Origin of the sequence: Actinacidiphila glaucinigra, from assembly GCF_900188405.1 — a bacterium.
In the GTDB taxonomy this organism is placed as follows: domain Bacteria; phylum Actinomycetota; class Actinomycetes; order Streptomycetales; family Streptomycetaceae; genus Actinacidiphila; species Actinacidiphila glaucinigra.
In genome coordinates, this window is record NZ_FZOF01000022.1 from 1 (window position 1) to 109743 (window position 109743).

Annotated in this window: 116 protein-coding genes and 1 tRNA gene (1 of these 117 only partly in view); 42 read left to right on the forward strand and 75 right to left on the reverse strand. The window is 73.0% G+C overall.

The genetic code is table 11. From position 1 onward, the window contains the following. Positions 1-403 (reverse strand): ABC transporter ATP-binding protein (locus CHF15_RS31280; RefSeq protein ID WP_245939145.1); only part of this gene is annotated, 403 nt, incomplete at its 3' end. A gap of 179 nt (positions 404-582) precedes the next feature. Between CHF15_RS31280 and CHF15_RS31285 the strand changes: the two genes are divergently transcribed. Next, positions 583-1353, forward strand: a complete 771-nt coding sequence (locus CHF15_RS31285) for a GNAT family N-acetyltransferase (RefSeq protein WP_089227274.1) — start codon at positions 583-585, stop codon at positions 1351-1353. Positions 1354-1390: 37 nt separating this feature from the next. On the opposite strand, the gene CHF15_RS31290 is transcribed toward CHF15_RS31285, so the two are convergent. Beyond that, positions 1391-2242 carry a helix-turn-helix domain-containing protein gene (locus CHF15_RS31290; RefSeq protein ID WP_089227275.1) on the reverse strand — a complete coding sequence of 284 codons (852 nt, stop codon included), beginning with the start codon at positions 2240-2242 and terminating at the stop codon, positions 1391-1393. A gap of 144 nt (positions 2243-2386) precedes the next feature. Between CHF15_RS31290 and CHF15_RS31295 the strand changes: the two genes are divergently transcribed. After that, positions 2387-3235: an SDR family NAD(P)-dependent oxidoreductase gene (locus CHF15_RS31295; RefSeq protein ID WP_089227276.1), complete on the forward strand. Its 849-nt coding sequence runs from the start codon at positions 2387-2389 to the stop codon at positions 3233-3235. A 54-nt stretch (positions 3236-3289) separates the two neighbouring features. Here the strand turns inward: CHF15_RS31295 and CHF15_RS31300 are convergent, their stop codons facing one another. Further along, positions 3290-3814 carry a GNAT family N-acetyltransferase gene (locus tag CHF15_RS31300; RefSeq protein WP_089227421.1) on the reverse strand — a complete coding sequence of 175 codons (525 nt, stop codon included), beginning with the start codon at positions 3812-3814 and terminating at the stop codon, positions 3290-3292. Between the two features lie 17 nt (positions 3815-3831). Then, positions 3832-4410 carry a helix-turn-helix transcriptional regulator gene (locus tag CHF15_RS31305; RefSeq protein WP_089227277.1) on the reverse strand — a complete coding sequence of 193 codons (579 nt, stop codon included), beginning with the start codon at positions 4408-4410 and terminating at the stop codon, positions 3832-3834. A gap of 221 nt (positions 4411-4631) precedes the next feature. On the opposite strand from CHF15_RS31305, the gene CHF15_RS31310 reads away from it, so the two are divergent. Beyond that, positions 4632-5669, forward strand: a complete 1038-nt coding sequence (locus CHF15_RS31310; RefSeq protein ID WP_089227278.1) for a Gfo/Idh/MocA family protein — start codon at positions 4632-4634, stop codon at positions 5667-5669. Here CHF15_RS31310 and CHF15_RS31315 read toward each other — a convergent pair. The 7 genes from CHF15_RS31315 to CHF15_RS31345 form a co-directional block, all read right to left on the reverse strand. After that, a complete protein-coding gene (locus CHF15_RS31315) occupies positions 5638-7164 on the reverse strand; it encodes a glutamate synthase subunit beta (protein WP_089227422.1) in 1527 nt (508 codons plus the stop codon). The genes CHF15_RS31310 and CHF15_RS31315 overlap by 32 nt on opposite strands. Positions 7165-7301: 137 nt before the next feature. Next, complete coding sequence (locus CHF15_RS31320; RefSeq protein ID WP_089227279.1) at positions 7302-9026, reverse strand: MFS transporter; 1725 nt, start codon at positions 9024-9026, stop codon at positions 7302-7304. Positions 9027-9057: 31 nt separating this feature from the next. Continuing rightward, positions 9058-9537 carry a MarR family winged helix-turn-helix transcriptional regulator gene (locus CHF15_RS31325; RefSeq protein ID WP_089227280.1) on the reverse strand — a complete coding sequence of 160 codons (480 nt, stop codon included), beginning with the start codon at positions 9535-9537 and terminating at the stop codon, positions 9058-9060. A 161-nt stretch (positions 9538-9698) separates the two neighbouring features. Continuing rightward, complete coding sequence (aceE, locus tag CHF15_RS31330) at positions 9699-12374, reverse strand: pyruvate dehydrogenase (acetyl-transferring), homodimeric type (protein WP_089227281.1); 2676 nt, start codon at positions 12372-12374, stop codon at positions 9699-9701. Positions 12375-12516: 142 nt separating this feature from the next. Further along, positions 12517-13143, reverse strand: a complete 627-nt coding sequence (locus CHF15_RS31335) for a GntR family transcriptional regulator (protein ID WP_089227282.1) — start codon at positions 13141-13143, stop codon at positions 12517-12519. A 219-nt stretch (positions 13144-13362) separates the two neighbouring features. After that, complete coding sequence (locus tag CHF15_RS31340) at positions 13363-13581, reverse strand: barstar family protein (RefSeq protein ID WP_089227283.1); 219 nt, start codon at positions 13579-13581, stop codon at positions 13363-13365. A 45-nt stretch (positions 13582-13626) separates the two neighbouring features. Continuing rightward, a complete protein-coding gene (locus CHF15_RS31345; protein ID WP_089227284.1) occupies positions 13627-14427 on the reverse strand; it encodes an exodeoxyribonuclease III in 801 nt (266 codons plus the stop codon). Positions 14428-14499: 72 nt separating this feature from the next. On the opposite strand from CHF15_RS31345, the gene CHF15_RS31350 reads away from it, so the two are divergent. Genes CHF15_RS31350 through CHF15_RS31360 form a run of 3 tightly spaced genes read left to right on the forward strand, consistent with a single transcriptional unit; the run spans position 14500 to position 15788 of the window. Next, on the forward strand, positions 14500-15000 hold the full coding sequence (locus tag CHF15_RS31350) for a GNAT family N-acetyltransferase (RefSeq protein WP_179280056.1): 501 nt from the start codon (positions 14500-14502) through the stop codon (positions 14998-15000). Between the two features lie 9 nt (positions 15001-15009). After that, positions 15010-15396 carry a PPOX class F420-dependent oxidoreductase gene (locus tag CHF15_RS31355; RefSeq protein ID WP_089227285.1) on the forward strand — a complete coding sequence of 129 codons (387 nt, stop codon included), beginning with the start codon at positions 15010-15012 and terminating at the stop codon, positions 15394-15396. Beyond that, a complete protein-coding gene (locus CHF15_RS31360) occupies positions 15393-15788 on the forward strand; it encodes a hypothetical protein (protein WP_089227286.1) in 396 nt (131 codons plus the stop codon). The genes CHF15_RS31355 and CHF15_RS31360 overlap by 4 nt, the downstream gene beginning before the upstream one ends. A gap of 74 nt (positions 15789-15862) precedes the next feature. Here the strand turns inward: CHF15_RS31360 and CHF15_RS45150 are convergent, their stop codons facing one another. Further along, positions 15863-16033 carry a hypothetical protein gene (locus CHF15_RS45150; RefSeq protein ID WP_018560806.1) on the reverse strand — a complete coding sequence of 57 codons (171 nt, stop codon included), beginning with the start codon at positions 16031-16033 and terminating at the stop codon, positions 15863-15865. 290 nt (positions 16034-16323) lie between these two features. Next, positions 16324-16758, reverse strand: a complete 435-nt coding sequence (locus CHF15_RS31365) for an ATP-binding protein (protein ID WP_245939133.1) — start codon at positions 16756-16758, stop codon at positions 16324-16326. Positions 16759-16883: 125 nt separating this feature from the next. Between CHF15_RS31365 and CHF15_RS31370 the strand changes: the two genes are divergently transcribed. The 3 genes from CHF15_RS31370 to CHF15_RS31380 all read left to right on the forward strand — a co-directional run bounded on the left by CHF15_RS31370 (position 16884) and on the right by CHF15_RS31380 (position 18340). Beyond that, positions 16884-17747 (forward strand): helix-turn-helix domain-containing protein, encoded by an 864-nt coding sequence (locus CHF15_RS31370; protein ID WP_089227287.1) that lies wholly within the window; start codon positions 16884-16886, stop codon positions 17745-17747. Positions 17748-17752: 5 nt separating this feature from the next. Beyond that, a complete protein-coding gene (locus CHF15_RS31375; protein WP_018560803.1) occupies positions 17753-17992 on the forward strand; it encodes a DUF397 domain-containing protein in 240 nt (79 codons plus the stop codon). 108 nt (positions 17993-18100) lie between these two features. Then, positions 18101-18340, forward strand: coding sequence for a hypothetical protein (locus CHF15_RS31380; RefSeq protein ID WP_018560802.1), 240 nt, complete (start codon positions 18101-18103; stop codon positions 18338-18340). Positions 18341-18376: 36 nt separating this feature from the next. Here the strand turns inward: CHF15_RS31380 and CHF15_RS31385 are convergent, their stop codons facing one another. Next, positions 18377-19519 (reverse strand): glutathione-independent formaldehyde dehydrogenase, encoded by a 1143-nt coding sequence (locus CHF15_RS31385; RefSeq protein ID WP_089227288.1) that lies wholly within the window; start codon positions 19517-19519, stop codon positions 18377-18379. Between the two features lie 141 nt (positions 19520-19660). On the opposite strand from CHF15_RS31385, the gene CHF15_RS31390 reads away from it, so the two are divergent. Next, complete coding sequence (locus tag CHF15_RS31390; RefSeq protein WP_018560800.1) at positions 19661-19858, forward strand: hypothetical protein; 198 nt, start codon at positions 19661-19663, stop codon at positions 19856-19858. 181 nt (positions 19859-20039) lie between these two features. Here the strand turns inward: CHF15_RS31390 and CHF15_RS31395 are convergent, their stop codons facing one another. Further along, complete coding sequence (locus CHF15_RS31395; protein ID WP_089227289.1) at positions 20040-21068, reverse strand: MsnO8 family LLM class oxidoreductase; 1029 nt, start codon at positions 21066-21068, stop codon at positions 20040-20042. Positions 21069-21127: 59 nt separating this feature from the next. Continuing rightward, positions 21128-21706 carry a dihydrofolate reductase family protein gene (locus CHF15_RS31400; RefSeq protein WP_089227290.1) on the reverse strand — a complete coding sequence of 193 codons (579 nt, stop codon included), beginning with the start codon at positions 21704-21706 and terminating at the stop codon, positions 21128-21130. 139 nt (positions 21707-21845) lie between these two features. Between CHF15_RS31400 and CHF15_RS31405 the strand changes: the two genes are divergently transcribed. After that, positions 21846-23429: an MFS transporter gene (locus tag CHF15_RS31405; RefSeq protein ID WP_089227291.1), complete on the forward strand. Its 1584-nt coding sequence runs from the start codon at positions 21846-21848 to the stop codon at positions 23427-23429. Positions 23430-23479: 50 nt separating this feature from the next. Here the strand turns inward: CHF15_RS31405 and CHF15_RS31410 are convergent, their stop codons facing one another. The 18 genes from CHF15_RS31410 to CHF15_RS31490 all read right to left on the reverse strand — a co-directional run bounded on the left by CHF15_RS31410 (position 23480) and on the right by CHF15_RS31490 (position 40469). After that, complete coding sequence (locus tag CHF15_RS31410) at positions 23480-23941, reverse strand: DUF5709 domain-containing protein (RefSeq protein WP_089227292.1); 462 nt, start codon at positions 23939-23941, stop codon at positions 23480-23482. A 240-nt stretch (positions 23942-24181) separates the two neighbouring features. After that, a complete protein-coding gene (locus CHF15_RS31415) occupies positions 24182-24622 on the reverse strand; it encodes a hypothetical protein (RefSeq protein WP_143681686.1) in 441 nt (146 codons plus the stop codon). A 277-nt stretch (positions 24623-24899) separates the two neighbouring features. Next, positions 24900-25271, reverse strand: a complete 372-nt coding sequence (locus CHF15_RS31420; RefSeq protein ID WP_089227294.1) for a low affinity iron permease family protein — start codon at positions 25269-25271, stop codon at positions 24900-24902. Between the two features lie 96 nt (positions 25272-25367). Continuing rightward, a complete protein-coding gene (hypE, locus tag CHF15_RS31425; protein WP_245939146.1) occupies positions 25368-26357 on the reverse strand; it encodes a hydrogenase expression/formation protein HypE in 990 nt (329 codons plus the stop codon). Positions 26358-26436: 79 nt separating this feature from the next. Next, positions 26437-27561 (reverse strand): hydrogenase formation protein HypD, encoded by a 1125-nt coding sequence (hypD, locus tag CHF15_RS31430; protein WP_089227296.1) that lies wholly within the window; start codon positions 27559-27561, stop codon positions 26437-26439. Continuing rightward, a complete protein-coding gene (locus CHF15_RS31435; RefSeq protein WP_018560791.1) occupies positions 27558-27854 on the reverse strand; it encodes a HypC/HybG/HupF family hydrogenase formation chaperone in 297 nt (98 codons plus the stop codon). Before CHF15_RS31435 ends, hypD begins: the two co-directional genes overlap by 4 nt. Then, positions 27854-30229, reverse strand: coding sequence for a carbamoyltransferase HypF (hypF, locus tag CHF15_RS31440; RefSeq protein ID WP_089227297.1), 2376 nt, complete (start codon positions 30227-30229; stop codon positions 27854-27856). The genes CHF15_RS31435 and hypF overlap by 1 nt, the downstream gene beginning before the upstream one ends. After that, entirely contained in the window at positions 30229-31032 is an 804-nt protein-coding gene (gene hypB / locus CHF15_RS31445) for a hydrogenase nickel incorporation protein HypB (protein ID WP_089227298.1), read from the reverse strand. The genes hypF and hypB overlap by 1 nt, the downstream gene beginning before the upstream one ends. A 5-nt stretch (positions 31033-31037) precedes the next feature. Continuing rightward, complete coding sequence (locus tag CHF15_RS31450) at positions 31038-31442, reverse strand: hydrogenase maturation nickel metallochaperone HypA/HybF (RefSeq protein WP_089227299.1); 405 nt, start codon at positions 31440-31442, stop codon at positions 31038-31040. A gap of 163 nt (positions 31443-31605) precedes the next feature. Beyond that, entirely contained in the window at positions 31606-31710 is a 105-nt protein-coding gene (locus tag CHF15_RS46770; protein ID WP_375819996.1) for a DUF6893 family small protein, read from the reverse strand. 53 nt (positions 31711-31763) lie between these two features. Continuing rightward, entirely contained in the window at positions 31764-32282 is a 519-nt protein-coding gene (locus tag CHF15_RS31455) for a hydrogenase maturation protease (RefSeq protein ID WP_245939134.1), read from the reverse strand. Then, on the reverse strand, positions 32279-33643 hold the full coding sequence (locus tag CHF15_RS31460) for a hypothetical protein (RefSeq protein ID WP_089227300.1): 1365 nt from the start codon (positions 33641-33643) through the stop codon (positions 32279-32281). The genes CHF15_RS31455 and CHF15_RS31460 overlap by 4 nt, the downstream gene beginning before the upstream one ends. Then, a complete protein-coding gene (locus CHF15_RS31465) occupies positions 33640-34287 on the reverse strand; it encodes a DUF6084 family protein (RefSeq protein ID WP_089227301.1) in 648 nt (215 codons plus the stop codon). Before CHF15_RS31465 ends, CHF15_RS31460 begins: the two co-directional genes overlap by 4 nt. Continuing rightward, complete coding sequence (locus CHF15_RS31470; protein WP_089227302.1) at positions 34284-34937, reverse strand: DUF5947 family protein; 654 nt, start codon at positions 34935-34937, stop codon at positions 34284-34286. The genes CHF15_RS31465 and CHF15_RS31470 overlap by 4 nt, the downstream gene beginning before the upstream one ends. Next, entirely contained in the window at positions 34934-35455 is a 522-nt protein-coding gene (locus CHF15_RS31475; RefSeq protein WP_089227303.1) for a hypothetical protein, read from the reverse strand. The genes CHF15_RS31470 and CHF15_RS31475 overlap by 4 nt, the downstream gene beginning before the upstream one ends. Further along, positions 35452-37236, reverse strand: a complete 1785-nt coding sequence (locus tag CHF15_RS31480; RefSeq protein WP_089227304.1) for a nickel-dependent hydrogenase large subunit — start codon at positions 37234-37236, stop codon at positions 35452-35454. The genes CHF15_RS31475 and CHF15_RS31480 overlap by 4 nt, the downstream gene beginning before the upstream one ends. A 66-nt stretch (positions 37237-37302) precedes the next feature. Then, positions 37303-38388 carry an NADH-quinone oxidoreductase subunit B family protein gene (locus CHF15_RS31485; RefSeq protein WP_089227305.1) on the reverse strand — a complete coding sequence of 362 codons (1086 nt, stop codon included), beginning with the start codon at positions 38386-38388 and terminating at the stop codon, positions 37303-37305. A gap of 368 nt (positions 38389-38756) precedes the next feature. Then, the gene (locus tag CHF15_RS31490) at positions 38757-40469 is read right to left on the reverse strand and encodes a hydrogenase maturation protein (protein ID WP_089227306.1); all 1713 of its coding nucleotides are present in this window, start codon (positions 40467-40469) and stop codon (positions 38757-38759) included. A 261-nt stretch (positions 40470-40730) separates the two neighbouring features. On the opposite strand from CHF15_RS31490, the gene CHF15_RS31495 reads away from it, so the two are divergent. Then, positions 40731-42299, forward strand: a complete 1569-nt coding sequence (locus CHF15_RS31495; protein WP_089227307.1) for a cellulose binding domain-containing protein — start codon at positions 40731-40733, stop codon at positions 42297-42299. 299 nt (positions 42300-42598) lie between these two features. After that, a complete protein-coding gene (locus tag CHF15_RS31500; protein ID WP_089227308.1) occupies positions 42599-43036 on the forward strand; it encodes a subtilase-type protease inhibitor in 438 nt (145 codons plus the stop codon). A 119-nt stretch (positions 43037-43155) separates the two neighbouring features. Here CHF15_RS31500 and CHF15_RS31505 read toward each other — a convergent pair whose 3' ends face one another. Further along, positions 43156-43950, reverse strand: coding sequence for an SDR family NAD(P)-dependent oxidoreductase (locus CHF15_RS31505; RefSeq protein ID WP_089227309.1), 795 nt, complete (start codon positions 43948-43950; stop codon positions 43156-43158). A 306-nt stretch (positions 43951-44256) separates the two neighbouring features. On the opposite strand from CHF15_RS31505, the gene CHF15_RS31510 reads away from it, so the two are divergent. The 4 genes from CHF15_RS31510 (at position 44257) to CHF15_RS31525 (ending at position 48618) form a co-directional block, all read left to right on the forward strand. Further along, positions 44257-45453: an alginate lyase family protein gene (locus tag CHF15_RS31510; protein WP_089227310.1), complete on the forward strand. Its 1197-nt coding sequence runs from the start codon at positions 44257-44259 to the stop codon at positions 45451-45453. A gap of 36 nt (positions 45454-45489) precedes the next feature. After that, positions 45490-46278 (forward strand): crotonase/enoyl-CoA hydratase family protein, encoded by a 789-nt coding sequence (locus CHF15_RS31515; RefSeq protein ID WP_089227311.1) that lies wholly within the window; start codon positions 45490-45492, stop codon positions 46276-46278. 240 nt (positions 46279-46518) lie between these two features. After that, on the forward strand, positions 46519-48162 hold the full coding sequence (locus CHF15_RS31520) for a M4 family metallopeptidase (protein ID WP_089227312.1): 1644 nt from the start codon (positions 46519-46521) through the stop codon (positions 48160-48162). Positions 48163-48258: 96 nt separating this feature from the next. Next, on the forward strand, positions 48259-48618 hold the full coding sequence (locus CHF15_RS31525) for a nuclear transport factor 2 family protein (protein WP_089227313.1): 360 nt from the start codon (positions 48259-48261) through the stop codon (positions 48616-48618). A 9-nt stretch (positions 48619-48627) separates the two neighbouring features. Here the strand turns inward: CHF15_RS31525 and sigJ are convergent, their stop codons facing one another. Continuing rightward, complete coding sequence (gene sigJ, locus CHF15_RS31530) at positions 48628-49578, reverse strand: RNA polymerase sigma factor SigJ (RefSeq protein WP_089227314.1); 951 nt, start codon at positions 49576-49578, stop codon at positions 48628-48630. Between the two features lie 174 nt (positions 49579-49752). Here sigJ and CHF15_RS31535 point away from each other — a divergent pair, with 174 nt between their 5' ends. Further along, complete coding sequence (locus CHF15_RS31535) at positions 49753-50160, forward strand: hypothetical protein (protein ID WP_089227315.1); 408 nt, start codon at positions 49753-49755, stop codon at positions 50158-50160. Here CHF15_RS31535 and CHF15_RS31540 read toward each other — a convergent pair. Next, positions 50138-50476, reverse strand: a complete 339-nt coding sequence (locus CHF15_RS31540; protein WP_089227316.1) for a YciI family protein — start codon at positions 50474-50476, stop codon at positions 50138-50140. The genes CHF15_RS31535 and CHF15_RS31540 overlap by 23 nt on opposite strands. A gap of 305 nt (positions 50477-50781) precedes the next feature. Between CHF15_RS31540 and CHF15_RS31545 the strand changes: the two genes are divergently transcribed. Next, a complete protein-coding gene (locus CHF15_RS31545; protein ID WP_089227317.1) occupies positions 50782-51279 on the forward strand; it encodes a DUF1877 family protein in 498 nt (165 codons plus the stop codon). A 96-nt stretch (positions 51280-51375) separates the two neighbouring features. Here CHF15_RS31545 and CHF15_RS31550 read toward each other — a convergent pair whose 3' ends face one another. The 4 genes from CHF15_RS31550 to CHF15_RS31565 all read right to left on the reverse strand — a co-directional run bounded on the left by CHF15_RS31550 (position 51376) and on the right by CHF15_RS31565 (position 54137). Continuing rightward, the gene (locus CHF15_RS31550) at positions 51376-51825 is read right to left on the reverse strand and encodes a DUF5959 family protein (protein WP_245939135.1); all 450 of its coding nucleotides are present in this window, start codon (positions 51823-51825) and stop codon (positions 51376-51378) included. Between the two features lie 21 nt (positions 51826-51846). Further along, positions 51847-52578 (reverse strand): PhzF family phenazine biosynthesis protein, encoded by a 732-nt coding sequence (locus CHF15_RS31555; RefSeq protein WP_089227319.1) that lies wholly within the window; start codon positions 52576-52578, stop codon positions 51847-51849. Between the two features lie 14 nt (positions 52579-52592). Further along, entirely contained in the window at positions 52593-53114 is a 522-nt protein-coding gene (locus CHF15_RS31560; RefSeq protein ID WP_245939136.1) for a DUF4328 domain-containing protein, read from the reverse strand. A 180-nt stretch (positions 53115-53294) separates the two neighbouring features. Continuing rightward, positions 53295-54137, reverse strand: a complete 843-nt coding sequence (locus tag CHF15_RS31565) for a GntR family transcriptional regulator (protein WP_089227321.1) — start codon at positions 54135-54137, stop codon at positions 53295-53297. A 238-nt stretch (positions 54138-54375) separates the two neighbouring features. Here CHF15_RS31565 and CHF15_RS31570 point away from each other — a divergent pair, with 238 nt between their 5' ends. Next, positions 54376-55815, forward strand: a complete 1440-nt coding sequence (locus tag CHF15_RS31570) for a cellulose binding domain-containing protein (RefSeq protein WP_089227322.1) — start codon at positions 54376-54378, stop codon at positions 55813-55815. A 61-nt stretch (positions 55816-55876) separates the two neighbouring features. Here the strand turns inward: CHF15_RS31570 and CHF15_RS31575 are convergent, their stop codons facing one another. The 10 genes from CHF15_RS31575 to CHF15_RS31620 all read right to left on the reverse strand — a co-directional run bounded on the left by CHF15_RS31575 (position 55877) and on the right by CHF15_RS31620 (position 71948). Next, the gene (locus tag CHF15_RS31575) at positions 55877-57820 is read right to left on the reverse strand and encodes a glycoside hydrolase family 5 protein (protein ID WP_089227323.1); all 1944 of its coding nucleotides are present in this window, start codon (positions 57818-57820) and stop codon (positions 55877-55879) included. A 2-nt stretch (positions 57821-57822) separates the two neighbouring features. Beyond that, entirely contained in the window at positions 57823-59223 is a 1401-nt protein-coding gene (locus CHF15_RS31580) for a phospholipase (protein ID WP_410169673.1), read from the reverse strand. A gap of 99 nt (positions 59224-59322) precedes the next feature. Next, positions 59323-59574, reverse strand: coding sequence for a hypothetical protein (locus CHF15_RS31585; RefSeq protein WP_089227325.1), 252 nt, complete (start codon positions 59572-59574; stop codon positions 59323-59325). Positions 59575-59782: 208 nt separating this feature from the next. After that, complete coding sequence (gene sbnA / locus CHF15_RS31590; RefSeq protein WP_089227326.1) at positions 59783-60883, reverse strand: 2,3-diaminopropionate biosynthesis protein SbnA; 1101 nt, start codon at positions 60881-60883, stop codon at positions 59783-59785. A 226-nt stretch (positions 60884-61109) separates the two neighbouring features. Continuing rightward, complete coding sequence (gene sbnB, locus CHF15_RS31595) at positions 61110-62180, reverse strand: 2,3-diaminopropionate biosynthesis protein SbnB (protein ID WP_089227327.1); 1071 nt, start codon at positions 62178-62180, stop codon at positions 61110-61112. Beyond that, complete coding sequence (locus CHF15_RS31600) at positions 62177-63211, reverse strand: TauD/TfdA family dioxygenase (RefSeq protein ID WP_089227328.1); 1035 nt, start codon at positions 63209-63211, stop codon at positions 62177-62179. The genes sbnB and CHF15_RS31600 overlap by 4 nt, the downstream gene beginning before the upstream one ends. Further along, complete coding sequence (locus tag CHF15_RS31605) at positions 63208-66462, reverse strand: non-ribosomal peptide synthetase (RefSeq protein ID WP_089227329.1); 3255 nt, start codon at positions 66460-66462, stop codon at positions 63208-63210. The genes CHF15_RS31600 and CHF15_RS31605 overlap by 4 nt, the downstream gene beginning before the upstream one ends. A 31-nt stretch (positions 66463-66493) precedes the next feature. Next, the gene (locus CHF15_RS31610) at positions 66494-69097 is read right to left on the reverse strand and encodes a Pls/PosA family non-ribosomal peptide synthetase (protein ID WP_089227426.1); all 2604 of its coding nucleotides are present in this window, start codon (positions 69095-69097) and stop codon (positions 66494-66496) included. Between the two features lie 437 nt (positions 69098-69534). After that, positions 69535-70326 (reverse strand): hypothetical protein, encoded by a 792-nt coding sequence (locus CHF15_RS31615; RefSeq protein WP_179280057.1) that lies wholly within the window; start codon positions 70324-70326, stop codon positions 69535-69537. Continuing rightward, positions 70323-71948 (reverse strand): serine/threonine-protein kinase, encoded by a 1626-nt coding sequence (locus CHF15_RS31620; protein ID WP_089227330.1) that lies wholly within the window; start codon positions 71946-71948, stop codon positions 70323-70325. The genes CHF15_RS31615 and CHF15_RS31620 overlap by 4 nt, the downstream gene beginning before the upstream one ends. Positions 71949-72134: 186 nt before the next feature. Here CHF15_RS31620 and CHF15_RS31625 point away from each other — a divergent pair, with 186 nt between their 5' ends. Both CHF15_RS31625 and CHF15_RS31630 read left to right on the forward strand, forming a co-directional pair. After that, entirely contained in the window at positions 72135-73097 is a 963-nt protein-coding gene (locus CHF15_RS31625) for a lytic polysaccharide monooxygenase (protein ID WP_245939138.1), read from the forward strand. Positions 73098-73144: 47 nt separating this feature from the next. After that, a complete protein-coding gene (locus CHF15_RS31630) occupies positions 73145-73807 on the forward strand; it encodes an HAD family hydrolase (protein ID WP_245939139.1) in 663 nt (220 codons plus the stop codon). Positions 73808-73851: 44 nt separating this feature from the next. Here the strand turns inward: CHF15_RS31630 and CHF15_RS31635 are convergent, their stop codons facing one another. Further along, positions 73852-74862 (reverse strand): questin oxidase family protein, encoded by a 1011-nt coding sequence (locus CHF15_RS31635; RefSeq protein ID WP_089227332.1) that lies wholly within the window; start codon positions 74860-74862, stop codon positions 73852-73854. A 133-nt stretch (positions 74863-74995) separates the two neighbouring features. Then, positions 74996-75427, reverse strand: a complete 432-nt coding sequence (locus CHF15_RS31640; protein ID WP_089227333.1) for a nuclear transport factor 2 family protein — start codon at positions 75425-75427, stop codon at positions 74996-74998. A 137-nt stretch (positions 75428-75564) separates the two neighbouring features. On the opposite strand from CHF15_RS31640, the gene CHF15_RS31645 reads away from it, so the two are divergent. After that, the gene (locus CHF15_RS31645) at positions 75565-76134 is read left to right on the forward strand and encodes a PadR family transcriptional regulator (protein WP_089227334.1); all 570 of its coding nucleotides are present in this window, start codon (positions 75565-75567) and stop codon (positions 76132-76134) included. An 18-nt stretch (positions 76135-76152) separates the two neighbouring features. Here the strand turns inward: CHF15_RS31645 and CHF15_RS31650 are convergent, their stop codons facing one another. Then, the gene (locus tag CHF15_RS31650; protein WP_089227428.1) at positions 76153-77088 is read right to left on the reverse strand and encodes a MerR family transcriptional regulator; all 936 of its coding nucleotides are present in this window, start codon (positions 77086-77088) and stop codon (positions 76153-76155) included. A 118-nt stretch (positions 77089-77206) separates the two neighbouring features. On the opposite strand from CHF15_RS31650, the gene CHF15_RS31655 reads away from it, so the two are divergent. Next, the gene (locus CHF15_RS31655; protein ID WP_089227335.1) at positions 77207-77551 is read left to right on the forward strand and encodes a hypothetical protein; all 345 of its coding nucleotides are present in this window, start codon (positions 77207-77209) and stop codon (positions 77549-77551) included. A 15-nt stretch (positions 77552-77566) separates the two neighbouring features. Here CHF15_RS31655 and CHF15_RS31660 read toward each other — a convergent pair whose 3' ends face one another. Further along, complete coding sequence (locus CHF15_RS31660) at positions 77567-78520, reverse strand: LysR family transcriptional regulator (protein WP_220093345.1); 954 nt, start codon at positions 78518-78520, stop codon at positions 77567-77569. Between the two features lie 105 nt (positions 78521-78625). On the opposite strand from CHF15_RS31660, the gene CHF15_RS31665 reads away from it, so the two are divergent. Together CHF15_RS31665 and CHF15_RS31670 are read left to right on the forward strand one after the other, a co-directional pair. Next, a complete protein-coding gene (locus CHF15_RS31665) occupies positions 78626-79321 on the forward strand; it encodes a type 1 glutamine amidotransferase domain-containing protein (RefSeq protein WP_089227337.1) in 696 nt (231 codons plus the stop codon). Between the two features lie 46 nt (positions 79322-79367). Continuing rightward, on the forward strand, positions 79368-79883 hold the full coding sequence (locus CHF15_RS31670) for an HD domain-containing protein (RefSeq protein ID WP_089227429.1): 516 nt from the start codon (positions 79368-79370) through the stop codon (positions 79881-79883). Here the strand turns inward: CHF15_RS31670 and CHF15_RS31675 are convergent. From CHF15_RS31675 to CHF15_RS31685, 3 genes are all read right to left on the reverse strand, one after another. Next, positions 79834-82029 carry an FUSC family protein gene (locus CHF15_RS31675; protein WP_143681687.1) on the reverse strand — a complete coding sequence of 732 codons (2196 nt, stop codon included), beginning with the start codon at positions 82027-82029 and terminating at the stop codon, positions 79834-79836. The genes CHF15_RS31670 and CHF15_RS31675 overlap by 50 nt on opposite strands. Before the next feature lie 106 nt (positions 82030-82135). Continuing rightward, a complete protein-coding gene (locus CHF15_RS31680) occupies positions 82136-83422 on the reverse strand; it encodes a PP2C family protein-serine/threonine phosphatase (protein WP_089227339.1) in 1287 nt (428 codons plus the stop codon). A 74-nt stretch (positions 83423-83496) separates the two neighbouring features. Then, positions 83497-84159 (reverse strand): peptidoglycan-binding domain-containing protein, encoded by a 663-nt coding sequence (locus tag CHF15_RS31685; RefSeq protein WP_089227340.1) that lies wholly within the window; start codon positions 84157-84159, stop codon positions 83497-83499. Positions 84160-84432: 273 nt separating this feature from the next. Here CHF15_RS31685 and CHF15_RS31690 point away from each other — a divergent pair, with 273 nt between their 5' ends. From CHF15_RS31690 to CHF15_RS31700, 3 genes are all read left to right on the forward strand, one after another. Then, positions 84433-85404, forward strand: a complete 972-nt coding sequence (locus tag CHF15_RS31690; protein WP_089227341.1) for an aldo/keto reductase — start codon at positions 84433-84435, stop codon at positions 85402-85404. Between the two features lie 83 nt (positions 85405-85487). Beyond that, positions 85488-86987 carry an MFS transporter gene (locus CHF15_RS31695; protein ID WP_089227342.1) on the forward strand — a complete coding sequence of 500 codons (1500 nt, stop codon included), beginning with the start codon at positions 85488-85490 and terminating at the stop codon, positions 86985-86987. A 78-nt stretch (positions 86988-87065) separates the two neighbouring features. Further along, positions 87066-87650 carry a dihydrofolate reductase family protein gene (locus CHF15_RS31700; RefSeq protein WP_089227343.1) on the forward strand — a complete coding sequence of 195 codons (585 nt, stop codon included), beginning with the start codon at positions 87066-87068 and terminating at the stop codon, positions 87648-87650. A 15-nt stretch (positions 87651-87665) separates the two neighbouring features. Here the strand turns inward: CHF15_RS31700 and CHF15_RS31705 are convergent, their stop codons facing one another. From CHF15_RS31705 to CHF15_RS31715, 3 genes are all read right to left on the reverse strand, one after another. Beyond that, positions 87666-88181 carry a mycothiol transferase gene (locus CHF15_RS31705; protein ID WP_089227344.1) on the reverse strand — a complete coding sequence of 172 codons (516 nt, stop codon included), beginning with the start codon at positions 88179-88181 and terminating at the stop codon, positions 87666-87668. Between the two features lie 94 nt (positions 88182-88275). Then, the gene (locus CHF15_RS31710; protein WP_089227345.1) at positions 88276-89007 is read right to left on the reverse strand and encodes a class I SAM-dependent methyltransferase; all 732 of its coding nucleotides are present in this window, start codon (positions 89005-89007) and stop codon (positions 88276-88278) included. 41 nt (positions 89008-89048) lie between these two features. Beyond that, the gene (locus CHF15_RS31715; RefSeq protein WP_089227346.1) at positions 89049-90512 is read right to left on the reverse strand and encodes a S1 family peptidase; all 1464 of its coding nucleotides are present in this window, start codon (positions 90510-90512) and stop codon (positions 89049-89051) included. Between the two features lie 236 nt (positions 90513-90748). On the opposite strand from CHF15_RS31715, the gene CHF15_RS31720 reads away from it, so the two are divergent. Beyond that, a complete protein-coding gene (locus CHF15_RS31720; RefSeq protein WP_089227347.1) occupies positions 90749-91192 on the forward strand; it encodes an SRPBCC family protein in 444 nt (147 codons plus the stop codon). Between the two features lie 136 nt (positions 91193-91328). Here the strand turns inward: CHF15_RS31720 and CHF15_RS31725 are convergent, their stop codons facing one another. The 7 genes from CHF15_RS31725 to CHF15_RS31755 form a co-directional block, all read right to left on the reverse strand. Continuing rightward, the gene (locus tag CHF15_RS31725) at positions 91329-92450 is read right to left on the reverse strand and encodes a baeRF3 domain-containing protein (protein ID WP_089227348.1); all 1122 of its coding nucleotides are present in this window, start codon (positions 92448-92450) and stop codon (positions 91329-91331) included. Between the two features lie 116 nt (positions 92451-92566). Beyond that, entirely contained in the window at positions 92567-92797 is a 231-nt protein-coding gene (locus tag CHF15_RS31730; RefSeq protein WP_089227430.1) for a hypothetical protein, read from the reverse strand. Further along, the gene (locus CHF15_RS31735; RefSeq protein ID WP_089227349.1) at positions 92784-93050 is read right to left on the reverse strand and encodes a DUF6400 family protein; all 267 of its coding nucleotides are present in this window, start codon (positions 93048-93050) and stop codon (positions 92784-92786) included. The genes CHF15_RS31730 and CHF15_RS31735 overlap by 14 nt, the downstream gene beginning before the upstream one ends. A 159-nt stretch (positions 93051-93209) precedes the next feature. Beyond that, positions 93210-93977 carry a VanZ family protein gene (locus CHF15_RS31740; protein ID WP_410169674.1) on the reverse strand — a complete coding sequence of 256 codons (768 nt, stop codon included), beginning with the start codon at positions 93975-93977 and terminating at the stop codon, positions 93210-93212. Between the two features lie 105 nt (positions 93978-94082). Next, positions 94083-95222, reverse strand: a complete 1140-nt coding sequence (locus CHF15_RS31745; protein WP_322975711.1) for a PP2C family protein-serine/threonine phosphatase — start codon at positions 95220-95222, stop codon at positions 94083-94085. A gap of 123 nt (positions 95223-95345) precedes the next feature. Further along, positions 95346-95780: a nuclear transport factor 2 family protein gene (locus tag CHF15_RS31750; protein ID WP_089227352.1), complete on the reverse strand. Its 435-nt coding sequence runs from the start codon at positions 95778-95780 to the stop codon at positions 95346-95348. A gap of 78 nt (positions 95781-95858) precedes the next feature. Further along, positions 95859-96137, reverse strand: coding sequence for a DUF6510 family protein (locus CHF15_RS31755; RefSeq protein ID WP_089227353.1), 279 nt, complete (start codon positions 96135-96137; stop codon positions 95859-95861). A 150-nt stretch (positions 96138-96287) separates the two neighbouring features. Between CHF15_RS31755 and CHF15_RS31760 the strand changes: the two genes are divergently transcribed. After that, positions 96288-96773, forward strand: coding sequence for a hypothetical protein (locus tag CHF15_RS31760; RefSeq protein ID WP_143681688.1), 486 nt, complete (start codon positions 96288-96290; stop codon positions 96771-96773). Positions 96774-96810: 37 nt separating this feature from the next. Continuing rightward, positions 96811-97233, forward strand: coding sequence for a contact-dependent growth inhibition system immunity protein (locus CHF15_RS31765; protein WP_245939141.1), 423 nt, complete (start codon positions 96811-96813; stop codon positions 97231-97233). Positions 97234-97251: 18 nt separating this feature from the next. On the opposite strand, the gene CHF15_RS31770 is transcribed toward CHF15_RS31765, so the two are convergent. Continuing rightward, positions 97252-98010, reverse strand: coding sequence for a class I SAM-dependent methyltransferase (locus CHF15_RS31770; RefSeq protein ID WP_089227356.1), 759 nt, complete (start codon positions 98008-98010; stop codon positions 97252-97254). Positions 98011-98465: 455 nt separating this feature from the next. On the opposite strand from CHF15_RS31770, the gene CHF15_RS31775 reads away from it, so the two are divergent. The 4 genes from CHF15_RS31775 to CHF15_RS31790 all read left to right on the forward strand — a co-directional run bounded on the left by CHF15_RS31775 (position 98466) and on the right by CHF15_RS31790 (position 101059). Continuing rightward, complete coding sequence (locus CHF15_RS31775; RefSeq protein ID WP_089227431.1) at positions 98466-99146, forward strand: DUF1062 domain-containing protein; 681 nt, start codon at positions 98466-98468, stop codon at positions 99144-99146. A gap of 9 nt (positions 99147-99155) precedes the next feature. Beyond that, positions 99156-99623, forward strand: a complete 468-nt coding sequence (locus CHF15_RS31780; protein WP_089227357.1) for an SAM-dependent methyltransferase — start codon at positions 99156-99158, stop codon at positions 99621-99623. Between the two features lie 120 nt (positions 99624-99743). After that, positions 99744-100466: an SMI1/KNR4 family protein gene (locus CHF15_RS31785; protein WP_089227358.1), complete on the forward strand. Its 723-nt coding sequence runs from the start codon at positions 99744-99746 to the stop codon at positions 100464-100466. Positions 100467-100576: 110 nt separating this feature from the next. Then, entirely contained in the window at positions 100577-101059 is a 483-nt protein-coding gene (locus CHF15_RS31790) for a hypothetical protein (RefSeq protein WP_143681689.1), read from the forward strand. Between the two features lie 119 nt (positions 101060-101178). Here the strand turns inward: CHF15_RS31790 and CHF15_RS31795 are convergent, their stop codons facing one another. Next, positions 101179-101466 carry a hypothetical protein gene (locus tag CHF15_RS31795; protein WP_089227360.1) on the reverse strand — a complete coding sequence of 96 codons (288 nt, stop codon included), beginning with the start codon at positions 101464-101466 and terminating at the stop codon, positions 101179-101181. A 411-nt stretch (positions 101467-101877) separates the two neighbouring features. On the opposite strand from CHF15_RS31795, the gene CHF15_RS31800 reads away from it, so the two are divergent. Further along, positions 101878-101952: transfer RNA gene (locus CHF15_RS31800), tRNA-Trp, on the forward strand. A gap of 78 nt (positions 101953-102030) precedes the next feature. Here the strand turns inward: CHF15_RS31800 and CHF15_RS31805 are convergent. Then, a complete protein-coding gene (locus tag CHF15_RS31805) occupies positions 102031-102984 on the reverse strand; it encodes a hypothetical protein (protein ID WP_089227361.1) in 954 nt (317 codons plus the stop codon). Between the two features lie 522 nt (positions 102985-103506). On the opposite strand from CHF15_RS31805, the gene CHF15_RS31810 reads away from it, so the two are divergent. Then, a complete protein-coding gene (locus CHF15_RS31810) occupies positions 103507-103863 on the forward strand; it encodes a hypothetical protein (protein ID WP_089227362.1) in 357 nt (118 codons plus the stop codon). A 28-nt stretch (positions 103864-103891) separates the two neighbouring features. On the opposite strand, the gene CHF15_RS31815 is transcribed toward CHF15_RS31810, so the two are convergent. Next, complete coding sequence (locus CHF15_RS31815) at positions 103892-104179, reverse strand: DUF1905 domain-containing protein (RefSeq protein ID WP_089227363.1); 288 nt, start codon at positions 104177-104179, stop codon at positions 103892-103894. Between the two features lie 238 nt (positions 104180-104417). Here CHF15_RS31815 and CHF15_RS31820 point away from each other — a divergent pair, with 238 nt between their 5' ends. Continuing rightward, positions 104418-105233 carry an SAM-dependent methyltransferase gene (locus CHF15_RS31820; protein ID WP_089227364.1) on the forward strand — a complete coding sequence of 272 codons (816 nt, stop codon included), beginning with the start codon at positions 104418-104420 and terminating at the stop codon, positions 105231-105233. 50 nt (positions 105234-105283) lie between these two features. On the opposite strand, the gene CHF15_RS31825 is transcribed toward CHF15_RS31820, so the two are convergent. Both CHF15_RS31825 and CHF15_RS31830 read right to left on the reverse strand, forming a co-directional pair. Further along, positions 105284-106192, reverse strand: a complete 909-nt coding sequence (locus CHF15_RS31825) for a helix-turn-helix domain-containing protein (protein ID WP_089227365.1) — start codon at positions 106190-106192, stop codon at positions 105284-105286. Positions 106193-106281: 89 nt separating this feature from the next. After that, positions 106282-106518: a DUF397 domain-containing protein gene (locus CHF15_RS31830; protein WP_018559317.1), complete on the reverse strand. Its 237-nt coding sequence runs from the start codon at positions 106516-106518 to the stop codon at positions 106282-106284. A gap of 173 nt (positions 106519-106691) precedes the next feature. On the opposite strand from CHF15_RS31830, the gene CHF15_RS31835 reads away from it, so the two are divergent. The 3 genes from CHF15_RS31835 (at position 106692) to CHF15_RS31845 (ending at position 109636) form a co-directional block, all read left to right on the forward strand. Then, positions 106692-107153: an ATP-binding protein gene (locus CHF15_RS31835; protein WP_089227366.1), complete on the forward strand. Its 462-nt coding sequence runs from the start codon at positions 106692-106694 to the stop codon at positions 107151-107153. 486 nt (positions 107154-107639) lie between these two features. Beyond that, positions 107640-108599: an NAD(P)-dependent oxidoreductase gene (locus tag CHF15_RS31840; RefSeq protein ID WP_089227432.1), complete on the forward strand. Its 960-nt coding sequence runs from the start codon at positions 107640-107642 to the stop codon at positions 108597-108599. Positions 108600-108736: 137 nt separating this feature from the next. Beyond that, complete coding sequence (locus tag CHF15_RS31845) at positions 108737-109636, forward strand: LysR family transcriptional regulator (protein ID WP_089227367.1); 900 nt, start codon at positions 108737-108739, stop codon at positions 109634-109636. Between the two features lie 8 nt (positions 109637-109644). Here the strand turns inward: CHF15_RS31845 and CHF15_RS31850 are convergent, their stop codons facing one another. After that, positions 109645-109743: the 3' end of a CGNR zinc finger domain-containing protein gene (locus CHF15_RS31850; protein ID WP_089227368.1), read on the reverse strand. It continues 537 nt past the right edge of the window; only the last 99 of its 636 coding nucleotides appear in the window; the start codon falls outside the window, past its right edge; the stop codon is at positions 109645-109647.

Sequence of the window (109743 nt, forward strand, 5' to 3'; positions counted from 1 at the left end):
CGTGGCCTTCGAGGCCGACCAGGGAGAGCAGGAGGCTGACGCGTTCCTCGCGTTCGCGGCGGGGGGTGTTGCGCAGGCGCAGGGGGACGCCGACGTTCTCGGCGGCGGTGAGGATGGGCAGCAGGCCGAAGGACTGGAAGACGAAGCCCATGCGGTCGCGGCGCAGGGCGAGCAGTTCGCGTTCGGCCAGGCCGCCCAGCGTGGTGCCGTCGACGGTGACCCGGCCCGCGTCGGCGCGGTCCAGGCCGCCGATGATGTTCAGCAGGGTCGTCTTGCCCGAGCCCGAGCGGCCCTTGAGGGCCACCAGCTCCCCGCGGGCCACACTGAAGGACACCCCGCCCAGGGCGTGCACCGCGGTGTCCCCGGTGCCGAAGGTGCGCACCAGGTCCTCGACCACGACCATCGCCTCGGAGGCCGCCCCGTCGCCCGCCGGGCCCTCACGCCGTTCCAGCAGTCCCTCACTCATGCCGGTCAGCATAATGGGGGGTCCCCGCCTGCGAGGAAGGGCTTTCGCGTGCGCGGTGGGAGAGGCCCGGCGTGTGACACGTGTGACACCATGCCGGCACAGCGGGAGAGGGAGACATGTCGGTCACGGCAGCCACGCAGGAACTGGCGGGGATCACCGCCAACTTCCGTCAGTACCTGATGGGTTGGGGCGAGACGCAGCGCGACGACGACGGCTTTGAGCGCTACCGCAGCGGTCTCGCCACGCCGCAGTTCAACGGCGTGCTCCGGATACGGTCCCTGGACGCGCTCGGCCGGGCCGTGGCCACCGCGCGCACCGAACTCGCGGGCGTCCCCTGGTGGTGGTGGGCCGGCCCGGACAGCCCCGAAGGCACCCCCGACGCTTTGACCCGGCACGGCGCGGTCCCGCTCGGCACCCTGCCCCTGATGGTGCGGCCCCTCGACCGCGCCCCGGACCCCCGGGAACCTCCGTCCGGCCTGCGCGTCGAGGCCGTCGCGACCCCGGACCGGCTGGCCGGGCTCGTCGCGACGTACCGCACCTCCATGGGCATCGCCCCCGAACTCCAGCCCGGCCTCGTCCGGTTCGAGGCCGATCGCGCGGACAACGCGGACGTCGTGCGCCTCGCCGCGGTGCTGGACGGCGAGGTCGTCGGCACGACGGTGGTGATCACGGCGCACGACGTGGCCGGCATCTTCCTCGTCCATGTCGCCGAGCCCCACCGCCGCCGCGGCATCGGCGCCGCACTGACCACGTCCGCCCTCCGCGTCGCCCACGACCGCGGCACCCACCGCGCCGCCCTCCTCGCCAGCCCGGCCGGCGAACCCCTCTACCGCCGCTTCGGTTTCACGACGGTCTCCGAGTACCGCCTCTTCAGCCTGCCCGCGTGACCGCGAACCGCCGGCTCGGCGGGGCCGCGAAACCGGCCTAGTGCTCCAGGAAGGGGCGCCGGGCGGCGAGGGGTCCCAGGGACGCGAGAAGTGCGAGACGCTCCGCCGTCGGTGTCCCCGGTGCCGGCGGGAACAGGGCGAGGATCTGTGTGCGCTCCTCGTCGACGAGCACCTGGCAGTCGAGTTCCAGCAGGCCCACCTCGGGGTGCTGGATCCGCTTGCGTCTGCTGCGCATCACCGCCACCGAATGCAGACGCCACAGGGCCGCGAACTCGGGACTCGCCCGCAGCAGCCGCTCGACCAGGTCCTTCGCCTGCGCGTCGTCACGGCGGACGGCCGCGGCCCGCAGGTCGGCGACGAGGGCCCGGGACTCCGTCGCGTGGTCCTGGACCGGATACCCGGCCCGGGCGCGGGGATCGGTGAACCACCGGTACACCACCGTGCCCGTGGCACCCCGCAGCCGGACGAGATCGCCGAAGACGGCCTGTGCCAGGTCGTTCTGGACGAGGGTGGCGCCGAGGTCGGTCATCACCTGGGCCGGGACGTCGGAGAGGCCGTCCAGCACACGCAGCAGGCTGGGCGCGACATGTTCGTCGGACCGCGTGCGGTCCGGCGGTCGCTGCCCGGCCAGCCGGAAGAGGTGGTCGCGCTCGTCCAGGGTCAGGCGCAGCGCCCTGGTGATCGCCCGCAGCACGCCTGGCGACGGCTGCGGCGCACGGTCCTGCTCGAGACGGGTGTAGTAGTCCGTGGAGATGTCGGCCAGGCGCGCGACCTCCTCACGGCGCAGCCCGGGAGTGCGCCGGCGCCCCGTGCCCGCGAGGCCGACGTCCCCGGGGTCGAGCGCCTCCCTGCGCACCCGCAGGAAATCCGCCAACTGCTTGGTGTCCACCCTTCGAGTCTGCGGCACGGCCGGAGAGGCAGCCAGAGACCGCCGATCCCTGGGTAAGGCGACTCTGCCTGACGTCTCCGATCGGCGAAACGCTGGTCGTCGAACCGGGAGCGGCCCGGTCGGACGACGATGGAGGAGATCCCCATGAGCAAGGCAGCGACTTCCCGGACCTGGTTCCTCACCGGAGCGTCCCGCGGGCTGGGCGCACACTGGGCCGAGGCGATCCTCGCCCGCGGTGACCGGCTCGCGGCGGTCGCCCGCGACACGGCGGCGCTGGCGCCGCTGTCCGAGCGCCACGGCGACCGCTTCCTGCCCCTGCAGCTCGACGTCCGCGACTCTGGGGCCGTCCGCGAAGCCGTGCGGAGCGCCGAGGCGGCGTTCGGCGGAATCGACGTGCTGGTCAACAACGCGGGCCACATGCTGATGGGCGCCGTCGAGGAGGTCGAGGAGGAACAGGCCCGCGCCCAGATGGACGTCAACTACTTCGGCTCGCTGTGGGCCACCCGGGCCGTGCTGCCCGGCATGCGGGAGCGCCGTGCGGGCCGGATCCTGCAGGTCTCCTCGTTCGGGGGCCTGGTCGCCTATCCGGCGCTCGGCATCTACCAGGCCTCCAAGTGGGCCCTGGAGGCGATGAGCGAGTCACTCGCGGCCGAGGTCGCCGCGTACGGCATCCACGTCACATTGATCGAGCCGATCATGTTCCCCACGGGTCTGGCGGCCACCTCCCCGCAGGCCCGGCAGGACCCGGCATACGCCCACGCCCGGCAGGCCCTGTTCGCGGGCGCGGAGGCCGGCGGCTTCACGCCGGGCGACCCCGCGGCGACGTCCGAGGCCCTCCTCGCGCTCGTGGAAACGCCCGAGCCGCCCATGCGGGTCCTGTTCGGAACCGGCGGCCTGGCGGCTCTGCGCACCGAGTACGCCGGCCGGCTCGCCGGGCTGGAGCAGTGGGACCACGTCTCGCGCCTCGCGCAGGGACAGCCGAACGGATCCTGACCACGGCCCTCCGGCCGACGCTCCGCAGCCCGTCCGGGGCGCCGATGCCACGAGTCAAGCGGACGCCGGCGCCTTGAAGTAGAAGGTCGTCGGCCTCAGCACGCCCGCGGGGTTCGCGGCGTGGGCGGGGACGGTGCCGTAGGGGGTCCAGCCCGCGGTGCGGTAGAGGTGCTCGGCGGGGCTGCCGGTCTCCGTGTCGAGGAGCAGCAGGGCCGCGCCCGCGGCCGCCGCGGCGTGTTCGGCGACGGTGAGCAGGGTGCGGCCGAGGCCGTGGCCGCGGGCGCGGCGGTGGACCATGAGCTTGAGGACCTCGGCGCGGTGCCGGCCGTTGGGCTTGGTCTCGTGGGCGAGGCTGACGGTGCCGGTCACGCCGGCGGTGTCGCGGGCGGCCCAGACGCAGAGTTCGCCGGACGCGACGGCGCGGGCCCGGGTGCGCCACCAGGCGGCGGCCGCGGGGTGGGCGAAGGGGGCCACGAAGCCGAGGGAGGCGCCGCCTTCGACGCTGTCCACGAGGAGGGCGGCGAGGTCGTCGGCGGTGTCCAGGAGGGCTTCGGCGGAGAGCGGGGCGATGGTGTGCACGGGGGCGGAGGCGTCCTTCACGGCAGCACGACCACGACGGCGTAGCGGGCGGCGTCGGGGCCGGGGCAGTGGAAGCGGGAGGTGCCCCACAGGCGGTAGCGGAGGCAGTCGCCGGGGGCGAGGCGGTGGGCGCGGCCCTGGACGGTGACCTCGAGTGCGCCCTCCCGCAGCCACACGTGGTGCTCGAGCCCGGCGACGGGCGGGCCTTCGTACGCGATGTCCGCGCCGGCGCGCAGCACGCCCTCGACGATCTCGGCGCGCAGCCCCGGGTGCGGGGGCGAGACGGAGCGCCGCTCGAAGCCGGACGCGGTGTCGGACCAGACGCGCTGGTCGGCGGCGCGTACGAGCTGCGCGGGCTCGCCGCCGCTCTCGACCTCGGCCAGCAGCCGGGACATCGTGCGCTCGTACGCGGTGCACAGGCGCCCGAGCAGGGCGGCGGTGGGGCTGATCTCGGCGCGCTCGAGGCGGGAGAGCGTCGAGCGGCTGATGCCCGTGCGCGTGGCGAGCTCATCGAGGGACCAGCCGCGTTCGTCGCGCAGTTCGGCGAGGCGTGCGGCCAGGCGGGCGTCGACGGACGCGAGATCGGGGTCTCTCATATTCGGGACGGTATCCCGGATTCGGGACGGCGCCAAGCGCGGGAGACGCCCGGCCCGCCGCACCGCCCGCCCCGGGCCGGCCGTCTTCCCCGGGGCCGTCACGGGCCGTTCGCCCGCGCCGTGTACCGTCGCCGACGGGGTCGAGGCCGGATGATCGCCGAGGCCTGCACGTCGTCCCTCGGGGACCACCGCCCCGTACGTATGGAAGAGGTACGCACCGCATGACCACCGAACCGCTGCGCATCGGCGTGCTCGGCGCCGCCCGCATCGCAGGCGCCGCCATCGCCGCCCCCGCCCGCACGACCGGCCACCGGCTCGTCGCCGTGGCCGCCCGCGACCGCTCCCGCGCGGCGGACTTCGCGGCCGAGCACGGCGTCGAGCGCGTGCTGGACACGTACGCCGACGTCATCGCCGACCCCGAGGTCGAGGCCGTCTACAACCCGCTCGCCAACGGCCTCCACGGCCCCTGGAACCTGGCCGCCATCGCCGCGGGCAAGCACGTGCTCAGCGAGAAGCCCTCCGCCAGCAACCTCGAGGAGGCCGTCGAGGTCCGCGACGCGGCCGCCAAGGCGGGCGTGGTCGTCATGGAGGCCTTCCACTACCTCTACCACCCGGTCACCCGCCGCCTGCACGAGCTGCTGGAGTCCGGCGAGCTCGGCGAACTGCGGCACGTGGAGACCGTGGTCAACATCCCCGCCCCCGCGGACGAGGACCCCCGCTGGTCGCTGCCGCTGGCCGGCGGCGCCGTGATGGACCTCGGCTGCTACTCCCTCCACGCGGCGCGTTCCCTGGCCCCCTGGGCCGGCGGTGCCCCGCGCCTGCTGGCCGCGCGCGGCGGCGAGCGAGCCGTCGCGCCCGGCGTCGACGAGTGGCTGGACGCGGACCTGGAGTACCCCGGCGGCGCCACCGCCTCGGCCCGCTGCCACATGGACGCCGAGGCCCTCGAGATGAGCTGGCGCATCGTCGGCAGCCGGGGCGAGGCCACCGCGCCCTGCTTCGTGCTGCCGCACACGGACGACCGGGTCGTCGTCCGCACGCCGGACGGCGAGCGGGTCGAGGAGCTCGGCAAGCGGACCTCGTACACCTACCAGCTGGAGGCGTTCGCGGCGACCCTGCGCGACGGCGCCCCGCTGCTCACGGACGCCGACGACGCCGTGGAGTCGATGCGCATGATCGACGCCTGCTACCGCGCCGCGGGCTTCGAGCCGCGCCCGCGGTCCGCCGCCGTCACGCCACCAGCGGCCGGGCCGTCGGCGTGATCGGCGCCGGCAGGCACGTGCTGCCGGTGAGCCACCGGTCGACCGCCGCCGCGGCCGACCGGCCCTCGGCGATCGCCCAGACGATCAGCGACTGACCGCGGCCCGCGTCGCCCGCGACGAACACCTTCTCCACCCCGGTGGCGAAGCGGGCGTCGCGGACGACGTGGCCGCGCCGGTCGAGTTCCAGACCGAGCTGGGTCACCAGCCCGCAGTCGCGCTCGGCCCCCGAGAACCCCAGCGCCAGCAGCACCAGCTGGGCGGGGATGACGCGCTCGGTGCCCTGCTGCGCGCGCCGGTGCCGCGGCTCGACCCCGACCAGGTGCAGCGACCGTACGTGCCCCTCGTCGTCGCCCTCGAAGCGGAAGGTCGACGCGGAGAACACCCGGATGTCGCCCTCCGGGCCCGGCAGCGGCACGCCGCCGTGCTCCGCCGGGTCCCAGACGCCGCGCCGGGCCAGCTCGCGGGCCTCCTCGTGGGCGGGGGAGACCCGGTAGACGTGCGGGTACACCGGCCACGGCTGGTGCTCGGGGCGGCACTCGCCCGGCAGCGGGTTGATGTCGAGCTGTACGACGGAGGCCGCGTGCTGCCGCAGCACGGTGCCCAGGCAGTCGGCGCCGGTGTCGCCGCCGCCGACGATGACGACGTCCTTGCCCTCGGCGCTGACCGGAGACTCGGTCAGGTCGCCCTCCTGCACCCGGTTCGCCAGCGGCAGGTACTCCATCGCCTGGTGGATGCCCGCCAGTTCCCGTCCGGGCACCCGCAACTCGCGCCAGGCCGTGGCGCCCACGGCCAGGAGCACCGCGTCGTGCTCGGTGACGACCCGCCGCGCGTCGAGGTCCGCGCCGACCTCGACCTCGGTGCGGAAGAGCGTGCCCTCGGCTCGCATCTGCGCCAGCCGCCGGTCCAGATGGTGCTTCTCCATCTTGAACTCCGGTATGCCGTAGCGCAGGAGCCCGCCGAGCCGGTCCGCCCGCTCGTAGACCGTCACCGTGTGCCCGACCCGGGTGAGCTGCTGGGCGGCGGCGAGCCCGGCTGGTCCGGAGCCGACCACGGCGATCCTGCGGCCGGAGTGCCGCTCGGGGGGACGGGGGCAGGCGAGGCCGTCCTCCCACGCGCGGTCGGCGATGGCGACCTCGACGTTCTTGATCGTGACGGGGTCGGCGTTGATGGTCAGGACGCAGGCGCTCTCGCAGGGCGCCGGGCACAGCCGCCCGGTGAACTCGGGGAAGTTGTTGGTGGCGTGCAGCCGTTCCGCGGCCGCCGCCCAGTCCTCCCGGTACACCAGGTCGTTCCAGTCGGGGATCATGTTCCCCAGCGGGCAGGCCTCGTGGCAGAACGGGATGCCGCAGTCCATGCAGCGGCCGGCCTGCGCGGAGACGATCGGCAGCAGGCTCTGGCCGGTGTAGACCTCGTGCCAGTCCTCGACGCGCTCGCAGACGGGGCGGCGCGCGGGCGTACGGCGGGGGGTGGTGAGAAAGCCCTTGGGATCGGCCATGGCCGCCTCCGGCGCCGCCGTCACGATCAGGGGTGTCACGGTGACCGCGTCCCCCGGCACATGGCACCTTCAGGCCACCATACGTCGGGTTTGTCGGTATTTCGATGGCGCGGCCACCGTGATCTTCCGCCGGTCGTTCAGGCCGCGGTCCCCACTTCCGCCGAGCGCGGGTTGATCAGTACGACGTCGCAGGTCGCGTACCGCATCAGGGCCTGCCCGGCGTCGGCGTCCATCAGCGCGGTCAGCCCGCCGTGCGCGGGCGCCCCCACGACGATGGCGCGGGCCCCGGCGCGCTCCGCGTGCTCGGCGACCAGGCGGCCCACATCCCCGTGGCCGGTGACGTTCCGCAGCACGTGGCCGACGGCCGGGACGCCGAGGGCGGCGAGCCGTTCCAGGTGCTCGCGGACGGCGGTCCGGGCGGACTCCAGGTCCTCGGCGCCGGCGGCCGCGTCACCCGCGGCGGCGGACTCCTCGGCGTGGACGACGTGCACCGTACGGCCGTTGATCGTCGCGAGGCGGCCGGCGGCCTCGGTGACGCGCCGTGCGTCGGGGGAGCCGTCCACGGCGGCGACGATGGCACCGCGGCCCGCGTCGCCGGGCACGGCGGCGTCGTGCTCGACCGGCACCAGCGACACGGCGGCGCCGGTTCCGGGGGCGGCGTCGGCCTGCTCGGCCTGGACCTTCTCGGCCTCCTTGAGCAGCCCGTGGGCCGTGGAGAGGATCACGATGCCCAGCACGAGCGCCCCGGCGCCGATGTAGAACGGCACGTGGATCCCGAACGCCTCGACCAGCTTGCCCGCGGCGAACGGCGCCAGCCCGCCGCCGATGAAGCGGACGAAGCCGTACGAGGCGGCGGCGACGGCTCGGTCGACGGGCGCGACGGTCATCACCGCCTGCGTCGTGACGGTGTTGTTCACCCCGATGAAGACACCGGCGACGATCACGCAGGCGATCAGTACGGCCCGCTGGTCCGTCCAGATGGCGATGGCCAGCACGGTGAGGGCGAACAGCGCGAGGTTGGCGTAGAGCGTCCGCGCGATGCCCAGCCGGGCCTGCAGCCGCGGGGCGCCGAAGACGGCGAAGACGGCGACGAGAGCGCCCCAGCCGGTGAAGACCAGGCCGAGCTGGATCGCGCCGAGGCCCATCGGGAAGGGCGCGTAGCCGAGCACGGTGAAGAACGCCCAGTTGTAGCAGAGGGCCGTCAGCGACATCGTCAGCAGCCCGCGGTGGCGCAGCGCGCGCAGCGGTTCGCCGAGTCCGGTCCTTCGGGTCGGCAGCGGTGTCGGCTCCACGAGGACGACGGTGGCGATCAGCGCGATGGCCATCAGGACGGCGACGCCGTAGAACGGGCCGCGCCAGCTCACGTCGCCCAGCAGCCCGCCGAGCAGCGGGCCCACGGCGATGCCGACGCCGAGCGCGGTCTCGTAGAGGATGATCGCACCCACGAAGCCGCCGCTCGCGGAGGCCACGATCACCGCCAGCGAGGTGGCGATGAACAGGGCGTTGCCGATGCCCCAGCCCGCGCGGAAGCCGACGATGCCGCCGATGCTCCCCGAGCTGCCGGCCAGGGCCGCGAACACCACGATCAGGGCGAGACCCACGATCAGCGTCCGCTTGGCGCCGATCCGGCTGGAGACCCAGTTGGTGACGAGCATGGCGACCGCGGTCACCACCAGGTAGCTGGTGAACAGCAGCGTCACCTGACTGGGGGTGGCGTCCAGTTGCTCGGATATCGCGGGCAGGATCGGGTCGACCAGCCCGATCCCCATGAACGAGACCACACAGGCGAAGGCGACCGCGAACACGGCCTTCGGCTGTTTGAACGGATTCACGGAACGGGACGATTGCGCATGCGCGGTCATGTGGCTGCTCCGACGTAGAACCGATGCCTGATCAATTGCTCCGCTGGGCGGGGCGCGACGAGGCCGGGGGCTGCCCCAGCCGGGTCAGTGCCTCCACGGCCGGCAGCGCGGCCACCAGGGCCGACCGCTCGTCCGGGCTCAGCTGTTCCAGCAACTCCCCGAGCCGCTCGGCACGCACGGCGCGGCGCCGGGCGATGGCCTCCCGGCCCGCGTCGGTGATGTCGACGAGCACCACGCGCCCGTCCGACGGGTCCGCCGCGCGACCGGCGAGTCCCGCCTCGGTCAGCCGTGACACGACCTGGGTCATCGCCGGCTGGGTGACGCCCTCCAGGGCCGCCAGCTCGGTCAGCCGGAGCGGGCCGGACTGCTCCAGCGTGGACAGCGTCGCCACGGTGGTCAGTGACAGCTCGCTCGGCTGGCTGAGCCTGCGCAGCACGCGGTACAGCCGTTCCAGGGCCCGCGCCACGTCGACGGCGTGGCTGTGGTCCGGGTTGTCACCGGGAAGATGCATAAGACATTTATATCACTGCCTTATGTATCCGGGCAGGGGGCACCCCGGGCACGCTGGGGACTCCCGGGGCGCGTGCGCGGGCCGGGCACGAAGGAGGGCCGGGCACGCCTGCGACGGCGTGCCCGGCCCTCGTGTCCCCACCCGGGGCGGGGCGGGGAGGCTCAGAGCCCGTAGCGCTCCCGGGCCTCCTGGACGGTCTCCCGCTTCACCTCACCGCGCCCGGCGAGCGAGGCCAGCGCGGCGACGACCACCGACCGGGGGTCCACGCCGAAGTGGCGGCGGGCCGCCTCACGCGTGTCCGACAGGCCGAAGCCGTCGGTGCCGATCGAGTACCAGTCCTGCGGCACCCACTGGCTGATCTGGTCCGGCACCGCGCGCATCCAGTCGCTCACCGCCAGCACCGGGCCCGGCGCGCCCTCCAGCACGCGCGTGACGTGGGGGAGCGGCGCGTCCTCGCCGCGCAGCCGCGCCGCGTCGTACGCCAGACCACCGCGGCGCAGCTCGCTCCACGAGGTCGCCGACCACACGTCCGCCGCCACGCCCCACTCGGCGGCCAGCAGCTGCTGCGCCTCCAGGGCCCAGTGGATCGCCGTGCCGGACGCCATGAGCTGCAGTCGCGGCGCGTCGGCGGGCAGCCCGGCCGTGTCGGCGGTCCGGAAGCGGTACAGGCCCTTGACGATGGCTTCCTCGATGCCCGGCTCGGCCGGCATGACCGGCTGGATCTTGGGCTCGTTGTAGACCGTCAGGTAGTAGAAGACGTCCTCCGCGTCCGGGCCGTACATACGGCGCAGGCCCTCGCGGACGATCACGCCGATCTCGTAGGCGAACGCCGGGTCGTACGAGAGCGCCGCCGGGTTGGTGGACGCGATCAGGTGCGAATGGCCGTCGGCGTGCTGCAGGCCCTCGCCCGTCATCGTCGTACGGCCCGCGGTCGCCCCGACCAGGAAGCCGCGGCCGAGCTGGTCGGCGAGGGCCCACATCTGGTCGGCGGTCCGCTGCCAGCCGAACATCGAGTAGAAGATGTAGAGGGGGATCATCGGCTCGCCGTGCGTCGCGTACGAGGTCGCCGCGGCCGTGAAGGAGGCCATCGAACCGGCCTCGGTGATGCCCTCGTTGAGGATCTGCCCGTTCTCCGCCTCCTTGTAGTACAGGAGCATGTCGCGGTCGACCGGGTCGTAGGTCTGGCCGAGCGGCGAGTAGATGCCGGCGCTCGGGAAGAGCGACTCCATGCCGAAGGTGCGGGCCTCGTCGGGGACGATCGGCACCCAGCGGCGACCGCTCTCCTTCTCCCGCATCAGGTCCTTGAGCAGCCGGACCAGGGCCATCGTGGTCGCGATCTCCTGTCCGCCGGAGCCCTTGGCGAGCGCCTCGAAGGGCTTCGCGGACGGCTCGGGCAGCGCCACCGGGTGGACCCGGCGGGCCGGGGCGGGGCCGCCGAGCTCGGCGCGGCGCTCCTGCAGGTAGCGGACCTCGGGGGAGTCGGCGCCCGGGTGGGCGTACGGCACCAGGTCGCCGGAGAGCGCGCTGTCCGGGATGGGCAGCTCGAGCAGGTCGCGCATGGTGCGGAACTCGGGGACCGTGAGCTTCTTCATCTGGTGGTTGGCGTTGCGCGACTCGAAACCGCGGCCCAGCGTCCAGCCCTTGACCGTCTGCGCGAGGACCACGGTCGGCGCGCCCTTGTGCGTGGTGGCCGCGCGGTAGGCGGCGTACACCTTGCGCGGCTCGTGGCCGCCGCGGGAGGTGTGGAAGCACTCGGTGATCTTGGCGTCGGTCAGCAGCTTCGCCATCTCGGCCAGCGCCGGGTCGGCGCCGAAGAAGTGCTCCCGGATGTAGGCGGCGTCGCGGGTGGCGTACGTCTGGAACTGCCCGTCGGGGACCTCGCGCAGCCGCCGGACGAGCGCGCCGGTGGTGTCGAGGGCGAACAGCTCGTCCCAGGCGGAGCCCCACAGCGACTTGACGACGTTCCAGCCGGCGGCGCGGAACTTCGCCTCCAGCTCCTGGACGATCTTGAAGTTGGCGCGCACCGGGCCGTCGAGACGCTGCAGGTTGCAGTTGATCACGAAGGTCAGGTTGTCCAGCCCCTCGCGGCCGGCGAGGCCGAGGGCGGCGGTCGACTCCGGCTCGTCCATCTCGCCGTCGCCGAGGAAGGCCCACACGTGCGAGCCGGAGACGTCCTTGATGCCGCGGTGCGTCAGGTAGCGGTTGAAGCGCGCCTGCTGGATCGCGGCGAGCGGGCCGAGGCCCATCGAGACGGTGGGGAACTCCCACAGCCAGGGCAGCCGGCGCGGGTGCGGGTAGGACGGCAGGCCGTCGCCGCCGGCCTCCTGGCGGAAGTTGTCCAGCTGCTGCTCGGACAGCCGGCCGTCGAGGAAGGCGCGGGCGTAGATGCCGGGGGAGGCGTGGCCCTGGATGTACAGCTGGTCGCCGGAGCCGTCGCCCTCCTTGCCGCGGAAGAAGTGGTTGAAGCCCGTCTCGTACAGCCAGGCCGCGGAGGCGAAGGTGGCGATGTGGCCGCCCAGGCCCAGGCGGCTGCCGCGGGTCACCATGGCGGCGGCGTTCCAGCGGTTCCATCCGGCGATGCGCCGCTCCATCTCCGCGTCACCGGGGAGCTCGGGCTCCGCGGCGGTCGGGATGGTGTTGATGTGCTCGGTCTCCAGCAGCGAAGGCACCGAGAGACCGGACGCCTGCGCGTGGTCGAAGGTGCGGCGCATCAGGTAGGCCGCGCGCTCCGGGCCGGCGGCACGGGCGACCGCGTCGAGGGAGGCGGCCCATTCGCCGGTTTCCTCGGGGTCGGGGTCCGGCAGGTGATCGAGTGCGCTCAGCGTGGCGTCGGTCATGGTGAACGCCTTCCAGATGGTTCCGTGCGGGCAGGGTGTCCCCGTCTCTCACAGAATAAATCTGATCGATGATCGATCAAATACCCTGTGACGAGGGTCACAGTACGGGGGACTCCGGTCCTCGGCGGTCCTCGCGGCGGGGTCAGCCGCCCTGCGGGGCACAGCCCAGCACATGCTCCTTGACCAGCTCGCCGACCCGCGGATCGTCCCTGCGGAAGGCCTCCACGACCGCCTGGTGCTCCTCGGCGTACAGCCGCTGGCGGGTGCCCAGCCAGCGGATCGACAGCGCCGTCCACACCTCGATGCCCAGTGACTCCCAGGTGTGCAGCAGCACGCTGTTGCCCGAGGCCCGCACCAGCTCGCGATGGAACGCCACGGTGTGCCGCACCTGCGCCCCGGCGTCGCCCTCCGCGTCCGCCTTCTGCAGCAGGGCGACCTCGGCCTCCAGCGCGGACAGGTCCTGCCGCAGGCGGGGCGCGGCCAGCTCCGCGGCGATCTGCTCCAGGCCGGCCCGCACCGGGTAGATCTCCTCCAGGTCCGCGGCGGTCAGCCGGCGCACCCGCACGCCCTTGTTCGGGGCGGACTCGATCAGCCGCATGACCTCCAGCTCCCGCAGCGCCTCCCGCACGGGCGTCTGGCTGACCTCCAGCTCGGTGGCGATGCCGCGCTCGACGATCCGCTCCCCGGGCTTCCACCGCCCGCTGACGATGCCGTCCACGATGAACTCGCGGATCTGCTCGCGCAGAGAGCGGACGATGGGCGGCGCCATGGGGACTCCTCCGGAAAAGGGCAGCTGACTAGACGATACGGCGACGGCGCCCTCCGGCGTCCCGGGACGGCGGCACCCGGTGCCGCCACGCCCTCAGGCGTGGACGACCTCCACGCCGCGCTCCGCCGGCACCTCCAGGGCCAGGCCGAAGCGGCTGTCCGGTTCCCCCAGGGAGTTCAGCGTGACGCCCAGCGCCCGCCGGGCGGCGGCGGAGTCCCGTCACACCAAAGTGAAGGGTGCGGTCACCCCGAAGCCGCCGCGCAGGCAGTCGGCCGGGGCGTCCGCGTTGCAGCCGACGTATCCGCCCGGACCGTTCACCGCCTCGCCCAGCACGAGGTGGAGGCCAGGCTCGCCGGTGACGCGCCGGCCGTCCAGCTCCCGCACGAGCCCGGCGGGACGTGCGGGACGTGCGGGACGCGCCCGACGTCCCGAGGCCACCGCCGCCGCATTGCTCCCCCCGGAGAACCGGCTGCCCGCTTCCGGCTAGCCGAGATCGTAGGCGACCGTCACCGGCGCGTGGTCGGACCAGCGCTCGGGGTGGGTGTCCGCGCGCTCGACCCGGGTGTGCGCCGCCCGGGCCGCCAGGCCGCGGGTCGCGACGTGGAGGTCGATGCGCCAGCCGCTGTCGTTGTCGAAGGCGCGGCCGCGGTAGGACCACCACGTGTACGGGCCCTCGCCCTCCGGGGTGAGGTGGCGCACGACGTCGGTGTACCCGGCCTCGTCGTAGACGCGGGAGAGCCACGCCCGCTCCTCGGGGAGGAAGCCGGCGTTCTTCTGGTTGGCCCGCCAGTTCCGCAGGTCGCGCTCGGTGTGCGCGATGTTCCAGTCACCGCAGATCAGCACCTCGCGTCCGTCCGCGGCGGCCTTCTCCCGGAGCTTGACCATGTGCTCCAGGAACGCCTCCATGAAGCGTTCCTTCTCCTCCTGCCGCTCCGTGCCGACCTCGCCCGAGGGGAGGTAGAGGCTGGCGACCGTGACGCCCGGCAGTTCGATCTCCGCGTAGCGGCCGGAGCCGTCGAACTCCTCCGAGCCGAACCCGATCCGGCTCGCGGACGGTTCCCGCCGCGAGTAGAGGGACACTCCGGCCCGGCCCTTGGCGGCCGCCGGCGCGTGGAGCACGTGCCAGCCCTCGGGTGCGCGGACCTCCTCGGGCAGCTGCCCGGCCTCGGCGCGGACCTCCTGCAGGCACACCACGTCGGCCGTGGTCGCCTCCAGCCAGGGGAGGAAGCCCTTCTTGGCCGCGGCGCGCAGCCCGTTCACGTTCACGGTGGTCACGGTGAGCATGACGGGGACGATACCGGGCCCCCGGAGGGTGCTCGTACCGGGGCGTAGGCCGCACACCCGTACGATGTGGGGGTGGAGATCCGGATGACGCGCTACGACCACCCCGACGCCGTGCTGCTGACCGAGCAGGTGCAGCAGGAGTACGTGAAGCGGTACGGCGGCCCCGACGCGACCGCGATGGACGCCGACCACTTCGACGGCCCGCAGGGCCAGTTCATGGTCGGCTACCTCGACGGCGCACCCGTCGTGACCGGCGGCTGGCGCGGCCAGGACGCGTCCCCGGAGGGTTTCGAGGACGGCGACGCCGAGGTCAAGCGGATGTACGTGGTGCCGCAGGCCCGGGGCCGCGGGTTCGCGCGCCGGATGCTCGCCGCCCTGGAGGCCGGCGCCGCCGCGGCGGGCCGCACCCGGATGGTGCTGGAGACGGGGCAGATGCAGCCGGAGGCGATCGCCCTGTACGCCTCCTGCGGCTACACGCCGGTGGCCAAGTTCGGCCACTACAAGGACAGTCCGCTCAGCGTGTGCCTCGGCAAGTCGCTCCGGGCACCGGCCGAGGCGGCTGTTCCCGCGTAGCCTTGGTCCATGATCGAGGACAGCGCCTCCGCCCGGCTCGCGGCCGGCAAGTACCTACTGGTCACCACCTACCGGCGGGACGGCCGTACCGTTCCCACCCCGGTCTGGGTGGTCCGTGACGGCGAGGCGCTCGGCGCGTGGACCGCGGCGGACTCCGGCAAGGTCAAGCGGATCCGCAACCGCGCCGACGTACTGGTCGGCCCCTGCGACGTACGCGGCAACCCCACCGGTGAGCAGGTGCCCGCGCGCGCCGAGGTCCTCGGACCGGAGGAGACCGAGCGCTACCGCTCCCTGGTCGCCCGCAAGTACGGGCTGTTCGGCCGGCTGACCCTGTTCGGCAGCCGGCTGCGCCGCGGCCGCGAGGGCACCGTGGGCGTGCGGATCACCCTCACGTGAGCGGCGGTGGGCCGCGGCCGGGCGCCTGCACGGTGAGCGTCTGCCGCGACTGCTGCTGCGGTACGCAGAAGGTCCCCGGTGTCGACCACGACGCCCAACTCGACCTGCTCCGGCGGGAACTCGCCGGGATCTGCCGGGTGCGTGTCACGCGGTGCCTCGACGTGTGCGAGCAGGCGGACGTCGTGGTCGTCCAGCCCTCGCCGGCGGCACGCGCGGCCGGTGCGCGACCGGTCTGGCTGGGGCTGGTCAACGATCCGGGCGCCGTCGACGACATCGTCGCGTGGGTGCGCGCCGGGGGACCGGGCGTCGCCGCCCCGCCCGACGTGCTGGACCTCTACGCCATCGAGCCGCCGGGCGGCCGCGTCGTGGGCGCGGCGGACGCGGCGCCCTGAGAGGCCGCCGGACACGGCAGGGGCCGTACGGGCTTCGTTGCCCGTACGGCCCGTGAACCGGCCGTGGCCGAGGGTCAGTCGATGCTCCGCAGGATGTGCGGCTCGTTCAGATCGTCCTCGTAGCCGGCCAGTCGGATCGGTGCCGACCTGGCCCAGACGTCCAGGTTCCGCACCTCCCGCTGTTGTGCGGGCTGATCGTCGGGCTCCTTGGGGAGCTGGTTCCGCTTTGACTTCTCGGGTGTCACCGCGCACTCCTTCGTGTCGGGTGAGCCGGACGCCGGCCCGGCCGCTGCCGGACGCCGACCGCCCGGTCGGGCTGATGGCTGAGCGGACGCGGTGGCGCCGGTTGCGGAACCGGGCGGGGACCGCGGTGGGCGGTTCCTCCCGGGGCGGAGGCAGGGGGTGTTGGTGCTCCCCCGAAGGCCTTTCCGTCGGGAGAAGCCTATGCCCGGATGCGGGGTGCCACCATCCCAATACGGCGAGCCCCGGCGACGACCACTCTTCCCGCGGACACCGGCGGGACGTCACCCGTCGTTCAACCGCTGCGCCGGGCCGCCTCGGTACGGGCGCAGGAGAGGATCGCCCACACCGCGCGACCGGCGCCGAGCGCCGGCGGGCGCACGCCCCACCCTTCGGCCAAATGGGCGACGAGGGCGAGCCCGCGGCCGCTCTCCTCGCCGTCGGCGGCCGTGCGCGGCAGGGGGCCGGCGGGCCCGCGCCCCTCGTCGACGACCTCGATGTGCAGCTTGTCGCGCGCCGTCCAGAGCAGGCACGCGACGTGGTCGCTGCCGCTGTGCACCACGGCGTTGGTGAAGAGTTCGCTCACCACGAGGCCGGCGTCGTCGCCCAGCCCCACCAGGCCCCATCTGCTCAGCGCGGAGCGCACCTGGCGGCGTGCGACGCCGACCGAAGAGGCCTGCGCCGGCAGTCGGAGCCGGAAGGTGTCCCGGGCGCTGATGGCATAGAGCACACAGGCAACTATGGCCACTGCTTACACAGAAGGCAAGGGTCATTCTGCAAATTGCACAATCGCCAGTAGCAGGGTGTGGGTTCCATTCCTGACATGGCACACTGCTGCCATGCGGGAATTGCAGCGTGGCTGAGGCGAGGGCGAGCGGGGCGCCGACCGTCCTCCGCGTGATCCTCGGCAAACGCCTCCACGACCTGCGGGAGAAGGCCGGCTGCTCGTACGAGCGGGCCGCACGCGAGCTGGACGTCACCCATGCCACGGTGCGCCGGATGGAGAAGGCCGAGGTCGGCCTGCGCATCCCGTACGTGGAGAAGCTGCTGGCGCTGTACGGGGTCGACGCCGCCGAGGCGGCGACCTTCATCGACCTCGCGAGGCAGGGCAACCGGCCCGGCTGGTGGCACCGTTACCGCGACGTCCTGCCGTCCTGGTTCAGTGCCTTCGTCAGCCTGGAGGGCGAGGCGGCCATCATCCGCGCCTACGAGCCGCACTACGTCCCCGGACTGCTGCAGACCGAGGACTACGCGCACTCCGTGCTCAGGGCCGGCCGCCCGGGAGCCACCACGGAGGAGCTGGAGCGCCTGGTCGAGCTCCGCCGGGAGCGGCAGTCGCTGCTCACCCGCCCGGACGCCCCGCTGCTGTGGGTGGTCATGGACGAGACCGTGCTGCGCCGTCCCATCGGCAGCCCCGAGGTGATGCGCGCGCAGCTGGACCGGCTGGCCGAGGCGTGCGAGCTTCCGCAGGTCAGACTGCAGATCATGCCCTTCGACGCCGGGCCGCACCCGGCGATGTACGGGCCGTTCCACATCTTCCGGTTCCAGATCCGCGAGCTGCCGGACGTCGTGTTCACCGAGAGCCTGGTGGGCGCCGCCTACCTGGACGACGTGGACGACGTCTCGACATTCCTCGAGGCCCTGGACCGGATGTGCGCGCAAGCCGCGCCCGCACACAGCACCGCAGCCATCCTCGATGGCATCCGCAAGGAGATCTGACACACATGGACGACCGCATATACAACGGCATGCGCGCCCTCGACCTCGGCAGCGAGGGCTGGCACAAGCCGTGGAGCGGCGGCAACGGGGGAAGTTGCGTGGAGGCCATGAAACTGGCCGACGGCAGGGTCGCACTGCGGCAGTCCACCGACCCCGACGGGCCGGCACTCATCTACACGGACCACGAGATCAGGATGTTCATCGAGGGCGCCAAGGACGGGAAGGCCGACTTCCTGCTGTCCTGAGCCGCCGATTGACAACTTCGAGTGAACCCAGCCCGCGCGGGCAACCGCGACGACCGACGGGCTGTCTCCAGCGGTAATCCGCCGGACGGACGGGACAAGGGGAGCAGCATGACCGGACAACTCGGACCGCTGTACGAACCGGGCGTGGCCTATGTGCGCATCGCCGCGGCCGACGCGGCGACCGCCCACAGGGTCGCCGACGTCATCGCCTCCCGGTATCCCGGGACCCGTCCGCCGCGGGTCACCACCAACGCGGACGGGCTGGTGGAGTTCGACCTGTACACGTACACCCTGGAGGAGGTCAGCCCCTCCGGGCCGTACGACGCCCAGGGCCCGGAGAGCTGCTAGCCGGGCCCTGGGCGCGGTCGGGGGGTCAGCGCCCGGTCAGCTCTGACCGGGGTGGAGGACGACCTTGGTGTAGCCCTCGATCCGCTTGTCGAACTTCTCGTACGCCGACGGCGCGTCCGTCAGGGGCAGCTCGTGGGAGACCACGAAGCTCGGACGGGCGCGACCCTCGATGATCATGTCGCGCAGCTGCCGGTTGTAGCGCTTGACGTTGCACTGCCCGGTGCCCAGCCGCAGGCCCTTCTCGAAGAGCCGGCCGATGGCGACCAGCAGCCGGCCGCTCTTGGCCTGCTCGTCCGGGCCGCCCGGGTCGGACGGCACGTACAGGCCGGGGATGCCGAGGGCGCCGGTGGGGCGCACGGTGTCGATCAGGGAGTTCAGCACCGCCGCGGGCTCCTCGCGGCCCGCGCCGCCGGCCTGGGCCTGGTAGCCGACCGCGTCGACGCCCTTGTCGGTGCCCTCGCCCTTCATGTGCTCCTTGATCTGGTCCACCGGACTGCCCTTGGTGAAGTCGATCGGGATCGCGCCGATCTCCTCGGCCTTCTGCAGCCGCTCCGGCACCCGGTCCACGACGAACACCTTGGCCGCCCCGCGCAGCATCGCCGAGTACGCGGCCATCAGCCCGACCGGGCCGCCGCCGTACACCGAGACGCTCTCGCCGGGGGAGACCTGGGCGAGCTCGCACCCGTGGTACCCGGTCGGGAAGATGTCGGCCAGGAGCACGAAGTCGGACTCGTTGGCGGTGCCCTCCGGCAGTTTCAGACAGTTGAAGTCCGCGTACGGAACGCGCACGTATTCCGCCTGACCGCCAGGCCAGGGGCCCATGGCCACATAGCCGTAAGCGCCTCCGGCGAACCCCGGATTGACCGTCAGGCAGTAGCCGGTGAAACCCGCCGAGCAGTTCTTGCAGAATCCGCAGGCGACGTTGAAGGGCATGACCACGCGGTCGCCCTGCTTGAGGGTGGTGACCCCCTCGCCGACCTGGTCGATGATTCCCAGGTTCTCGTGGCCGAAGACGATGCCGGGCTCCGCGGCGGTCCGGCCCTCGTACATGTGCAGGTCGGAGCCGCAGATCGCGGTGGAGGTCACCCTGACGACCACGTCGTTGGGGTGCTGCAGGCGCGGATTGTCGACTTCCTCGACGGCTACTTCGAACGGTCCTTTGTAGACGACGGCCTTCACGTGGACACCTCCGATTGGTGTCGGATTCATGGCTTACGTGACCTATTTCTCATGCTCCCTCCTTGGGCAGTACGAGACAAGCCAGCTATTCTTCACGTAAATATGTCGATTTGCGGTTGACCGCGGAGAAAGGCGGGAACAATGGCCCAGCGCTCAGGAACGCTGCTCGTCCCCGTGCCCGGCCTGTCCGGCACGCTGTACCCGGTCGGCACGCGCGTGGCCATCAGCGGTCTGGGCTCCTCCGTGGACGCCTTCGTGGACGGCGACTGGCTGCCGCTGTCGTGGTGGGAGTTCGCCGAGGGCCGCAACGACGACGTGTACGAGGGCCCCGCGGTCTGACGTCCCCGCCGGGCACAACCGGCAGGGGGACGCGGCGAGTTGACGGCATCCCCTTGGCAAGGCCGTCCCGACGGACGTCCTCCTCGGCCAGGACCGGCCCCCGCGCGGCGAGTCGAAGCACCCGGCAGTCAACCCGCCGCCGCAGTGGGGCAGATCGTCCCGGACCGCACCAGGCCGCGGCTCAGCCTGCCGCCACGGCCCGCGTGTCCAGCTCCGCCAGCCGCGCCAGGCGGCGGTGCGAGTCCAGCAGCGCCGACCGGTCGTAGCCGGCCGTGGTGACCAGCACCTCGTCCGCCGCGGTGCGTGCCAGCAGTCCCGACAGCGCGGCCGCCACCTCGTCCCCGGTGCCGTGGACGCCGTTCGACAGCGTCCCCTCGAACACCTCCCGCTCGCGTGCCGTCATGTGCCCTGCCGGCACCTCGTCCGGCGGCGCCAGCGGAGGGAACTCGCCCTGCGTACGCGAGCGCGCCAGCGACCAGGCCTCGGAGACCAGCAGCCGCCGGGCGGCCTCCGTCGTCTCCGCGACGGACACGGGGGTCGACACCACGACGTACGGGCGCGGCGCCCACGCCGACGGCCGGAACGCCGCGCGGTAGCCGTCGATCGCCTCCCGCATGCGCTCCTCGCCCCGCACCGCGGCGATGACCAGCGGCAGCCCGAACGCCGCCGCCGTGGCCGCCCCCGCCCCCGTGGCCAGTACGAACGCCGGGACGCGCATCCCCTCCGGCGGGCGCGGGTGCACCGCACCGGGGCCCGCCGTGCCGGTGAAGTAGCCGAGCAGTTCGGTCAGCAGTTCCTCGAAGTCCCCGGCGGCGCGGGCATCGCGTCCCAGCGCCCGGCGCACTCCGTCGGTGAAGCCCACCGACCGCCCCAGCCCCATGTCGATCCGCCCGGGGAACAGCGACTCCAGCACCCCGAACTGCTCCGCCACCACCAGCGGCCGGTGGTTGGGCAGCATGACCCCGCCCGTGCCGACCCTGATCCGGGACGTGGCCGCGGCGACCGCCGCGGCCAGCACCGCTGGCGCGGACCCGGCCACGCCCGGCACCCCGTGGTGCTCCGACACCCAGAAGCGGTGGTAGCCCAGCTCCTCGGCGTGCCGCGCCAGCCACACCGTGTCCCGCAGCGCCTGCGCGGGCTCCGCGCCCTCGCGTACGGGCGAGCGGTCGAGGATCGAGAACGGAATCGGGGGCAGCTGCGGTGCGATCACCTCTGTTCCAACGCCCGCCGCGGCACGGGATTCCCGCGCCGCGGCGCCCGGGAGGCCGCTCAGTCCTCCCGGCGGGCGTATGTCACGATCAGCACGCCGCTCTTGTGTGTGCGCACCTCGGTCACGTCGTACGCCTGCGGGGCGAAACCGCCCGCGAACAGCGGCACACCGGCACCCGCGACCACGGGGTTGATCTTGACGACCAGCTCGTCGATCTCCGTGCGCAGCGAGCCCGCCAGTCGGCCGCCTCCGCACAGCCAGATGCCCGCACCGTCCTGTCGCTTGAGCTCGCGCACGAACTCCAGCGGGTCGCCCGGGACCAGTTCCACCTCGGGGTCCGGCTTCGCGGCCATGCTCCCCGACACCACGTACTGCCGCAGGTGCGGATACGGGCTGGTCACCCCGAACGGCACCCCCACCTCGTAGGTGGCCCGGCCCATCAGCACCGTGTCGAACCGCCGGTTCGGCGCGTCGGCGATGCCCAGCGGGCCGCGGGCCTGCACCGGCAGGGTCTCCGGGTACTCCGCGAGGACCGTCTCCATGTGGTCGCCCACGGCCGCGAGGAAGTCGTACTCACCCTCCGGACCGGCCACGAAACCGTCGATCGTCGACGCCACGAAATACGTCAGCCTGCGCATGCTTCCCCCTGGTCCGCGATGATCGTCAGCCGGGGCCAAGCCAGCGTGCGGACGCGGCCCACCGCCACGCGATACCCCGGCCCCCGGGGTAGATTCGGTGACGACCCGCGGGGACGACGGGGGGATGGCGGAGGGTGCGATGACGGAAGCCGCGAGCGCGACGGACCGGGCCGGGACGCTGACGCTGGGCGGGGCGCGCGGGCGCTGGGTCCTCGCGGCGGTGGTCCTGGGATCGGGCATGACGCTCCTCGACGGCACCGTCGTGAACGTCGCCCTGCCGACGATCGGCAAGGACCTCGGGGCCACGCTCGCCGGCCTGCAGTGGACGATCAACGCCTACACCCTCACCCTCGCCGCGCTCATCCTGCTGGGAGGCTCGCTCGGCGACCGCTTCGGGCGGCGCAAGCTGTTCATGATCGGCACGGTGTGGTTCGCCCTGGCCTCCCTGCTGTGCGGCATCGCGCCGAGCATCGAGATGCTGATCGGCGCCCGCGCCCTGCAAGGCGTCGGCGGTGCCCTCCTGACCCCCGGGTCGCTGGCCCTGATCCAGGCGTCCTTCGCCTCCCAGGACCGGGCCCGCGCGATCGGCGTGTGGTCGGGCCTGGGCGGCATCGCGGGGGCGCTGGGGCCGCTGCTCGGCGGCTGGCTGGTCGACGCCGTCAGCTGGCGCTGGGTGTTCTTCATCAACCTCCCGCTGGCGGCCCTGGTCGTCGCGGTCGCCGCCCGGCACGTCCCGGAGAGCCGCGGCGAGAGCGTCAGCGGCGGCTTCGACGTCGCGGGCGCGGTGCTCGGCGCGGTCGGGCTCGCGGGGGTCACCTACGCCCTGATCGCCGCCGGGGGGAGCCACCCGGACATCGCCGCCGTCTGCGTCTCCGGCGTCGTGGGCCTGGCCGCGTTCGCCGGGTTCGTGGTGACCGAGCGGCGCAGCCCGCACCCGATGCTCCCGCCGAGGCTCTTCGCGAACCGCCAGTTCACCGCCGCGAACCTGGTCACCTTCGCGGTCTACGCGGCACTGGGCGGCCTGTTCTTCTTCCTGGTGCTGGAGCTGCAGACCGAGGCCGGCTACTCCCCGCTGGCCTCCGGTACGGCGCTGCTGCCGATCACGGTCATCATGCTGGCCCTGTCCGAGCGCGCGGGCCGGCTCGCCGAGCGCATCGGGCCGCGCATCCCCATGACGGTGGGCCCGGCGATCTCCGCCGTCGGCCTGCTGCTGATGCTGCGGATCGGCGCGGACGCGTCCTACGTCGCCGACGTCCTGCCCGCGGTGTGCGTCTTCGCCCTGGGCCTGGCGGCCACCGTCGCCCCCCTCACCGCCACCGTCCTCGGCGCCGCCGACGTACGGCTCGCGGGCACCGCGTCCGGCGTGAACAACGCGGTGGCGCGGGCGGCGGGCCTGCTCGCGGTGGCGGCCCTGCCGCTGATGGCCGGGCTCTCCGGCGACGACTACGAGGACCCGGCCGCCTTCGGCCACGGCTTCCGCGTCGCCGTCGTGATCTGCGCCGGGATGCTGGTGGTGGGCTCGCTGCTGGCCTGGTTCGGCATCCGCTCGGACGTCCTGCGGGAGACCCCCGAGGAGCCGGTGAAGCCGGTCCCGCCGTGCAAGCACTACTGCGCCATCGGCGCCCCGCCCCTGCAGTGCGGTGTGCGGCCCCCGACGGGAGAGACGGGAAAGGCGGCCGGCGGCGGGCCCGACATGCGCAAGGACGCTCCCCCTGGCACGTGAACCGTGTGGTGGGCCGCGGGCCCCGGCCGGCTCGGCCGGTCCGGCCCGGGTCAGTACTCCTCGGACTCCGGTACGAGATGCATCGCGGCCTCCTCGGCGGAGGCGGCCGCTCCGTCGATGCCGATGTCCTGGGCGACCATGCCCTCGGTGTCGTAGTGCGCCCCCTCGTCGGGGGCGACCAGCCGCCCGGCGCGCGGCCCGCCGACCTCGCCGTCGATCAGCTCCCCGTCGGTGTCCCACGCGTCCCCGATGCCGTCCCCGTCGGGGATCGGCAGGTCCGGGAGCTCCTCGGCCAGGCGTTCGTCCAGCGTCTCGCCCTGCAGGCGGCCCGCCGCCGTGGTGGCGGGCTTGTTCACCGCCCAGGGCCGCTCCGGCGGTGAGTAGCCCTCGTCGAGTATCTGGTCGACACCGTGGTAGTCGAGGGTGTCCTCGGGCTCCAGCAGCCCGGCGTCGTCCTGGACCTCTGAACCGTCCGGCTGGTAGACCTCGTCACCCATCTCGTTCTCTCGCATGTCCGTCTCCTCGCTCACGCGCCGCCACCGCCTCGGCGCCGCCTTGCGGGCCGCGCGCCCCCTCTTCCCTCCACACTCTTCCGTCCGGACGCCGATCGCCACCCGGAAGCGTGAACAGAGCCGGTGCGGGAGCGTCCCCCCGACCTCCACCGGCGGTCCCGTGCCCCGCCGCCCCGGCCGCGCCACCGTCGTGCTGGGCGGCGGCCGGGGCGGCGATCCGAAGACCCGGGGCTCCGGAGGTCAGCGTCCGGAGGACCGGCGGCCGACGGGACCGAAGTCGTCGTCGCACTCCAGACCGGAGAATCCGCGGTCCAGGCCGGAGAACCCGTGCGCGGGGCCCCGGACGACCCGGAAGGACGCGGTGGTCTGGATACGCGGGGGGCACCGCACCGTCACGGTGTACCAGCCGGGCCGGGTGTGCTTCGGCACCCGGAAGGTGCCCGCGAGCAGGCCGCTCCTGCCCAGGGGCAGCAGGTTGACCTGGCCGCCGGCTTCGGACTGGCCCTTGGAGTAGTTGGCGTCGGGACAGGCCGTGGTCGTGACGGTCAGCCGCATTCCGGGAACGGCGTAGTAGGGGGTGACCCAGGCATCGGAGATGTCGCTGGCAGAGGCATTGGGAACAGTGAGACCGATGACGGCCGCGGCCATGGCGACACCGCCAAGAACGCGAGTTGTGGGCATGAGGCAGCCTCCAGGTGAACGGGCAGGTAAGAAGCGGTCCCAGCGCGGTCCGCTCCACGCGGAGCAAAACAGCACCCACGGGGGCCTGCCACCCGAGGATGCTGCGCACGTCGCCGCAGGCGGCCTTCACGGGCCGGATCCTCGGTATGTCGCCGCAGGTCAGGAGCCATGCGCCCGTTCTGCCGCGAAGAATGCCGGGCCTACCCGCAAACAGGTGACGCCACGACAGATGCCGTGTGGCAAAACAGGTTTGACGAATCGTCAGAATTCGGGGCGGTCAGGCGTCCTTGTGGAGCCCGATCACCGCGCGCAGCGCGTCCCGTGCCTCGTGCGAGCTGCCGCCCTGCTCCAGCAGCGCGGCGGCGATCGCGTCCAGCTTTCGCTGGACGGCGTGCTCGGCTCGGCGTTCGGCGTTCTTGAGCAGGGCGAGCAGCAGCAGCGTGACGGCGGTCATCAGATCCGCCGCGAACAACTGCCACTTCAAGGGCAGCCCGAGGGCGTGGGCGACGAGGAACCCGGCCACCAGGAGCAGGCAGACGCAGTAGAAGAGCGGCGACGCCGTGAAGTTGGACGCCGCCTCGGCGAGCCGCTCGAACCGGCCGCGTCCGGCCTCGTCCTCGGTCCGCTCGGCGGGATGCCGGAAAGCCACACCGTCCTCCTGGGGTCTTCCTCGACGATGCGCCCGCGCGGCGCGCACGGGACACCGGCCGGACCGCGTCGGCGGACCGGCCGGAGCCCCGGCACGTCAGCAGATGCGCGGCAGTTGCTCACCCAGCGGCAGGTCCACCACCCGCGTCCCGCCCAGACCCGTACGGGCGACGACCATGCCCGCGTGGTCCGGCACGCACTCGCCGATGACGGCCGCGCCGGTGCCCAGCGGATGCGCCCGCATCGCCGCCAGCACCTCCTCGGCGACCGCACGGGGCACGAAGGCGACGAGCCTGCCCTCGTTGGCGACGTACATCGGGTCCAGGCCCAGCACCGCGCAGGCGTTGGCCACCGCGGGCGGCACGGGCACCGCCCGCTCCTGCAGGACGACACCGACACCCGAGGCGGCCGCGATCTCGTTGAGGGCGGCCGCCAGACCTCCGCGTGTGGGGTCCCGCAGCACGTGCACGTCCGTGGTGACGCGCAGCACCGTCTCGACGAGCCCGCCGAGCGCCGCCGTGTCGCTCTCGATCTCGACCCCGAACTCCAGGCCCTCGCGCACGCTCATCACGGCGACCCCGTGCGCCCCGATCTCCCCGCTGACGATGACCACGTCGCCCGGCGCCGCGCGCTGCGGACGGATGTCGACACCGTCGGGGATCAGCCCGATGCCCGCCGTGTTGACGTACAGCCCGTCCCCGTGGCCGGCCTCGACGACCTTGGTGTCCCCGGTGACGACCTCCACGCTCGCGGTGCGAGCGGCCGCGCCGAGCGCCTCGGCGACCCGGGCCACCAGCGACATCTCGACGCCCTCCTCCAGGATGAAGCCGCAGGAGAGGTAGGCGGGCGTGGCCCCGCTCATCGCCAGGTCGTTGACGGTGCCGTTCACGGCGAGGTCGCCGATGCTGCCGCCGGGGAAGAACAGCGGCCGCACCACGTACGAGTCGGTGGAGAACGCCAGCCGGGCGCCGCCCAGCGAGACGGTCGCGGAGTCGGCGAGCCCGGACAGCACCTCGCCGCCGAAGGCGGGCGCGAAGACGTACCGGACGAGTTCCGCGGACAGCGCGCCCCCGCCGCCGTGGCCCATCACCACCCGCGGCTGGTCGCGCAGCGGCGCCGGACAGGTCCAGCCGGAGAAGTCCGGGGCGGCCAGGGTCTCTGCGGTGTCAGCCAACGGGGCTCGCCTCCAGGGGTGCGCTGGTGCCGCCGAGCCGGCGGTAGAGGTAGTACGCGGCGCAGGCCCCCTCGCTGGAGACCATCGTGGCGCCGAGCGGGGTGCGGGGCGTGCAGACCCCGCCGAACGCCTCGCACTCGTGCGGCTTGATCAGGCCCTGCAGCACCTCGCCGCTGCGGCACTCCGCCGGCTCCCGCGTGGTGATGCCGGTGACGGAGAACCGGTGCTCGGCGTCGTACTCCCGGTAGCGCTCCGCCAGCCGCCAGCCGCTGTCGGGGATGACGCCGATCCCGCGCCAGGCCCGGTCGGTGACCTCGAAGACGTCCGCGAGCATCGCCTTGGCCGCGGGGTTGCCCTCCGGGCGGACGGCGCGCGGATAGGCGTTCTCCACCCGGTACTCGCCGTGCTCCAGCTGGCGCACCGCGCGGCGCACGCCCTCCAGGATGTCGAGCGGCTCGAAGCCGGTGACGACGATGGGCACGCCGAAGCCGTCCGCCAGCTCCGGGTACTCCTCCGTCCCCATCACGCTGCACACATGGCCGGCCGCCAGGAACCCCTGCACGCGGCAGTCCGAGGAGCGCATGATGGCCTCGATGGCCGGGGGGACGCGGACGTGGGACACCAGCAGGCTGAAGTTGGCGATGCCGAGCTTCCGCGCCTGGTACACCGTCATCGCGTTGGGCGGGGCGGTGGTCTCGAAGCCGATGCCGAAGAACACGACCTCGCGGTCCGGGTTCTCCCGGGCGATGCGCAGCGCGTCCAGCGGGGAGTAGACGACGCGTACGTCACCGCCCTCGCCGCGGACGCCGAAGAGGTCGCGCCCGGTGCCGGGGACCCGCAGCATGTCGCCGAAGGAGCAGAAGATCACCCCGGGGCGGGAGGCGATCTCCAGCGCCTTGTCGATGACCTCCAGCGGGGTCACGCAGACCGGGCAGCCGGGCCCGTGGATGAGTTCCACCTCCTTCGGCAGGAGCTGGTCGATGCCGTGCCGGATGATGGTGTGGGTCTGGCCGCCGCACACCTCCATCAGCGCCCAGGGCCTGGTCACCGTCGCGTGGATGTCGTCCAGCAGTCTCCGGGCCAGCTCCGGGTCCTGGAACTCGTCGATGTACTTCACCGCTCCGCCTCCGCCGTCGTTCCCGCCTCGGCGGCCGCCTGCTGCCAGGGGTCGCCGAACTCCTCCTCCAGCAGCCCGAGGTTCCCGAAGAGGGCGAGCGTCTGCCGCGCGGACTCCTCGTCGAGCCGTTGCAGCGCGAAGCCGACGTGGACGATGGCGTACTCGCCGACCTGGAGGTCGGGCAGGTACTCCAGGCACACGTCCTTCACCACGCCGCCGAAGTCGACGACCGCCATCTTGGTGCCGTCACGTTCCTCGATCTCCAGCACCTTGCCGGGTACCGCCAGGCACATCAGCTGTCTCCTCGCTGTGGATGGTGGGGGATGCCGCGGGCGGCGGCGACGACGAGCTGGCCGAGCGCCAGGCCTCCGTCGTTGGGCGGTACCAGCCGGTGGCGCAGCACCGTGAACCCGTCCGCGCGCAGGTCCCGCGCGCACGCGGAGGACAGCAGCGCGTTGGCGAAGACACCGCCGCTGAGCGCCACCGTCGTGATGCCCTCGCGTTCCCGTACGGCGGCGCACACCCGCCGGACGAGCCCGGCCACCGCCCGGTGGAAACGTCCGGCGATCACCCCGGCGGGCACCCCCGCGCCCAGGTCGGCGACGACGGCCGCCAGCACCGGGCCGGGGTCGCAGGCGGTCGCCCCGCCGGCGCCGGCGCCGGGGCGCAGCGCGAAGGAGTAGCCCTCGGCGGGCAGGCCGCCCGCCGCGACGGCCGCGGCCTCCAGTTCGACGGCGGCCTGCGCCTCGTACCCCGCCCGGTGGCACACCCCGGACAGCGAGGCGACGGCGTCGAAGAGCCGGCCCATGCTGGAGGTCGGGACGCAGTGCAGCCCGCGCTCCAACTGGGTCGCCAGCACGGCCCGTTCGTCCTCCGGGCAGGCGTCCGTGCACGGCAGGCCGGGCGCCCAGGGGAGACCGGCCGCCCGCAGATGCGCCAGCGCCATCCGGTAGGGGCGGCGCACGGCCGCGTCCCCGCCCGGCAGCGGCACGTAACCCAGGTGCGCGGAGCGCCGGAAGCCGTCGTAGCCGGCGAGCAGGAACTCGCCGCCCCACACCGCGCCGTCGTCGCCGTGGCCCGTGCCGTCGAAGGCGACGCCGATCACCGGGCTCGTGCCGTCCAGCCCCGCCTCGGCCATCGCCGCCGCGACGTGCGCGTGGTGGTGCTGCACCTGCCGCAGCGGGCGGTCGCCCGCGGCACGCCGGGCCCAGCCCACCGAGCGGTAGCCGGGGTGCCGGTCCGCGGCCAGCAGTACGGGCCTGACCCCGGTGATCTGCTCCAACTGCCGTTCGGCGGCGGTGAAGGCCGTCAGCGTCGCCAGGTCGTCCATGTCGCCGACGTGGGCCGACAGCCAGGCGTGCCGGCCCTCTCCCACGCAGAAGGTGTTCTTCAGGTCGCCGCCCACGGCGAGCGACGGTGCCACCGGCACGGGCAGCGGCACGGGGAAGGGCGCGTAGCCGCGCGAGCGCCGCACGGGCAGCTCCGCGCCGTCGCAGATCCGCACCACCGAGTCGTCGCACGGCACATGGATGGGCCGGTCGTGCGTCAGCCAGGCGTCGGCCAGTCCCGCCAGCCGTTCCAGCGCCTGTCGGTCGTCCGTGACGATGGGCTCCCCGCCCAGGTTTCCGCTGGTCATCACCAGCAGCCGGGGCCCCGGCGGGTCGCCCGGCAGCCCCAGCAGCAGATGGTGGACGGGTGTGTACGGCAGCATGACGCCGAGGTCGGCCACCCGCGGCGCCACGGCCTCCGCGACCTCGCGTGCCTCCGGACGCCGCCGCAGCAGGACGATCGGCCGGCGCGTGCCGGTCAGCAACTCCCACTCCTCCGGCCCCACATGGGCCAGCCGTTCGACGTCCGCGAGATCCCGTGCCATCAGGGCGAACGGCTTGTCGCCCCGGTCCTTGCGGGTCCGCAGCAGCCGTACGCTCTCCTCGTTGCCCGCGTCGCAGGCCAGGTGGTAGCCGCCCAGGCCCTTCACCGCGACGACCGCGCCCGCCGCCAGCAACCGCCGTGCCTGAGCGACCGGTTCGTCGTCCTGCCGCCCCGGGCGGTCCGCGCCGGGCAGCACCAGCCGCAGCCGGGGACCGCAGTCGTGGCAGGAGACCGGCTGCGCGTGGAAGCGGCGGTCGGCGGGATCCTCGTACTCGGCCCGGCACGTCGCGCACATCGGGAAGCGGGCCATCGTGGTGTTGGGACGGTCGTACGGCAGGCCGGTGACGATCGTGAAGCGCGGCCCGCAGTGCGTGCAGGTGATGAACGGGTGCCGGTGGCGGCGGTCGCCGGGGTCGCGCAACTCGGTCAGGCACGCCTCGCAGGTGGCGGTGTCGGGGGAGACCAGGGTGCGGGAGGCCCCGTCGCCGGGGCGGGACGGGCTGATGGTGAAGTCCGTGCCGCCCGTCAGGGGGACGAGGTCGTGGGACACCGACTCCACCACCGCGAGCGGGGGCGCTTCCGCACCGATCCGGTCGCAGAAGGCCGCGACCGCTCCGGGGGCGCCCTCCACCTCGGCGACCACCCCGTCACCGGTGTTGCCGACGTGGCCCGCCAGCCCCAGTTCACGGGCGAGACCGAACACGAACGGCCGGAAGCCGACCCCCTGCACGACCCCCCGGACCAGCACCCGGCGGCGCTGCGCGGTCCGGGCCGCGGGCCCCGGCTGACCCGGCATCAGTGCGTGTGGTCCACGGAGCGGGTGTGCCCGGCGGCTCCCTCGTGCGGGTGCTCATGGGAGTGCGCGTGCCCGTGCTCGTGCCCGTGCTCGTGCGCGTGGCCGTGCTGGACCGCGGTGCGCGCCATCACCGGACGGTGCACCGCGGCCCCCGCGTGCACGGCCAGCGCCCGCTCCAGGAGCACCCCCGCGCCGTCGCCGTCCCGGGATGAGGTACGGACGACCTCCACGCCCGGGTTGACCTGGGCCACCGCCGCGAGGAAGGCCGGCTCGTCGAAGCCGACCGCCCCGGCGATGTCGTACTTCGTCACGAGCACCAGGTGCGCCAGCCCGAAGGCCGTCGGGTACTTCAGCGGCTTGTCCTCGCCCTCGGTGACCGAGGCGAGCACGACGCGCAGCGACTCACCGAGGTCGTACGAGGCAGGGCAGACCAGGTTGCCGACGTTCTCCACGAACAGCAGGTGCGTGCCCTCCGGGAGCCAGCTGTCGACGTGCGACCGCACCATCGCCGACTCCAGGTGGCACAGCCCGTCGGTGAGCACCTGCCGCACGGGGGCGCCGGAGCGGGCCAGCCGGTTGGCGTCGTTCTCGGTGGCGAGGTCGGCGGTGAGCGCCGCCACCGGCACCCCGCGTAGCCGGGCCAGCCCGAGCTCGGACTCCAGCAGCGCGGTCTTGCCGCTGCCCGGGCTCGACAGCAGGTTCACCATGACGGTCCCGCGCGCGGCGAGTTCCTCCCGCAGCTCCTGAGCGCCGCGGTCGTTCCTGGCGAGCACGGACTGCCGCAGATCGGTCACTTTGCACATGGCTCTCACTGCTCCTCGGGGAGTGTGGCGACCGGACGGCGCTGCTCGGCCTCGGCCCACCGCACCTCGGTGATCCGCAGCTCACGGCCCGCCAGCAGCTCCGTCGCCGCGCCGTCGCAGCCGGGACAGCTCAGCCGCGGGGGCATGCCGGTGGGCCAGTCCCGCGCGCAGCGTGCGCAGCGGGCCCGGCCGGGTACGGTCTCGGTGGTGAGGGCGGCGCCCTCCAGGACGGTGCCGGTGCAGGCGAGGTCGAAGCTGAAGGCGAGGGCGTCCGCCACGACGCCGGCGAGCTCGCCGACCTCCAGGTGGACGGACCGCGCGGAGGGCGCCGCGCCCGTGCCGTCCGCGAGCCGGGCGGCGGCCTCCTCGACCTGCTCCACCACCGCCACTGCGATGGACATCTCGTGCATCGGTCTCTTCTCCGGTGTGCGGGTGCCGGCCGGGCCCCGGCTGCCGGTGGGCCGGTGGGCCGGTGGGCGGCGCCGGCGGCTGACGCGGCTCCATTGAAGGCCCGGCGCCGGGGGCACCCGGCCCGCCACGCCGCCCGTCCGGCGACGGCCTACCCGTTCGGGCTCACATCGACCGGATGTGCATGTAGCGCTTCACGTCGGGCAGGACGCGGGACATGGCGAGGACGGCCACGGCCGCGCCCACCGCGCTCAGGGCGATCTTCCACATGGCGGGGTTCTCCTTTCTGCTCGTCACTGCGTCTGGGGACCACGGCGGGCCGGTCAGGCCACCGTGTGCGGGTCCGCGGGCCGGCCGCACTCCTCGCCGACGACCCGCAGCACCAGGCGCACGGCCTCGTCCACGGCGGCGGCCACGGGAGCGCTCAGACCGATGCCCTCCTCCAGACACGCCGGCTCGCAGCCGACGACCAGGACCCGGGAGGGCTTGGGGGATCCCGTCCCGGCGCTGAGGGTGTCGAGCAGCGCCAGCACGGTGTCCGGGGTCATCCGGTGCCCGTCCACGAGGGTCTCGCCGGGGCCGCCGGTGCCGGGCGGCGGCGCCTCGATGAGGTGCAGCGTGCCGGGGGCGCCGCCGCGCGCCACGGCGTCGACGAGGACGACGCTGCGGTACCCGTCGAGCAGCTGGTACGCCAGGTGCACGCCCCGTACGCCGGTGTCGGTGACGTGGACGCCGTCGGGCAGCGGGTGCCCGGACAGCCGGCGCACCACCTCGACGCCGAAGCCGTCGTCGCCGAGGAAGATGTTGCCGATGCCCGCGACCAGCACGCCTCCCGTGCTCACGCGTCCTCCAGGGGAGCGAGTTCGTCGGGCTGGAAGTACAGGAAGCGGCCCTGCTCCCGGCGGATCTCCGCGCCGGGGTCGCCGTCGACGGTGACCGCGAGGTGCACCCCGCCGTCCACATCGTGCAGCACCGCCTCCACCTGGGCGCTGCGCCCCTGCAGGAACAGGTCCTGTGCGTCGGTGCGCCGCCGTCCCGGCTGCAGGACGACCCGGCTGCCGGCGGCCACCCAGGTGTCGCCGACCATGACGCGGTCCCGGGCCGGGTCGACGGAGGCGTCCGCGCCCGGGTCCCACCAGGGGGTCTCGGGGACCTCGGCGGGCGAGTCCTGCGGACCGGTGACCTCGCGCAGCGCGCGCACGGCGCCGTGCAGGCGCTCCATCACCTCCGGCGGCATGGAGTCGGCGAGGTCGATCACCGCGGCCGCCCGGTCGTCGGTGCCGCGCGCCTGCCGCTTCTCCTCGTCGGTGAGGGCGGCGGTGCGCAGCGCCAGGATCTCGTCGATCTCGGTGGCGTCGTAGAGCGCGCCGGGGCTCTCCGGGGCGATCCGCGGATGGTCCTCCAGGATGATGGGGGAGGACAGCACCACGTTCGCCGCGCCGTCGTCGCCCGCCAGCACCGGCCAGGTGTTCTCGTTGCGGCACTCGGCGACGGCGGCCTTCGCCCACTCGGGCGGGTCCGTCATCGACACGAAGTAGCCGGCGGTCAGCCGCAGCATCAGGTGGGCCGAGACCAGCGCGTGCGGCAGCGCCTCCTCCCGGCGCGAGGCCAGGGCGCTCCCGGTGTTCTCCGCGACGGCGGTCAGCCGCAGCACCCGGTAGGGGCCGGGCAGTTCCTCGGCCGAGAGCCGCAGGACGCCTTCGAGGCGCTCCCGGCGCCGCACGACCCGCCCGGCGGGGAAGCCGTCCGCGCCGTTGACGACCTCGCTGTCCTCGGTCGCGGGGACGGTGAACGGCAGGACGACGTCCTCGGCGGTCAGCGCCGCGATGTCGACGGACACCTCGACGCGTTCCTCCACACCCTCGTCCCACGGGACCAGCACCCGGTCGGGCAGCTGGAGTTCGTCGGTGGGCTCGAACTCGCCGTCGATCAGGATCCGTTCCACCGTCCGCCGCTGGGCGTGCAGGAAGCGCAGCTCCCCGTGGAGCGCGGCGTCCGCGCGCGGCTCCATGAGGATCTCGGTGCGCTGCAGGACGGGTTCGCCGGACGCGGAGGCCCACACCGGGGGCACCAGCACCCCGAACTGCCAGCGCATCCGGTTCTTCGCCGAGGACGCCCGGTACGGGTAGAGCACGTAGCCCTCGAACAGGACGGCGTCGGCGGCCTGGCGGGCGGTCGCGAAGCGTTCCGCGGCGGCCGTCACCGGGCGCCTCCCGCCGGGGCGGCGGCACCGGCCAGCAGGGCCTCGACGGTCGCCTCCCACGAGGGCAGGGCGTGCGCGCTGCGGAAGGAGCGCAGGGACTCCAGTGCCGTACGGGGCAGCCGGATCCAGCCGCAGCCGGGGAAGTGGGCGTCGATCGCCTCGCGCCACACCGCCACCGGCATGCGGCACACCGCCTCCTTGTCCCAGGGCACGGGCTGCACCTGGAAACCGCCCGGACCGACGAAGGCGGTGCCGGAGAAGAGCAGCAGCAGCGGCGCCTCGCCGTCCTCCAGGGCCTCGAAGTACCTCGCGGAGGCGACGTCCGTGTCGTAGGTGCACGGCACCGGCAGGTCCACCTCGGTCTCGCCGGTGAACCCCGGCACCATGAGCGACACCTGCGCGAACTGCATCGGCTGCAGCGTGCTGCCCCACCGTTCGCGCTCGCCGAACAGGTCGCCCAGGCCGCGCGCCTCCGCGTCGCCGTACCCCCGCTGCGCCGGTTCGATGCGCAACTGGCAGCGGAGCGCGAGTGCGTGCACCCGCTCCCCGCCGGGGGCGGCGATCCGCAGCCGGAAGACCAGCGTCGGTCCGGCGGCGTACGGATCGGCCCGTACGCCCGTGCAGCCGAAGTCCAGCTCGGTCACGTCGGCAACCCCTCCCGCGGCGCCACCGGTGCGGCCCGCTGTCGTACGTCGTCGAAGAAGGCGGCCAGTTCGGCGCGGGCGCCGGAACCGCCGTCGAAGCCCTGCCAGTTCAGACGCAGCCGGCCCACCAGCTCGTAGGCCCGGTCGACCGGGAGGAGGTAGCACTCGCCGTCGCCGTCGCCCCCGTCGCGGTCCCGGCGGACCAGCAGCGCCTCCACGTCCGGACGCAGCGTGCCGGCCAGCGGCGAGTCGCCGAACACCGATTGCCAGGTGCCGGGGTCGACCTCGCTCTCGGTGGCGCCGGCGGGGCTCGGATAGAGCACCACGGGCCGGTCGAGCACCGAGTTGTGGAAGAAGAAGGCGACCGAGACGGGGATGCGCAGTCGCTGCCAGGCGGCCGCGTCGGGCACCGAGCCCGGGTCGCCGAGCACCCGGTCGGGCACGGCGGCGAAGCGGCCGCCGCCCGCACCGGGCCGCTCCAGGACCAGCGCGCACGGCACGCAGGCGCAGGCCAGCGCGCGTTTCCCGGCGTCGACCAGATGCCGGTGGGTGCCCGTCAGTTCCACCCCGCACAGCTCGCAGCGCTCGGGCATGGGCTGCCGGGGCGCCACGAAGCGGCGCAGTCCGGCCCCGGGGGCCCGCGGGCTCATGGCGCCCCCGGTGGGCGGTTGCCGATCTGGAGGAGCGCGGGCTCGCCCGCCGCCGGACCGGAGAGCGGCATCTCGACCACCGACACCTCCGGGGCGAAGCAGGACAGTGCCGCCTCGATGCGCTGCCGGGTGGCGTCCATGGTGCTGGGGCAGCCGCAGCCCCCGTCCTCGCGGGCGCTCAGGCGCAGTGTGCCGGTCTCGGGGTCGAAGTGCTCGACGCCCACCGTCGCACCGGCCCGGGCCGCCTCCACGGCGCGGCCGACCCGGGTGAGGGTGTCCTCGGGGTGCAGGTCGTGGAGGGTCAGCAGACCCGCGACCATCTCGTCGGCCATCAGCACGGCGAGCGGGTCGGCCGAGCGGTTCTTCAGGAGCGTGACCGCGCGGTCCAGGCCCGCGCCGTAGAACTCCATGAGGGTGCGCACCAGTTCCTCGGCGGCACGCGCGGTCTCGCCGTCTCCGGAGGCCGCGAACGCGTCGAGGATCTCCTCGACGCGCCGCGCCGTCTGCTCCGCGCTCATCCGGCCATACCGCTCAGACCGGTGGGCACGTGGAGTTTCTCCACGGTGCGCCCGCCGCCGACGTACATGTGGACGCCGCACGGCAGACACGGGTCGAAGCTGCGCACGGCCCGCATGATGTCGATGCCCTTGAAGTTCTCCGGGGAGTTCTCCTCGAAGATCGGGGTGTTCTGCACCGCGTCCTCGTACGGGCCCGGGGTGCCGTAGGTGTCGCGCACGCTGGCGTTCCACGGGGTCGGCGGGTAGGGGTGGTAGTTGGCGATCTTGCCGTCGCGGATGACCATGTGGTGCGAGAGCACGCCGCGCACCGCCTCCGTGAAGCCCACGCCGATGCTCTCGTCCGGGACCTCGAACTTCTCCCACGTCTGGGTGCGGCCCGCGCGGACCTCGTCGAGCGCCTTCTCGCAGAAGTACAGGGCGCAGGCGGCGGAGTAGGCCTGGAAGTAGGTGCGGGCCCGGTTGCGCTCCAGGGCGTTGCTCCACTGCGGGATCTTCCACTCGAAGGTGGTCTCCGGCTTGGTGAGCGTCTTGGGAAGGTTGATCACCACGCTGTGCCCGGTGGCCTTCACGTAGCCCATGTCGACGAGGCCGTTGAGCGCGGTGGACCACAGCCGGGCGAGCGGGCCGCCGCCGGTGTCCAGGGCCAGGTGGTCCTTGCCGTCGAACCAGCGCGGGGACATCACCCAGCTGTACTTGTCGTCGAAGTCGCGCTTCTGGGGCGCGGGGATGGTGTGCTGGTTCCACGGGTGGCGCGGGTCGACCGGGTTGCCGAGCGGGTCGTGGGTGACGAACTGCTGCTGGCCCTCCCAGTCCTGGTAGTAGGAGCTGCCCAGCAGGATGCGGATGCCCAGGTTGATCTGCGTGAGGTCGTTGGTGACCAGCTTCCCGTCCACCACGATGCCGGGGGAGACGAACATCTTCCGTCCCCAGTCGGTCATGTTGGCGTACGTGAAGTCGCAGTGGTCCGGGTCGTTGAGGGCGCCCCAGCAGCCGAGCATGATGCGGCGGCGGCCGACCTCCTCGTAGCCGGGCATGGCCTCGTAGAAGAAGTCGAAGAGGTCGTCGTGGAGCGGCACGACGCGCTTCATGAACTCCACGTACCGCATCAGCCGGGTGAGGTAGTCGGTGAACAGCTGCACCGACGCGATGGTGCCGACGCCGCCCGCGTAGAGGGTGGAGGGGTGGACGTGCCGGCCCTCCATCAGGCAGAACATCTCGCGGGTGTAGCGGCTGACCTGCAGCGCCTCGCGGTAGAACTCGCCCTCGAGCGGGTTGAGGGAGCGCATGATGTCGCCGATGGTGCGGTAGCCGTGCTCGGAGGCGTGCGGGGACTCGGTGCGGTCGGCCTGCTCCATGACGCCCGGGTTGGTCTCGCGGACCATCTTCTCGCAGTAGTCGACCCCGACCAGGTTCTCCTGGAAGATGTTGTGGTCGAACATGTACTCCGCGGACTCGCCGAGGTTGATGATCCACTCGCCGAGGTGCGGCGGCTTCACCCCGTACGCCATGTTCTGCGTGTAGACCGAGCAGGTGGCGTGGTTGTCGCCGCAGATGCCGCAGATCCGGCTGGTGATGAAGTGCGCGTCGCGGGGATCCTTGCCGCGCATGAAGACGCTGTAGCCGCGGAAGACCGACGAGGTGCTGTAGCACTCCGCGACGCGCTTCTGCTTGAAGTCGATCTTCGTGTGGATGCCGAGGCTGCCCACGATCCGGGTGATCGGATCCCAGGACATCTCCATCAGGCCACTGCCGTCTCCGGCCGTCTTCGTCTTCGGAGCCATGGTGTGTGCGTGCCCTTCGTCAAACGGGGGAGGTGGGTGGTCAGTGGCCGGCTCGGTGCCGGGAGGTCACCAGGGCGCCTTGTAGCCGGTGGTGAGCTTCCGGCCGGTGTGACGCCACTTGGGCTCCTTGTCCACGGTCCTTGCCGTGATGGAGCGCAGCCGCCGGATCGCCGCGCCGTACGCGCCGCTGGCGGTGCTCGACAGCCGCGCGCCGGGCGGCTCGTCCATGAACGGCATGAACATGTCCGGGAAGCCGGGCATGGTGCAGGCGATGCAGATGCCACCGACGTTGGGGCAGCCGCCGATGCCGTCCATCCAGCCGCGCTTGGGGACGTTGCACTTCACGACCGGGCCCCAGCAGCCGATCTTGACCAGGCACTGCGGCGAGTCGTAGCGGTCGGCGAACTGGCCCTGCTCGTAGTAGCCCGCGCGGTCGCAGCCCTCGTGCACGGTCGCGCCGAACAGCCACGCCGGGCGCAGCTTGTCGTCCAGCGGGATCATCGGCGCGGAGCCGGCCGCCTGGTAGAGCAGGTACGTGAGGGTCTCGGCGAAGTTGTCGGGCTGGATCGGGCAGCCGGGCACGCAGACGATCGGGATGCCCGCCTTCGACTTCCACTCCCAGCCCAGGTAGTCCGGCACGCCCATGGCCCCGGTCGGGTTGCCCTCCATGGCGTGGATGCCGCCGTAGGTGGCACACGTGCCGATGGCGACCACGGCCAGGGCCTTGGGCGCGAGACGGTCGATCCACTCGCTGGTGGTGATCGGCTGGCCCGTCTCGGGGTTGTCGCCGAAGCCGCACCAGTAGCCCTCGGCCTTGATCGCCTCGTTGGGGATGGACCCCTCGACGACCAGGACGAACGGCTCGATCTCACCGCGTTCGGCCTTGAAGAACCACTCGATGAACGTGTCGGCGCCCCCGACCGGACCGCATTCGAAGTCGATCAGCGGCCAGTGCACCTGGATCTCGGGGAGGCCGGGAAGGCCGCCCAGGACGATCTCCTCGATGCTGGGCAAGGTCGCGGCGGTCAGCGACACCGAGTCTCCGTCGCAACTCAGCCCCGCGTTGATCCAGAGAATGTGGATCGGGGCTTGCTCGTCCCCGGCTGCCGGGGTCCGTGCGGCGTCGTTCTGGGTCGAAGCAGTCGCATCCATCGGGATGCCTCCTCATCGAGCGACAAATGCCACATAAAGGCATCTATCCCCCTTGATAGCGAGTGGCTCGCCGGAAGGGGACGTCGAAGGGGGCCAATACGGTGACCGCCCCGCGATGCGCGGCGCCGACCCCCGAGCGGTGGCCACGGGTGCGGGGCGCGGCCTGCCGTGTGCGGCAGCGGCCGGCCGCTGCCGCCGGGCGGCGCGCGCCGCGGGGCGGTCGTCGTCGTGTCGGTGGCCGCGACCGTGTCCCGAGTCGGGGCGGCGTTCTCCGGGATCCTGCGCGCCGGTGCGTGGGCTCCGGGGGCGCTTCCGGCTGGGCGCCGTCGCCGGCTCCGGGCTCCGGGCCTCCGCGCCGGGGCGCGTTCTCAGGGGCAGGAGGCCGCCGGGGCTTCCCGCAGGTGCGAAGGGGTCCCGGCCGGGGCGCGGCGGTGCACGAAGGCCGAGCGGAGGGCGTGATAGGAGGATCGGGGGTCGAAGAAGGCCTCCCGCATGCGGGCCAGCTCCTCGGCGCGGTACGACGCCAGGGTGCGCCGCGCCTCGCGGCGCTCGGCCTCCGCCTTCTTCGCGGCGATCCTGGGTTGCGTCCCGGCCGTGCGGGCCAGCCGGGCCGCGAGACGGGCGACGTCGGCGCCGAACTCCTGCGGGCCGCACATCAGCAGCCGGTCCACCAGCCCGATCCGCAGGGCGGCGGCCGCGCCGACCGGCAGGGCCTGACGTGTCAGCCGCGCGGCCATGGCGGGGCCGACCCGACGGGGCAGGGTGTACGTCCAGTACTCGGAGCCGTACAGGCCCATCAGGCGGTAGTGCGGGTTGAGCACCGCTCCCTGGCGGCACCAGACCTCGTCGGCGGCGAGGGCGAGCATCACGCCGCCGGCGCCCGCGTTGCCGCCGAGCGCGGCCACCACCAGACGGTCGGTGGTGGTCAGCACCGCCTCGACCAGGTCGTCGATGGCGGTGATGTTCGCCCAGGACTCGGCGCCCGGGTCGGCGGCGGCCTCGATGGCCTTGAGGTCGATGCCGTTGGAGAAGACGTCGCGGGCGCCGCCCAGCACCAGCACCGAGGTGGGCCGCGTGCGGGCGTGGCGGTAGGCCGCCAGGAGCCGGCGGCAGTCGGCGGCGGACATGGCGCCGCCCGGGAAGGAGAACGACAGGACGCCCGCCGCGCCGTCCTCGCGGTAGCGGATGTCGGCCCAGGTGTCCCGGGCGCCGGCGAGTTCCGGGGGCAGCGGGTCCTCCGGCAGCGGTGGAAGGAGGGCGCCCAGCGCGGTGACGGCGGGCAGCGCGAAGGTGGGCGGGTCGCCCGGGGCGGGACGGGGCCGCAGCCGGGGGAGCCACACGGCGCCGTCGCGGGTGGCCCGGCACACCGCGCCCGCCCGGGTGGCCAGCAGCCTCCCCGGCTCACCGCGCAGCCGGTCCTCGGGGTGGCCGCCGTGCAGGAACCAGCGGGCGCCGAGGAGCTCGTCCAGGACGCCGGGCCGGGAGTCGGCGGCGCGCAGCTTGCGCAGCACGGTCGCGGTCGGGTCGGCGGCCCAGTCGATGCGCCGCTCGTCCTGGCGGAGTGCCGGGCGGACGCGGACGGCCGCCGCGAGGGCCGGGTCGCTCTGCCGCCGGGGGGCGTACGCGCCCGAGGCGAACCGGTCGACGGCCAGCAGGACGGCCTCCATCGCCGCGTCGGAGACCTCTCCCCGGTACAGGTCGCTCTTGCCGACCGGCGGCACCTCGCAGTCCACCGAGGCCCAGACCGGGCCCGCGTCCATCTCCTCCTCGGCCTGCAGGACCGTCACCCCCCAGGCGGTGACGCCCTCCTGCACCGCACGGTCCAGGGAGGCGGGGCCCCGGTCGCCGGGTGGGCCGGGGTGCACGATCAGACAGGTGCGGGCGGTCCGGACGTCCGCGGGGATCGCCGCCGTGAGCATAGGCGCGACGACGAGTTCCGGCTCGTGGCGGACGACCGCCGCCCGCATGGCGTCGCCGTCCGGTGTCACCTCGACGGCGACGGTGTGGCCCAGCTCGCCGAGTTCCGCGTACACGCGCTGCGTCAGGCTGTTGAACGCCGACGCCATGAGCAGGATGTGCATGACGATCTCCCGGGCCGCCCGGCACGATCGGGGAGGGGAGCACCGGCCCCGGCCTTCAGCGATGATGCCCGCCCCGCGGGTGCCCGCGGGTGCGGCCCGGCCGCCGGTTCACCCGATCGCCACCGGCCCGGCCGCCTGAGGTGGCGCGGCGGCGCGATCCCGGACCGTCCCATGTATTGACGCGAACGCATCAACTCGATAGGTCTACACCAGATGCATTTGGTACAGACCAACTGCGCGTTCCCCCCACGGGAGGCCCGGATGCGAAGAACTCTGGCCCTGGTCACCGCGCTCGTCGGAGCGCTCGTCCTGCTCCTCGCCCCGCCCGCCGCAGCGGCCGCCCCGAGCGCGGCCTTCGTCAAGACGGCCACCTGGGACACCGGATACCAGGGGCAGTACACGATCACCAACGGCGGCACCACCACCCTCAGCGGCTGGACCGTCGAGTTCGACCTGCCGTCGGGGACGAGCGTCGGCTCGTACTGGGACACCCTGATGACCCAGAGCGGCAGCCACTACACCTTCAAGAACCGCGAGTACAACGGCACGCTGGCGCCCGGTGCGACCGCCGCCTTCGGCTGGGTCTCCTCGGGCACCGGCGCACCCGCGAACTGCAAGCTCAACGGCGGGTCCTGCACCGGCTCCGGCGGCGGACCGGACACCACCGCGCCCAGCGTCCCCGGCGGGGTGACCGTCGGCTCGGCCACCTCCTCCTCCCTCACCGTCCGCTGGACGGCGTCCACCGACAACTCCGGCAGCGTCGCGGGCTACGAGGTCTCCCGGGACGGCGGCGCCCCCGTCGCCGTGACCGGCACCTCGTACACCGCCACCGGGCTGCAGGCGAGCACCGGCTACTCCTTCCGCGTCCGCGCCAAGGACGCGGCGGGCAACACCTCCGCGTACAGCGGCGCGGTCGGCGGGACGACCACCTCCGGCGGCACCAACCCGCCCCCGGGCGGGGTGCGCACCGCGCCGTACGTCGACATGGGCGCCTGGCCGACGCCCAGCCTGACCACGCTGTCCTCGGCGAGCGGCCTGAAGAGCTTCACCATGGCCTTCATCACCGCCTCGTCATGCAAGGCGATGTGGTTCAACGCCTACGACCCGCGCGACGGCTGGAACAAGGACCAGATCGACGCGATCCGCGCGGCCGGCGGTGACGTCAAGATCTCCTTCGGCGGCGCCACCGGCATCGAACTCGCCCAGGCCTGCGGCTCGGTCGACGCGCTGTACAACGAGTACAACGCGGTGGTCAACGCCTACGGCCTGACCTACGCCGACTTCGACATCGAGGGCGCCGCCACCGCCGACCCGGCGTCCGTCGCCCGCCGCTCCCAGGCGCTGGCCCGCCTCCAGCAGGCCCACCCCGGGCTGCGGATCTCCCTCACCCTGCCCGTCCTCCCGGAGGGGCTCACGGCGGACGGACTGGGCGTCGTGCGCTCGGCCCGGGACGCCGGGGTGAACCTCGACGTCGTCAACATCATGGCGATGGACTACTACCGCAGCGCCGACTACGGCGACGCGGCGATCCAGGCGGCGAACAGCACCTTCGCCCAGCTCAAGTCCCTCTACCCCGGCAAGTCCGACGCCCAGGTCTGGGCGATGGTGGGCGTCACGCCGATGCTCGGGCAGAACGACGACGGCCGGATCTACGACCAGGCCGACGCCCGCCAGTTGGTGGGCTTCGCCCAGGGCAAGCACCTCGGCATGCTCGCCTTCTGGGAGACGACCCGGGACCGCAACGCCTGCACCGGCGCGCTCTACATGTGCACCAACATCCCGCAGTCGCCCTACGAGTTCTCGCGGATCTTCGCGGGCTACACCGGATAGCACCTCCAGGGCACCGTCCCCACGGGCCGTCGTCGTGTGCGAACACGGCGGCGGCCCGCTGCTTTCCGGCCGATGTGGAGACGGTGTCGTCGATCCGTGAAGGCGCTTTCACGGAGGCCCGGGTTCCACTGAGTCCATTCACCCGGAGGCCCAGCCCACCGCAAGTGCGACACAACGGATAGTACACACTGTGAACAATCGGTGACCGAAAGTCGCGGAGCGATGTGACGGGCGGGTGCTCGATGCACAAGACTCCTCGACGTCCGATATCCGGATCGAGTGCCGAAGGAGTGTTCGCTATGCGGATCAGTGCGGTGGGGACCTGCCTGGCCCTGGTGGCGGCGATGTGTTCGGCGGGGGTCGCGGCAGGCTCGGCGCAGGCCAGGCCGGCCGGGGCGACGAGCCTGTACGCGCCGTCCGCGCTCGTCCTGTCCGTGGGGAAGGGAGAAGACCCCGCGACGGCGACGATACAGCGCGCGGTCGTGCTGCGCTGCAGGCCCACCCCGTACGGCGACCACCCGGACCCGGTGGCCGCCTGTGCGGAACTCGCCGCCGTCCACGGGGACTTCGCGGCGATGACCGCCGCCGCGGAAGGTGTGGCCTGCACCCGGATCTGGGATCCGGTCGTGGTCACCGCCGACGGGGTCTGGGAAGGCCGGCGCGTCACCTTCGCGCAGACCTTCGGCAACCCGTGCATGCTGCGCGGCAGCGACACGGCCGGCGTCTTCGCCTTCTGACGCCGATGCCGTGAACCAAGGCCACGGGGTTCACCGTGGGGGAGAGCCCTGTGAGGGGGCGGCCGACTCGTGGGACGGGGTCGGCCGCCCCTGTTGTTTTTCCGTGTCCTGGCGCTGCGTCAGGTCGTCTTGGTCTGGCCGCCGTCGATGGTGAACTCCGCGCCCGTGACGTTGCCGGCGACGGGGGAGACGAGGAAGGCGATCAGGGCGGCCACCTCCTCGGGCTCGGTGACGCGCCCGGTGGAGATGCCCATGCTGCGCGGCACGACCTCGTCCAGGGCCTGCTGGGCGGTGGTCCCGGCCGCCGCGGCCGTCTGGTCGGCGAAGGCCCCGGGGGCGGTCCAGAAGGGCGTGCGGACGGGGCCGGGGGCGACCGCGTTGACGCGGACGCCGCGCGGGGCGAACTCCTCGGACAGCGACTTCGTCAGGTTCGCCAGCGCCGCCTTGGCGGCCGAGTAGTCGACGACCATGGGGTAGGGGAGGCGCGCGTTGACGGACGTGACGTTGACGATCGCGCCGCCGCCCGCGGCCAGCATGTGGGGGAGCGCGGCGCGGGTGGTGCGGACCGCGCTGAAGAAGGAGATCTCGAAGACCCGCCCCCACTCCGCGTCGTCCACCTCGAGGAAGCTGCCGCGGGAATTTCCGGAACCCACGTTGTTGACCAGGATGTCGACGGAGCCGTAGCGCTCCGCGGCCTGCCGTACGAGCTCGGCCGGGCCCTGCGGGGTGGCGAGGTCCACGGCCACGGGGGTCACCTCGTAGGCGTCCCGGAGGGCTTCCGCCTCGGGTGTGACACTGCGGCTGCCCGCGACGACCCGGACGCCCTCGCGCGCGAGCGCCTCCGTCACCGCCAGGCCGATGCCCCTGCCGGCTCCGGTGACGACCGCGACCTTGTCCTGGAGCTGCAGTTCCATGGGGACCCCTTCGGGATGGGCGGGTGGGTATCGAGCCTGGGGGGCCGGAGGCCGGGTCGCCATCGGAGCGCCGCCGGTCGGGGCCCTCGCCGGGAGTCGCGTTTGAGGGCGGGTCAGATACGTGTCCCCGTGCCGCGCCGACACCGTCGCGGCGCGCGCCGCACGATGACAGGTATCGGCTCTGTGTGACAGGGGACTTGACGGCGTATTGGTCTAGTCCTACCGTCATCCCTCAATCGCAGTGTTCACGGGTGCATCCATGGTTCATCCATGTGAACATGCCGTCTCCTGGGAAGGCGTCCCCCCATGTCCCACAGATCACAAGGTCCCCTCACCAAGGGCGTCTTCGCCCTCGTCGCGGCGCTGGTCGCCGCCCTCCTGGCCGCGCTGCCCGGCGGCGGTCGCGCCGAGGCCGCGCCGGCTGCCTTCAGCCACCCCGGCGTCCTGGTCAGCCGCGCCCAGCTCGACTTCGTCCGCGGAAAGGTGCAGGCCGGGGCGCAGCCCTGGAAGGGCGCGTACGACCAGATGATGGCGTCGAAGTACGCCTCGCAGTCGCGGACCCCCAAGCCGCGCGCGGTCGTCGAGTGCGGCTCCTACTCCAACCCCAACTACGGCTGCACCGATGAGCGCGAGGACGCCATCGCGGCGTACACCAACGCGCTGGCCTGGTACGTCACGCGCGACGCCAAGTACGCGCAGAAGGCGATCCAGCTGATGGACGCCTGGTCGGCCACCATCACCGACCACACCAACAGCAACGCCCCGCTGCAGACCGGCTGGGCGGGCTCGGTGTGGCCGCGCGCGGCGGAGATCATCCGCTACACGTACACCGGCTGGCCGAACGTGAACCGCTTCGCCACCATGCTGCGCAACGTCTACCTCCCCGAGGTCATCAACGGCTCCAAGAGCAACGGCAACTGGGAACTGAGCATGATGGAGGCCGCCGTCGGCATCTCCGTCTTCCTCGACGACCGCACCTCCTACGACAAGGCCGTCACGCGCTACCTCAACCGCGTGGCCGCGTACGTCTACCTGGACACCGACGGCTCGCTGCCCAGGACCGTTCCCGGCAGCGGTCTCGACACCCGGGACGAGATCGTCGGCTACTGGCAGGGCCAGTCCACCTTCGTGACCGGTCTGACCCAGGAGACCTGCCGCGACTTCACGCACACCGGCTACGGCATCTCGTCGATCTCGCACGTCGCGGAGACCAGCCGTATCCAGGGCGAGGACCTCTACCCGCAGGTCGGCGAGCGGCTGCGGCAGGCGCTGGGCTTCCAGTCCAAGTACCAGCGGGGCGAGGCCGTGCCGTCCTGGCTGTGCGGCGGGAGCCTCAACCTGGGTCTCGGGCCGGTCACCGAGGTCGGCTACAACGCGCTGCACAACCGGCTCGGCATCGCCATGACCAACACCCAGGCGCTCACCGAGTCCCAGCGCCCGGCCGGCAGCAACAACCTCTTCGTCGCCTGGGAGACCCTGACCCACGGCGATAACCTCTCCTGATCCGGCAGAGGTGATCGGCGGCGGAGGGAACCGGCCATGCCCGTACGTGTCGAGCGCAGCGGACCCGTCACCACGGTGGTGCTCTCGCGCCCTCAGGCGCGCAACGCCGTGGACGGACCGACGGCACGTGAACTGGCCGACGCCTTCCGCGAGTTCGACGCCGACCCCGGCGCGTCCGTCGCCGTGCTGTGGGGCGAGGGCGGCACCTTCTGCGCGGGTGCCGACCTCAAGGCCATCGGCACCCCGCGCGGCAACGAGGTGACCGATGTGGTGGACGGGAGCGACAGGAGCGGCGGGGACGGGCCCATGGGGCCCACCCGCCTGCGGCTGGGCAAGCCGGTCATCGCGGCCATCTCGGGCCACGCGGTGGCCGGCGGCCTGGAACTGGCCCTCTGGTGCGACCTGCGGGTCGCCGAGGAGGACGCGGTGCTCGGGGTGTTCTGCCGGCGCTGGGGCGTGCCCCTGATCGACGGCGGGACGGTACGGCTGCCGCGGCTGATCGGCACCTCGCGGGCGATGGACCTGATCCTGACGGGGCGTCCGGTCGACGCGGCCGAGGCGTACGCCATGGGCCTGGTGAACCGGGTGGTCCCGGCCGGCGGGGCGCGCGCCGAGGCGGAGCGGCTCGCCGCGGAGATCGCGGCCTTCCCGCAGACCTGCCTGCGGCACGACCGGCTCGCGGTGCTGGAGGCCGAGGGGCTGGAGGAGACGGCCGCGCTCGAGGCGGAGTTGCGGCACGGCCGGGTGTCACTCGCGGAGGCGGGGGAGGGCGCGGCGCGCTTCTCGGCGGGGGCCGGGAGGCACGGCGCGTTCGACGGGAGCTGACCGGCGCGGGACGACCGACGGGGGCCGTTCCGCGCCGGTCACCCGGCTGACCTGCGCCCGAGACGTGACCGCCGTGTGGACTTCGGCCGGTTCCCGTGTGTGGACCACGGACGCGCTCTGGACATCCGTATGTCATGGGCACTTAAATCTGGCACCGCCTCACCTCCGCACCCGGGCCCGCCCCACCGTGGCCGGACGTAGATGCGGGGACCGCGCACGCCCCCCCACCAGAGGAGCACGATGCAGCCCAGCACCAGACGTGCCGCGACCGCCATATCCGCGGCGCTGGCCGCGACCGCCGTCACCGCCGCCCTCCTGACACCGTCCGCGGCGTCCGCGTCCGGCCGTGACCTCCCCTCCCGCGCCACCGGCGTCGCCCGCGCCGACGCCGCCGTCACCACCAACGCGACCCGGCTCGCCGTCACCGCCGCGCAGGGCAGGACCGTCCGCGACGTCGTCACCGACGCCGACGGCGCCCAGCACATCCGCTACGACCGGACCTACCGCGGACTGCCCGTCCTCGGCGGCGACCTCGTCGTCCACCTCGCCCCGGGCGGCGCCTACGAGGGCGCCGAGCGGGCCACCCGTTCCGACCTGGCCGTACCGAGCACCAGCCCGTCCGTGAAGGCCGCCACCGCCGCCGACAAGGGGCTGGCGGCGCTGCGTTCCGCCCACCGCGGCACCGCCTTCCGGCAGGCCAAGGCCAAGCCGCAGCTCATCGTCGACGCCCTGCACGGCACGCCCCGCCTGGCCTGGCGCACCACCGCCGTCGGCCTCGACAGCCTGGGCAACCCGGCCGCCCGCGTCGTCCTCACCGACGCCCGCACCGGCGCCCGCATCGACGCCTGGGACGCCCTGGAGACCGCCGCCGGGGACGGCAAGTCCCTCTACGGCGGCACCGTGTCCCTGGAGACCACCCTCAGCGGCAGCACCTACCAGCTGAAGGACCCCACCCGCGGCAACACCTACACCGGCGACGCGCAGAACAAGACCGACCTGTGCATCTTCGGCATCTGCTTCTCCCGGGCCCCCGCGGTCCTGTTCACCGACGCCGACAACCACTGGGGCACCGGCACCACCGCCGACCGCGCGACGGCCGCCGTCGACGCCCAGTACGGCACCGACGAGACCTGGGACTACTACAAGACCGTCCACGGCCGCAGCGGCATCGCCGGCGACGGCAAGGGCTCGTACAACCGCGTCCACTACGGCAGCAACTACAACAACGCCTTCTGGGACGACAGCTGCTTCTGCATGACCTACGGCGACGGTGACGGCACCACCTTCGGGCCGCTGGTCGCCCTCGACGTCGCCGGGCACGAGATGTCGCACGGCGTCACCTCGCGCACCGCGGCCCTCACCTACTCCGGGGAGTCCGGCGGCCTCAACGAGGCCACCTCGGACATCTTCGGCACCCTGGTCGAGTGGTACGCCGGCAACTCCTCCGACACCGGCGACTACCTCATCGGCGAGCGCATCGTGAAGTCCGGCTTCGGCCAGCCCGCGCTGCGCTTCATGGACAAGCCCTCCAAGGACGGCAGCTCCGCCGACTGCTGGAGCTCCGGCGTCGGCAACCTCGACGTCCACTACTCCTCCGGCGTCGCCAACCACTTCGCCTACCTGCTCGCCGAGGGCAGCGGCGCCAGGACGGTGGGCGGCGTCAGCTACAACAGCCCCACCTGCAACGGCTCCACGGTGGGCGGGATCGGCCGCGACAAGCTCGGCAAGATCTGGTACCGGGCCCTCACGGTCTACATGACCTCCGGCACCAACTACGCGGGCGCCCGCACCGCCACCCTCAAGGCCGCCACCGACCTCTACGGCGCCTCGAGCGCCGAGTACGCCGCCGTGGCCGCCGCCTGGTCCGCCGTCAGCGTCAACTGACGCCGCGCGGATCCGCGGCCCCGGGGGACCGACCGCCGCCAGGCCGGTCCCCCGGGGGCCTGCGGGGCCCTGCGGGGCCTTGCCACACTGACCTCCATGACCACGACCGATGCCGCGGCGGCGATACGCGCACACGTACGGGCCTTCAACGCCCGCGGCCTGGACGCCCTCCTGGCCGGCTTCACCGATGACGCCGTATGGATCACCGGCACCACCACGGTGCGCGGCCGCGCCGCGCTCACCGGGCTCTTCGACGAGGCGATGCGCGGGCTGCTCCCCACGCTGGAGGTCAGCGACCTCCTTGCCGAAGGCGACCGCGCGGCCAGCCAGATGACCGAGGCCCTCACCTACCGCGGCGAACGCCGCACCTGCCCCATCGCCGCCTTCTACGAACTCCGGGACGGCCGCATCGCGTCGGCGAAGGTCTACCGCGAGGGCAGTGCGGACGTCGCCTGAGCGCCCCCCTCAGGAGGCGCCGCCCTCCGTCCAGGGCCGGAGCTTCTCCGGGTTGCGGACCGCCCAGATGCGGGAGACGCGGCCGTCGGCGACATCGAACGCCGCCACCGTCACGGTCGTCCCGGCGTGCCGGGCGACCAGGCCGGGCCGGCCGTTGACCGTCCGCTCCAGCAGCGTCAGCCCCGGGGTCCTGCCGGCCATGTGGACCAGGTAACCGGCGATGCGCTCACCGCCTTCCACCGGGCGCAGGGCGGCACCGGCCAGGCCGCCGCCATCTGCGACCATCGTGGCATCGGGGTCGAGGAGGCCGACGAGGGCCTTGATGTCCCCGGCCTCCCACGCCTCCTTGAAGTGCCGCACCACACCGGCCTGCCCCGCCGCCGGTACCGCCGGGCCCTGCGCGGCGTGAACCCTCCGGCGGGCCGAGTACGCCAACTGCCGGCAGGCCGCGGGCGTCCGGCCGACGATCCCGGCCACCTCGGGGAAGGGGAAGCGGAAGACGTCGTGCAGCACGAACGCCACGCGCTCGGCCGGCGTCATCGACTCCAGGACGACGAGGAAGGCCATCGTCACGGACTCGTCCAGGGTGACCCGGTCGGCGGGGTCGGCCGACTCGGGCCCGCCGCCGGCCGGGCCGCCCGTCCACTCCGAGCGGTCCGGCAGCGGCTCGGGTATCCAGGAACCGACATAGCGCTCGCGCCGGACGCGAGCCGAGCCGAGGAGGTCGAGGCAGACGCGTCCGGCCACCGTCGTCAGCCAGGCCCCGGGAGACTCGATGGCCTCCTGCTGCCGGCGCGACATCGCGTACCAGCGGGCATAGGTCTCCTGCACGGCGTCCTCGGCCTCGGCCAGCGAACCGAGCAGCCGGTAGGCGAGGTTGATCAGATGACGCTGCTCGCCGACCACCGCGCTCAGGTCCGGCTCGGACCCGTACCGCTCCGGCTTCGATGGGGTGCTCATGCCCGCGACCGCTCCCTGGTTCGTCCCGTCCGCTTCAGCTCTCGCCCCTTCGACGGAACACGGCCCCCGTTTGTCAGGCCGGTGCCCGGCCTGACAGTTCACGGGCCCGGGTCGTCGGAGTGGGGGGGACGGTACCGCCGTTCCACCGCCGCGAGACAGAAGAGGGACCGCGTCATGGCCACAGATGCAACGGCAGAGCACCGCAGCCTCACGTTCCTCCGGATCGCGGTCGCCCTGCAGACCTCGGCGATCTTCTTCCAGGCCGTCACCGCCGGAGTGCTGCTGTCCTCGTCGCACGGCGAGGTGCTGCACAGTGCCGGAGCGCGCGTGATGTACGCCGCGTCGATGCTGTACGTGCTCGCCGCGATCCTCGCGTGGCGACCGGGCGGCGGATCGCCCCGCCCGATCCTGTACGCCTCCGGCTTCCTGGCCCTCGCCTCGGTCCAAGTGGTGCTGGGCATCGCCCACAAGCCGTCGCTCCACGTCCCCCTGGGCGTCCTGATGTTCGGCCTGAGCGTCCTGGCGCTGGCCGTGGGCGGCCGAAGGGCGTCGACCTCGATCAGTCGGTCGGGTCGGGCATGATCTCCCGGACCTCCTGCGCGCAGCGGCACGCGGCGGCGAGCTCGGCAGCCCACTCCAGCGCGTTCTCACGTGAGGGCACATCGATGATCGCGAACCCGCCGAGCACCGCCTTGGTCTCCGGGTACGGGCCGTCGGCGACGGTCCCGTCGGTGGACACGACGCTCGCCCGCTGCGTTTGCAGTCCGCCGCCGAAGACCCACACGCCGGCGTCCCGGGCCTTGCCCACCACCTTGAGCGAGGCCTCGGCCACCTCGGGCAAGTCCTCCTCGGGGAAGTTCATCGCGCCGTCGTCGAACGAGATCAGATACCGGGTCATGCGTGACTCCCTCGGTCGTCGGCCGCCATCGGCCGCGTCTCACCTTACGGCGAGCGCCTCCCGCCGGACCGGCATTCGAACAAATTTCCGGGCTGTGTCCGGGGTCTGTTTCGAAGGTCCGTACGGATGTGTACCTGCCCGCAGTGGCCGATCTCGACGACACACGGTGCTCGGGTGTCGGAGGGCGTCCTGAATAGCCGGGCATCCCGGCGCTACGAGACGGGCATCGCGCCGTCAGTGCCGACGAGTAGGTTCCCTCCGTTCGGCCCAACAGCCGGGCCGCCGAACTGGGAGGACTCATCGAAGTGAGCATCCACATGCACATGCGCGCCGTCGCAGAATCCGAGATCCGGGATGACCACACCTGGCTTGCGGCGTTCATGTGGGAGGCTTGGGAGAACCACCCCGCCGAGTACGCAGCGGGCATCGCCGAGTCGATCGACAAGGTCTGGGGCTCCGTCAATGACCTCTATGCCGCTGCCGATGTTCTCGATGCGGATGCCGACGACTCTTGGGAGCTGCCGATTTACGGCGGGCGGCCAGTGGCGCACAGCGCGGATGGCGACCCCTCCAACCCGCCCCTGGGGATTCTGGAGCCCCCTGGAGTGTCACAGGCCGCAGGCTTCCTCGCTCGTGTCTCGTTCGACGAGTTGTGGAACGTCGCCCGTGCCAAGCTCGTCTGGGCCCGCAGGGACGAGGCACAGGTCAGGCAGGAGTTCCTCGACTGTCACAGGGGCCTCCAAGGGTTCTATGGGCGGGCGGCTGCAGCAGGCCACGCCGTGGTCAGTGCGGTGTGGGCTTGAGACGTGATCGCGTGGCGCCGTGCCCGGCGTGCACGGCCGCGCCGCGCCGAACGACCAGGTGCTCAGCGGGCATTCGCCAGCCCCACGGAGTCGGTGTCAGCGACGCCACTCGTAGGCGTGCGGCGACGTCTCCACGACCTCACGGGGCCAGGCCGCCCGTACACGCCGCAGGCGCTCGGCGTGCTCTTCGGCCCAGCCCGCGGGCAGGCGGACGGGAATGCGGACCGACGTGCCGGATACCGCGGCGTCCGTCACGACGACCGAGACGGAGCCGCCTTCCCCGGCGTGTTCGAACCGGATCCCGGGGTTGCGCCCGTCGTCCATCCAGTGGGCGCCCGCCCCGGCGGCCAGCGTCGCCACGGTTTCGGACCAGGTGTCCAGGTCGTCCGGAGCGAGGCACAGTTCCAGGCGGCCCTGGGCGAAGCCACTCGTCACGGTGATCTCGGCGTCCAGGAAGTCGTGCCAGGGCAGCACACCGGGCATGTGCCGCCCCAGCACCCGGACGAGGAGAAGGCTTTCCCCATCGGTCAGGGAAATGAGATCCACCGCCGGGTCCCCGTCCATCCGTCAGAGGTCCAGCAGGTGGATGCGGCGGCGGGACGAGGGGCTGCCGAGGGTGATCGCGGGGCGGGTCCTGGTGGGGGTGCCGGGGACGGCGCGCTCCAGGTGGACGCGGCCGCCGAGTTCCACCAGGCCGTCCGGTGCGGGGGCGGTGAGGATCTGGGAGCCGCGGCCCTGGGCGATGTTGAGGGCGCGGTCGAGGCGGTCGGTGAGCAGGAGGGCCGCCGAGCCGGTGGCTTCGACCTCGGCGACGCCGTCACCGCGGCCCGGGAAGCCGCGGGCGCGGACGCGTCCGGCGGGCTCGTCCTCCCAGGCCCAGGCGTAGACCCACTCGCCGGGTGGCGGGACGGGCAGCGCGTCCACCTCCTCGGGCGAGTCGTACTGCCGCAGGGTGCGAGGCGGGGCCCAGGCGGGGCTGGCCTCCAGCCAGGTGAACTCGCCGTCGAGCCGGACGCCCACGACGCCTGCGGGGGTGATCAGCTCGGGGGCGTCCAGCAGCCAGGCGGCGCCCATGCAGGGGGAGCCGGCGAAGGGCAGCCGCCCGTCGGCGGAGCGGATGTCGATGATGCCCCGCTCGGGATCGTCGACGAACACGGTCTCGGTGTAGCCCGACCGCCGGGCGAAGTCGAGGCGGTCCTGTTCGTCGGCGACGGTGCTTCCGTCACGCACCACGGCGATCCGGTCGCCGTGTGCGCCGTCGGGTCCGCAGAAGACCCGCACTATGTCGTAGCCGGTCATGGCCGCGGCCTGCCTCATGACTGCGCGACGGGGGAGAGGGGAGCCGGGGTGCCGAGCGCGGCGCCCTGGAGCGCGGTGATGCGCTCGATGAGGGTGCCCGCCAGTGCGGCCGCGGCGATCATGAACGCCTCCGCGAGCGCGACCAGGGGGATCGAGGCCGGATCGATGCGGCCCGCGGTCCAGAGCGCCAGCCCGTGTCCGAGCCAGGCCGCCCACCAGAGGTTCACGACCGTCCTGTCGCGCGTCTCCTGCCACGAGACCGAACTCGCGCGCCCGATGTCCAGGAGCACCTGACGCGGGGCGAAGAAGTTGACCAGTGGGACGAACCACACGCCGATGGTCCAGCCGCGACTCGGGAGGGACGCCTGAGGCGTCAGCAGGTGCGCGTTGTGCCGTGCCCGTGCGAGCCAGACGAGGAAGAGCACGATCGCGAGGGTCATGGCGTAGACGAAGACCATGGAGACCATGCCGGAGGTGTGCAGGGATTGCCGCGTCGGATGCAGGTAGTGGTTCCGCAGTTCGATCGCCCGGAACACGTCCAGGATGGCGGCCGCGGCAATCGCCGTCTGTGCGCAACGGGCTAGCAACAAGGGGGATTTGGGGGACTTGCTGGACATCGTGGATGGCCTGTCTCGGGTCGTGCGCGGCTCCGGTGGACACGGGAGCGGAGTGATCATAGGGGTTGGGGGGCGCACGTGTGTACGGGTAGCGGGTCCTCATCCGCGGGGCTGTACGTCCCCCACCACGTGGGCGAGCGTGCCGGCCGGGGCGGCGCGTTCGTCGGGGGGCATGCCGGGGTGGTGCCCAGCGGTCACGGGCAGGCCCGCGGACGTCGAGTCGGCGAGGGACAGGCGGGAGACGATGCGGTAGCGGTCGCCGCGGTAGAGGGAGTGCACGTACTCCACGGGGCGGCCGGCGGCGTCGCTGGTGAGGCGGTCGAAGAGCAGCGCGGGGGAGAGCACGGGCACCTGCAGCAGCCGGGCCTCCTCCTCGTTCGCGACCGTGGGTTCGATGGACTGGACGGCCTCGTGGACGAGGACGCCGTGCCGCTCGCGCAGGCAGGCGTAGAAGTCCCCGGACTCCATGTCGGCCGCCCGCAGGCCCGGCACCAGCTCGGCCGGTACGTGCAGGTACTCGACGGCCATCGGCTCGCCGTCGACGAGGCGGAGCCGGGCGATGTAGACGATCTCGGCGGCGGGCGACACCCGGAGCTTGCGGCCGACGCGGGCTCCCGCCCGCACCGTGGCGAACTCCAGGACGCGGCTGAGCCAGTGGCCGGAGGCCTGCGGCAGGCTGAAGGCGTTCTCCCCCTGGGCGAGTTCCTGGGTGATCTTCGCGGGGGCGACGAACATGCCGCTCCCGTGGCGCCGGACGAGCAGTCCGGTGGTGACCAGTTCGTCGACGGCCGAGCGCACGGTGGGCCGGGAGACGTCCAGTTGCTCGCACAGGGCACGCTCCGACGGGATCGGGGTGCCCGGTGCCTGTGACTCGACGAGTTCCAGGAGGTGGTCGCGGACCCGTTCCCGCTTCAGCGGCGACCGCGGTGCCTCGCCCGTCATGCGCTCCGCCCCCTCTTCATGGCCGTGCCGTGAATGCCGTGCCCATGAGGCTATCCAGTTGCTGACCAGTTCTCCAGGGTTTCCGTCACTCGCATGAGGTGCCGACGCTCCGAATTCCCTTCCTGTCAGGGGACTTGACCCCTCATCTGGTCTATGCCACCTTCCCTTACCAGTGGAAGACCAGTTGCCAAGTGGTAAGCCCTCCCCCACGTGCTCCACCCGACTGGAAGGGGTCCCCATGTCAGGACCGTTCCGCACCACCGCCCGGGTCCGGACCGCCATAGCCGCCTGTACGACGGCGGGTCTCGCCTGTGCCGGACTCGTCGCGCTGCCCGCGTCGGCCGCGGCGACCACGCTCACCGCGCAGTACCGGACGAGCGCGTCCGGGGCCACCGCGGACCAGGCCGAGCCCTGGCTCGAGATCACCAACCGGGGCACCTCCTCCGTGCCGCTCAGCGAGGTGACCCTGCGCTACTACTTCAAGGCAGACAGCCCCACGACCGCGTACCGCTTCGCGTGCTCCTGGGCCGTCAAGGGGTGTGCCAACATCACCGGCACGTTCGGCAACCTCGCCAACCCCACCGCCACCGCCGACCGTTACCTGGAGATCGGCTTCACCTCAGGCGCCGGCTCCCTCGCCGCCGGGCAGAACACCGGCGACATGCAGCTGCGCTTCTACCGTGCGGACTGGCAGCGCCTGACCCAGTCCGACGACTACTCCTTCAACGGCTCCCGGACGTCGTACGCCGACTGGGACAAGGTCACCGTGCAGCGGGGCGGCTCGGTCGTCTGGGGCACCGCGCCCGCCGGCAACGACCCCACGGACCCGCCGACGGATCCGCCCACGGACCCGCCGACCGATCCCAACGCGCCCGCGCTCTTCGACGACTTCACCTACACCTCCAGCAGCGACCCCGCGCTGCAGAACCACGGATGGACCGTGAAGTCCGGCCAGGGCGGTCCCGGCGTACCGGGCGCCACATGGTCACCGCAGGACGTCACCTTCGTGGCGGGCACCGGGAGCAACAAGGTCATGAACCTCCGCCTCACCACCGACGGCACCGCCGCCGGTACCAAGGAGAGCGAGATCCAGACCACCGCCCGCAAGTTCCGCAACGGCACGTACGCCGCCCGCGTGCGCTTCAACGACACGCCGACCGGCGGCCCCGACGGCGACCACGTCGTCCAGACGTTCTTCGCCTTCACCCCGCTCAACGCCCCGATGGACCCGAACTACAGCGAGCAGGACTTCGAGTACCTGCCCAACGGCGGCTGGGGCGAGCCGAGCAACATCATGTACACGACGTCCTGGGAGACCTACAACCCGGACCCGTGGAACGCGGTCAACACCCACTCGGAGAGCCGCCAGAGCTACGAGGGGTGGCACGACCTGCAGATCACCATCGACAACAGCGCCATCACCTACTACATCGACGGCCAGGTGTTCGGCTCCCACGGCGAGCCCTACCTGCCCGAGACCAGCCAGTGGATCGACTTCAACCACTGGCTGATCGACCTTACCGGCCAGACGGGCAGCACCCCGCGCTCGTACAACCAGCAGGTGGACTACGTCTACTTCGTCAAGGACCAGGTGCTGACCCCGGCCCAGGTGGCCGCCAAGGTGGCCGCCTACCGCACCGCGGGCACCGCCTTCACCGACACGGTCCCGGGCAGCTGACCGGGCCCCGTGCCGCCGCCCACCGCCACAGGGGCGCGGTGGGCGGCGGCACGGACCGCCCCTACGGAAGCGACCGGCAGTACAGCGCGTCGGGCGTCCGGGAGGAGCCGAAGCGGCCGGTCCAGGCGATGCCCGCCGCGTACTCGCCGTCCGTGCACTGGCCCTTGTAGCTGCCGTACGCGAAGTCCCCGCCCGCGCCCGACGAGGGACGGTTGTCGCCCCGGTCGAACCACACGGTGCGCCCGGCGCCGCCCAGAGCCGTGCCCGCGGTGGCGCACAGCGCGCTGGAGACGGCGGCGCCGCGGACCGCGTAGCCGACGAGGAACGAGCCGCCCGGGCACTGGAACTTGGTGTAGCCCGAGGCCCAGTCGCCGCCCGACGGCACGTACCGCTCGTCGGTGACGACCTGGTACGCCCCGGAGGAGGCCCACAGGTCCCCGGCGCCGGTGTCGGTGCACAGACCGCGGTTGCCGGTGTGGGCCAGCCCGATCAGCCGCTGCCCGTCCGGGCAGGCGGCCTTGCGCGCCCCGGAGTCCCAGTCGGGGCGGGCGCGCATGCGCAGGCTCTGCACGAAGTCCCCGTGGTCCGGGGCGAGCATCGACCAGCGGCCGACGGGGGCCACGTACCCGGTGCGGCCGGGGCTGCCGACCAGCCGGGACCAGGCGTCGGCCCGCCAGTCGTCGCCGTCGTACAGGCCCATGCGGTGACCGGCGGAGTCCCAGTGCAGCAGCGCCCAGCCGTTGCCCCGGCGGTTCTCGTGCAGGCCGACCAGCGGCCAGTACGCGAAGTCGGTGTCGTTCTGGATCAGGAAGTCCGTGAAGCTCGCGAACCAGGCGCGGGCTCTCTCGTTCGTCTCCTCCCGGCCGCCGACGCCGAACTCGCTGATCCACAGCGGCGCGGTGTAGTGCCGCCCGGTGTCCGAGGACACGTAGAAGGCCTGCCTGCGAAGCTCCGCGAACAGCTCGTCGCGGCCGAGGTCGCTGTAGCGGGGGTCGTGAGTCTCGCCGATCCCCGTCGCGCCGCTGTGCCGTGGGCCGGTGTAGCCGTAGAAGTGCGCGGAGTACACCAGCTTCCCCGACCGTACGAGGGTGTGGGAAAGGTGCTGGACGGGCTCCAGGGTGGGGCGGTCGTGGGGGAGGCCGTCGACGGGCAGGCCCGTCCAGTTGATGCCCTCGACGATCACCAGCAGGTCGGGGTTGGCCTCCTGGAGGATGCGGTCGCCCAGGTGCTGCGAGGCGGCGAACCAGTCGTGGTCGTCGCCGAGGCCCCAGTTGGGGTCGTCCCAGACCGAGCGGCGCACCTCGTTGTAGAGGTCGGCGCCGACCACGCGCTTGTTGTCGCGGTAGCGGCGGACCATGGTCAGCCAGTCGTCCTCCCAGGTGGCGGTGGACTGGGAGGCGTTCCATCGCTCGTTGCCGTCCACGCCGCAGCACCAGCGGGTGGTGTTGGTGTGGTTGTTGAGGACGACGGCGAAGCCCGCGCCGGTGAGGGCGGCGACGACGGCGTCGTAGACCTGCAGCGGTGTCCGGCCGCGCAACTGGGGGTTGGCGGCCACGGCGGCGTCCGTGACGGGCACGGAGTCGTGGATCATCTCGTTGGAGAAGGGCAGCCGGACGCTGTTGACGCCGAGTTCGGCGAAGCCGGAGAGGATGTCGGCGATCGGCGCCCGGTCCAGGCCGAGCGGTGTGCGGCCGGAGTCCTCGCCCGCGTGGTGGTTCGCCGGGTCGGCGGGATCGCCCGAGCCGTTCCAGGTGCCGCTGGCGCCGTGCCAGTTGCCGGACCTGAGCTTGAAGCGGTCGCCGTCGGCGTCGACGACGTACCGCCCGCGGGTGCTGAGCGGCGGGGTCCAGGACGCGGCGAGCGCGGTGGCCGGCGCGGCGGGAGCGACGGGCGCCGAGGGCCCGGGGTCCTGCGCGAGCGCCGTCGTGGGGGTGAGCAGGCCGAGGAGGGTGACGAGCGCGGCGGCCACGGCCGTGAGGGGCCGGCGCGGTAACGTCGCGGCCACGGCTACGGCACCACGGTGTAGGTGTTGAGCTGGTCGACCGCGGTCATCGGCGAGCCGAGGTCGTAGCGGTCGACGGCCACGTACGTCGGCTTCTTGCGTGCCGCGGGCTCGCAGAAGTTCTGGATGCGGTTGAGCAGCTTGCCGTTGTCGGTGGACGCGGTGCCGGCGAGGGTCGTGTCCCGGAAGTGGTTCATGACGAAGAGCGGGCGGAAGCCGGACTCCTCGCGGGTGAGCGGCACGTTGACCCCGGCGCCGTACCAGCGGCTGTAGCAGGACCAGTCGGAGGTGCTCGCGCCGGAGCCCATCGACCAGTAGTTCTCCACCGTCCACTCCTGCTGGTACAGCACGCCGAAGCTGTCGCGCTTCAGGCCGGTGTCGGAGCCGCGGGTCCTGTCGCTGAAGATCATCAGCTGCTTGCCGCGCGCGGCCAGGCCGGCCATGGTGGGCCAGCCGTGCTCGCGCACGCCGTCCTGGTCCGGGCGGTAGAGGACGTCGTACAGGCCGTTGACCCGGGAGAGTTCGGAGCGCAGCACCTCGGGGGAGACGTAGTCCTCCAGGAAGACGGTGACGAACTGCCCCGGGTGCTGGCGGAGGAAGTCGACCATCCGCTGCAGGTCCACCCAGAGGGCGACGGGGCGGCTGACCAGCGTGCAGCTGTTGTGGCAGAGGATCGCGCCGTCCGGGGTCTGGTGGATGTCCATCATGAAGCCGCGGACGCCGTCGCCCAGTTGCTGCGAGATGCCGCGCGACTGGTTGGGGAAGAGGTTCACGAAGGGCGGGGCGAAGCCGCCGTCGACGCCGTTGGCGTACGCGTTGTGCGCGGTCAGGAAGGTGACCTGGTCCAGGGTGCGCCCGTCGGCGGGCGGCATGGCGGCCCGGGGGAGCGGGGTGGGCGTGAGGTGCCACCGGGACAGCGGGCCCGCGGCGCCCACGCGCGGACGTTCGGGGTACACGCCCCCGCTCGGCGCCTCGCCCAGCGTCAGGCGGTCCGCGGTCCCCGGCACGCCCAGGGCGTACGTGCCGTCACCGGCCGCCGTGATCTCCCACGCCGCGCTCGCGCCGCCGCACGCCACGATCGCCGCGTCGGCGCCGGAGCGGCCCAGGCAGCGGCTCGCGTCGTCGGTACTGCGTAGTTCCTGGCCGCCGGGCACGGCGACGGCCGTCCACTGCTGGCGGTCCTCGTTGCCCTTGGGCCGGTGCAGGGCCACGGTGCCGCCGCTGTCGGAGGCGTTGAGGCCGTTCACGGCGCTCTGTACGGAGAAGGTGCCGCCGGGCGCGGCGACGGCCGCGGCCCCGGCGGGGAGCCCGGGCACGGTGACGGCCAGGGCCGCGGCCGCCACGGCCACGGCCACCGCGCCGGCGCGGGGGAGGGGGACGGAGCGACTGCTCCGAGTGGTAGTCATGCGCATGACATACCACCGGTAACGCTTGCTGTGAAAGGGCGTGTCGGGCGGCCTCAGCGCGTCGCCGGCCCGCGGCGCGAGTGCGGCGGCCGCGCCGGCTCAGGCTTCGACGGCGCCGGGTCCGACCCAGGCTTCGGTGACGGCGCCGGGTCCGACCCAGGCCTTGACGACGCCGGGTCCGACCCAGGCTTCGGTGACGGCGCCGGGTCCCACCCAGGCCTTGACGACCCCAGGACCTACCCAGGCCCCCGTCCGGGCCTCGGACCCCTGGTCCGCCGCGGCGACCGCCCCCGCGGCGATCAGCACGGTGGCGGCGGACAGTGCCAGAGCGGTGGCGGTGCGTCGGATCATCGTAGGTCCCCCCTCGGTCCCAGGTGTCGTTGTCGACCCTGCTCACGAGGCTACGGGGGCGCACCCGGGCGGGGATGAGTACGCGTGCTCAAACCGGATCGGCGGAACTACTCAGCCGGTGCGCGCCCGCACCCGGACGTGCTGCTGCGGCGGTCGACGACCGCCGCAGCAGCATGTGATCGACGGGGGCGGCGTCGCCGCCCGGCCGTCAGTGCAGTTGACCGTCGGGTGAGACCGACGGCGTCGTCGCCGGTTCGGCGGGGGCCGCCGAGGCCGCCGAGGACGCGGCGGCCCAGGCGGCCTCGGCCGCCGCCGCCCACGCGGGGTCGGCCCAGGACGTGTCGGCCCGTTCGTCCGGTTCGAGGACGTCCTCGCCGTACAGGTCCTGCAGCCAGTTGCTCTGGTAGATCGTGTCGAGGTAGCGCTCGCCGAGGTCCGGCGCGATCGCCACCGATGTGAGACCGGGCGCGCCGTTCTTCTCGAGCCAGCTCGTCGCGCCGCTGACCACGGTGCCCGTCGAGCCGCCGAACAGGAAGCCCCGACGGGCCAGCCGGTGGCAGGCGCGGATGGTGTCCGCCTCCTCGACCAGGACGACCTCGTCCACGAAGGACTCGTCGAGCAGCGGCGGATGGACGCTCATGCCCAGCCCCGGGATCATCCGGCGGCCGGGCGCCCCGCCGAACGTCACGGAGCCGACGCTGTCCACCGCGACGACCTTGACCGGCCGGGACCACTCGCGGAACCAGCGGGCGCAGCCCATCAGCGTCCCCGTGGTGCCGGCCCCGACGAACACGACGTCGACCTCGGGGAACTGCCGCGCGATCTCCGGCGCGGTCGTCCGGTAGTGCGCCCTCCAGTTGCCCGGGTTCGTGTACTGGCTGAGCCACACGTACCGGTCGTCCGAGGCGCACAGCGCGCGGACGAAGTCCAGCCGCGCGCCGAGGTAGCCGCCGTGGGCGTCCGGCCCGGAGATGATGTGCACCTGGCTGCCCAGGGCCTTCATCAGGAGCCTGGTCGACAGGTTGCACCGTGCGTCGGTGACGCACAGGAACCGGTAGCCCTTGCTGGCGGCGATCATGCTCAGTGCCACGCCCAGATTGCCGGACGAGGACTCGACCAGGATCGAGTCCGGAGTCAGGATCCCCTCCCGCTCGGCGGTCTCCACCATCTCGGTCGCGGCTTTGAGCTTGATCGAACCGGCGAAGTTGAAGCCCTCGCACTTGAGGAAGAGCGACTGCCCGAAGATCGACTCGAGGTCGACGAAGAGCTGTTCCTCGTTGAAGGCCTGGGGAACGGATATGACTGTCACGATGGCCTCCTCATCTGCGGCGCCTGTCCCGTCCAGACGGGGGAGCAGCGCGTCAGCGGCCGCTGTGTCCTGCACTGATGAGCTTGCGTGGCTGGACCGTTGGTCTTTCCCGGAGGTACCTCCGCATGCGGCTCCTTGTGGTCGGTCGCCGTGGTGCCCGCCCCGGCGTCGGGGGCCCGGGCCCAGGTACGGGGGCCCGGTGTCGTGGGGGCGGGGTCGCGGCCGTTCATCCGTACCGGCGCAGTTCGTGGAAGAAGTCGTCGACGACGTGCAGCTCGCCGGAACGCGCCACCTCGTCGTAGACGTACTTGCCGACCGCGAGGTCGAGGACTCCGAGGCCGAAGGGCGAGAACACCACGGGCCGGTCCTCGCGGAGTGCCACCCGGCCGGCGATCACGTCGTCCAGCGTGCCGGCCAGGAAGTCGCGGTTGCCGGTGTGCTGCTCCGCCAGGTGCGGCGACGTGTCCGCCTTCAGGCAGTGCTCGACGTCGTCGACCACGTTGGTCGAGCCGAGCACGATCTCCGGCGTGAGGTCGCGCAGCGACATGTGCAGCACGAGCGGCTTGTGCCCGAACCAGGTCATGTCCCCCACGTGGGGCCGGCCCGCGACCGTGGCGAAGACCACCAGGTCGCTCTCCCGGATGATCTGCTCGGGGTTGTCGTACAGGGTGATGCGTCCCGGGGCGCCCGTCTGCTCGACGTAGCCGCGGAAGCCCTTCGCGCTCTCGTCCGACAGGTCGTACACGCCGACCTCGTCGAAGTGCCAGCCCGTCCCCACCAGATAGGTGTGGATGTAGCGGGCGATCAGCCCCGTCCCGAAGAACCCCACGCGCCGGGGGCGCCGGTCGGGGCGGCTCAGCCGGTCGGCGGCCAGGGCCGCCATCGCCGCCGTCCTGGTGGCGCTGATGATGGAGCTCTCCAGGCACGCGATCGGGTAGCCGGTGTCGTGATCGTTGAGGATCAGCACCGCCGAGGCGCGGGGGATCCCCGCCGCCACGTTCTCCGGGAAGCTGGAGATCCACTTCAGGCCGTCCACCCGTACCTCGCCGCCGATCGAGGCCGGCAGGGCGATGATCCGGGCGGTGGGACGGTCGGGGAACCGCAGGAAGTACGACGGAGGGTTGACCGAGTCACCGGCGGAGTGCAGCCGGTAGGTGGTCTCCACCAACTCCGTGATCTGCTTCTCGCGCCCGTGCAGGGCACGCTGGACCTGGACACCGGGCACCACCGCGAACGGCGGTACGGTGAGCGGCCCGGAGGGCGCGGAACCCTGGGCGGCGGAGCGGTTGCTGGTCATGCGGTCGTCACCTCGACGGTCGGGGAGCAGTCGGCCAGGCGCACCGCGTCGGCCATGCCGACCAGCACTTCACGGGAGCCCTCGTAGGCCTCGCGGCTGTGCGCGGTGCGGATGTTGTCGACGAGCATCAGGTCGCCCGTCTGCCACGGCTCGCGGGCGGTGTTCGCCTCATAGACGGTGTTGAGCAGCTGGACGACGTCCGCGCCGATGGGGTCGCCGTCGCCGAAGCGGGTGTTGAACGGCAGGCCCTCGGCGCCGTACATGTCCACGAGGTACTCGTGCACCTCGGGGTCCATCGTCCATTCGTTGAGGAACGCGATCTGGTTGAACCAGCAGCGCCGGCCCGTGACCGGGTGGCGGACGACGGCACTGCGCCGCTGGCGGGTGCGCAGGGCCCCGTCCGGCTGCCACTCGAAGGCGATGGCGTTGGCGCGGCAGTAGTCCTCGACGGCGGAACGGTCGTCCGTGCCGAAGGCCTCGGCGACGGTCGCCCCGATCTCGTCGTTGTAGCTGCGGGTGAGCAGCCAGCCCTCGCGCTCGAAGCGCTGGACCAGCTCGGGCGGCAGTGCCTCGAGCACGGCCGGCGCGTCGGCCACGGCCGTGGCCCCGCCCTTCTCCGGCGCGGTCAGGCAGGCGAACATCATCATGCCGGGGAACTCGAGCCGGTAGCTCAGCTCGTGGTGCATGCACATCGGCTGGTTGGGCGGCCAGTTGGAGGAGGAGTACAGGCCCTCGGCGTAGGTCTGCCGGGACGCGAAGGCCTCCTTCTCGGCGGTCAGCCGGCCGGCCAGCCGCCGGACGACGCCTGCGGCCTTGTCCGCGTCGGTCAGGCCGAGGCCGCGGATCAGGACCGAGCCGTGCTCGGCGACGACCGCGCGCAGCGCGTCGCGGTATCCGTCGGCCCAGCCCGCCGGGTCCTCGACGGCCCCGGTGCGCAGGATCGGGGGTGAGCCGGGCCGCAGCTCGAGGTCGAGCAGGGACGGAGGGGAAGCTGAGGTCGACAACTGCGTCTCCTCTCGGTTCGCGTTCATGGGGAGGCCAGGAGTTCGGCGGCGCGCAGGACCGCCTGCGCCGCCTCGTCCGGGCAGGTACGGGGGAAGTGGTGACCGCCGCGGGCGAGCTCGTACAGATCGACGTGCTCGGCCAGCAGCCGCCACTCGCGGTACCGGCGGGAGTGGTCCGCCGTGTACGGGTCGTCGGCGGCGACGACCACGGTGACCGGCGCGGACAGCCGCACCGGCGGTGCGGAGTCGAGGGCGTCGGCGAAGTATCGGTGGGCCGCCACGCAGTCGTGGCGGTAGGCGGCGGCCACGTGCGCGGCACGCGTCCGGTCCAGCTCGGCGAGCTGGCCGTAACCGCCGTCGCCGCTCAGCTCGGCGGCGATCTCGGCGTCGCCGCGGCCGGACAGCGCCTCTGCCGCGGCGCGCCGCCCGGCGGAGTCGCCGAGCAACTGCGCGCCGAGGAACACGCGCTGGACCTCCACGCCGCGTTCCTGCAGCCGCCGGGCGGTCTCCACCGCGAGGGCGGTGCCCGAGGAGTGGCCCCACAGCAGGATCCGGGACAGTCCGCGGCCGGCGATCTCCTCGACCACCGCGTCGGCCACCTGAGCCATCGGGGCGAACGCCTCGTGGCGGGCGGCCGGGTCGTGGCCGGGCAGTTCGACGGCGTACACCGCGCAGCCCGCGGGCCGCAGTGCCGCGGCCAGCGGCCGGAAGTTCACCGCGTTGCCGCCGGCGTACGGGAAGCACACCAGGGCGCCGTGCGGCTCGCCGTCCGGCTCCGACAGGGTCTGCAGCAGCCCGGGCCGGGCGGCCGTCCGGCCGTCGAGGACCTCGGCGAGGTCGGCGAGGACCGGGTGGGCGGTGACGTCCTTGAGGGAGATCGCGCGGTCCAGCAGGATCGCCAGCCGCACGGCCGACAGGGAGGTGCCGCCGCGGTCGAAGAAGTGGTCCCGGCGCCCGATCCGCTCCTGCGGGATGCCGAGCACCGTCGACCACGCCTTCGCCAGGCGCAGCTCGGCGGGGGTGCCGGGGGCCTGCCCGCCGGGCTCCGCGGAGTCCTGCTCGGTGCCCTCCTTCGCGGCCAGCGCCGTCAGGGCCTTGCGGTCGATCTTGCTGTTGGCGGTGAGCGGCAGGCTCTCCCTCCAGTGGAGGGCCGCGGGCACCATGTAGGCGGGCAGGGAGGCCGCCAGGTGTTCGCGCAGCGTGTCCGCCTCCACGGGCGCGGGGCCCGAGTAGAAGGCGACCAGCTGGCTGCCGTCCTCGCTGACGACGACCGCGCCGTCGCGTACGCCCGGCGCCCGGACCAGGGTGTTCTCGATCTCGCCGATCTCGATGCGGAAACCGCGGATCTTGACCTGGTGGTCCTTGCGGCCCAGGAACTCCAGCGTGCCGTCCGGGTGCCAGCGACCGTAGTCGCCGCCTCGGTACAGCCGCTCACCGGACTTGTGGGGGTCGGTCAGGTACGTCTGCCGGGTGCGCTCGGGGTCGTTGATGTAGCCGCGGCCCACGCAGACCCCGGAGAAGACGACCAGACCCGGCGCGCCCAGCGGCACCGGGGACAGGTGCTCGTCGACGACGTACACGCGGACGTTGCTGACGGGCCGGCCCAGCGGCACCCAGTCGGTGTCCGGGACCCGGTCCATCACCGCGTGGTTGGTGTCGTCGCTGGTCTCGGTCAGCCCGTAGGCGTTGACCAGCTTCACACCGGGCCGGGCGGCGAACCAGCGCCCGATGAGGTCCTTCTTCAGGGCCTCGCCGGTCACCGACACGCAGCGCAGGTCCGGCAGTTCGCGCGGCTGCCGCTCCAGTGCGGACAGCACGACGTCCAGGTAGGAGGGGACGAGCTGGACGACGTTCGCCCGTCCCTCGACGACCTTGTCGAGGAAGCGGTCGGCGTCCAGGATCGTCTCCTGCTCCACCAGCAGGGTGCGTCCGCCGACGAGCAGCGCCGAGACCAGCTGCCACAGCGAGATGTCGAAGCACTGCGGGGCGGTCTGCGCGACCACCTGCCCCTCGCCGATGCCGAGGTCGTCGATCTTGGCGTAGAGGTGGTTGAGGAAGCCCGCGTGCTCGCACATCGCGCCCTTGGGCTCCCCGGTCGACCCGGAGGTGAAGTAGATGTAGGCCAGCTGGTCGCGGGCGACGGCCACGCGCGGGTCCTCGCTCGGGTGGTCCTCCGCGTAGGCGTCCTCGACCGGCAGCCGCTGCACCTCGGGGAGCGCGGACAGGGCCTCGTCCAGGGTGGCGGTGCTGCCGCGCTCGGTCAGCACCAGGCGGCACTCGGCGCGGGTCAGGGTGTTCCTGATCCGGCCGGCCGGGAAGTGCGGCTCGATCGGCAGGTAGGCACCGCCGGCCTTGAAGACCGCCAGCACCGCCGCCAGCCAGTCCAGGTTCCGCTCGGTGACCACCGCGACGACGCCCTCGCGCTCCAGACCGCGCGCCAGGAGGGCGTGGGCCAGGCGGTTCGCGCGGGCGTTGAGGTCGCCGTACGTCCACTGGCGGTCCCCGTGGACAGCCGCGACGGCCTCCGGGTGAGCGCGGGCCCGCTCCTCGAACAGCTCGTGCATCCGCTGGTCCGGCAGCTTCCTGTGCGGCCCGGCCATCCCCGTGAGCTGCAGCCGGTTCTCCTCGGCGGACAGCAGGCTCTTGCGGGTGTGCTCGGCGTCCAGGTCGGCGGCGATCCGCGCCAGCGCGGCCACGTGGTAGCCGGCGACACGGGCCGCGGCGTCCTCGTCCATGACGTCGGTGGCGTAGCGCAGCCGCAGCGAGAGGCGGCCGTCGCGGTCCGAGGCACCGACCCACAGCACGGTGCCGGGGGCGAGCTCGACACCGCCGCCGGACAGGTCGAAGACCGTCTCGAAGAGCGGCTCGGCCAGGTCGAGTTCCTTGCGGAGCGCGTCGACCGGGAAGTCCTGGAAGGCCAGTACCTGCGACTCGGCGCCGTGCGCGGCCAGCAGCAGGGACCGCCACGAGCCGGGGCCCGCCGACAGCCGGCACGGCAGCACCGCGCCGCCCGCGGCGACGTAACCGGTCACGACGTCGGCCTCGCCGCAGAGCGCGGCCAGCACCTTGGCGTGCGCGGCCAGCAGCACCGAGCCCAGCGGGACGGCGACCTCGTCCGCCACACGGCGCACGGACGCCGTGAGGCCGTCGGGGACCGCCACCACGTGCTCGGCGGCGCCGGTGACCGGTTCGGAAGTCCAGCGGGGGATCGCGGTGAACCCGCCCTCGGCGAGCACTCCGCGCCAGAACTCCCGTCCGGCGTGCACTGCCATGTCCATCGAACTGCCTCCACTCGCGGTTTCCACGGGGCTACACACCGCTGATCAGCGCGGTGGCGCGAGCGCCGCCGCTGTCGGGGGTCTTCGGGTTCTCGGGCATCTCCCGGGCGGGGTTGCCGCCCCACCGGGCGTGCGCGGGGAGTTCCTCGCCCTTCATCACGAAGGAGTCCGGGGCGATCACGGCGCCGTCGCCGACGGTCACGCCGTAGTGGACGAGGGCGCCGACCCCGAGGGTGCAGCCGGCACCCAGCGCGCTGTGGTCGGACTTGAAGGCGCCGTCCTCCTGGGAGTGGCTCTGGATCACGGTGCCCGCGTTGAGCGTGCAGTCGTCGCCGATGGCGGCCAGGGAGCGCTCCGGGAGGAAGAGGCCGTCGTCGAAGACCCGGCGCCCGATGCGCACTCCGAGCAGACGCCAGACGACGTTCTTGTACGGGGTGCCGTTGAGGACGTTCAGGTACTCCGTCGCGGCCGTCACCTTCCAGTAGCGTTCGTGCCGCCAGAAGTCGAGGTCGTAGATCGAGCAGTACAGCGGACGCAGACCGCGGAACCGGGTCACGATCCGCTCGCCGAGCACGATGTAGGTGACGGTGACGACCATGACCACGACATTCGCGAGGGCCAGGGCGGCGACGCCGTACGTGGGGTAGAAGTCGGCGGCGCAGGACGCCGTCAGCGCGACCAGGAAGAGCAGCAGCCACTGCAGCATCAGATGGAGCACGGCGGTGCCGGTGTTGTGCTTGTTCTTGTCCGACAGCAGGCGCCGGAACGCGTCGCCGTCCTTCAGGTGGTCGAACTTGCTGTCCCGGTCCACCGTGCGGGGAATCTCGAAGCTGGGTGATCCCAGCAGCCCGACGTTCTCCCGGACCGGCCCCTCGATCGGGACCATGACCTTCGTGGCCAGCAGGCAGTTCTCGCCCGTCCTGCCCTGGGGCGGATAGGCGATGTGGTTGCCCAGGAAATTGTGCGGGCCTATCGCCGTCCGGGTGACGCGGAAAGAGGTGCTCGAGTAGTCGGCATTCATGATGGACAGTCCGTCGGCGACCATGGTGCCGCTGCCGACCTTGCTCAGGAACGGATTCTCGTGCTTCACCTCGGTCCCGAAATTCGAGCCGGTCTGCTCCACCGGCGACAGGTCGTATCCGATGGCGCGCAGGTAGTGCACGACGGCGGAACTGTCGCCGAACAGGACGCGGAAGAACTTCCGGTTGGTGAGGAAGCCGATGCTCCGGTGGACCCCGTAGCGGAACCCGTAGAGCGGGTGGACCGTGTCGGGCTTCACGAGCGGGTGCAGCAGTCGCGGCACGGTGACGACGAGCAGCAGGCCGATCAGCACCGTCCCGCAGAAGAGCACGAAGGAGACGGCCAGCGCGTCGGCGTAGAAGGCCCACGTCGTCAGGGCCACCGGGCCCGGCTCCAGCAGGGGGGCCAGCCGCGGGACCGCGGCGAGCAGGATCGCCACCCCGCCGACCGCGAGCGGGACCGAGACGCCCACGAGGATCAGCAACTGCGTCAGGCAGTAGGTGACGCGGCGGCTCCTGCCGGACTCCACCGGCGCGACCACGCGGTAGTCCGCCGCGCCCGGCTGAGCCGGGGAGCCGTGCCAGCGCTCACCGGCGGGGACGCTCTGGCCGGTGTGGAGCGAGGAGGCGTGGCCGAGTTGGGCGCCGTCGCCCATGGCGGTGCCGATGTCGAGCACCGTCACCTCGCCGATCAGCACCTCCTTGCCGAGGGTGACCGGGCCGGTCTGGATCGCCCCCGAGTGGCCCCGGTAGCAGGAGAAGTACGAGTCCTTGCGGATCACCGTGCCGTCGCCGATGGTCAGCAGGTCGGTGCAGACCGGGACGTGCTTGGAGAAGACGGCCACGCCGCGGCCTATTCGCGCGCCCAGCGCCCGCAGGTACAGCACGTACAGCGGTGAACCGACGAACAGGACCATGGGGTTCGCCCGGATGAGGGTCCGCACGCACCAGAACCGGAAGTACGCCAGGCTCCAGATGCGGATCTCCTGCGGCTTCCACCGTCCGACCAGGAGCCACTTGCCCGCGATGGGCAGGACGCAGAGGCCGGCCAGGGCCGCGGCGCCGAAGGCCACGGACCGCAGGTACATGTCGAAGGGGCTCGTGCCGGCGGATATCCACTCCGCGCCGCTCATCACCACGAGCGCGGCGAGGTACGAGTAGCCCAGGAAGAACAGTGCCTGCAGCACGCCGCAGAGCACGTAGCGCGGTGTACCCCTGGCGGCGGCCGCCTCGATGGCCTCCGGGACCGGTACGTCGGCGAGGGCCGACGCCGGGGCGGGGGCCTGGGCAGCGGCCGGCACGGCGTCCGCCATCGACGCCGCGAGGCTTCTGATCGTCGGATACCGGTAGATGTCCTTCATCGACACCGACGGCAGATCCTGGTGCTTCCGCACCCGGGCACAGAAATGCGCCATCACCAGGGAGTCGGCACCCATCTCCGTGAAGAAATGGCTGTCGACCGACACCCGGTCCGTGTGCACGACGCCCGCCAGAATGTCGGCGAGAATCCTTTCCGTGCCGTCGGCCGGGGCGGCGTGGGGGCGCCCGGTGGTTGAAGATTCATCGGGATCCGAAGCGGGATCCGACGCCAGGACCTCTGCAGATTTTTCCACGATGTGAGCTCCTTGAGGAAAAGTCGACCACGGGCGGCCGGTAAGGCCGGTACCCGGTGTCCCTCGCGCCCCGGCTGGGCCGGAGCGAGTAATCCGGAAGCCATGCGGTCGTGAGCTCTTCTCTCGCCATACAACCATATGTCGCTCCTCGTAGTCTCCGCCGTCCTCGTTCGGACTGCCACTCGAAGATGATCGAAGTGGCTTGTCGCGGCCCTGGACTGCGCAAATGCTCGAGAAGGCGCGACGAATCGACGAGTACCGTTCCGTAAAGCCGGAAAAACCATCGATTCGCAAGGTTGCGGGAAAGTCGCGGAGATGCGATAAGCGCTACCGAGAGTGGTCGTCCCGGTCAAGAGAGTTAAAAGGCGACGGGTATTCGCTGAGGCCTCGTCATATGGCCGGGCCCGCCCGCGCTCAGGCAGCGCGGGCGGGCCCGGAGGTCACCGGCAGTCGTATGTGAAACCCGTGGTGACGGTGCGGTGGCCGGGGGTGGTGATGCGCAGTTCCGCCTGCGCCCGGTACGTGCCCTGGCCGCGGAACGTCCACAGCAGGTGCAGCCGGGCCTCGTGGCGGCCGCTGGGGACCTCCTCGTACAGCACGTCGGAGGAGGTGCCGTCGTTGCGTAGCCATCGGTAACCGATAGTGCCCGGGCGGCCGTTGGTCGTGACCACCGCGACGAGGTCGACGGTGTTGTCGCAGGGGGGCGCCGACGGGGAGGCGGTCACCGTCACCCCCTGCACCGCGAGGCCCGGGCCGAAGCGCTGCCAGGCGAGGAAGAGCAGCACCGCCGCCAGCACCGTCGCGGCCAGTGCGTACCGCCGCGGCCACCTGCGGCCTGCCGGCCTCGGCGGCGGGGACGGGGTGATCAGGCCCCGCCACACTTCGGCGGCGATGTTCGCCCGGGCCGCCGCGGCCGGTGTGACACCGGGCCCGAACCGCATCACGTCGCCCTCGACCCGGTCTGGGAGGACGACGGTGGGGCCCGCCTTCACCGTCGGCACCGCCCCCTCGGCGCTGACCGCGGGTTCCAGCCGTGCCGTCGGCAGAGTGGACGGCGCCCAGTGCTCGGCGAGGACGGTGGCGCTGTACTCGGGGTCGGCCGCCGCCCGTACGGGTTCGGCGTCCTGGGGCGCGGCGTCCCGCGGTGCCGCGTCAGCCGGCGGCGCGTCCGCGGGGCCGAGGTGGAGGGTGCGGTCCGTCTCCTCCGGCGGGAGGCCGGGTGACCCGTTCACGTGATCACGCAACCACGGGTGAGGATCTGCTGGAACGACTGGCCGTTGGCCGCCGCCGGCCCGGTGGTGGCGAGTGCTCCGAACCAACAGCCGCTGCCCCGCGGGAACGTGTGGTCGGCGGTGACGGTGTACGAGGTCGAGCCGCTGCGGGTGAAGGTCTGCGCGCCGTCGGCGGTGCCGCGCTCCCCCTTCGCGTCGCTCGTGTACCAGGCGACCGTGACGGTCACCGGGCGTGCGTCACTGGTGCGCACCTGGATCGTGGCCGAGGCGCTGAATACACCCGTCTGGCGGAGCGAGGTGACGGAGACGTCGCTCACGCTCACCGGCGGTGTCGGCGACGTGGAGGGCGACGCCGGCGGCGTGGTCGTCACGGACGCGGAGGCCGTGGCCGAGACCGTCGTGGTCGGTGTCGGCGTGCTCGGCGCTGTCGGCGTGGTGACGGCGGTGGGCCCGGTGGTCGCCGGGCTGCTCTCCGGCTGCGAGGGCGACGGACTCGTCGGACCGGGCGAGGGACTGCCCGGTGGAGCCGTCGTCCCCGGCGTGGCGGAGCTGCCGCGCGGGGTCGCTCTCGTCGTTTCCCCTGTCCAGTTGGCGGTCGTCTGCCGTGGGGCCTCGCCCGAGGCCACCGCGGCGAAGGTCAGCAGGCCGGCGATGATCAATCCGCCCACCGCGGCGAGCATGCCCTGACGCGTCAGGCGCCGCGCGCCGCCGCGGACCAGGGTCGTGGCCAGATCGGCCGTCCCCGGCGCCGGTCCCGCAGAGGGGAAGAGCAGCGGCAGCAGTGCCGCGAGCGCGGCGAGCCTGCGCTGACCTCGCTCCTCCCAGTCGCTCCCGTAGGCCGCTCCCGCGATCACCTCCAGTTCCGCGACGAACGCCTCGGCGTCGGCCGGACGCTCCTCCGGGTCCTTCGCCATCCCGCGGAGGATCAGGCCGCGTACCGCTTCCGGAGCCCGCTCCACCGGCACCGGGGCCTCGATGTGCTGTACGGCCAGTTCGGCGAAGTTGTCGCCTCGGAAGGGCTTGCTGCCGGTGAGGCACTCGTAGAAGGTCGCCGTCGCCGCGTACACATCCGTCGCGGGCGACGCCGTACGCCCGTTCCACTGCTCGGGGGCCATGTAGGCGGGCGTTCCCGCCACGGCCCCTTGGGTCCCGCTGCGCAAGGCGATGCCGAAGTCGACCAGCTTCGACGATCCGTCCACCGCGACCAGGACGTTCTCCGGTTTGTAGTCGCGGTGCACCACACCGGTGCGGTGGGCGGCGCCGAGGCCCAGCAACGACCCCTTGAGCACCACCAGAGCGGCCTCGGGCCCGGTGGCTCCTTCCTGCCGGAGGAGCGCCCTCAGCGGTAAGCCGTCGACCAGCTCCATGACGATCGCGGCACCCCGGGGACCCTCCACGTACTCGTACAGACTGACGACATACGGTGTATCGAGACCTCCCAGCAACTGTGCCTCGGCGCGGAACTCCTGGAGGAACTCCGGATCGGCCCGGAGTTCGTCGCTCAGGTACTTGATCGCGACGGGCGCTGACGTGGCGTCATGGGACGCGAGCACCACGCGACCGCCGCCGCCCGAGCCCAGCTCTCTGGTCTCGGTGTACCCGGGAGCCCTCCAGCCGCTCATTCAGTTGTCCCCCCTGAACGTGGCGCGGTGCCGGCGACCGCGTCGACTTTTCCTCAACAGACACGATTCCTCCGCGACCGGTTCCCGGGGAACCCCCCACCCGGCTGAACACCCCCCGCCGACCGTCCGTACTACGGGGGGACGTGCGTTCCGATCAACCGAACGGCAACAGGGGAGGCGGCCTGCATGGCCCCATCGCGCCACGTGCTCAGCTCCGTCGTCGCAGGCACGGCCGTCGTCGTGCTGCCGATGGCCCTGGCGGGACCGGCCGCCGCCCACGGCGCACCGGTGTCCCCGGTCAGCCGCGCCGCGGCGTGCGCGTCCGGAAGCGGACAGTACGTGGGGACGGCCGCCTGCCGTGCCGCCGCGGCCGCCAACGGCGGGAGCCGGCCCTTCGCGGACTGGGACAACCTCCGGGTCGCCGGGGTCGCCGGCCGCGACCGCCAGGTGATCCCGGACGGGAAGCTCTGCAGCGGCGGGCTGGCCGCCTTCCGCGGCCTGGACCTGCCGCGCGCCGACTGGCCGGTCACCCGCCTGACCCCGGGCGCCGCCTTCACCATGGCGTACGGCACGACCATCCCGCACCAGGGCACGTTCCGGCTGTACCTCACCAAGGAGGGCTACGACCCGACCCGGCCGCTGACCTGGTCGGCGCTCGCGAGCGACCCCTTCGTGAAGGTCACCGACCCGCCCGTGTCCGGCGGCGCCTACCGCATCGGCGGGCGGCTGCCCTCGGACCGCACCGGGCGGCACGTCCTCTTCACGATCTGGCAGAACTCCTCGACGCCCGACACCTATTACTCCTGTTCGGACGTCGTCTTCCCGGCCGCGGCAAAGGCGCCGGCCAAACCCGCCAAGCCGGCGAAGCCCGCCAGGCCCTCGGCGACGGCGACCTCCGCGAGCCCCACGGCCACGGCCTCCCGGGACGCGGCGTCCCCCTCCGCCGCCCGGACCGCCGAATCCGCTGCGGCCGTGCCGGCCTCCCCGCGGGACGCGGTCCACACCCCGGCCACCCGGCCCGTGGCCGCCGAGAGCCAGGGACCGGGACGCACCCTGCTGGCCCTCGGCAGCGCCACCCTGCTGGGCGGCATGGCCGCGGTCGCCCTGCTGTTCCGGCTGCGCCGCTCGCCTGGCACCCGGCGCCGGTAGGCCGGGCCGCCCGGGGCCGCTCGCCGGGGTCGTGGGATCCTGGCGCGGTGTCCTCGTCCGATCTCGCCGGTGCCGTGTTCTTCGACGTCGACGGCACCCTCGTCCCGGGTACGAGTTCGTCCGTCCATCTGGCCGGCTTCCTCGGCCACCGGGAGGAGCTGGCCCGGGCCGAAGACGCCTACGCAGCTGGTGAACTGAACAACCGTCAGGTCTCCGAGCTGGATGCCGCGGGCTGGGCGGGGGTTTCCGCCGAGCGGGTCTCCGGCTGGCTCGACGGGCTTCCCCTGGTGCCGGGCATCGCCGAGACCGTCGCCTGGTGCCGGCGGAACCGGCTGGTGCCCATCCTGGCGACGCTCGCCTGGTCACCCGTCGGCGGTCATCTGGCCCGGCGGTTCGGCTTCCACGCGTTCGGGGGGCCGCGCCTCGAGACGGCCGGCGGCCGGTTCACGGGCCGGGTCGCCAGTCACTTCGACGAGTACGACAAACGGGACGTCGCCCTCGCGCAGGCACGGCAGTTGGGGCTGGATCCCCGTGAGTGCGGGGCCGTCGGGGACAGCCGCTCCGACCTCCCGCTGTTCGCGTCCGTCGGGTTGAGCGTGGCGTTCAACGCCTCGGCGGGAGCGCGCGACGCGGCGACCGTCACGGTGGACGACGGCGACCTGCGCAGCGTGCTTCCCGCTCTGGGCCGCATGGTCTCCGCCACCGGTTGACGGCCCGGAGCGCGGCCCCGGAGCGCGGTCCGGAGGACGGCCGCCTACCGCAGCGGTTCGCTCAGCTCGACGGAGCGCAGGGCGGCCGCCAGGGCCTGTTCGTCCCCGACGTCCAGGGCCGTGTCGGTCAGTTTGAGGACGTGTTCGTCGCCGTGTGCCAGGGCCCGTTCGAAGACCTCCTCGGGGGTGAACGTGCCCTGCGGGGTGTACGCGACGGGCGCGTCCGGCGCGTACATCGCGGTCACCGTCGCGGAGGCCTTCCAGGCGGCCCGCAGGCTCGGCACCCACAGGGCGCGGGGGAGGGCGGGCAGGGTGCGCAGGACGGCGTTGGGGGCGGTGGCGGCGTGGACCAGCATCGTCTCCTCACCGTGGCCATGCGTGGCGTACCGGTGGGTGGCCGCACGCACCAGTTCGGTCAGGCGGGTGAGGGCCTCGTCCGGGTCCGTGACGGAGGCCGCCCACACCGGCAGGCCTGTGACGCGGCCGAGCCGCGCCGGGAAGCCGCCGTCCCGTACGGCGATGGGCGCCACCGCGTCGAGAGCCGCGGCCGCGCTGCCCGCGCCGGGCAGCGGGGCGAGACCCGCGACGGGGTGGTGGCGGGCGGCCCAGTAGCCGAGGCCGTGGGCGAGTTCGGCCAGACGGGGCGCGGTGGCCTCGCCGGCCAGCAGGGTGCGTACGGCGTGGCCCACCCGGATCACCGGATGCGTCGAGCCGCCGTACAGGCCGGGCAGCAGCCGCGGCCACCACTGCGTCAGAACCTCCTGCCAGGGGTGCTCGGCGATCTCGCGCCCGAAGTAGCCGATCCAGTCGGCGGCGCGGCGTGGATCGCCGAGCGCGGAGCGCCAGTCGGCGGCCGTGACCGGCTCGACGCCGGAGGGGAACTCCTCGAGCTTGCGCGCGTACAGGTCGAGCCAGCGGTGCACGGCAGCGGCCTGCCCGCGGGCGGCGAGGGCCTCGACGGCCATCGGCGCGTGGTTGGTGAGCCGTCCGAGCCGTTCGGGCCCCGATCCGTGCAGCCGCTGGAGCGCCTCGTCCAGGGTCCCTGTCGTATCCATGGCCAAGACGGTAGGCGGATCACCCGGGCGGCGTAACCGGCCAGGGACGTAAGACCCGGCCTAGGTCCGCCGCCCGGGCGCGCTCGTATCCGGCGCGCTCGTATCCGGCGCGCTCGTGCCCGGTGCCGTGCGCCTACGGTGCTACGGGTGCCGGGACGAGGCCGTCGGCGACGAGGCCGGCCAGGACGGCCTCCCCGAGCGCGTGCACCGCGGACTGCGGGCGCACCATCACGGTGAACTCCTTGATCAGGCCCGCCTCGTCGACCTGCAGCAGGTCGATGCCGTGGATGCTCCTGCCGCCCACGGTGGCGCGGAACACCAGCACGGTCGACGGTGCCCCGGTGCCGTCGGCGCTGGTCTCGACCGTGCCGTCCAGGGTCCCCACGTAGTGGAAGTCCTCGAAGGTGCGCAGCAGGACACCGAAGAGCCCCATCACCATGGGCTTGCCCTCGAACGGGGTGAACTTCACGGGGCTGTACAGACGGACGTCGTCGTGGAACAGCTCGTCCAGCGCGCTGAGATCGCTGCGCTCGACGGCGGACCGGAAGCGTTCGGCGGCGGTCATGGCTCCTCCTGGTCGTCCGGCTCCGGACACCGGCACTCAGAAAATTGATTAGTCAGATTCTTGAGTATCATGGGGAGCGTCCACACGGAAGAGCGCGGAACGGCACGCCGGGACGGGCGGACGGAAGGGGAGCCGGGATGGCCCTGCGGCACGCGGTACTGGCCGCGCTCCTGGACGGGGAGCTCAGCGGCTACGAGCTGACGAAGGCGTTCGACATCGGCGTGGCCAACTTCTGGCACGCCCTGCCGCAGCAGCTCTACGCCGAACTGGCCAGGCTCGAGAAGGAGGGGCTGATCGCGGGCCGGGAGGTCGTCCAGGACAGCCGGCCCAACAAGCGCCTCTTCCACGTCACCGAGGACGGGGTCGGCGAGCTGGAGCGCTTCGCGGCGGCGGTCGGCAAACCCTCCTTCATCCGCGACGACCTGCTGGTGGCGGTGCAGGCCGCCGACGTCGTCGACGCCGGGGAGCTGATCGCCCGGCTCGGCGAGCGGGCCGCCTTCGCCGACGCCAAGATCGAGCTGTTCGAACGGCTTCTCGCACGGATGCGCGGCGACCGCGGCGAGGAGGAGTTCCTCGGCCGCGGCCGCCGCGTCGGCCCGTACCTCACCTGTCTGCGGGGCCTCGCCTTCGAGGAGGGCAACCGGGACTGGTGCCGGCGGGCCGCCGAGGTCCTGCGGCGGCGGGCCCGCGTCGCGGAGGAGCGCTGACGGCCTGCCGAGCCCGGCTCAGCCCGCCCGCAGGGCTGCCGTCAGCCAGGCGACCGCCGGGGACAGCGCGGGGGGTGCCTCCTGGCCGCCCACCCGCGCCAGCAGCTGCCAGTAGCGCTCATAGCGGGAGTCGTGGGAGATCTCCAGCCGTTCGGCCAGCCACGACCGGAACTCGGGACCGTCCGTACGGCCGGACAACTCCGCGTAGGCGGCGACGAGTTCCTCCACGACCGGACGGGCCGTCGGCGAGGCCGGGTCGATGCCCGCGGCCACCGCGCCGCCGGCGCGCTCGCGCAGCAACTCTGCCGTCCGGCGGGCCGCCGCCGGGTCCGGCCGTCCGCCGTCCGCGAGCGTGTGGCTCTGGTCGGCGACGGCCCGGCGGACGCCGGCCCTGAAGGCCTCGTCCTGGATCAGCTCCGCCAGCTCCACCCAGGCGCCCACCTGCTCCGGCGAGGCGTCGTCGGGGAGTTCGGGCAGCGCGGCGCGCATCATGGCCGGGAATCCGGGGTCGACGTCGATGCCGCTCACGATGTGGTCGACGAACTCGTCGACGAGGCGGCGGCGTTCACGGTCCGAGAGGGTGGCGAGTCGGTGCATCAGTTCCGTCTCCTGTGGTGAGGCCCCGCGCCCCGCGACCGTCCGCAGCACCGCCTGGCGGATCCGCAGGGTGCGGATCTGCACCTCCAGGGCCTCGGCGTGGGCCGCGGCGACCTCGGCGACGGTGACCCGGCTGTCCAGGATGGAGTGGACGGACGCGAGGTCGATGCCGAGGTCGCGCAGTGTGCGCACGAGGGCCAGGCGGTCCAGCGCGGCCCGGTCGTAGAGCCGGTAGCCGGCGGGTGTCCGATCGGTCGGCGGCACCACTCCGGTGTCCGACCAGTACCGGATGGTCTTCACGGTCAGACCGGTCAGCCGGGCCAGGTCACCGATGGTGTGGAGGGTGTCGTCGTCCATGTCCGCCATCCTGGGGTCTCCCGCCGCGGGAGACTCAAGCTCCCGCCCCGAGGGTGCGGCCCCGCGCTTGAGTGCCCGTACTCAGGTGCGATCCCGCCGCGGCTTCCAGACTCGCGTCATGACTCCTCCGGTCGATCGCTTCCCGACACGGCGCGCCGAGAACCGGACCGCCGTCGGGATGTTCCTCACCAGCCTCCTCCTGGCCGTCGCCACGTACGTCGCGGTCGGTCTGTGGGAGGTGACCCACACTTTCTGCCTCGACGGGCCGGGCTGCCCCGGGCCCGACGCCGTCGACCTCGCCGTGTACGGCTCCGTCCTCGGCCTGCCGGCCGTCTACTTCGCCGGTACGGCCGTGGTCCTGATGCGCCGCGGCGTCACGGCCGCCGCGGGCGTGCAGGCGGTCTTCCTGACGGGGTGGCTCGTGCCGGCGTCGGTGCTCGCCCTGAGGCTGCTCGCTTCGTGACCACCGCACCGCGCCTCACCACGCGCGGGCCTCGCGCAGCAGCAGGTCGCGGACGAGGCCGAGGTGCGGGTGGTGGCCGGCGCCCGGGCGCTGGACGAGGTGGGCGGTGTTGATGGGCGGGTCGTCGGGTTCCAGCAGCGGCACGAGCGTCCCCTCGGCCAGAGCGGCGGCGCACAGGTAGCGGGGGAGGACGGTGAAGCCCGCGCCGGCGGCGACGGCGGCCAGCACGCCCCGCAGGTCGGGTACGGTCACGGCGGCCTGGCCGGTGAGCCGGCGGCCGAACACATGGCGCCAGTAGCGGCGGGCGATCGGCAGGTCCTCGGCGTACGAGACGAGCGGGACGCCGCTCAGCGCGCCGGGCCCGCCGGACGCCACGTCCAGCCGGGCGGCCCGCGACGGGGCGGCCACCAGTACGAACTCCTCGTCCATCAGGGGGACGGCGCTGAGCAGCCGGCCGCGCGGGCGGTGCGTGGAGATCACCAGGTCGTGCTGTCCGGCCCGCAGCGACTCCAGCAGGTCGTCGGTGAGCCCGGTACCGATCCGCAGCCGTACCCCGCGCTCGACGAGCGGGGCCAGCGCCGGCAGCACACGCTCGCACAGCAGCTCCGCCGGGCCCCCGAGGCGGACCGGCTCGGCCGGGACGTCCGGGTCGCCGTGCCCGCGCTCGGCGACGGCGGCGAGCGCGTCGAGCGGTTCGGCCACCCGGCCGGCGAGCTCGTCGGCGAAGGGCGTGGCGGCGACCCCGCGGGGCAGCCGCTCGAAGAGCTCCCGGTCCAGCTGTCCTTCGAGCGTACGGATCTGGGTGGTCACCGTCGGCTGGGACAGTCCCAGGAGCCGGGCGGCCGCGGTGAACGAGCCGGAGCGGTGCACCGCGAGGAACGTGCGCAGCAGGGTCAGGTCCAGCGAACCCCCCGCGGCCCGGTGTTCCGGGCGCATTCCCGGAGACCCATTGGAATCCGTATGGCTCATGATGGCGATCCTATTGGAATCCGATGGGTGACCCGTCCTACCGTCGTGCTGTCCGGCCCGCCGCGACGCGGGCCGGCCGCAACCGACACCCCAAGGAGACCTCACATGGCGAAGATCCTGTTCGTCCTGACCGGCGCCTCGTCCTGGACGCTGTCCGACGGCACCGAGCACCCGACCGGCTTCTGGGCGGAGGAGGCCGTGACCCCGCACCGCGTCCTCACCGCCGCGGGGCACGAGGTCGTCGTCGCCACCCCGGGCGGCGTCGTCCCGGCCGTGGACCGGGGGAGTCTGGCCCCCGCGTTCAACGGCGGCGAGGAGGGCGCCCGGGCGGTCGCCGAGGAACTGGAGGCGATGACGGCGCTGCGGCACCCGATCAAGCTGGAGGAGGCGGATCTCGACGACTACGCCGCGGTGTTCTACCCCGGCGGGCACGGCCCGATGGAGGACCTCGCCGTCGACCCGGTCTCCGGCCGCCTGCTGACCGCCGCCCTCGACTCGGGCAAGCCGCTCGGCGTCGTCTGCCACGGCCCCGCGGCCCTGCTCGCCGCCGAACGGGCCGACGGCGCCTGGCCGTTCGCCGGCTACCGGCTGACCGCCTTCACCGATGCCGAGGAGACCCAGGCCGGGCTCGCGGACCGCGCCCCCTGGCTCCTGCAGGACCGGCTGGTCGCCCTCGGGGCGGACTTCCAGGAGGGCGAGCCCTGGGCGCCCCACGTGGTGGCCGACCGCAACCTGATCACCGGTCAGAACCCTGCCTCCTCCGGTCCGCTGGCCGAGCGCCTGCTCGCCGCGCTGGACTGAGGCTGGACCGGCCCGCCCGCGCCCCCGAGGATGGGGTGCCATGGAGATGGACAGCGTGGCCGACGCCGAGGCCCTGGCCCGCCTGGCGCACGAGGGCCAGACCGACCGCATCGGCGTGCCCTACATCGAGCACGTCCGGGCGGTCGCGGCGGGCCTCGCCGCCTTCGGCCCGGAACTGCAGATGGCCGGGCTCCTGCACGACGTCGTCGAGGACACCCCCTGGACCGCCGGCCGGCTGCGCGCCGCCGGCGTCCCGGACCGGGTCGTCGGCATCGTCGAGCAGGTCACCAACGAGCCCGGCGTGCCCTACGAGGAGAAGCTGCGGCGGATCGCCGCCTCCCGCGACGCGGCCCTGGTCAAGATCGCCGACAACGCCCACAACAGCCGTCCGGACCGGGCCGCGCGCCTCGACGAGGCGCAACGGCTGCGGCTGGCCGCCAAGTACCGCCGCGCACGGGCCGTTCTGTGGCCCGCGGTGCCCCGCGAGGACGTGGCCGCCATCCTCGCGGTCGTCAACACCGCGCTGCTGCCGGATCTTCCGCCGGCCGGCGGACCGCGGTGACCACCCGCTGCAGGCTGGCCAGCCAGATCGCGGCGTCCACGGCGTAGTACAGCAGCGGGTCCGGTGCCCGGCCGCCCGAGGCCGCGCAGACGTCGGCGATGACGGTGCGGTCCGTGGGCACGCTCCGCCGCGGTGACTCGTCGGGCGCCGGACGCATGGTCCCCGAGCGCAGGTCGTACGTCAGCGGCAGCGTCGTCAGCCGCAGATGGTGGGCCGCGTCCCGCAGGTGGGCGGCACTCAGCGGCCACGCCGCCAGCGCGCCCGGAGGGCAGTGGTCCACCAGGGTCTGCCCCATGGTCAGCACCCGGTTCCCGGCCAGCATGATCGCCTGGAAATCCGTCGGCAGGGCGGGCCCGGCCCCGGGAGTGTCGCGTTCGGTCGCGAACTGCGCGTAACTCGCCTCAGCGATCAGCTGGGCGAGCCGGGCCCTCGGCAGCGCGTCGCCCATCGTCCCCGTGCCGGTGATGCAGTCGGTGATCTGGGTGACCGCCCGGGTGCCCTGGTCCAGCAGCCGCGAACAGGCCCGCCCCAGCTCGCCCGTGCCGCCCCGCGGCCAGGCCAGCAGCCCGACGAGGGTGCCGGTCAGCACGCCCGTCACCACGTCCGCGATCCGGAACGCGGCGAGTTCGGGACCCGCGGGGGCGATCTGCGTGAAGGCGGTGGCCACCGCGACCGTGAAGAAGGCCTGGCCCCAGCCGAGTCCGAGCAGCGGCCCCGCGGTGAACGCCAGGAAGAACACCGGCGGCATCGCCACGGCGTACACCAGCGGGTGGTCGCCCACGAACACCAGCAGCAGCGCCGCCACCCCGGCCCCGACCAGCGTGCCCCGTACCGCGGGGACCACGGTCGTACGGGTGCCGGCGGCACTGGTGCGCATCACCGTCAGCGTGGTCAGCAGTGCCCAGAAGCCGTGCGACAGGTCGAGCCCGCCGGCGATCAGCCGCGCCGCGGCCAGCGCCAGCGCGATGCGCACGGCGTTCTGGAAGTAGACCGAGCGCGGCGTGAGATGCGCCCGCATCCGGTGCCCGTACAGCCTGACGGGCGACTGCCCCGCGTACCAGAACGGTCCCGGTCCCTCCGTGGGCCGCGTCGCCTCGGACCGCACCGGCGCGCCGAGCGCGATCCGCACCGACGTGACCAGGAAGGCCGCGGTGTACGCGATGTCGAGCGCGATCGCCCCGTCCCGCACCGTCGTCGCGGAGGCCGCCCCGGACACCGGCCGGCGGGCCCGGTGCGCCTCGAAGGCCTCCGCGGTGGCCGCGCACGGGGCGACCAGGGGCGCCGGCGCCTCGCCCCGCAGGGCCCGGGCGGCGCTGTGGCAGGCGGTGGCCGAGGCCAGCAGCATCCGCGACCGCGCGGCGTCGGGGGCCGGCGGGCGCTCCGCCGCGTCGTCCGCCAACTGCCCGGTCTGCGCCAGCAGGTGCCGCAGATACGCGGCGCCCTGGCACAGCGCCCGGTCGCGGGCCCCCGCGGACACCGGCCGCTCGTCCTTCGGCACATGGCTCATGCGCAACCGCTGCGCCGTCTCCAGCAGGCCCTCCGACCGCTCCCGCACCACCGGGGGCTCCAGCGCCAGCGACTGCAGGGCGTCCGCCGCGGCCTCGCACGCCTGGGCGAGCCGGTCCTGGTAGCGGCCCGGTGAGGGATCCGGCCACACGCAGACCTCGGCCGCCGCCATCAGCAGCACACCGACCACCAGACCGGACAGCCGCAGGCCCAGCGTCTCCGGCTGGTACGGGGGGAAGCACGGCAGGATGTAGAACAACTGCAGGCCGTTCGCGAGCCCGACCAGCTTCGGCCCGCCCACCCCCGCGTACGTCACCGCGAAGCCGACCCCGAGCATCCCCAGCGCCGCCGTCCAGTCGCTCACGGCCAGCGCCGTGCCCAGGGCCACCAGCAGCGCGGCCACCGGCAGCGCGGCCAGCAGCGTCCGGGCACGCTCACGCGGCGTACCCGGCACGTACGACAGGGCGCCGGAGGCGACCGCGCCGAAGAGGGCGTAGATCGCGACGACCGGGTCGCCGAAGCCGTAGCGCGCCACAAAGAAGCTCAGGCACGCCACCAGCGTCACCCGAGCGGAACGGCGCACCGCCCGAAGACCCGGATCACGGGCCCGCACCCACTCCAGCCCACCGCGACCGGGCACCCGCGGCCTCCTCGCTGCTCAGGTCCACGACACGCCGGACCCCTCCAGATCACCGTAGGCCGGGCGGCACCGCCCGGCCACCGCGCCGTCCTGACCGGTCCGCGCCTCACAGGCGCACGGTGACCAGCGCGATGTCGTCCGCCGCGCCCCCGGTGACGCCGAGCCGGGTCAGCAGGGCGTCCGCGAGCGGTTCCGCGCCGAGCCGGGGCTTCTCGGCGAGCGCCGAGGTCAACCGGGCCAGGCCCGTGTAGATGTCCTCACCGCGGCGCTCGATCAGCCCGTCGGTGTAGAGCACCAGCGTGTCCCCCGGCCGGTAGGAGACGGCCGCCTGCGGTCGGGGGACGTGGGCGGGACGGGCCCCCAGGGGCGGGTCGGTCGCCTGGTCCAGCAGTTCGCAGCGGCCGTCGCCATGGAGCAAAACGGGCGGCGGATGCCCGGCGCTGCTGTAGCTGACCGTGTGCCGCTCCTTGTCGATCAGCGCGCTGAAGGCCGTGGTGGCGAGGGCGCCTTCCACACAGCGGGCGTACTGGCCGACGACCTCCAGGGCCTTGGCGGGCCCGTCGACGGTGCGCATCGCCGCGCTCAGCGCGCTGCGCAGCATCCCCATCACGCTGGCGGCCTCCAGACCGTGGCCCACGACGTCGCCGACCGCCACCGCGTAGCAGCCCGGCGAGAGGTTGACCACGTCGTACCAGTCGCCGCACACGTTCAGCGAGCCCGCCGCCGGCAGGTAGCGCACCGCGATGTCCTCGTGCTGGACCAGGTCCGGGGAGTGCAGCATGGCCTCCTGCAGCGTCAGGGCGACCTTCCGTTCGCGGGCGTGGGCCTCGCGCAGTTGGTCGTTGAGGCGCTGCAGTTCCCGGGCCCGCGCGTACATCTCGGCCTCCATCGCCTGCTCCCGCTCGCTCAGCTCGGAGCCCTGCAGCCCGTGCCGGTGCCTGCGGGCCTGGACGAACGCCGTCACGTCCTCGACCCGGTGGATGATCCACGCCACCGTGCCGTCCGGCCCGAGGACGGGCGTGTTGATCGGGCTCCACCAGCGCTCCTCGAACCTCCCCGGCTCGGCCACCAGCGGGATGTCGTAGCGCTGCGCCGCCATCGTGTCGGGCTCGCGGGAGGCCAGCACCCGTTGCAGGGAGGCGCTGAGGTTGCGCACCCCGTCGGCCAGCGGGTCGGCGGGGTTGTCGGGGAACGCGTCGAAGATGTACTGCCCGACCAGGTCGTCCCGGGTGCGCCGGGTCGCCTCCAGGTACGCCCGGTTGACGCTCACGATGACGAGCGCCGCGTCCAGTACCAGGTACGGGCTGGGCGTCGCCGCGAAGAGCGCCGCGTAGTCGATCCGCGGTGCCGCCGCGGTGTGCTGCTCGTCGTCCCCCCGCTCGGGCAGGGCCACCCCACCAATCTATAAGGCGCCCGGTGTCCTCACCTGTTCGCGCGGCGGGCGGACCCCGGCCGGGCCGCCGGCGCTCAGCCCGCGGCGAGCGAGGTACGGGACTCCAGGTCGCGGCGCGTGGCGTCGCCGTACTCGCCGCTCTCGTCGCCGCGGACGCCGTACCAGACCTGGAAGCGGGCGACGGCCGCCGCGAGGCGCCCGTCGAAGCGGCCGTCGACCGCGCCGCCCGCGTACACGTCCGGGATCCGCAGGAGCCGGGCCTGCAGTTCGCTGACGGCCGGTCCGGTGTCGCCCCGGCGGAGCACCCCGCCGATCGTGCCCGCGCCGGGGGAGCCGGGAGCCGTGGCCGTGGGCGCGCCGGGAGCGGCGGGTGCGGCGCCCTGCGGCGCGCGGGGGTGGAGGACGCCGGGGGCGAACAGGGCCAGCGCGAGCGCGAATCCGGCGGCCCCGCCGGTGCCGGTCAGCACCGCGACGCGCAGGGCGCGCGTGGTACGCGGGGGGCGCCGCGGCGGCCGTTCCGTCCGGGCCCCGGCCCGGGGGTCCGCACGCGGTGGTGCGGGCCGTCGTGGGGGCGGTGCGGTGCGCGGCAGCGGCTGGGTGTCGGGGCCGCCGTCCCGGGGCGGGGTGGGCCCGGTGGAACCGCCGGCCGGGCGGAACAGGTCGAGGGAGTCCTCCCACGGCTCGTCCGGCCCCCCGGATGCCTCCCGCGCGGGGATGATGCGCGTCGGCTCGATCATGCGGCGCCGTGACGGTCCTCCGCCGGACGGGTTCGGCACAGCGGTCCCCCTGTTCTCCCCCCGTCATCCGTTACGGGCCGACCACGCTAGGACCCGCCGGTGGGCGAAGGCCCGGAATCGCCGAACTCGTCGCGGGAAGGGTTGTGTTGGGGTATGCGCCCGGTCTCCGGCGGCGACCGGGCGGGGACCCTGCCGACCTCGTGGGGGGCCGGTCGCCTATCGTCGTGCTGCGGAGACCGCTCCGCGGCTGACGGCACCAAGTGGAGGACGACTGTGCGCTACCGGGACCTGGGACGCAGCGGGCTGCGGGTGTCGGAGATCGGCTACGGAGCCTGGGGGATCGGCGAGTCCGCGTGGGTGGGCGCCACCGAGGACGAGTCCGTACGCGCCCTGAACCGGGCCGTCGACCTCGGGGTGAACCTCATCGACACCGCCCGCGGCTACGGCGAGAGCGAGCGCATCGTCGGACGGGTCGTCCGCGAACGCGCCCGCGCCGGCGAGGAGGTCCTCGTGGCCACCAAAGTGCCGCCGAAGAACCGGCTGTGGCCCGCGCCCGACGGTGTCGACCCCGCCGAGGCGTTCCCCGGCGACCACATCCGCGAGAGCCTCGACACCAGCCTGCGGGCGAGCGGCCTCGACCACTTCGACGTCCTCCAGTTCCACGTCTGGAGCGACGAGTGGGTCCGCCGCGGGGACTGGGCGGAGACCGTCGCCGACCTCAAGAAGCAGGGCAAGATCCGGCTCTTCGGCGTGTCCGTCAACGACCACGAGCCGGACAACGCCCTCGCCCTGGTCCGCAGCGGCCTCGTGGACACGGTGCAGGTGATCTACAACGTCTTCGACCAGGCGCCGGCCGACGCGCTGCTGCCCGCCTGCCAGGAGCACGGCGTCGGCGTCATCGTCCGGGTGGCCCTCGACGAGGGCGGCCTCACCGGCCGGATCACCGCCGGGACCGACTTCCCCGAAGGCGACTTCCGCAACCGCTACTTCCGCGACGACCGGCCCGCGCAGGTGGAGCGGCACGTGGACGCCGTCGTCGCCGACCTCGGCATCGAGCGGGACGACATGGCGGAGACCGCCCTGCGGTTCGTGCTGAGCGCCCCCGCGGTCTCCACCGTCATCCCCGGCATGCGGTCGGTGCGCAACGTCGAGCGGAACACCGCGCTGAGCGACGGACGCCCCCTGACGCCGGAACAACTCGCCGTGCTGGCCGGGCACCGCTGGGAGCGCAACTTCTACGGCTGACCGGCCCGGCCGCCCGCAGCATGAACGCCCCCCTTGCGGGAAGGCGCGCTTCCGGACAGAACGGATCGTTCACGGAGGTGGCCATGTCAGCGTCGACGGCTCACGCCGACCCGCCGGGGGCGTTGCGGACCGATGTCCCGGCCCGCCTGGACCGGCTGCCGTGGACCCGCTGGCACTGGCGCATCGTGATCGGTCTCGGCACCGTGTGGATCCTCGACGGCCTCGAGGTCACCATCGTCGGCAACATGGCGGGCCGGCTCGCCGAGCAGGGCAGCGGCATTGACATCAGCACCGCCCAGGTCACCACGCTGGCGGCCGCCGTGTACGTCGCGGGGGCGTGCCTGGGCGCGCTGTTCTTCGGCAGGCTGACCGACCGGCTCGGCCGCAAGAAGCTGTTCATGGTGACCCTGGCCGTCTATCTCGCGGCCACGGCCGTCACCGCGGTGTCGTGGACCGCCTGGTTCTTCATCCTGTGCCGCTTCTTCACCGGGTTCGGCATCGGCGGCGAGTACGCCGCCATCAACTCGGCGATCGACGAGCTGATTCCGGCCCGGGTGCGCGGCCGGATCGACCTGATCATCAACGGCAGCTTCTGGATCGGCGCCGCCGCGGGCGCGTTCGCGTCCATCGCCCTGCTGGACACCTCGCTGTTCGCCGGCGACGTCGGCTGGCGGCTCGCCTTCGGCATCGGCGTCGTCCTGGGGCTGGTCATCCTGCTGGTGCGCCGCCATGTGCCGGAGAGCCCGCGCTGGTTGTTCACCCACGGCCGGGCCGAGGAGGCCGAACGCCTCGTCGCGGACGTGGAGCGCACGGTCGCCGAGGAGAGCGGCAAGCCCCTGCCGGAGCCGGGCGAGAGCATCCTCATCCGCCCCCGCGGCGAACTGGGCTTCCTGACCATCGCCCGCACCGTCACCCGCGCGTACCCGCGCCGCACCCTGCTCGGCCTCGCGCTCTTCTCCGGCCAGGCCTTCCTCTACAACTCCGTCACCTTCGGCTACGCGGTCATCCTCACCACCTTCTTCGACGTGCCGAAAGGCGAGACGGGCTACTACTTCGCCGTCATCGCGGTCGGCAACTTCCTCGGCCCGCTGCTGCTCGGCCACCTCTTCGACTCCGTGGGCCGCAAGCCGATGATCACCGGCAGCTACGTGGGCTCCGGGCTGCTCCTGTTCGGCACGGCCTATCTGTTCCAGCAGGGCGCCCTGAGCGCGGTGACGATGACGGCCTGCTGGACCGCGGTGCTGTTCCTCGCCTCCGCGGGCGCCAGCGCCGCCTATCTGACGGTCAGCGAGATCTTCCCGCTGGAGACCCGGGCGCTGTGCATCGCCTTCTTCTACGCCGTCGGCACCGCCCTCGGCGGCATCACCGGCCCCCTGCTCTTCAACGGCCTGGTCGGCAGCGGCGAGCCCGCCGACACCACCCTCGCCTTCTGCCTCGGCGCGACCCTGATGACGCTGGCGGGGCTGGTCGAGGCGGCCATCGGCGTCCGGGCCGAGCGGCGCAGCCTGGAGTCGCTGGCAGCCCCGCTCAGCGCCGTCGAGGAACCGGCGGGGACCTCCGGCACCGCCGGCGCGCGCTCCTGACCGCTTCGCCGGCGCCCCCGGGGCGGGTATCGTCCGGTGGGTCGTGGGCAACCCGGGCAACCCAGGGTGAGGACCGCAGTGCGAAAGATCATCATGCAGATGTCGGTGTCCCTCGACGGCTACTTCGAGGGCCCCGACCGCGAGATCGACTGGCACCTCGTGGACGAGGAGCTGCACCTCCACATGAACGAGGGGCTGAAGGCGATGGGCGGCTTCCTCAGCGGCCGCGTCGGCCATGAGCTCATGGCCGCCTACTGGCCGACGGCCGACGCCGACCCGCAGAGCAGCCCCGCCGTGGCCGAGTTCGCCGGGATCTGGCGCGACATGCCGAAGTACGTGTACTCGCGGACGCTGGAGCGGGCCGACTGGAACACCACGATCGTGCGCGACGTCGTCGCCGAGGAGGTCCGGGAACTCAAGGCCCGGCCCGGCGGCGACCTGGTGCTCGGCGGGGCCGACCTCGCCGCCTCCTTCCTGCGGCTGGGCCTGGTCGACGAGTTCCGGATCTACGTCCACCCCGTCCTGCTGGGCCGGGGCAGGACGCCCTTCCCGGACGCCGGCACCCTCACCGCGCTCCGGCGCACCGGGACCCGGACCTTCGGCAACGGGGTCGTGCTGCTCCAGTACGAGCGCGCCGAGGCCCAGGCCGACGTGCGCCGCTGATGCGCGGCCGGGCCGTTAGAGCGCGCCGCGTTCCACGCAGCCGCGCAGGAACGCGGCCTGCCCCGCGTGCTGCAGATCGTCCGAGACGACGCTGACCAGCCGCACCGCCAGCGTCACCGGCGGATCCCAGCTGGTGTCGACGACGCGCGGGAAGTCCGCCTCGCGCAGCGTCGACAGATAGCCCAGGGTGCGGTCGCACACCGCGTCGTGATACCCGGTCAGCAGCTCGCCCGACTCGACGCGCAGCGCGGCGACGTCCTTGGGACGGTGGCCGTACCCGGTGTCGTACGGCGCGAATGGCAGGCCGAAGCGGTCGGCCCAGCCGTCGCCGGTCCACAGCTGCTCGGTGCCCGCGACGCCGGCCACATGGTCGTCCTGAATGCGCGTCAGGTGCCAGATCAGCCAGGCGATCGAGTTGGCCCCCCGGTCGGGCCGCGCGTGCAGGCCTTCCGGGGCGATGCCCTCGACGGCCTCGTGCACGGCCTCCCGGATCCTGCCGAAGGCGTCGGCGAGGAGATCTGCGCTCTTCATGCGTGCTCCCTCGGTTCCTGTGCCACTCCGCCCACGCTAGGCGTGCCGCCCCGCCGCGGCCACCAGAGCACCCGGCACCCGGCCCCGCCGTGCGTCAGCGGATCGCCAGGACCAGGGCCACGACGTAGTGCTCGTCCACCATGCCGTCGGGGAACTGCCGGGCCAGGTGCTCCCGTTCGGCGGCGAGGAAGGCCCGGGAGCGCTCCTCGCCGCTCACCAGGAACGCCGACTGGGTGCCGATGTTCGCCAGGTGCACCTCGACGGGCACCCGCCGCGACCACGGCACCCGGAGCTCGGTGAACCCCGGCCCGTCCGGCAGCCGCCCCGCGCGGGGGTGGGACAGCGCCGCGAAGAAGCCGCGCAGCCGCGTCTGCTCGGCGGCGATCCACGGCACCGAGATGTCGGGGTCGTTGCGCCACAGGGCGAACGCGCCGCCCGGCCGCAGCACCCGCAGGGCCTCCGGCACCGACCGCCGGGGATCGGTCCAGTGCCACGCCTGGGCGTACGTGACGAAGTCGAAGGCGCCGGAGGCCAGCGGCAGCCGGTCGCCGTCCCCGCGGACCAGGGCGACGTCCGGCAGGTTGCGGCGCAGCTCCGCGGCCATGCCGTCGCCGGGCTCCACGGCCACGACCCGGGCGCCGCGGTCGTGCAGCAGCGCGGTGGCGATGCCCGTCCCGGCGCCCACGTCGGCGACCAGGGCACCGCTCAGCGGGCGCCCCGCCAGCTCCTCGACGGCGTCGAGGAGGGCGGGCGGGTAGGAGGGGCGGTTCGCGGCGTACCGTCCGGCGGCACGGTCGAAGGAGCGGGCGCGAGGTGAACCGGTCATACGTCCATGATCCTCCGCCCCGGCCCTCCGGCGACGACCGGTCAGTCCCAGCCTCCCGAGCCGTAGGCCCCGGCGCCCGCGGCGGGGCGGATCCACCGCGTGGCCAGGAACGCGAGGCAGCTCACGGCGACGATCAGCAGACCGGGGCCGATGCCGCCGCCGCTGCCGATCGCGCCCAGGGACGTCGGATCGCTCGCGGTGCCCGGGTAGACCGGCGCGCCGCCCGGAGCCGTCGGGGCGCCGGGCACCCCAGGCGCCGCCTGCTGCCCGCCCTGGCCGGTCCCGGAGCCGCCCGAACCGCCTCCCGCGCCGCCGCCCGCCTCACGGGTGGGCGCACCCGCGCTGGCGGACGGCGTACCCGGCGTTTCGCCGCCGGCGGCCGGCGTCGCGGCGTCGCCGCCGTCCGTGGCGCGCGGCAGGCTCACACCGAGCGCGGCCATCGCCGTGCTCACCGGCTGGAAGAAGGTGATGCCGCCGGCGGTGCAGTCGCCGCTGCCGCCCGAGGTGATCCCCAGCGCGAAGCCCTGGGCGAACAGGGGGCCGCCGCTGTCACCGGGCTCGGCGCACACGGTGGTCTGTATGAGACCGCTGACCGCGCCCTCGGGGTAGTTGACCGTCGCGTTCAGTCCGGTGACCTGACCGGAGTGCAGCCCCGAGGTGCTGCCGCTGCGGAAGACCTCCTGACCCACGAACGGGTCGGCCGCGCCCGTGATGCGGACCACGCGGCCGGAGCCGACCCCGACGACGCTGCTGTGGTCCGAGCCGTCGTTCTGGTACTGCACGAGCGAGAAGTCGCCGCCGGGGAACGAGGTCGAGACGGTGGTGCCGACGGGCTTGGTCCCCTGGTTGTCGGCGAACCAGCCGGTGCCCGGCGGCCCGCAGTGACCGGCCGTCAGGATGAAGTCGGTCGTGCCGTTGGTGACGTTGAAGCCGGCGGAACAGCGGCTGCCCCGGGTCAGGATCGGCGCCGCCCCCGCGGTCCTGGTCGTGAAGGCGGCCTCGGTGCGCTCCATGCGCACCTGCGCGCCGATGCCGTCCGCGACGGACTGCAGCCGTGCCCACTCCTGCGCGGAGACCGTGCTGTCGGCCAGCACGAGGACCTCGTTGGAGACCGGGTCCACCGACCAGGCCGTGCCGGGCACGCGCGGGGCCTCCCGCAGCTCGCCGGCCGCGTCCTGCAGGTCACGCATGCTGTAGCGGACGACCTCCGCCCGGGCGCCCGCCCGGGCGACCTCGGCCGCGGTGTCCTCGTCGGTCACGGCGACCACCGGGCGGCCCTCGTCGTCCACCCAGCTGCCGCCGGTGCGGGCGTCGCCGAGTCGCGCCGCCAGGTCTCTGGCGAGGCCCGCCGCGTCCGCCGGGCCCCGCGCGCCGTCGGGTGCGTCCAGCACCCGGCTGCCGCTCCTGGGCTGCGTGCCGTCGGGGGCCGCCCCGAAGGCCTGCGACATCATGACTCCGCCGCAGACGACTCCCGCGACGGCCACGAGTCGCAGCGCGCGCTGCACCTGACGCCGTTTGCGCCTCACCGTGCCCCCAATATCCGCTTATGTACCTGCAGGTCACCGGCATGAGCTGCCGCGGGTCCCGAGCGGGGACCCGGCCTTCCATACGTGCGCGGGAGCCGCAGTGCTCACCGCTCGCGCCGAAGATGCGGAACGCTCCCGGGTGCCCGGGGCGGTGAAGCGCTCTATGGTGGCCGGGGCGCCGGACCCGGCGATCCAGCGAGGCATCGAGGAGCGACATGGGCGGTCAGTTCGAGGCGGTCGTCGAGGTCGGCCGTCCCGTGGCGGAGGTCTTCGCCTTCCTCGCGGACGGGCGCAACGACCCGAAGTTCAGCCCCAGGGTGCAGGAGATCCTGCGGACGCCGGACGCCCCGACCGCGGTCGGCACGGTGTTCACCAGCATCGTGAAGGACGCCGGGATGAAGTCCCACCGGGAGTTCCGGATCACCGAGTTCGACCCGCCCAACCGGATCCGCTGGACCGAGCAGTCGAAGAACCTGGTCACCGCCGAGGGCGGTTACGACCTGGAGCCGGTCTCCGAGACCACCACCAGGGTGCGGATCTTCAACCACCTGGAAGGGCACGGTCTCGGGAAGCTGCTGGTGGGACTCGCGCTGAGCGCCGCACGCAAGGACGCACCGGCGTTCGGCCAGCGGATCAAGGCCGCCGTCGAGGCCTCCTGACCCGGCCGCCGGCCCGTGCCGCCGTCGCGGCACAGGTCACCCGGGCCCGCCGCCGACAGCGGACCCGGGTGACGTACTCGGGGGTTGCGCTCGCCGAGGCCGGACGGCGGCCCGGCGGATCAGTAGGCGCGGCGGATCAGTAGCGGAGCACCGCCGCGATCCGGTCGTGCTCCACGAGGCTGTCCGGCGCCACGAAGCGGACCTCGGCGCCCTTGTCGAGTGCGGTCTCCACCAGCTCGTCCACGATGTCCTCGCGGATGCCCTCCTCGAAGCCGCCCGCCTCCGGCGCGTCACCGTCGACCGGCGTGAGATGACCGTCGCTCAGGCGCACCGCGCGCTGGAAGTCCTCCTCGACCACGACGAGTTCGGCGCGGCCCTCGCACACCGACTCCCACACCTCGTCCAGCCCGGCCGCGAAGATCCTGCGGCCGCGGGCGTCCACCAGCCTGCGGCCGATGCGTTCCGCCTCCCGCTCCGCGAACTCCTTCTGCGCCGGGGCGAGTTCCTGGAGCAGCGCCGGCGCGGGGCCGTTCGCCAGGCCGCCCTTGTGCACGACGGCCACCGCGGCGTCTGCGGCGGTGCCGACCTCCTTGAGCAGGGCGACCGCGTCCGGCAGGCCGACCAGGTACAGCGGCCGGTCGTCGGCGGCCAGGAGCACGGCGAGCGCGCTGTCGACGGACCTCAGGAACCGCCGCGTCTCCTCGTCCCGGAAGGTGCTCGGGTGGTCCCCGACCTGCTCCTGACGCTCGGGGTCCCACTGCACGGGATCAGGCTCCAGCGGGAAGCCCCGGGCGTCCTGCGGGTGCAGCGACTGGCCGCTGCCGCCCCACAGCGTGGCCCGGTCGGCCGCCACCGTGAGCACCCAGTACGGGCGGGCCCTGGCCTTCGCGGCGACCAGATTGCGGGTGAGGAAGCTGTCGCTGAGCACCACGCGCTCGGGGACGGCCCGGGGCAGGGTCCAGATCTGGTGGTCCCGTTCCGTGGCGTACATCACGAGCCCGTCCAGCGAGTAGCGCAGGTCGACCTCGGCGGCGGCCGCCTTGAGCTGAGTTTTGATGGCCATCCGGGCCCGGCGGGACGCCTCGGGATCGTGCTCGATCCGGCGCTCGGCCTCGGCGAGAAGATTGCGCAGCCGTACGGCGTCCTGGGCGTTGTCCGGTTGGCGCCGGTGCGTCGGCATGGTCAGCGACACCGCCGGATAAGGCCTGGTCGCGCGCAGTTCTCGCAGGGTGCCGACCGTCAGGGCATCGGTTTCCATGATCGCCTCCCTGAGGGGTCCGCGGTTGCGCCCCGCGGACGGGGGCAGCCCACACCCCGAGCCTCGCACACCAGCCGGGCCGCCGCCTTTCGGGGACGGCCCGGGCGGCGTGACGTTCAGGCGCCGTTGCGGTGGTGCGCGCCGAAGCCGGAGTCCCAGGCCCACATGTGGGTGCAGCCGGGGCACTGCAGATGCAGCACGGGTCCCTTGTTCGACAGCAAGTAGCGCCAGTGGTCGGGGCAGTTGCGGCCCGCGGCGCAGGTGGCGCACTCGCGGTGGTCCGCGCAGCGCGGGCAGGGGACCCACGCCCGGCGGCCCGGGTCGGCCGTCGGATCAATCGGAAGCAGCACCGTCGTCCTCCCCGGTCGCCTCACGGGGCGGCAGCACACCGGCGGCCACGAGCGTGCGGTACACCGCTTCCTGCTCCTCGTCGAGGCCGGAGTAGAGCAGCCGGTAGGCCGCGTCCTCCCCGCGAAGCACGGCCACCGGGTCCCAGTCGTCGCCGAGGGCGGCGAGGACCTCGGCCCGGCGGCGGGTCTCGTGGTCGGTGAAGTCCAGCTCGAACGCGTGGAGGCGGTCCGGGGTGTCGTCGTCGTTCATGTCGCCCGCTCCCGGGGCAATCGGGGATGAATCCACTCTGTGTAACAAAGTGTCGTGCCCTGGGGAAAGCTTTTCCCGCCCCGATGTGACGAACTCCATGCGGCTCCGCCGCTGGTCAGGGACGTACCAGCGGCGGAGCGCCAGGGAGCCGGACCCCGCTCAGGAGCGCCGGGCGGCCTTGCGGCGGACCGTCCCGAAGGACGGGAACGACCTGCGAGGGCCCGGCTCCGCGGCCTTGGCGCCCTTCGCGGCCCCCTTCCGGGCGCCCTTCCCGGCTGCCGCGGACTTCCCGGTCTTCCCCGCCGTGCTGGTCTTCCCGGCCGCGCCGCTCCCGCGACCCCGGAACGCCTTGGTGATCCTCGACGTCCTGGTGCCGGCCGCGGGCTTCGCCGCCGGGGCCGGGTCCTCTGCGGGGCCCGCCGGGCGGACGTCGTGCACGGCACGGCCCAGGCGGCGCCCGAAGAGCAGGTAGCCCAGCAGGGCACCGGCGGTGTTCATGATCACGTCATCGACGTCGAAGGCACGGCCCTGCACCACCGCCCCCTGCGCCAGTTCCACGAGGATCATCACCAGCCCGGTCGTCACCACCACGCGCAGCGCCCCGCGCGCCTTGGGCGCCAGCACCGGGAGCAGCACGCCGAAGGGCATGCCCAGCAGCACGTTCCCCCCGACCTGCCGCACGGCGCCCGCCACCGTGTAGCGCTCGTAGTACTGCCGCAGTGAGGCACCCGGCTGCAGATTCGCGTGCGCGAGCCCCTCCGAGGCGTACGACGGCGCCAGTGTCGCCCGGGCCAGCACCGCCCCGAACGCGACCATCGCCACGAACGCCAGCGCCATCGCCGCCCACCGGGCAAGCGCGGCCAGCGGTGACCGCCGGCCCTCTCCCGATCCTTCCGCCGTACGCCCGCGCACCGCCGATCGAGCCACGGACTACCCCCTCCTCTTGGTCTGTTCCGGTCGTGGTCTCCCCGTGTCACAGACCGGATACCCCAAGCGCCCCCCGCGATGCCATCGACCGCCGTGCGGTGCCGGTCAACTCGGGGGCGCCGCCCGCCCGGAAGGCGGCGGGGGTGCCGCGGGCGGACCACCGCCCGCGCGGCCGGCGGCCGGCACCAGGGCGGGCAGCCGGCTGATCGCCAGGACGGCCGCGTCGTCGTCGAGGCAGCCGCCCACGTGGGCGAGGAGATCGGCGCACAGGCGGTCCACCAGAGCCTCGGGATCACCGGCCGGCTGTCCGGCCAGCCGGCCGGTCAGCGGGTAGAACGCGCCGGACGCGTCACGTGCCTCGACGACCCCGTCGGTGTACAGCAGCAGGGTGTCGCCCGGCCCGAAGGGGAACGTCCGCACCGTGGGCTCCTCGCCGGCCCCGCCGACGAACTGCGTCAGCCCCAGCGGCGGCGCGGGCGCGGGCATGTCCAGCGAGGTCACCCGGCCGTCGTGCAGTACCAGCGGCGGGGGATGACCGCAGGTGACGAGGTGGACCACCGGCTTGTCGTCCGGTATGTCGGCGACGACGGCGGTGACGAACGACTCGGCCTCGTCCTCGGCCCGTCCGGCCTCCGCGGCGGGATCGGTGAGCTCCGACGACAGGGCCCGCTCCAGCCACAGGACCAGGGCCGGCAGCTCCGCCTGCCGGTGGGCCACGGCACGGAAGGCGCCCAGGGTCAGCGCGGCCTCGTTCACCGCCTCCATGCCCTTGCCGCGGACGTCGCCCACGATCACCCGGGTGCCGCCGTCCGTCCGCACCGCCGCGTACAGGTCCCCGCCGATCTGCGCCTCCGCCTCCGCGGCGAGGTAGACCGAGGCGACGCACAGCGGTCCGATGCGCCGGGGGATGGGCCGCAGCAGCACCCGCTGCGCGGTCTCGGCCACCGAACGCAGCCGGGTCACCTGCCGCTGGTGCTTGACGCGCAGATGGGCGAAGAAGGTCGCCAGCACCGACATCAGGGCCAGGGTGGCGATCTGCGCCGAGTGGTTGAGGTCCAGGGGCGTCGTGCGCACCCCCGCCACGAGGATCTGCGCGGCCACCGCGACCCCGCCGACGATCGCCGTCGTCCTGGCACCGGCGAACGACGCGGTGATCGCGGGGGCGGCGACCAGGAACGGTCCCAGATGGACGTCGGGCGGCGCCATGATGTCGACGGCGGTGACCACCAGGATCAGCATGATCATGGCAGCCACCAGGAGATGCCCGGGCCGCCACGACCGCCCCCACTGCCCCAGGCGCCGTGCCACATCCATTACTCCTGGATACACCCGCGCCCCTGGCCCTGCCCGCCGGTGGGGTTCCGCGCCTCAGGAGCGCCACTTCTCCCGGACCAGCACCTCCTGGATGCGCCAGCCCGTCCCGGTGTGCCGCAGGCCGAACGTGTAACGGCCGCCGCACACGAAGTTGGGGGCCGTCGTCTTCGTCCCCGGGTCGTCCAGCCGCATGGGGTTGACGTAGTCGGCCAGCGCCACGGCCGAGGGGGGCTCGAGGGTGATCCGGCGGTTGACGATCAGGTGCTGGCGCACGGGGAACAGCCGCATCGTCGAGGCGAGCCAGTCGGCGATCTCGGTGGCGGGACCGGCGATGCCGCCCGCGGAGGTGTAGTCGGCCCGGCCGTCCGGGGTGAAGAGCGCGACGTACGCCGTCCAGTCGCCGTCGTCGACGGCCGCCCCGTAGCCGCTGATCAGCTCGTCCACGGCCAGCCGGTCCAGCAGGGTCTCCCACTCCGCTCGCGTCGTCATCGGCACAGTGTTGGGCACACGGCGCGAAGAGCCAAGACACGTGCGGCGGTCAACCGCGCCGGGAACCGGCCGAAGGCGTCAATCCGGCAGCGGGATGCGCATGCCCACCGAGCCCCGCAGATCGAGCCACGCGGCGGAAGGCCCACGGACCAGCCGCATGATCACGGTGTCGCAGCCGGGACAGCGCGCCACCAGACCGGGAGCGTGGTCGTACACGCGCAGCGAGGCGACCGGCCCGGTGAGTCCGCAGCCCACGCAGCGGCCCACGGCGGCCGTCATGTCCACCGCGAAGATCTCCCGGAGCGGTCCGGCCAGCGCGTTGCCGTCGGTGTACGCGTCCGTGCCCTGTGCGCTCATCCCAGCCTCCCGTCGGCCCGGCCGTCCCCGGCGCCACCCACCCTACGCAGCCGACGCCCACCCCGCCCGCGCACGCGGTCCGCCCACCCGCCGTACGGCCCCGGCACAGCCGGTGGCGTGCGGGTTTCCCGGCATTGGGATCATGTCCCCATGGCCCGCACCGCTGCTCCGGATCCCCACGACACGACGCCTGTGCACGACGCCGCCCCGGTGAACCACGTCGAGGAGGTCGGCCCCCTCCCGCGGCGGGGCCGTGCACCGGAACCGCCCCCTGCCCCGCGGGGGAGCAGCGGCTTCCACGTCCCCGAAGCCGCCTGTTTCCGCGAAGTGTTCGGCGTCGCGCCCGTGCCGGAGGAGGGCTGCGAACACGTGGAGGTCCTTGAGCTCGTGGTCGACGAGCACGACGTCCTCTGCTTCTCGTACGACGTCATCCTCGGCTCGTTCATGGTCCGCTGGCTGCGCGACGACGACGAGATTCTCAGCGTCTACCGGGAGGGCGCGCGCGGGATCCGGATCGAGGACGGTGTCCGGGAGAAGTACATAGTGGTGCACTTCGAGTTGGGGGGACACGAAGGGAGCCTGAGCATTCGGGTGTACCCGGACGTCTCCGTGAGCGATCGTCTGATGGACACATGAGACCGCGTTCGGAAGCAGGCCGTAGGACAATCGATCGATGACGCACCCCATGCATCGTGACCGCTCCCTCCACGAGCTCGAACGCGAACAATGGCCGGCTCCGTCGGCCGACGACACCCGCCTCATCGCCACCGCACTCGCCTTGCGGCATCGGCCGATCGGCGAGCTGGCCGTCGAGGACATGCGCTTGCTGATCGGGCAGGACATCGGTCTGCCCTACCTTCTGCCACGTGCACTGGAGGTGCTCCGGGAGAATCCGATGGCGGAGGGGCACATGTACGAAGGGGATCTGCTGTCCGCGGTCCTCACCGCGAACCCGGCGGTCTTGGCCGGGTTCCCCGAACTCGGCCGGGAGCTTCGCGCGATCATCTCGGGGCTGACGGGTCTACCCCCTGACCTGCAACAAAAGGCCGATCGTTTCCTGGCTCCCCAGGACGCCGACGCAGGGCGTCACCCGTGACCGTGCCCCGCCCCTTCGTCAGCGCAGTTCGAACGTGAGCAGCGGCTCGGCGAACACGGGCGCCGGCGCGTCGGGATCCGCGGCGACAGCCTCCTCCAGGCGGCGGAAGCCGGCTTCCACCTCCTCGGGGCCGAGCTGAGCGAAGAACGAGAGGGTGCGCAGGCGCAGCCGTTCCAGCATGTCGCCGCGGGTGCCCGGGGACGGCTCGGTGACCGTGCCGTAGTCCACGACCTTCCAGCCGGCCGAGGTGAACATCGCGATGACCTCGTGCAGCGGCTGGAAGATCGAGGCGTCCACCTCGTATCCCCGGGGGAAGTGCTCCAGCCACCACGGGCGGGGGTGGTGGTCGCTGAAATTCGCGCGCAGCAGCAGCCGCCCGCCGGGCCTGAGCACCCTGGCCAGCTCCCGGGCCGCCCGGGGCTTGTCCTGGACGTGGTGCCAGGAGAGGAACAGCAGCGCGTAGTCGGCGCTGTCGGAGGGCACCGGTATCTCCTCGGCGCCGCCCGCCAGATACCGCACCCCGGGGTGCCCGGACCGCGTCTGCGCGACCTCGCGCATCCTGACCGACGGCTCGACGCCGATGACCGGCCCGAGCTCCCGTGCCAGCGCGGGGGTGAACCTGCCGGTCCCCGAGCCGACGTCCAGCCCCGCCAGCGGCCGCCGCTCGGGCAGCACCGCCGCGAAGGCGTCCAGCCACACGCGCAGTTGGCGCTCGGAGAGCGCCCGGCCGCGCGCGTAGTCCCGGTACTGCTCCTTGTCGTAGTCGATCGTCCTCATGGCCTCTCCCGTGCCGGCCGGGCGACCGCAAGCGGCGTCCTGATGCGTCGATTCGACACATCGGGACGGTAGGTGCCGCTGCCTCGCCCCACAAGAGGGCGTGCCCGGACGGGGCTTGTGGTGGCCGTCCCCCGGACTCCCGGAAAACCTGTTGCCCGACCACCCAGCCGTTGCACATCATCTGCGGCATGGATCTGTGACCAGTGGCGCATGCGCGGAATGAAGACGGGTTCGAGTCACTCCCCGTCCCGCTCCGCCGTACCGCTCGAAGCCCGCACCGCGTGATCGGCGCGGGCTGCGGGCTTCCTTCACGCGACGTGCTCCGCCACGTCGTGCCGGCCGGTGTGCTCCGCTCCGCGGCGCCGGCCGTACGCCACTGATCCCGGAAGGCATCCCACGGCGCCGTACGGCGATGCGTGCTGCCTCCCGCGCAAGCCCTGGAGTTCGCCGAAACCATGAACCAATCCCTTGGCAGCCGTGTGCCCGTCGACTGCGGCGGATTCGACGTCGACCGGAAGGCACTGTGGGTGATCCGCGAACTGGGTCTGCCCGCCATCGTCAGAGCATGCGTCTCGTGCAGGTCCACGCGTCACCGTCCCACCGGGAAGATCCGCGTGAACGCCAGCGGCAAACTCCTCGACGTCTGGCTGCTGATCGGCTGCGCGCTGTGCGGCCGCACGTCGAAGATCCCCGTCCACGAGCGCATCCACGTGCAGGCGCTCGAGAGCGAACGGCTGCTGATGTTCGAGAACAACGACCCGGCCATGGTGCGGCAACTGACGGTGGACGGGGCGCCGGCGGGCAGGGCCTCGTACCGGCTCGACTGGAGCGGCACATGGGAGCTGGAGACCGACATGCCGTTCCACCGGCCCGACCCCGAACGGCCGGTGCCGCTCGAGGTCGTCGTCCGATTCGAACTCCCCGCGCCCGTGCGGGTCGAGAGGCTGCTGATGACCGGGTTCGGCCTGAGCCGGTCCGCCGTGCGGGGCATGGCCGCGTCCGGGCGGCTGCGGCTGCCCATGGCCGTCGACGCGAAGGCACGCGAGGACTTCACCTTCCACGTCGTCACCACACCGCCGCCGTCACCTGCCGCGCCGGCGGTGACGAGCGCCTCCGCGCGGGCGCGGCGGGGATAGCCTCCGGACATGGCGAGTTTCGAGATCACAGCGATAGGCACGGTCCGGAACGACAGGACGGACGTCCAGAACACGGACAACTGGGGTGCCGTCCGCAGCACGATCACCATCGACGAGCGCTTCGGCGACGCCTGCCTCCAGGGACTGGAGGGCTTCTCCCACGTGGAGGTCATCTTCGTCTTCGACAGGTTCCCGGAACACGACGACCACCGCGAACCCCGCCCCTACCGGGGCCGTTCGGACCTTCCGCCCGTCGGAGTCTTCGCCGGCCGCGGCCCCCGCAGGCCGAACCGCATCGGGGTGACGTCCTGCGCCATCGAGTCCGTCCACGGCCGCGAACTGACGGTGGTGGGCCTCGACGCGGTCTCGGGCACCCCGGTCATCGACCTGAAGCCGACGATGCAGGAGTTCCGCCCGCTCGACGTCAGGCAGCCGGAATGGGTCAGCCGTCTGATGTCGGAGTACTTCCAGCCGTAGGACGCGACGGCATGGCGATCGCCGCTCGGACGAACCTGAAGGGAGAGCGCCCGCCACCGGCGATGCTTCGTCGCCGGTGGCCTGGACTACCGTCGGCGCTCGCCGTGGGAAGGAGCAGTCATGCACACGCACACGGGCTGGTCGGGAGTCCGGGAACGTGTGATCGCGGTGAAGGAGGCCGAGCGTCGAGCACGCGGCTGGGGGACCTCCCCGTACCCGGTCTTCGAGCCTGTCCTGACGGCCGCCGAGATCGCCGACGTCGAGGCCCAGTACGGTGTCGAGCTCCCCGAGGAGTACCGCACGTTCCTGGCGGAGGTCGGTTCCGGCGGTCCCGGACCCGAGATCGAGCTGACGACGCTGCGCCGGGTCGACGGGCGGTGGGGGTGGTTCTGGGACGGGGACGGCCCCATCCCGCTCGACCCGAGCGGGCCGTTCGTCGAGACCGACGAGTGGCCCGGGCGGCAGATGGAGACTCTCCGCGCTGCCGGGTACGAGCCCACCACCCGTGACGAGGACGACGACTACCTGGAGGACTTCCGCCGGGTCTTCGGCGAATCCGGGCACGAGGTCTGGCGGGCGGAACGCGTGCGGGGCGCGATCCTCATCAGTGACAACGGTTGCGGGATGACCGGCTGGCTGATCGTCGTCGGCCCGCACCGCGGGGAGCTCCGGGATCGGGAGTGCGCGGGCAACCCGCCCTTCGAGCCGTACGTCGATGCGTCGGGCAACCGCCACACCTTCCGCACCTGGTACCTCGCATGGCTCGAGCGGTGCGAGAGGGAAGCCCGGGGAGAGGGGACCGCCGGTGCCGGTTCCCCCTCGGCTCCGCCTTGGAGCACGTAGCTCGCGCGGAGAGCCCGGCGGTTCGCCTCGAACCCGCGACACGATCATGCGCGGGGTCCTCCGGCATTCTGGTGGGCGGTGCCCGAGCCCAGCCTGACATCATCGTGCAGATGGACCGATCGAAGCGTCATGGGAGAGAGACCTGGGTCTTCGGACTGGAGGAAATCCCCGCTGTCGACAGAGGCGAAGACGGTGCCGTGCATCCGGCCGCCCCCACCTTCGCCAGGACCGTCATCAGGGGCCCCGACGGCACGCCCCAGGCACTGCACTCGGCGGCGGAGGAGATCGTCGCCCAGTGCGCGCCGGGCTGGGCGGTGTCCGCCGTCCTTCTGCAATGGCTCAGGGTCGAAGCCGGCGACGAGGCGCGACTGGGCGTGGAAAGCTGCTTCCTGGAACGCCTCTCCGAGGACGGTGTCCGCCTCCACGCCAACTACCGCCAGTGGCAGGACCTGGTCGTCCCCGTCCCGGACGTTCGGCACATGCTGATCGACATGATGGACTTCCTCATGACGGAGGCCCACCGCCCGTTGCCCGCCTGGCGCGTCAGGCGACTCGGGGAGCGGGACCGGGAGCAGAGGCGCGACCACGAATAGGCCGGGAGCCCCGGCGCCCGTACGCCAGGACGCACACCACCGGAGACCGGGCGGGACACCGGCCGGAACCGATGGGGCGAGATGCTGATGGGCGCGGCCGCGGCGTCGAGCCTGTCGTCTCAATCCACCAGGCCGGGAAGGCACCCGCACCCGGGGTCGAGGGAGCGCCACGCGTACGGCGGCCTGCTGACCGCCTGCGCGAGCAGCCACGTCGTGGCCTCCGCCAAGCCGCGCGCCGAGTCGGCGGGAGTGTCGTAGGAGCGCTCGCTCACGGCGAGGGTGTGCCCGCCGCAGTCCTTTTCGCGGTCGCACGGCACCCTGACCTCCGCCTCGACGTCCCATGGCGGGCCCCAGCGCAGATCCCAGAGGCAGCGCCGCGGGAAGTACAGCCGTGCGTGGAAGGACACCTCGGGCAGCTCGGCGCAGCCGAAGACCCCGCGAGCACATGGCCCTCAAGCCTGAGGTACTCCAGGCCGCTTCCGGTGCGGCCGGCCCGGACGCCGAGGTGCCCGGCCAGCCGGGAGACCCGCGCATCGGCGTCGGCCAGCGCCTCCGCCACCGCATCGGTGGTCTCCAACTCCGGGAACACCCAGTGCACATCGCCTCGGCCGAGCGGGATGGCCTCCTCCACAGGGGCAAGTGTGACCCCACACCCGAGCGAGTCCAAGCCCACGCGCACAGGCCGCCGTCGGACGTGCTTCGCGGTCGGCCCGCGACCGGGGGACGGGTCCCAGGCGGACCGGAAGCCGCACTCGGAACCATCGCGCGGAAAACACGTGGCCGCTCCACCACCCCACGTGCCAAGGTGAAGCCACCGAAGGGGTGTAGCTCAGTCCGGCCAGAGCAGCGGACTCCAAACCCGCATGCCGCAGGTTCAAATCCTGTCGCCCCTGCAAACGATGGAAGCGGCCCCGGCCGCACGCGAGCCCCGTCCGCACCGCGGACGGGGCTCGTCCCGTGGGGGAGCGCGATCAGGTGCGGGTGGCCGTCACGCACCCGGTCGGGATGTCGTCGATGGCCTTGCCCTTCGCGTAGGGGTCCAGTGACGTCCCCTTCGGCGCCTTGGCGGCCGCCGCGTGGTAGAGCGGGTGGACGTAACCGTCCTCCGGCGCCCCGCAGTCGGCGTTGACGACGAGCCGCTCGCTCCCGCGCAGGGCCAGCCGGCCGTGGCTCGGGGTGAGGGTCACCTCGCGTCGGACGATGACGCGGGCGGCTTCCGGCGCCCCCGGGACGATCTCCCAGCCGCCGTGGTTCTTCGTGACCGCGTACACGAAGGTGTAGTCGGCGTGCACCAGGAGCTCCCCGGACGGGGCGACCTCGTAGGTCATCGTCCCCCGCGACTTCACCGCGCCCTTGACGACCGCCTCCTCGTCCGGGTCGAAGCGGGTGAAGACGTCCAGCGGGCTGTGCTTCTCGTCGGGGTGCTGCAGCGCGGCCTCAAGTGCCGCGGTTCCGGGATCGCGCGGGTCGAGGAGGTCCATCGCGGCCGACGGCCGGCCTCCCGCGAGCGGTTCGGGCGTCACGTTGGACTCGAGCAGGAACTCCCTGCTGTGGCGCAGCGCGGCGGCCACCTCGGTCACGCTGTGGTCGCCGGCGGCCTCGGCCTTCGGGGCCACGACGCCGGCCGCACCGTCCTCCCACGCTGCGGCGGGCGAACCACGGAAGGGGAGGCGGACCGTCGCGGGCCACTCGTCGGGCCACATGTCCTCCTGGAGCGCCTGGGGCGCGTACGGCTCGTTCGCCGGACGGTCCCCGGTCACGGACGCGAGCCACACCCCGAAGCCGGTCAGGACAAGCGCCCCGGCGCACCCGATGAGCACGGCCTTCCGGCGTCTGCGCGCCTTGTCGAGGCGCAGCGCCTCCTCTCGTCCCGGGTCCTGCCGCTCCGCGCGCAGGCGGGTGACGAAGTCCGCAGGTTCCGACATCCTCTGTTCCCTCCCCATTTCACCTTCCAGGCCGGTACCGCACAGCCGCACATGCGCCGCGGCACACCTCACAGCGGCCGCCGCTTGCCGGCCGGCCGGAAACGTCACAGGTGAGGGGTACGCGCGGGCGCCCGTGGCGCCGGCCTCCCGCCCCCGAGGGGCGGTGACGACGGGCGAAGTTACCGGCAGTCCCGCCGGACGCCAACGGGCTTTCCGGCGGGCGCGCCCGGATGCTGGTCGTTTGGCCGCGTTTCCTCGGGTCCGTGATCACCGAATCGTTACGGCGGTCGGGCCGCAACGCCCACCACCGCGGCCGTTGACCTGCTGGAACACGGGGCAGGGCCGGACCCTCGGGCGTTCCGCCTGCGCCGGCCGGTGGTGATGCGGTTGAGTGTGTGCCGTGGACGCGCAGGTGTGGACGTCACTTCTCGGTGTCGCGCTCGGTGGCGGCTTCTCCTTCCTGGCCCAGATCACCGCGGGCCGGCAGGCCGGCCGGAGCGGGATCAGGCGCCGGAGGCCGATGTGGCCGCGGCCCGCAGGACGGAACGGCCGGCGCTGCTCGGGGAGTTCACCGGCCTGGCGCAGCAGGGGGTGCGCCTCGCCGAGCAGCGGGAGGGCACCGGAGGCGACTGGGAGACCGCCGCGACGGCGGAGTGGCGGGCCGCGGCCCTGGGGCTGATCGACCGGACGTGGGTGTGTGAGCGGATGATCGCGGTCGTCTTCCCGGCGGACCTCTACCGGCGCGCCCGGGCGTACGGGACGGCGGTCGACCGGGTGCTGTGGCGCGAGTACGCCCACGTCGAGGTGTCGTCGCACGACCGCGTGCGCGGGCCGCGGCCGGCGTTCCTGGAGGCGGCCCGCGGGCAATCGGGCCGATGAACCGCGCGGTGTGCCGCCGCCCCCGGGCTCAGAGCCGGACCGTGAGCTCCACGGTCACGTCGTCCCCGGCCGTGATGCCCTGGGGTCGTCGCACGGCGCCCTTCAGCGGCAGCAGATAACAGCCGTCCTTGGGGAAGAGCGACGTGGTGAAGGCGGTGTCGCCGATGCGGGCCTCGACGGGGATGACGCCCCAGCCGTAGGTGACCGCCGCGGCCACCTCGCGGATGTGGGCGGACTCCTCGTCCGGCACGGTCGCGAAGTAGTACGGCGAGGGTCCGCGCCACTCGATCACGCGGCCGGCGAAGACGAGCTCCATGGGGTCCGTCCTGTTCCTGGAGGGGCGGCAAGACCGCCTCAGCGTACCGACGGCCCCCGGAGGGGTGGGGGATAGGTCCGTTTCCGTGGTGACTGATGGGGTTTCAGGAGTCAAACTGGTTGGCGATCAATTCACTTCCCATGGGTGAAACCGCAGGGCGACAACGTGACTTGAGCCTAGAATGGGGCTTCCGCGATCACCCCGCGTCCAGGGCGTGGGCAGGACTGTGAGGGACCGGATGAGCCAGGAGCGAGAGCCGCTGCCAACCGCGATCGACACCGGGATTCCCAGCGTCGCCCGGATGTACGACTTCCTGCTCGGGGGCAAGGACAACTACGCCATCGACCGCGAGGCCTCCGAGGAGCTGCTCAAGGTCGTCCCGAGCACCAAGGAACTCGCCGTCAACAACCGCAGGTTCCTGCAGCGCGTCGTGGGCGTGCTCGCCCGCGAGTACGGCATACGCCAGTTCCTGGACCACGGGTCAGGCCTGCCGACGCAGGACAACGTCCACCAGGTCGCCCAGCGCGTCGACCCGGCCTCGCGCGTCGTCTACGTCGACAACGACCCGATCGTGCTGGCGCACGGCCGTGCGCTGCTGGAGGAGAACGAGAACACGGCCGTCATCCAGGCCGACTTCCGTGACACCGACGGCATCTTCGGCCACCCCGAGGTGGAGCGGCTGATCGACTTCAGCCGGCCGGTCGCCGCGCTGTTCGTCTCGGTGATGCACTGCATCCCCGACGAGGACGACCCGGCGGCTCTCGTCAGGCGCGTCGCGGAGCGGCTGGCCCCGGGCAGCTTCCTGGTCGTCTGCCAGCTGGTCAGCGAGGACAAGTCGGTGCGCGACTTCGTCACCGAGTTCATGGACGCCAGCACCCAGGGCAACTGGGGCCGGGTCCGCCAGGAGAGCGACGTCCACGGCTTCCTCGACGGACTGCAGATCCTGGAGCCTGGGCTGGTGGAGGTGTCCACCTGGCGTCCCGACACCGACCTGGCGCCCCGTCAGGCAACCCAGGAGTGGATCGAGTTCGGCGGGGTCGGCCGCAAGGCCTGATCACCTCGGGGGTCCCGGGGCCGGTAGGCCGGCCCGGGGCCCGCGTCAGCTCACGACAGCTGCTTGAGGAAGTCGCGCAGGAAGCCCGGCGTGCGGACCGGCGGCTCGGCCTCGGCGCTGAGCCGGTCCATGACGGCCAGGTAGTTGTCGACGTCGTCCTGCTTGTCCAGGTAGAGCGAGCTGGTGAGCTGCTCCAGGTAGACGATGTCGGGCAGGTCCGGCTCCAGGAAACGCAGGATCGTCACCGGTCCGCCCGCGGTGGCGAGGCCGCCGACGCTGAACGGCGCGACCTGCAGTGTCACGTTCGGCATCGCGGCCGCCTCGATGAGCCGCTCGAGCTGGCGCGACATCACCTCGGCGCCGCCCAGCGGACGGCGCAGCGCCGCCTCGTCCACGACCGCCCACAGCCTCGGCGGGTTGGCCCCGTTCAGCAGGTGCTGGCGCTCCATGCGCAGCGCCACCCGGCGCTCGACCTCGACCCCGGACGCCCTGGGGTGCCCCAGCCGGATGACGGCGCGGGCGTACTCCTCGGTCTGCAGCAGGCCGGGGACGAACTGCACCTCGTACGTACGGATGACGGAGGCGGCCTCCTCCAGGCCCACGAGCGTCTCGAACCAGCCGGGGAGCACATCGGCGTAGCGGTGCCACCAGCCGGGCGTGTTGGCCTGCCGGGCGAGCTTGAGGAAGTCCGCGCGCTCGGTCTCGTCGGTGACGCCGTAGAGGGACAGGAGGTCGGCGACGTCCCGCTCCTTGTAGCCGACGCGGCCCAGTTCGAGGCGGCTGATCTTGGCGTGGGAGCCGCGGATCGAGTCACCCGCCGCTTCGCGGGTGATGCCCCGGGACTCCCTCAGCCTCCGCAGCTGGGTGCCGAGCACGATACGCAGAACCGTCGGACCACCGCGCGGGTGCTCCAGGTACTGCCTTATCGACGGTTCGTTGCTCGGCCGCGTCGCGGTCATGCCGGCTCCCGTGGTGACTGGGCGGACCGCCAGTGTCTCACTGAGTGGCGCCCGAATACAGCCGCATCTTATGGCATGCCGACGTTTTGTCAGCCCGTCATGTCATCGAAGTCCCCGTCCTTCACGCCGCCGAGGAAGGCCTCGATCTCCGCGCGCGTGTAGATGAGCGCAGGTCCGCCCGGGTGCCGGGAGTTGCGCATCGCGAAGCCTCCGCCGGGCAGCGCCGTCAGCTCGACGCAGTTGCCGCTGGGGTTGCTCCGGCCGCTCTTCCTCCAGACCGCGCCCTCGATGTCGGTGGCCGGTACGCCGTTGTCGAACTCCCGCATGGCTACGCCTCCTTGACGCGCCATCTGCACGTGCAGATGCACGTGCAGATGTACTTACTCTTGCACTTACGACTGTAATTGCAGATGTGCTTGCACGGGTAGGGATCCGACGGGGATAGTGGTGGACGCAGACAGCACCGCGCCCCCCGCCCGACAGCTCTGCGGAGTTCCCGATGACCACGCATCCGGCGATCCCCCTCGACTTCGGCCTGACCGAGGACTCAGGGTCACGCTTTGCCGCGTGCGGCCTGAGCGGTGACCTCCATGCCGCAGGTTCCGCACGGCAGTTCACGCGTGCCACCCTGAGCAACTGGGGGATGCTCGCGATCGTCGACACCGCCTCGATCGTGGTGTCGGAGATGCTCACCAACGCCGTCCGCTACGGCCTCGACGACCCGGCGTACGCGCCGTTGTCCAGCCGGCCGGTCTGGCTGGGTCTGCTCCGCCGTGAGGAGGCCGTGCTCTGCACGGTCGCCGACCCCGGCACGGGCATCCCGGTGGTGAAGGAGCCGGACTGGTTCGCCGAGACCGGCCGGGGGCTGCACATCATCGACTCGCTCAGCGAGTCCTGGGGGTGGACACCGCCGGACGAGGCGGGCAAGTCCGTCTGGGCGCTGATCTCGGCGCCCATGTGACTTCCGCCCCGCGGCGTTGCGCAGAACGGACGCCGCGGGACGGGGGAACGGGGGAACGGGGGCCGGAAACGCCGCGGCGGGGCACCGGGGGGATGCCTCGCCGCGGCCGGACGGCTCTCCGCTCCGTTCCGCCGGCCCGGACGCCCGACCGGCCGGACCCGGACCCGGACTCCCCGGGTGGGGCGTGACCAGGACAACAGCGGCGCTCCGTCCCCGAGGTCGGTTCATGACCGCGCCTTTGCCTTTCCGGGGAAAGGAATTCACCTCTCGTTGACGCACCGCCAATTTCGGCCGCCCTCCGCCCGAAGTCGCCGGACGGCCGTGTGTTAGCGTTCCGGAGGTTCACGCGCGACAACGATGTCAGATGCTCCGGGCCCATGGACGTGACGCGTCCGCGACGGAAAGCCCCTGGTCCGACGGGTGGCGCTCCCGGAGCCCGGCGTGGCACGCCCGTTCTCCGAGTTCCACAGAAAAGCACTGCGAATCATGGAAGAAAGCCGCGCGGTCTGGCTCCCCTATCGGTCCGGTGAATTTCCCGGGCCGCTGCCCGACAGCCTGTCGTACCACTTCTGGGACGGCCTTTCGGCCTTCCCGTCCGATCCCCGGGACGTACGGTTCGCCGTCGTCCCGCCCGTCCCGGACAAGCAGCACGAGATCCTGGACCGGCTGCTGCGCCGTGCCGAGCGGCTGGAGGTCCTGCAGGTCCTCAGCTCCGGGCACGACTACCTCGCCCCCTTCCTCGGGCTGCTCCCTTCCGGCAGCCGCGTCGCCACGGCCAACGGTGTGCACGGCGAGGCCACGGCCGAGCTGGCGGTGACACTGCTCCTGGCCTCCGAGCGCGGCCTCGACGACTTCTCCCGCCGGCACGCCCTGGGCCAGTGGCGGCCCCGCGTGTTCCCCACGCTCTCCGGCAAGGAGGTGCTGGTCGTCGGCCAGGGCGCGGTCGGGAAGGCCGTGGCGGCCAGGCTCGCCCCGTTCGGCTGCCGGGTGGTCAGGCTGGCACGCACCGCGCGCGACACGGCGGACGGCCACGTGCACGGGTTCGCCGACCTTTCCTCGCTGCTCCCCTCCGCCGACGCCGTCGTACTGTGCGCGCCCCTGACGGACGAGACCCGCGACCTGATGGACGCGTCCCGCCTCGCCCTGATGAAGGACCGGGCCGTCCTGGTCAATGTGGCCAGGGGGGAGATCGTCGACACGCAGGCGCTGGTGCGGGAGGCCGGGCGCGGGCGGCTGCGCGTCGCCCTGGACGTCACCGCGCCGGAGCCGCTGCCCAGCGGTCACCCGCTGTGGTACCTGCCCGGCGTCCTGATCACCCCGCACGTCGGGGCCTTCACCGACGCCTTCACCCCCGCCTCACTCGCCTTCATCACGCAGCAGCTGCACCGCTACGCGCACGGCGAGCCCCTGGTGAACGTCCTGCCCCAGATGGCCGCGGCGCACTGAGCGGCCCCGGCCCCCGGGAACCTCCCGGGGGCCGGGGCGCCCGGCGCGTCACCCCCACGGGGCGGCGTGTTCCGCCATAAGGAACTCGCCTGGCCTGTCGCGGCGGCCTTCGGGCGCCGCGTTGGTGAGATGTCCGGATGGAACTGCGGGAGTTGCGTGTCTTCGTCGCCGTCGTGGAGGAGGGCGGGATGTCGGCCGCGGCGCGGCGGCTGCACGTCAGTCAGTCGGCGCTGTCGCAGACCGTCACCGCTCTGGAGCGGCAACTCGGCGTCAAACTCCTGGTGCGGTCCAGTTCAGGGGTGCGGACGACGGAGGCCGGGGCGACGCTGCTCTCCGAGGCCCGGGCCGTGCTCGCCCGCCACGACCAGGCCGTACGGGCGATGGCGGCGCTGACCTCCCAGGGCGAGGGCACCCTGCGTCTGGGCGTTCCGCTGGAGCTGCCGCCCGACCTGCTCACCCCGGTGCTCACCGAGCTGTCCCGGGCCTACCCCGACACCCGGGTGCAGGCCCGCCATCTGTCCACGGCGGCCCAACTGGAGGCGCTGCAGGCGGACGAGCTCGACGTCGGGCTGATGCGTGAGCGCCCGGCCGGGCCGGAGTTCGACGCGATGCTGGTCGTCAGGGAGAACCTCGGGGTGCTGCTCGGGGCCGAGCAGGCGGCCGAACTCGCCGGCCCGCACGGCGTACGTCTGGAGGCCCTGGCGGGGCTGGAGTGGGTCGGCTTCCCCCGCGCCGGCAGTCCCGCCTGGTGGGACGAGCTGACCTCGGTGCTGCGCAGCCACGGTCTGGACGTGGGTCCCGAGACGGATGCGGTGGAGCCGCTGATCGCGGAGGTGAAGCTGGCGGCCGTGATCACGGGGCGGGCGTTCGCGCTGGCCCCGCCGAACTGGGCGCAGCCGATCCCCGAGACCGTCATGTGGTCGCCGCTGGTCGGAGACCCCCTGGTCCGCAGGACCTGGGCCGTGTGGCCGTCCAGCTGCCGCCGGCGCGACCTCGGCCATTTCATCGCCGCCTTCGAGCAGCCGGCCTCGCCGTAGGCGTCCGGCTACGGCGAGGGCGTGGACGCCGCCCCGGACGCGGCGGCACGGTGCCGGTGCCGGGCGGCCTTGGCGTTGTTGCCGCAGCGCTCCATGGAGCACCACTT

What these genes read in the sequence shown, in the direction of transcription:
- CHF15_RS31285 (WP_089227274.1), top strand. Translation starts at nt 583, where the DNA reads ATGTCGGTCACGGCAGCCACGCAGGAACTGGCGGGGATCACCGCCAAC.
- CHF15_RS31295 (WP_089227276.1), top strand. Translation starts at nt 2,387, where the DNA reads ATGAGCAAGGCAGCGACTTCCCGGACCTGGTTCCTCACCGGAGCGTCC.
- CHF15_RS31305 (WP_089227277.1), bottom strand. Translation starts at nt 4,410, where the DNA reads ATGAGAGACCCCGATCTCGCGTCCGTCGACGCCCGCCTGGCCGCACGC.
- CHF15_RS31310 (WP_089227278.1), top strand. Translation starts at nt 4,632, where the DNA reads ATGACCACCGAACCGCTGCGCATCGGCGTGCTCGGCGCCGCCCGCATC.
- CHF15_RS31315 (WP_089227422.1), bottom strand. Translation starts at nt 7,164, where the DNA reads ATGGCCGATCCCAAGGGCTTTCTCACCACCCCCCGCCGTACGCCCGCG.
- CHF15_RS31320 (WP_089227279.1), bottom strand. Translation starts at nt 9,026, where the DNA reads ATGACCGCGCATGCGCAATCGTCCCGTTCCGTGAATCCGTTCAAACAG.
- CHF15_RS31325 (WP_089227280.1), bottom strand. Translation starts at nt 9,537, where the DNA reads ATGCATCTTCCCGGTGACAACCCGGACCACAGCCACGCCGTCGACGTG.
- aceE (WP_089227281.1), bottom strand. Translation starts at nt 12,374, where the DNA reads ATGACCGACGCCACGCTGAGCGCACTCGATCACCTGCCGGACCCCGAC.
- CHF15_RS31335 (WP_089227282.1), bottom strand. Translation starts at nt 13,143, where the DNA reads ATGGCGCCGCCCATCGTCCGCTCTCTGCGCGAGCAGATCCGCGAGTTC.
- CHF15_RS31345 (WP_089227284.1), bottom strand. Translation starts at nt 14,427, where the DNA reads ATGCTCACCGTGACCACCGTGAACGTGAACGGGCTGCGCGCCGCGGCC.
- CHF15_RS31355 (WP_089227285.1), top strand. Translation starts at nt 15,010, where the DNA reads ATGATCGAGGACAGCGCCTCCGCCCGGCTCGCGGCCGGCAAGTACCTA.
- CHF15_RS31375 (WP_018560803.1), top strand. Translation starts at nt 17,753, where the DNA reads ATGGACGACCGCATATACAACGGCATGCGCGCCCTCGACCTCGGCAGC.
- CHF15_RS31380 (WP_018560802.1), top strand. Translation starts at nt 18,101, where the DNA reads ATGACCGGACAACTCGGACCGCTGTACGAACCGGGCGTGGCCTATGTG.
- CHF15_RS31390 (WP_018560800.1), top strand. Translation starts at nt 19,661, where the DNA reads ATGGCCCAGCGCTCAGGAACGCTGCTCGTCCCCGTGCCCGGCCTGTCC.
- CHF15_RS31400 (WP_089227290.1), bottom strand. Translation starts at nt 21,706, where the DNA reads ATGCGCAGGCTGACGTATTTCGTGGCGTCGACGATCGACGGTTTCGTG.
- CHF15_RS31405 (WP_089227291.1), top strand. Translation starts at nt 21,846, where the DNA reads ATGACGGAAGCCGCGAGCGCGACGGACCGGGCCGGGACGCTGACGCTG.
- CHF15_RS31410 (WP_089227292.1), bottom strand. Translation starts at nt 23,941, where the DNA reads ATGCGAGAGAACGAGATGGGTGACGAGGTCTACCAGCCGGACGGTTCA.
- CHF15_RS31415 (WP_143681686.1), bottom strand. Translation starts at nt 24,622, where the DNA reads ATGCCCACAACTCGCGTTCTTGGCGGTGTCGCCATGGCCGCGGCCGTC.
- hypE (WP_245939146.1), bottom strand. Translation starts at nt 26,357, where the DNA reads ATGGGCCACGGCGGCGGGGGCGCGCTGTCCGCGGAACTCGTCCGGTAC.
- CHF15_RS31435 (WP_018560791.1), bottom strand. Translation starts at nt 27,854, where the DNA reads ATGTGCCTGGCGGTACCCGGCAAGGTGCTGGAGATCGAGGAACGTGAC.
- hypF (WP_089227297.1), bottom strand. Translation starts at nt 30,229, where the DNA reads ATGCCGGGTCAGCCGGGGCCCGCGGCCCGGACCGCGCAGCGCCGCCGG.
- hypB (WP_089227298.1), bottom strand. Translation starts at nt 31,032, where the DNA reads ATGTGCAAAGTGACCGATCTGCGGCAGTCCGTGCTCGCCAGGAACGAC.
- CHF15_RS31450 (WP_089227299.1), bottom strand. Translation starts at nt 31,442, where the DNA reads ATGCACGAGATGTCCATCGCAGTGGCGGTGGTGGAGCAGGTCGAGGAG.
- CHF15_RS46770 (WP_375819996.1), bottom strand. Translation starts at nt 31,710, where the DNA reads ATGTGGAAGATCGCCCTGAGCGCGGTGGGCGCGGCCGTGGCCGTCCTC.
- CHF15_RS31470 (WP_089227302.1), bottom strand. Translation starts at nt 34,937, where the DNA reads ATGAGCCCGCGGGCCCCCGGGGCCGGACTGCGCCGCTTCGTGGCGCCC.
- CHF15_RS31475 (WP_089227303.1), bottom strand. Translation starts at nt 35,455, where the DNA reads ATGAGCGCGGAGCAGACGGCGCGGCGCGTCGAGGAGATCCTCGACGCG.
- CHF15_RS31480 (WP_089227304.1), bottom strand. Translation starts at nt 37,236, where the DNA reads ATGGCTCCGAAGACGAAGACGGCCGGAGACGGCAGTGGCCTGATGGAG.
- CHF15_RS31485 (WP_089227305.1), bottom strand. Translation starts at nt 38,388, where the DNA reads ATGGATGCGACTGCTTCGACCCAGAACGACGCCGCACGGACCCCGGCA.
- CHF15_RS31490 (WP_089227306.1), bottom strand. Translation starts at nt 40,469, where the DNA reads ATGCACATCCTGCTCATGGCGTCGGCGTTCAACAGCCTGACGCAGCGC.
- CHF15_RS31495 (WP_089227307.1), top strand. Translation starts at nt 40,731, where the DNA reads ATGCGAAGAACTCTGGCCCTGGTCACCGCGCTCGTCGGAGCGCTCGTC.
- CHF15_RS31500 (WP_089227308.1), top strand. Translation starts at nt 42,599, where the DNA reads ATGCGGATCAGTGCGGTGGGGACCTGCCTGGCCCTGGTGGCGGCGATG.
- CHF15_RS31505 (WP_089227309.1), bottom strand. Translation starts at nt 43,950, where the DNA reads ATGGAACTGCAGCTCCAGGACAAGGTCGCGGTCGTCACCGGAGCCGGC.
- CHF15_RS31510 (WP_089227310.1), top strand. Translation starts at nt 44,257, where the DNA reads ATGTCCCACAGATCACAAGGTCCCCTCACCAAGGGCGTCTTCGCCCTC.
- CHF15_RS31515 (WP_089227311.1), top strand. Translation starts at nt 45,490, where the DNA reads ATGCCCGTACGTGTCGAGCGCAGCGGACCCGTCACCACGGTGGTGCTC.
- CHF15_RS31520 (WP_089227312.1), top strand. Translation starts at nt 46,519, where the DNA reads ATGCAGCCCAGCACCAGACGTGCCGCGACCGCCATATCCGCGGCGCTG.
- CHF15_RS31525 (WP_089227313.1), top strand. Translation starts at nt 48,259, where the DNA reads ATGACCACGACCGATGCCGCGGCGGCGATACGCGCACACGTACGGGCC.
- sigJ (WP_089227314.1), bottom strand. Translation starts at nt 49,578, where the DNA reads ATGAGCACCCCATCGAAGCCGGAGCGGTACGGGTCCGAGCCGGACCTG.
- CHF15_RS31535 (WP_089227315.1), top strand. Translation starts at nt 49,753, where the DNA reads ATGGCCACAGATGCAACGGCAGAGCACCGCAGCCTCACGTTCCTCCGG.
- CHF15_RS31540 (WP_089227316.1), bottom strand. Translation starts at nt 50,476, where the DNA reads ATGACCCGGTATCTGATCTCGTTCGACGACGGCGCGATGAACTTCCCC.
- CHF15_RS31555 (WP_089227319.1), bottom strand. Translation starts at nt 52,578, where the DNA reads ATGACCGGCTACGACATAGTGCGGGTCTTCTGCGGACCCGACGGCGCA.
- CHF15_RS31565 (WP_089227321.1), bottom strand. Translation starts at nt 54,137, where the DNA reads ATGACGGGCGAGGCACCGCGGTCGCCGCTGAAGCGGGAACGGGTCCGC.
- CHF15_RS31570 (WP_089227322.1), top strand. Translation starts at nt 54,376, where the DNA reads ATGTCAGGACCGTTCCGCACCACCGCCCGGGTCCGGACCGCCATAGCC.
- CHF15_RS31580 (WP_410169673.1), bottom strand. Translation starts at nt 59,223, where the DNA reads ATGACTACCACTCGGAGCAGTCGCTCCGTCCCCCTCCCCCGCGCCGGC.
- CHF15_RS31585 (WP_089227325.1), bottom strand. Translation starts at nt 59,574, where the DNA reads ATGATCCGACGCACCGCCACCGCTCTGGCACTGTCCGCCGCCACCGTG.
- sbnB (WP_089227327.1), bottom strand. Translation starts at nt 62,180, where the DNA reads ATGACCAGCAACCGCTCCGCCGCCCAGGGTTCCGCGCCCTCCGGGCCG.
- CHF15_RS31600 (WP_089227328.1), bottom strand. Translation starts at nt 63,211, where the DNA reads ATGAACGCGAACCGAGAGGAGACGCAGTTGTCGACCTCAGCTTCCCCT.
- CHF15_RS31605 (WP_089227329.1), bottom strand. Translation starts at nt 66,462, where the DNA reads ATGGACATGGCAGTGCACGCCGGACGGGAGTTCTGGCGCGGAGTGCTC.
- CHF15_RS31620 (WP_089227330.1), bottom strand. Translation starts at nt 71,948, where the DNA reads ATGAGCGGCTGGAGGGCTCCCGGGTACACCGAGACCAGAGAGCTGGGC.
- CHF15_RS31625 (WP_245939138.1), top strand. Translation starts at nt 72,135, where the DNA reads ATGGCCCCATCGCGCCACGTGCTCAGCTCCGTCGTCGCAGGCACGGCC.
- CHF15_RS31635 (WP_089227332.1), bottom strand. Translation starts at nt 74,862, where the DNA reads ATGGATACGACAGGGACCCTGGACGAGGCGCTCCAGCGGCTGCACGGA.
- CHF15_RS31640 (WP_089227333.1), bottom strand. Translation starts at nt 75,427, where the DNA reads ATGACCGCCGCCGAACGCTTCCGGTCCGCCGTCGAGCGCAGCGATCTC.
- CHF15_RS31645 (WP_089227334.1), top strand. Translation starts at nt 75,565, where the DNA reads ATGGCCCTGCGGCACGCGGTACTGGCCGCGCTCCTGGACGGGGAGCTC.
- CHF15_RS31650 (WP_089227428.1), bottom strand. Translation starts at nt 77,088, where the DNA reads ATGGACGACGACACCCTCCACACCATCGGTGACCTGGCCCGGCTGACC.
- CHF15_RS31655 (WP_089227335.1), top strand. Translation starts at nt 77,207, where the DNA reads ATGACTCCTCCGGTCGATCGCTTCCCGACACGGCGCGCCGAGAACCGG.
- CHF15_RS31660 (WP_220093345.1), bottom strand. Translation starts at nt 78,520, where the DNA reads ATGAGCCATACGGATTCCAATGGGTCTCCGGGAATGCGCCCGGAACAC.
- CHF15_RS31665 (WP_089227337.1), top strand. Translation starts at nt 78,626, where the DNA reads ATGGCGAAGATCCTGTTCGTCCTGACCGGCGCCTCGTCCTGGACGCTG.
- CHF15_RS31670 (WP_089227429.1), top strand. Translation starts at nt 79,368, where the DNA reads ATGGACAGCGTGGCCGACGCCGAGGCCCTGGCCCGCCTGGCGCACGAG.
- CHF15_RS31685 (WP_089227340.1), bottom strand. Translation starts at nt 84,159, where the DNA reads ATGATCGAGCCGACGCGCATCATCCCCGCGCGGGAGGCATCCGGGGGG.
- CHF15_RS31695 (WP_089227342.1), top strand. Translation starts at nt 85,488, where the DNA reads ATGTCAGCGTCGACGGCTCACGCCGACCCGCCGGGGGCGTTGCGGACC.
- CHF15_RS31705 (WP_089227344.1), bottom strand. Translation starts at nt 88,181, where the DNA reads ATGAAGAGCGCAGATCTCCTCGCCGACGCCTTCGGCAGGATCCGGGAG.
- CHF15_RS31710 (WP_089227345.1), bottom strand. Translation starts at nt 89,007, where the DNA reads ATGACCGGTTCACCTCGCGCCCGCTCCTTCGACCGTGCCGCCGGACGG.
- CHF15_RS31720 (WP_089227347.1), top strand. Translation starts at nt 90,749, where the DNA reads ATGGGCGGTCAGTTCGAGGCGGTCGTCGAGGTCGGCCGTCCCGTGGCG.
- CHF15_RS31725 (WP_089227348.1), bottom strand. Translation starts at nt 92,450, where the DNA reads ATGGAAACCGATGCCCTGACGGTCGGCACCCTGCGAGAACTGCGCGCG.
- CHF15_RS31735 (WP_089227349.1), bottom strand. Translation starts at nt 93,050, where the DNA reads ATGAACGACGACGACACCCCGGACCGCCTCCACGCGTTCGAGCTGGAC.
- CHF15_RS31745 (WP_322975711.1), bottom strand. Translation starts at nt 95,222, where the DNA reads ATGATCATGCTGATCCTGGTGGTCACCGCCGTCGACATCATGGCGCCG.
- CHF15_RS31750 (WP_089227352.1), bottom strand. Translation starts at nt 95,780, where the DNA reads ATGACGACGCGAGCGGAGTGGGAGACCCTGCTGGACCGGCTGGCCGTG.
- CHF15_RS31755 (WP_089227353.1), bottom strand. Translation starts at nt 96,137, where the DNA reads ATGAGCGCACAGGGCACGGACGCGTACACCGACGGCAACGCGCTGGCC.
- CHF15_RS31760 (WP_143681688.1), top strand. Translation starts at nt 96,288, where the DNA reads ATGGCCCGCACCGCTGCTCCGGATCCCCACGACACGACGCCTGTGCAC.
- CHF15_RS31765 (WP_245939141.1), top strand. Translation starts at nt 96,811, where the DNA reads ATGACGCACCCCATGCATCGTGACCGCTCCCTCCACGAGCTCGAACGC.
- CHF15_RS31770 (WP_089227356.1), bottom strand. Translation starts at nt 98,010, where the DNA reads ATGAGGACGATCGACTACGACAAGGAGCAGTACCGGGACTACGCGCGC.
- CHF15_RS31775 (WP_089227431.1), top strand. Translation starts at nt 98,466, where the DNA reads ATGAACCAATCCCTTGGCAGCCGTGTGCCCGTCGACTGCGGCGGATTC.
- CHF15_RS31780 (WP_089227357.1), top strand. Translation starts at nt 99,156, where the DNA reads ATGGCGAGTTTCGAGATCACAGCGATAGGCACGGTCCGGAACGACAGG.
- CHF15_RS31785 (WP_089227358.1), top strand. Translation starts at nt 99,744, where the DNA reads ATGCACACGCACACGGGCTGGTCGGGAGTCCGGGAACGTGTGATCGCG.
- CHF15_RS31790 (WP_143681689.1), top strand. Translation starts at nt 100,577, where the DNA reads ATGGACCGATCGAAGCGTCATGGGAGAGAGACCTGGGTCTTCGGACTG.
- CHF15_RS31805 (WP_089227361.1), bottom strand. Translation starts at nt 102,984, where the DNA reads ATGTCGGAACCTGCGGACTTCGTCACCCGCCTGCGCGCGGAGCGGCAG.
- CHF15_RS31815 (WP_089227363.1), bottom strand. Translation starts at nt 104,179, where the DNA reads ATGGAGCTCGTCTTCGCCGGCCGCGTGATCGAGTGGCGCGGACCCTCG.
- CHF15_RS31820 (WP_089227364.1), top strand. Translation starts at nt 104,418, where the DNA reads ATGAGCCAGGAGCGAGAGCCGCTGCCAACCGCGATCGACACCGGGATT.
- CHF15_RS31825 (WP_089227365.1), bottom strand. Translation starts at nt 106,192, where the DNA reads ATGACCGCGACGCGGCCGAGCAACGAACCGTCGATAAGGCAGTACCTG.
- CHF15_RS31830 (WP_018559317.1), bottom strand. Translation starts at nt 106,518, where the DNA reads ATGCGGGAGTTCGACAACGGCGTACCGGCCACCGACATCGAGGGCGCG.
- CHF15_RS31835 (WP_089227366.1), top strand. Translation starts at nt 106,692, where the DNA reads ATGACCACGCATCCGGCGATCCCCCTCGACTTCGGCCTGACCGAGGAC.
- CHF15_RS31840 (WP_089227432.1), top strand. Translation starts at nt 107,640, where the DNA reads ATGGAAGAAAGCCGCGCGGTCTGGCTCCCCTATCGGTCCGGTGAATTT.
- CHF15_RS31845 (WP_089227367.1), top strand. Translation starts at nt 108,737, where the DNA reads ATGGAACTGCGGGAGTTGCGTGTCTTCGTCGCCGTCGTGGAGGAGGGC.